84 protein-coding genes, 4 tRNA genes and 1 pseudogene (2 of these 89 cut by a window edge) are annotated in these 115,343 nt (G+C 63.3%); 36 read left to right on the forward strand and 53 right to left on the reverse strand.

The features are described 5' to 3' along the window. The 6 genes from DDQ68_RS00330 to DDQ68_RS00355 all read left to right on the forward strand — a co-directional run. A protein-coding gene (locus DDQ68_RS00330; RefSeq protein ID WP_109651780.1) for a hypothetical protein crosses the window boundary here: on the forward strand, positions 1 to 273 show its 3' portion. 30 nt of this gene lie to the left of the window's left edge; the window shows 273 of its 303 coding nt (coding positions 31-303); its start codon lies beyond the left edge, outside the window; its stop codon occupies positions 271 to 273. Between the two features lie 9 nt (positions 274 to 282). Beyond that, a complete protein-coding gene (locus DDQ68_RS00335) occupies positions 283 to 1,548 on the forward strand; it encodes a PKD domain-containing protein (RefSeq protein WP_109651783.1) in 1,266 nt (421 codons plus the stop codon). Beyond that, positions 1,548 to 4,241 carry an SGNH/GDSL hydrolase family protein gene (locus DDQ68_RS00340; protein ID WP_109651786.1) on the forward strand — a complete coding sequence of 898 codons (2,694 nt, stop codon included), beginning with the start codon at positions 1,548 to 1,550 and terminating at the stop codon, positions 4,239 to 4,241. The genes DDQ68_RS00335 and DDQ68_RS00340 overlap by 1 nt, the downstream gene beginning before the upstream one ends. A 108-nt stretch (positions 4,242 to 4,349) precedes the next feature. Next, positions 4,350 to 5,174 (forward strand): baseplate J/gp47 family protein, encoded by an 825-nt coding sequence (locus DDQ68_RS00345; RefSeq protein WP_162549668.1) that lies wholly within the window; start codon positions 4,350 to 4,352, stop codon positions 5,172 to 5,174. Continuing rightward, positions 5,164 to 5,670 (forward strand): hypothetical protein, encoded by a 507-nt coding sequence (locus tag DDQ68_RS00350; RefSeq protein WP_109651793.1) that lies wholly within the window; start codon positions 5,164 to 5,166, stop codon positions 5,668 to 5,670. The genes DDQ68_RS00345 and DDQ68_RS00350 overlap by 11 nt, the downstream gene beginning before the upstream one ends. Before the next feature lies 1 nt (position 5,671). Continuing rightward, on the forward strand, positions 5,672 to 6,478 hold the full coding sequence (locus DDQ68_RS00355) for a hypothetical protein (RefSeq protein WP_109651797.1): 807 nt from the start codon (positions 5,672 to 5,674) through the stop codon (positions 6,476 to 6,478). Between the two features lies 1 nt (position 6,479). On the opposite strand, the gene DDQ68_RS00360 is transcribed toward DDQ68_RS00355, so the two are convergent. Together DDQ68_RS00360 and DDQ68_RS00365 are read right to left on the reverse strand one after the other, a co-directional pair. Beyond that, positions 6,480 to 7,748: a hypothetical protein gene (locus DDQ68_RS00360; RefSeq protein WP_162549669.1), complete on the reverse strand. Its 1,269-nt coding sequence runs from the start codon at positions 7,746 to 7,748 to the stop codon at positions 6,480 to 6,482. A gap of 287 nt (positions 7,749 to 8,035) precedes the next feature. Beyond that, positions 8,036 to 8,107, reverse strand: a tRNA-Arg gene (locus DDQ68_RS00365). 154 nt (positions 8,108 to 8,261) lie between these two features. Between DDQ68_RS00365 and DDQ68_RS00370 the strand changes: the two genes are divergently transcribed. Next, positions 8,262 to 8,753, forward strand: coding sequence for an Ohr family peroxiredoxin (locus tag DDQ68_RS00370; protein ID WP_109651802.1), 492 nt, complete (start codon positions 8,262 to 8,264; stop codon positions 8,751 to 8,753). A gap of 94 nt (positions 8,754 to 8,847) precedes the next feature. Here the strand turns inward: DDQ68_RS00370 and DDQ68_RS00375 are convergent, their stop codons facing one another. Next, positions 8,848 to 9,828, reverse strand: a complete 981-nt coding sequence (locus DDQ68_RS00375) for an aldo/keto reductase (protein ID WP_109651805.1) — start codon at positions 9,826 to 9,828, stop codon at positions 8,848 to 8,850. A gap of 246 nt (positions 9,829 to 10,074) precedes the next feature. Then, on the reverse strand, positions 10,075 to 11,271 hold the full coding sequence (gene sucC, locus DDQ68_RS00380) for an ADP-forming succinate--CoA ligase subunit beta (RefSeq protein ID WP_109651808.1): 1,197 nt from the start codon (positions 11,269 to 11,271) through the stop codon (positions 10,075 to 10,077). Positions 11,272 to 11,519: 248 nt separating this feature from the next. On the opposite strand from sucC, the gene DDQ68_RS00385 reads away from it, so the two are divergent. From DDQ68_RS00385 to DDQ68_RS00395, 3 genes are all read left to right on the forward strand, one after another. Further along, positions 11,520 to 12,176, forward strand: coding sequence for an ABC transporter ATP-binding protein (locus DDQ68_RS00385; RefSeq protein WP_109651811.1), 657 nt, complete (start codon positions 11,520 to 11,522; stop codon positions 12,174 to 12,176). Between the two features lie 436 nt (positions 12,177 to 12,612). Then, the gene (locus DDQ68_RS00390) at positions 12,613 to 13,416 is read left to right on the forward strand and encodes a hypothetical protein (protein WP_109651813.1); all 804 of its coding nucleotides are present in this window, start codon (positions 12,613 to 12,615) and stop codon (positions 13,414 to 13,416) included. 149 nt (positions 13,417 to 13,565) lie between these two features. Beyond that, positions 13,566 to 15,503, forward strand: coding sequence for a RecQ family ATP-dependent DNA helicase (locus DDQ68_RS00395; protein WP_109651815.1), 1,938 nt, complete (start codon positions 13,566 to 13,568; stop codon positions 15,501 to 15,503). A gap of 235 nt (positions 15,504 to 15,738) precedes the next feature. Here the strand turns inward: DDQ68_RS00395 and DDQ68_RS00400 are convergent, their stop codons facing one another. From DDQ68_RS00400 to DDQ68_RS00410, 3 genes are all read right to left on the reverse strand, one after another. Then, on the reverse strand, positions 15,739 to 16,035 hold the full coding sequence (locus DDQ68_RS00400; RefSeq protein ID WP_109651817.1) for a rhodanese-like domain-containing protein: 297 nt from the start codon (positions 16,033 to 16,035) through the stop codon (positions 15,739 to 15,741). Positions 16,036 to 16,160: 125 nt separating this feature from the next. Beyond that, the gene (locus DDQ68_RS00405; protein ID WP_109651820.1) at positions 16,161 to 17,351 is read right to left on the reverse strand and encodes a phosphoglycerate kinase; all 1,191 of its coding nucleotides are present in this window, start codon (positions 17,349 to 17,351) and stop codon (positions 16,161 to 16,163) included. 121 nt (positions 17,352 to 17,472) lie between these two features. Then, positions 17,473 to 18,333 carry an N-acetylglucosamine kinase gene (locus tag DDQ68_RS00410; protein WP_109651823.1) on the reverse strand — a complete coding sequence of 287 codons (861 nt, stop codon included), beginning with the start codon at positions 18,331 to 18,333 and terminating at the stop codon, positions 17,473 to 17,475. 67 nt (positions 18,334 to 18,400) lie between these two features. Between DDQ68_RS00410 and DDQ68_RS00415 the strand changes: the two genes are divergently transcribed. From DDQ68_RS00415 to DDQ68_RS00435, 5 genes are all read left to right on the forward strand, one after another. Beyond that, a complete protein-coding gene (locus DDQ68_RS00415) occupies positions 18,401 to 19,417 on the forward strand; it encodes a glycosylasparaginase (protein ID WP_109651826.1) in 1,017 nt (338 codons plus the stop codon). Beyond that, positions 19,414 to 20,118 carry a copper homeostasis protein CutC gene (locus DDQ68_RS00420; protein ID WP_109651829.1) on the forward strand — a complete coding sequence of 235 codons (705 nt, stop codon included), beginning with the start codon at positions 19,414 to 19,416 and terminating at the stop codon, positions 20,116 to 20,118. The genes DDQ68_RS00415 and DDQ68_RS00420 overlap by 4 nt, the downstream gene beginning before the upstream one ends. Positions 20,119 to 20,387: 269 nt before the next feature. Continuing rightward, entirely contained in the window at positions 20,388 to 23,126 is a 2,739-nt protein-coding gene (locus DDQ68_RS00425; RefSeq protein ID WP_109651832.1) for a D-alanine--D-alanine ligase family protein, read from the forward strand. Positions 23,127 to 23,259: 133 nt separating this feature from the next. Continuing rightward, positions 23,260 to 24,024, forward strand: coding sequence for a PASTA domain-containing protein (locus DDQ68_RS00430; RefSeq protein ID WP_109651835.1), 765 nt, complete (start codon positions 23,260 to 23,262; stop codon positions 24,022 to 24,024). A gap of 289 nt (positions 24,025 to 24,313) precedes the next feature. Next, entirely contained in the window at positions 24,314 to 26,227 is a 1,914-nt protein-coding gene (locus tag DDQ68_RS00435; protein ID WP_162549670.1) for a T9SS type A sorting domain-containing protein, read from the forward strand. Positions 26,228 to 26,328: 101 nt separating this feature from the next. Here DDQ68_RS00435 and DDQ68_RS00440 read toward each other — a convergent pair whose 3' ends face one another. From DDQ68_RS00440 to DDQ68_RS00455, 4 genes are all read right to left on the reverse strand, one after another. Further along, positions 26,329 to 26,679, reverse strand: a complete 351-nt coding sequence (locus DDQ68_RS00440; protein WP_109651841.1) for a hypothetical protein — start codon at positions 26,677 to 26,679, stop codon at positions 26,329 to 26,331. An 86-nt stretch (positions 26,680 to 26,765) separates the two neighbouring features. After that, entirely contained in the window at positions 26,766 to 27,404 is a 639-nt protein-coding gene (locus DDQ68_RS00445) for a hypothetical protein (protein ID WP_109651844.1), read from the reverse strand. 155 nt (positions 27,405 to 27,559) lie between these two features. Beyond that, the gene (locus DDQ68_RS00450) at positions 27,560 to 28,810 is read right to left on the reverse strand and encodes a site-2 protease family protein (RefSeq protein WP_245897215.1); all 1,251 of its coding nucleotides are present in this window, start codon (positions 28,808 to 28,810) and stop codon (positions 27,560 to 27,562) included. Beyond that, positions 28,803 to 29,459: an HAD family hydrolase gene (locus tag DDQ68_RS00455; RefSeq protein ID WP_109651847.1), complete on the reverse strand. Its 657-nt coding sequence runs from the start codon at positions 29,457 to 29,459 to the stop codon at positions 28,803 to 28,805. The genes DDQ68_RS00450 and DDQ68_RS00455 overlap by 8 nt, the downstream gene beginning before the upstream one ends. A gap of 124 nt (positions 29,460 to 29,583) precedes the next feature. On the opposite strand from DDQ68_RS00455, the gene DDQ68_RS00460 reads away from it, so the two are divergent. After that, positions 29,584 to 29,657 (forward strand) — tRNA-Ile (locus DDQ68_RS00460). A gap of 167 nt (positions 29,658 to 29,824) precedes the next feature. Here DDQ68_RS00460 and DDQ68_RS00465 read toward each other — a convergent pair. Then, positions 29,825 to 30,445 carry a hypothetical protein gene (locus tag DDQ68_RS00465; protein WP_109651849.1) on the reverse strand — a complete coding sequence of 207 codons (621 nt, stop codon included), beginning with the start codon at positions 30,443 to 30,445 and terminating at the stop codon, positions 29,825 to 29,827. Between the two features lie 551 nt (positions 30,446 to 30,996). Between DDQ68_RS00465 and DDQ68_RS24365 the strand changes: the two genes are divergently transcribed. Genes DDQ68_RS24365 through DDQ68_RS00475 form a run of 3 tightly spaced genes read left to right on the forward strand, consistent with a single transcriptional unit; the run spans position 30,997 to position 33,701 of the window. Next, positions 30,997 to 31,818, forward strand: a complete 822-nt coding sequence (locus DDQ68_RS24365) for a hypothetical protein (RefSeq protein ID WP_342767422.1) — start codon at positions 30,997 to 30,999, stop codon at positions 31,816 to 31,818. Continuing rightward, positions 31,788 to 32,318, forward strand: coding sequence for a mechanosensitive ion channel family protein (locus DDQ68_RS22295; protein WP_342767456.1), 531 nt, complete (start codon positions 31,788 to 31,790; stop codon positions 32,316 to 32,318). Before DDQ68_RS24365 ends, DDQ68_RS22295 begins: the two co-directional genes overlap by 31 nt. 27 nt (positions 32,319 to 32,345) lie before the next feature. Further along, complete coding sequence (locus DDQ68_RS00475; protein WP_109651855.1) at positions 32,346 to 33,701, forward strand: DUF2254 domain-containing protein; 1,356 nt, start codon at positions 32,346 to 32,348, stop codon at positions 33,699 to 33,701. 527 nt (positions 33,702 to 34,228) lie between these two features. Here DDQ68_RS00475 and DDQ68_RS00480 read toward each other — a convergent pair. The 21 genes and pseudogenes from DDQ68_RS00480 to nagB all read right to left on the reverse strand — a co-directional run bounded on the left by DDQ68_RS00480 (position 34,229) and on the right by nagB (position 60,821). Then, entirely contained in the window at positions 34,229 to 34,510 is a 282-nt protein-coding gene (locus DDQ68_RS00480) for a hypothetical protein (protein ID WP_109651858.1), read from the reverse strand. A gap of 45 nt (positions 34,511 to 34,555) precedes the next feature. Continuing rightward, on the reverse strand, positions 34,556 to 34,888 hold the full coding sequence (locus DDQ68_RS25070) for an endonuclease/exonuclease/phosphatase family protein (protein WP_109651862.1): 333 nt from the start codon (positions 34,886 to 34,888) through the stop codon (positions 34,556 to 34,558). Continuing rightward, on the reverse strand, positions 34,833 to 35,555 hold the full coding sequence (locus DDQ68_RS22300) for an endonuclease/exonuclease/phosphatase family protein (RefSeq protein ID WP_162549673.1): 723 nt from the start codon (positions 35,553 to 35,555) through the stop codon (positions 34,833 to 34,835). The genes DDQ68_RS25070 and DDQ68_RS22300 overlap by 56 nt, the downstream gene beginning before the upstream one ends. A 106-nt stretch (positions 35,556 to 35,661) precedes the next feature. Next, positions 35,662 to 35,994, reverse strand: a complete 333-nt coding sequence (locus DDQ68_RS00495; protein WP_162549674.1) for a hypothetical protein — start codon at positions 35,992 to 35,994, stop codon at positions 35,662 to 35,664. Between the two features lie 399 nt (positions 35,995 to 36,393). Further along, complete coding sequence (locus tag DDQ68_RS23320; RefSeq protein WP_109651871.1) at positions 36,394 to 37,779, reverse strand: DUF389 domain-containing protein; 1,386 nt, start codon at positions 37,777 to 37,779, stop codon at positions 36,394 to 36,396. A 21-nt stretch (positions 37,780 to 37,800) separates the two neighbouring features. After that, complete coding sequence (locus DDQ68_RS00505) at positions 37,801 to 38,232, reverse strand: hypothetical protein (RefSeq protein ID WP_109651874.1); 432 nt, start codon at positions 38,230 to 38,232, stop codon at positions 37,801 to 37,803. A gap of 129 nt (positions 38,233 to 38,361) precedes the next feature. Then, entirely contained in the window at positions 38,362 to 39,603 is a 1,242-nt protein-coding gene (locus DDQ68_RS00510) for a cation:proton antiporter (RefSeq protein ID WP_109651877.1), read from the reverse strand. Positions 39,604 to 39,806: 203 nt separating this feature from the next. Further along, on the reverse strand, positions 39,807 to 40,049 hold the full coding sequence (locus DDQ68_RS24510) for a transposase family protein (RefSeq protein ID WP_369076528.1): 243 nt from the start codon (positions 40,047 to 40,049) through the stop codon (positions 39,807 to 39,809). 161 nt (positions 40,050 to 40,210) lie between these two features. Beyond that, positions 40,211 to 40,372 (reverse strand): hypothetical protein, encoded by a 162-nt coding sequence (locus tag DDQ68_RS23630; protein ID WP_245897219.1) that lies wholly within the window; start codon positions 40,370 to 40,372, stop codon positions 40,211 to 40,213. A gap of 39 nt (positions 40,373 to 40,411) precedes the next feature. Further along, a pseudogene (locus tag DDQ68_RS24515) lies at positions 40,412 to 40,522 on the reverse strand (hypothetical protein); the annotation flags it as partial. 157 nt (positions 40,523 to 40,679) lie between these two features. Continuing rightward, positions 40,680 to 40,753: transfer RNA gene (locus DDQ68_RS00525), tRNA-Ala, on the reverse strand. Positions 40,754 to 40,895: 142 nt separating this feature from the next. Continuing rightward, on the reverse strand, positions 40,896 to 42,755 hold the full coding sequence (locus tag DDQ68_RS00530; protein ID WP_109651887.1) for a beta-N-acetylhexosaminidase: 1,860 nt from the start codon (positions 42,753 to 42,755) through the stop codon (positions 40,896 to 40,898). Positions 42,756 to 43,033: 278 nt separating this feature from the next. Beyond that, positions 43,034 to 45,349 (reverse strand): GH92 family glycosyl hydrolase, encoded by a 2,316-nt coding sequence (locus DDQ68_RS00535; protein WP_109651891.1) that lies wholly within the window; start codon positions 45,347 to 45,349, stop codon positions 43,034 to 43,036. Positions 45,350 to 45,528: 179 nt separating this feature from the next. Beyond that, positions 45,529 to 48,150: a glycoside hydrolase family 2 protein gene (locus DDQ68_RS00540; protein ID WP_245897221.1), complete on the reverse strand. Its 2,622-nt coding sequence runs from the start codon at positions 48,148 to 48,150 to the stop codon at positions 45,529 to 45,531. A gap of 243 nt (positions 48,151 to 48,393) precedes the next feature. Then, on the reverse strand, positions 48,394 to 50,790 hold the full coding sequence (locus DDQ68_RS00545) for a glycoside hydrolase family 3 N-terminal domain-containing protein (protein ID WP_109651898.1): 2,397 nt from the start codon (positions 50,788 to 50,790) through the stop codon (positions 48,394 to 48,396). A 10-nt stretch (positions 50,791 to 50,800) separates the two neighbouring features. Beyond that, positions 50,801 to 50,986 carry a hypothetical protein gene (locus DDQ68_RS22305; protein WP_162549675.1) on the reverse strand — a complete coding sequence of 62 codons (186 nt, stop codon included), beginning with the start codon at positions 50,984 to 50,986 and terminating at the stop codon, positions 50,801 to 50,803. Between the two features lie 233 nt (positions 50,987 to 51,219). Next, entirely contained in the window at positions 51,220 to 52,809 is a 1,590-nt protein-coding gene (locus DDQ68_RS00550; protein WP_109651900.1) for a SusD/RagB family nutrient-binding outer membrane lipoprotein, read from the reverse strand. Between the two features lie 33 nt (positions 52,810 to 52,842). After that, on the reverse strand, positions 52,843 to 55,917 hold the full coding sequence (locus DDQ68_RS00555) for a SusC/RagA family TonB-linked outer membrane protein (protein ID WP_109651904.1): 3,075 nt from the start codon (positions 55,915 to 55,917) through the stop codon (positions 52,843 to 52,845). Between the two features lie 633 nt (positions 55,918 to 56,550). Beyond that, positions 56,551 to 57,489 (reverse strand): glycosyl hydrolase family 18 protein, encoded by a 939-nt coding sequence (locus tag DDQ68_RS00560; RefSeq protein ID WP_109651906.1) that lies wholly within the window; start codon positions 57,487 to 57,489, stop codon positions 56,551 to 56,553. A 12-nt stretch (positions 57,490 to 57,501) separates the two neighbouring features. Further along, on the reverse strand, positions 57,502 to 58,797 hold the full coding sequence (locus DDQ68_RS00565) for a sugar MFS transporter (protein WP_109651909.1): 1,296 nt from the start codon (positions 58,795 to 58,797) through the stop codon (positions 57,502 to 57,504). Between the two features lie 107 nt (positions 58,798 to 58,904). Further along, positions 58,905 to 60,821: a glucosamine-6-phosphate deaminase gene (nagB, locus tag DDQ68_RS00570; RefSeq protein WP_109651911.1), complete on the reverse strand. Its 1,917-nt coding sequence runs from the start codon at positions 60,819 to 60,821 to the stop codon at positions 58,905 to 58,907. Between the two features lie 533 nt (positions 60,822 to 61,354). On the opposite strand from nagB, the gene DDQ68_RS00575 reads away from it, so the two are divergent. From DDQ68_RS00575 to DDQ68_RS00585, 3 genes are all read left to right on the forward strand, one after another. Continuing rightward, a complete protein-coding gene (locus DDQ68_RS00575) occupies positions 61,355 to 62,455 on the forward strand; it encodes a LacI family DNA-binding transcriptional regulator (RefSeq protein WP_109651913.1) in 1,101 nt (366 codons plus the stop codon). Positions 62,456 to 62,811: 356 nt separating this feature from the next. Next, positions 62,812 to 63,108, forward strand: a complete 297-nt coding sequence (locus tag DDQ68_RS00580) for a helix-turn-helix domain-containing protein (protein ID WP_109651916.1) — start codon at positions 62,812 to 62,814, stop codon at positions 63,106 to 63,108. 200 nt (positions 63,109 to 63,308) lie between these two features. After that, positions 63,309 to 63,626, forward strand: coding sequence for a transposase (locus DDQ68_RS00585; RefSeq protein ID WP_162549676.1), 318 nt, complete (start codon positions 63,309 to 63,311; stop codon positions 63,624 to 63,626). Between the two features lie 221 nt (positions 63,627 to 63,847). Here DDQ68_RS00585 and DDQ68_RS00590 read toward each other — a convergent pair whose 3' ends face one another. Beyond that, positions 63,848 to 65,113 carry an APC family permease gene (locus DDQ68_RS00590; protein WP_109651921.1) on the reverse strand — a complete coding sequence of 422 codons (1,266 nt, stop codon included), beginning with the start codon at positions 65,111 to 65,113 and terminating at the stop codon, positions 63,848 to 63,850. A gap of 364 nt (positions 65,114 to 65,477) precedes the next feature. Here DDQ68_RS00590 and DDQ68_RS25075 point away from each other — a divergent pair, with 364 nt between their 5' ends. Continuing rightward, complete coding sequence (locus DDQ68_RS25075; protein WP_498366109.1) at positions 65,478 to 65,735, forward strand: hypothetical protein; 258 nt, start codon at positions 65,478 to 65,480, stop codon at positions 65,733 to 65,735. 214 nt (positions 65,736 to 65,949) lie between these two features. Here the strand turns inward: DDQ68_RS25075 and DDQ68_RS00595 are convergent. Continuing rightward, positions 65,950 to 66,023 (reverse strand) — tRNA-Ala (locus tag DDQ68_RS00595). A 72-nt stretch (positions 66,024 to 66,095) separates the two neighbouring features. Continuing rightward, entirely contained in the window at positions 66,096 to 67,535 is a 1,440-nt protein-coding gene (locus tag DDQ68_RS00600) for a Gfo/Idh/MocA family protein (protein ID WP_109651924.1), read from the reverse strand. A gap of 341 nt (positions 67,536 to 67,876) precedes the next feature. On the opposite strand from DDQ68_RS00600, the gene DDQ68_RS00605 reads away from it, so the two are divergent. Together DDQ68_RS00605 and DDQ68_RS00610 are read left to right on the forward strand one after the other, a co-directional pair. Continuing rightward, positions 67,877 to 68,044 carry a hypothetical protein gene (locus DDQ68_RS00605; protein WP_162549677.1) on the forward strand — a complete coding sequence of 56 codons (168 nt, stop codon included), beginning with the start codon at positions 67,877 to 67,879 and terminating at the stop codon, positions 68,042 to 68,044. Positions 68,045 to 68,190: 146 nt separating this feature from the next. After that, positions 68,191 to 70,635 carry a bifunctional YncE family protein/alkaline phosphatase family protein gene (locus DDQ68_RS00610; protein WP_109651930.1) on the forward strand — a complete coding sequence of 815 codons (2,445 nt, stop codon included), beginning with the start codon at positions 68,191 to 68,193 and terminating at the stop codon, positions 70,633 to 70,635. Between the two features lie 190 nt (positions 70,636 to 70,825). Here DDQ68_RS00610 and DDQ68_RS00615 read toward each other — a convergent pair whose 3' ends face one another. The 9 genes from DDQ68_RS00615 to DDQ68_RS00655 all read right to left on the reverse strand — a co-directional run bounded on the left by DDQ68_RS00615 (position 70,826) and on the right by DDQ68_RS00655 (position 88,684). After that, positions 70,826 to 72,604 carry a glycoside hydrolase family 13 protein gene (locus DDQ68_RS00615; protein ID WP_109651933.1) on the reverse strand — a complete coding sequence of 593 codons (1,779 nt, stop codon included), beginning with the start codon at positions 72,602 to 72,604 and terminating at the stop codon, positions 70,826 to 70,828. 193 nt (positions 72,605 to 72,797) lie between these two features. Next, positions 72,798 to 74,867 (reverse strand): kojibiose hydrolase, encoded by a 2,070-nt coding sequence (locus DDQ68_RS00620; RefSeq protein WP_109651936.1) that lies wholly within the window; start codon positions 74,865 to 74,867, stop codon positions 72,798 to 72,800. Positions 74,868 to 75,017: 150 nt separating this feature from the next. After that, positions 75,018 to 76,766, reverse strand: coding sequence for a glycoside hydrolase family 13 protein (locus DDQ68_RS00625; RefSeq protein ID WP_109651939.1), 1,749 nt, complete (start codon positions 76,764 to 76,766; stop codon positions 75,018 to 75,020). A 93-nt stretch (positions 76,767 to 76,859) separates the two neighbouring features. Next, on the reverse strand, positions 76,860 to 78,422 hold the full coding sequence (locus DDQ68_RS00630; RefSeq protein WP_109651942.1) for a RagB/SusD family nutrient uptake outer membrane protein: 1,563 nt from the start codon (positions 78,420 to 78,422) through the stop codon (positions 76,860 to 76,862). A gap of 22 nt (positions 78,423 to 78,444) precedes the next feature. Next, positions 78,445 to 81,513: a SusC/RagA family TonB-linked outer membrane protein gene (locus DDQ68_RS00635; protein ID WP_109651945.1), complete on the reverse strand. Its 3,069-nt coding sequence runs from the start codon at positions 81,511 to 81,513 to the stop codon at positions 78,445 to 78,447. A 381-nt stretch (positions 81,514 to 81,894) separates the two neighbouring features. Next, on the reverse strand, positions 81,895 to 83,457 hold the full coding sequence (locus DDQ68_RS00640; RefSeq protein ID WP_109651948.1) for a glycoside hydrolase family 32 protein: 1,563 nt from the start codon (positions 83,455 to 83,457) through the stop codon (positions 81,895 to 81,897). 23 nt (positions 83,458 to 83,480) lie between these two features. Next, on the reverse strand, positions 83,481 to 84,365 hold the full coding sequence (locus DDQ68_RS00645) for a carbohydrate kinase family protein (RefSeq protein WP_245897223.1): 885 nt from the start codon (positions 84,363 to 84,365) through the stop codon (positions 83,481 to 83,483). A 41-nt stretch (positions 84,366 to 84,406) separates the two neighbouring features. Next, positions 84,407 to 85,720, reverse strand: coding sequence for a sugar porter family MFS transporter (locus tag DDQ68_RS00650; RefSeq protein ID WP_109651951.1), 1,314 nt, complete (start codon positions 85,718 to 85,720; stop codon positions 84,407 to 84,409). Between the two features lie 201 nt (positions 85,721 to 85,921). Next, positions 85,922 to 88,684, reverse strand: a complete 2,763-nt coding sequence (locus tag DDQ68_RS00655; RefSeq protein WP_162549678.1) for a substrate-binding domain-containing protein — start codon at positions 88,682 to 88,684, stop codon at positions 85,922 to 85,924. A gap of 321 nt (positions 88,685 to 89,005) precedes the next feature. Here DDQ68_RS00655 and DDQ68_RS24155 point away from each other — a divergent pair, with 321 nt between their 5' ends. The 7 genes from DDQ68_RS24155 (at position 89,006) to DDQ68_RS00680 (ending at position 96,809) form a co-directional block, all read left to right on the forward strand. Beyond that, positions 89,006 to 89,128 carry a hypothetical protein gene (locus DDQ68_RS24155; RefSeq protein ID WP_281271058.1) on the forward strand — a complete coding sequence of 41 codons (123 nt, stop codon included), beginning with the start codon at positions 89,006 to 89,008 and terminating at the stop codon, positions 89,126 to 89,128. Positions 89,129 to 89,385: 257 nt separating this feature from the next. Beyond that, a complete protein-coding gene (locus tag DDQ68_RS23325) occupies positions 89,386 to 89,691 on the forward strand; it encodes a fibronectin type III-like domain-contianing protein (protein ID WP_211320205.1) in 306 nt (101 codons plus the stop codon). Further along, positions 89,688 to 91,196 (forward strand): xylulokinase, encoded by a 1,509-nt coding sequence (locus DDQ68_RS00665; RefSeq protein WP_109651961.1) that lies wholly within the window; start codon positions 89,688 to 89,690, stop codon positions 91,194 to 91,196. The genes DDQ68_RS23325 and DDQ68_RS00665 overlap by 4 nt, the downstream gene beginning before the upstream one ends. 89 nt (positions 91,197 to 91,285) lie before the next feature. Then, positions 91,286 to 92,602 carry a xylose isomerase gene (gene xylA, locus DDQ68_RS00670; RefSeq protein ID WP_109651964.1) on the forward strand — a complete coding sequence of 439 codons (1,317 nt, stop codon included), beginning with the start codon at positions 91,286 to 91,288 and terminating at the stop codon, positions 92,600 to 92,602. Between the two features lie 219 nt (positions 92,603 to 92,821). After that, positions 92,822 to 94,891, forward strand: a complete 2,070-nt coding sequence (tkt, locus tag DDQ68_RS00675; RefSeq protein WP_109651967.1) for a transketolase — start codon at positions 92,822 to 92,824, stop codon at positions 94,889 to 94,891. A 435-nt stretch (positions 94,892 to 95,326) separates the two neighbouring features. Beyond that, the gene (locus DDQ68_RS22310) at positions 95,327 to 95,491 is read left to right on the forward strand and encodes a hypothetical protein (protein WP_162549680.1); all 165 of its coding nucleotides are present in this window, start codon (positions 95,327 to 95,329) and stop codon (positions 95,489 to 95,491) included. Between the two features lie 466 nt (positions 95,492 to 95,957). Further along, positions 95,958 to 96,809 carry a hypothetical protein gene (locus tag DDQ68_RS00680; protein WP_109651970.1) on the forward strand — a complete coding sequence of 284 codons (852 nt, stop codon included), beginning with the start codon at positions 95,958 to 95,960 and terminating at the stop codon, positions 96,807 to 96,809. A 78-nt stretch (positions 96,810 to 96,887) separates the two neighbouring features. On the opposite strand, the gene DDQ68_RS00685 is transcribed toward DDQ68_RS00680, so the two are convergent. Further along, on the reverse strand, positions 96,888 to 97,121 hold the full coding sequence (locus tag DDQ68_RS00685; protein ID WP_162549681.1) for a hypothetical protein: 234 nt from the start codon (positions 97,119 to 97,121) through the stop codon (positions 96,888 to 96,890). 285 nt (positions 97,122 to 97,406) lie between these two features. Here DDQ68_RS00685 and DDQ68_RS00690 point away from each other — a divergent pair, with 285 nt between their 5' ends. The 3 genes from DDQ68_RS00690 (at position 97,407) to DDQ68_RS00700 (ending at position 99,121) form a co-directional block, all read left to right on the forward strand. Further along, the gene (locus DDQ68_RS00690; RefSeq protein WP_109651975.1) at positions 97,407 to 97,589 is read left to right on the forward strand and encodes a hypothetical protein; all 183 of its coding nucleotides are present in this window, start codon (positions 97,407 to 97,409) and stop codon (positions 97,587 to 97,589) included. Positions 97,590 to 97,698: 109 nt separating this feature from the next. Continuing rightward, positions 97,699 to 98,715 (forward strand): MGH1-like glycoside hydrolase domain-containing protein, encoded by a 1,017-nt coding sequence (locus DDQ68_RS00695; RefSeq protein WP_109651978.1) that lies wholly within the window; start codon positions 97,699 to 97,701, stop codon positions 98,713 to 98,715. Continuing rightward, positions 98,705 to 99,121 (forward strand): carbohydrate-binding protein, encoded by a 417-nt coding sequence (locus DDQ68_RS00700; RefSeq protein ID WP_109651981.1) that lies wholly within the window; start codon positions 98,705 to 98,707, stop codon positions 99,119 to 99,121. Before DDQ68_RS00695 ends, DDQ68_RS00700 begins: the two co-directional genes overlap by 11 nt. A 175-nt stretch (positions 99,122 to 99,296) precedes the next feature. On the opposite strand, the gene DDQ68_RS00705 is transcribed toward DDQ68_RS00700, so the two are convergent. Next, positions 99,297 to 101,324, reverse strand: coding sequence for a CocE/NonD family hydrolase (locus DDQ68_RS00705; protein WP_211320206.1), 2,028 nt, complete (start codon positions 101,322 to 101,324; stop codon positions 99,297 to 99,299). A gap of 783 nt (positions 101,325 to 102,107) precedes the next feature. On the opposite strand from DDQ68_RS00705, the gene DDQ68_RS00710 reads away from it, so the two are divergent. After that, a complete protein-coding gene (locus DDQ68_RS00710) occupies positions 102,108 to 103,883 on the forward strand; it encodes an AMP-dependent synthetase/ligase (protein ID WP_109651984.1) in 1,776 nt (591 codons plus the stop codon). Between the two features lie 90 nt (positions 103,884 to 103,973). On the opposite strand, the gene DDQ68_RS00715 is transcribed toward DDQ68_RS00710, so the two are convergent. The 6 genes from DDQ68_RS00715 to DDQ68_RS00740 form a co-directional block, all read right to left on the reverse strand. Beyond that, complete coding sequence (locus tag DDQ68_RS00715; protein ID WP_109651987.1) at positions 103,974 to 104,672, reverse strand: hypothetical protein; 699 nt, start codon at positions 104,670 to 104,672, stop codon at positions 103,974 to 103,976. Between the two features lie 138 nt (positions 104,673 to 104,810). Further along, on the reverse strand, positions 104,811 to 108,200 hold the full coding sequence (locus DDQ68_RS00720) for a S41 family peptidase (RefSeq protein WP_211320207.1): 3,390 nt from the start codon (positions 108,198 to 108,200) through the stop codon (positions 104,811 to 104,813). Between the two features lie 162 nt (positions 108,201 to 108,362). After that, positions 108,363 to 109,940, reverse strand: a complete 1,578-nt coding sequence (locus DDQ68_RS00725) for a T9SS type A sorting domain-containing protein (RefSeq protein WP_162549682.1) — start codon at positions 109,938 to 109,940, stop codon at positions 108,363 to 108,365. A 389-nt stretch (positions 109,941 to 110,329) separates the two neighbouring features. Beyond that, positions 110,330 to 113,614 (reverse strand): AsmA-like C-terminal region-containing protein, encoded by a 3,285-nt coding sequence (locus DDQ68_RS00730; RefSeq protein WP_109651992.1) that lies wholly within the window; start codon positions 113,612 to 113,614, stop codon positions 110,330 to 110,332. Between the two features lie 75 nt (positions 113,615 to 113,689). Then, complete coding sequence (locus DDQ68_RS00735; RefSeq protein WP_162549683.1) at positions 113,690 to 114,562, reverse strand: hypothetical protein; 873 nt, start codon at positions 114,560 to 114,562, stop codon at positions 113,690 to 113,692. A gap of 106 nt (positions 114,563 to 114,668) precedes the next feature. Further along, positions 114,669 to 115,343, reverse strand: partial view of a 4'-phosphopantetheinyl transferase family protein gene (locus DDQ68_RS00740; RefSeq protein ID WP_109651998.1) — the 3' portion only. The gene runs 42 nt beyond the window's last position; only the last 675 of its 717 coding nucleotides appear in the window; its start codon lies off the right edge, out of view; its stop codon occupies positions 114,669 to 114,671.

Raw genomic sequence — 115,343 nt, forward strand, 5'->3', positions numbered from 1 at the left:
TCGCTGCTAGACGTGGCCATCCAGGAGCTGGGCAGCGTGGCCGCCCTCTTCGATTTGGCCGACGCCGCCGGGCTCGGCATTACCGATGCCCTGACGCCCGGCCAGCTGCTGGCCGTGCCCACCAGCCCGGCCGCCGCGCCTGCGCTGGCGGCCTACTTCGCGGACCGTGCGCAGCGCATCAACACCGGCGGGCCGATTGCCCCGCGCCAACCCATTACGACCCACGATTTCGACGCTAGAGATTTCAATTATCCAGATTTTGACGCCAGATAACCAGCTATAATGTATACTGATCAAGATATTGAGGCAGGCATCACGGCCCTGGCAGATGGGGTTCAGAACCGGGCAGTGCAGGTGCGCTACATCTTCGAGATGTTCCGCACCAACCTGGCCGCGCTGGTAATTCCCAACGGGGCGCACTTCCTGTTCGGGCCCAGCGTGCCCACCGCCGCGTTGGGGGTAGACGGCGACGTGTACGACAACACCGTGACCGGCGACCGCTCCCAAAAGCAGGGCGGGGCCTGGGTGTTCCAGTACCGCGCCAAGGGCGACGCGGGCCGCACGCCGCAAAAAGGCGTGGACTACACCGACGGCCATACGCCGCAAAAAGGCGTGGATTACCGCGATGGGGTGGACGGCCAGAGTGCCTACCAGCTGTGGCTGGGTGCGGGCAATACCGGCTCGCTGGCGGTGTTCCTGGCCAGCCTGAAAAGCCAGGCCGTGGCCCCTGCAAATGTCGGCAGCGGCAGCTACTGGCACCAGGAGGTTTACGACCCGGCGACAACCGACGGGGCGGACGGAGAATTCTGGCAAACGGCGGTGAGCCTGAGCACCGAAAAACGGTGGAAAAGGATTGCGGGCGCTTGGCGTAAGTTTTACGACAACACGGGGGTTGCTATAACGCCGCCGACCACCGACACCACGCCGCCCAGCGTTGCCTTCACCTTCCCCGCCGCCGGGGCCACGCTGACCGCCGGCACTCAGGTTACGCTCACCGCTACGGCGAGCGATAACGCCGCGGTACAGGGCCTAAGCTTCACGAACGGCGGCACCGGGGCCGCCTTAGGCGCGGGCGCGAAGAACGGCACCAGCTACACGCTGGCTTTCACGGTGCCCAGCACGGCCGGGGGCCTCTCGCTCACCGCCACCGCCACCGATACATCCGGCAATACGGCTACGGCCACGGTCAACGTGACCGTGCAGGCCGCCGCGCCCGCCCAGAACCAGTTGCCCACGGCCAACGCCGGCAGCAACACCACGATTCAACCGCCCACCTCGCAAGTGGCGCTAATGGGCAGCGGCAGCGACCCCGACGGTACCGTGGCCGCCTACGCCTGGCGGCAGGTGACGGGCGCGGCCGTGAACGGGATGCCCAGCAGCGTGCAGAACCCGGTCGTAACGGGCCTCACCACGGCGGGCACCTATCAGTTCGGCCTGACTGTCACCGACAACAGCGGTGGCAAGTCGCCGGAAGTCTTTACCGTGGTAACGGTGCAGGCCGCCGCCCAAACCAATTCCCTGGCCGCTAACAGCTCCACTCCCTCGTAATGCCCAATACCCTCACCACCATTTTTACGAGCACCCCGGCTTCGGAGCCGGTGGAAAGCCCGCACCCGAACACGGGCGCGTATGTGTTGGGCACCCAGCTTGCCAACGGCACCTGGCAGGTCATCCACACGCTGGTCACGAAAACCAGTACCCCGCCGACCGTCACGGGCCGCCTCAAGAACTTTCCAGCCGTGGCCGCGTCCGTAGTGGCCAGCGGCAACGTGCTCAACAACGTGCTGGCCCAGCCCACCGGCACGAGCGCCGTGGCCAGCAGCGCCAGCGCCATCAATGCCACGGTAAGCAGCAACGCCAACGCCACGGCCTACCGCTTGCTGACCGCTATGGCGGCGGCGGGGCCCTACAGCCCGCTTTACCAGGGCGCGGCGGCGGGCTTCGCCCACACGGGGCTCACGGCGGGCACGACCTATTACTACGAGTGGCAGTACGTGGGGGGCGGCTACTTTGACGACTCCCCCGTCAGCGGCCCGTTCAGTGGCTCGACGGGCGTGACGGACTATAAGGTGACCCCCGTGGCCGCGGACTGGGTATCGAACGTCATCTCGGGGGCAACCTACAGCGCCACGGGCCAGCTCTCGCCCCTGTCCTATATCTACGTGAGCACGGACGCCACGAGCGTTACCACGGCCCAGCACAGCCAGCTCCCCGAAGGAGGGGCCATGTCGGCCATCGGCATCCTCTCCGGCACAAGCCTCGTGGAATCCGTCAGCACCGACTTCACGGGGGCCGTGCAGCAGATAAACTCCGTGCTGCCCGGCAGTGGCCAGCGCCTGCTCAAGATTGTCACCGGCCCCTCGCGGGAAACCAACAGCGCCCACACGGTCGCCCAGACCAACGTGGACTCGCTGGTTTTTCACAACGCCACGAACGCCACCATCGTGGCCCAGCCCACGCCCGCCTCGCGCATCGTCATTGGCGGCGACAGCATTAGCTCGGGCTTTATCACGACCCACCCCGCCAGCGATAGCACGGCCCGCCAGTTGGAAACCCTGCTCGGCTACCAGGTCGCCGTCTACGGCTGGGGTAACCGCAGCTTCGGCCGGGACCAGTTTACCGCCGCCCAGCAGGACGCGGTAGTGACCAGCATCGCCGCCTGGCTGAACGCGCCCGGGGTATCGCTGAAAGAGTATTGGGGCGAGCTGGGCATCAACGACGTGTTCGGATTCGGCACCCAGACGGCGGCGGCGTTGCGGCCCGTCATTGCGTCCTTCTACGCCAAGCTGCAAGCCGCCGTGCCTGGTATTCGCATCTGGGCCCAGAGCCCTACCTACCACACTAATACCTACGCCAGCTACAACGTGGACACGGCGGCTAACTACGCCGCCGCCTTCATCGGGGCCGCCTCCGATGTGGCCAACGTGGTGTACGTGGACGGCACGAGCCTGACCACGAATGACGCCACGGTGCTGGCCGCCGACAATGTGCATCTGAACACGCTGGGCCAAAGCCAGGCGGCGCAGACCATGTACAACATCATCAACGCCGTGGCGCAGCCCTTCGTGCTGGGCACCAAGTTCTTGCGCATTGACGGCTCGGAAAACTTTGCTTATACTTCGTTCACGGTGGCCCTGAGCTTCACGGCCAACGTGTCCACGGCCAACAGCCTCGGCCAGCTCGCCGTCCACGGCTACAACCCCCCCAACGGCACGTACTACACGCTGGGCAGCTTCGCCATCTACGTCAACGGCGGCCAGGTAATTGCCTACGCCCCAGACGGGACGACAACCCCAACCCCAGACGCCAACAAGCTGACCGCCACCTGCCCCACCAGCGGCGTGGTAATAGTTATGTACAGCGCCGGGCCCAGCGGCCAGCAACTGCGGGTGGGCAGCACCGTTATCAATGGCCCGGGCCTGACGCTGGCCAGCACGGCGGGCATCAAGCTCGCCATCGGGGCCACGCCCACGGCCGCCACGGGCACGGCCACCCAGGCCAATATCCTGAACTGCCCCGCCTCTAACTTTTCGCTGTTTAAGCGGGTGCTGACCACGGCCGAAAAGGATAGTGTCGTGGCCGCCAATGGGGTGCTATCCCAGGCCCTGGCCACGGACGCGGCCCTACTAAGTTACTCGCGCCTGATTCCGCAGTCCACGGCCTCCACTGCCCTGCTCGACAACGTAACCAACACGCTGCGCATTCAGGTGCTGACGGCCAATGCCACGGCAAATACCGGGTTTATTTTGTCGGCGGGCATGACCTACGCCAACAACGTTTTCACCCGCACGGGAGCCTATACCAACTCGCCAGACGTGTACGCCACTGGCCGGGAAGGCATCGCCACGGGCGGCACCGGACTGCTGGGCACCATTGATTTTGGAACCATCGGCGGCACCGCGGGCCGGGTTATTTTAACGCCCGTGCTAGACGCGGCTGCCCTGGCTGGGGAAGGAGATAGCCCTGGTTTCTACATAGATACCCGGGGCTCCGCAACCTATGGAATATTAAAAAACCATGCGTTCGTGAATCCGGCGGGGGCCCCGGTTAGCGTTGGCAGTGCCACCACTATTCGGGTGCTCAAATACGCCGACCGGCTGGATTACGAACTGGGGGGAACCGTGGTATATACCTACGCCTACGCCAGTACGGCCGGGCCCCACATTCCCAAAATCTACTTATACGAGCAAAATATTACCCTTACCGGGCTCACCCTTACCGGCAACCTGGTATCCGTCTAAGCCATGCCCCAGAACACCGCCGCCCCCGCTCTGCCGGGCACCCGCCACGAGCGCCTGCTGGCCCAGATGGCCGCCAACCCCGTTACAGCTACTTACGCCTAATTGCTCATGGCCCGCACAATCCCCCAGATTCAGGCCGCCATCGCCGCCGACCGCGCCGACCGCGCCGAACTAGCGGCGCTCACAAGCCCCTCCGCCACGGCCCTCTACGTGCTAGTAGAGTACGTAGTAGCCGTGGCGCAGTGGGCGCACGAAACGCTGTGGGACCGCTTCCAGGCCGACGTGAACGCCGTCGTGGCCCGGGCCCCGGTGGGCACGCCCGGCTGGTACGCCGACCGGGCCCTGCAATTCCAGCAGGGCGGCACGCTCCAGGTGCTCGACAACGTCATTGGCTACCCGGTGGGCAGCACCGGGGCGCGCGTCATCACCCGCGCCGCTGCCAAGGAGAATAAACAAACCGGCAAGCTGCTGGTGAAGGTGGCCGCCAACGGGCCCACCCCGGGCACGCTGGCCGCGCTCGATGCGCCCACCCTCACCCAAGTTCGGGGCTACTTCGACCGGCTGCAATTCGCCGGCACCAAGCTGGAGGTGGTGAGCCGCGACGCTGACCGCCTCCAGCTCACGGGCCAGGTGTACTACGACCCGCTGCTCAACGTGCCCGCGCTCCAGGCGGCCGTGCGCGCGGGGCTGGCTGGCTACCTGGCCACGCTGGACTTTGCGGGCCAGGTGTACGTGGCCAAGCTGGAAGACGCCATCCAGGCCGTGCCGGGTGTGCGCGACGTGCTGCTTACCCTGGCCGCGGCGCGGGTGGGCCAGGTGGCCCCGGTGCCCTTCGCCCGCCTCTACGAGACGGCCGCCGGCTACATCGTGGAGGAAGACACGGTCGGCCTGAGCTTCCTCGACACCCTGCAATTCGTGCCCGATGTCCGCTAGTCCCGCCCGCTTCCGCCTCGACGTGGCCTACCTGGCCACGGTGCTGCTGCCGGCGCTGCTGCGCAAGCCGCGCCTGGTGGCCTGGGTGAGCGCACTCACCAGCCCGGTGGACGCGGTGTACCAGGCGTTTCTGGCCTACCGGCTCGACACGCTGCGCGAGCTGAGCTACAACGGCCAGACGGCGCTATTGGAAAAGGCACTGAACGATAAGCTAGACCCGAATTTGCGCCGGATTCTCATCCGCAATTCCACGGTCTACCTAGACCCCTTGTACCTCAATTTCAAGCGCGAAGCTCAGCCGCCGGTCTACGCCAGTACCCGCGCCGAAGGCCGGCCGCTGCTGCCGCACCGGGCCAGCGATTTCGCCGGGCAGGTCGGCTTTACGGTGTACGCGCCGGGCCTGAACGCCAAGGATTACCAACTCAATATTCTCCTCCAACGCTTCAAAATCGCGCTCGTGAGCTACCGCATTATTTACGCCCCTGCCCCCAATTAGCATGAAAAAGACCTTGTATGACGTGGGCGGCCGGCCCTTCTACGACGACGACATCCAGACCATTCAGGACGAAGCCCAGATCGCCGCGCTGGCAATCTACCGGGCCCTGGGCCGCGACTGCATCGTGAGCGGCTGCGCCGTGGCCGCCACGGGCAGCACCTACAGCGTGGGGACCGGCCTGGTGTACCTGGGTGGGGAGCTGCTGCGCTTCTTAGGGGCCACGGCCGTGGCGCTGCCGGCCGCGCTGGTGGCGGGCGCGGTGGCGGTGCTCGACGAGCGCACCTACCAGACCGGCGATACGAAGACCTGCATCCAGGAGCAATCCGCCGTGCTGGGCGCGGCCGGGGCGGGCGTGCCGGTCTACCCGGCCGGCGGGCTCACGCTCCAGCACCTGCTGCGGGCCGCGCAGTGGGAGGCGGGCGACGTGAAGTGGGGGCAGCTGCTGACCACCAACTACGACGCCACCGGGCTGGGTGTGCCCGGCAGTGCGGCCTGGGGCTGGGCGCTCTGCAACGGCCAGAACAAGACGGCCGATTTGCGCGGGGCCTTCGCCGCCGGTTACGACCCCGACCGGCCGGATTACGCGGCGGTGGGCGCGACGGGCGGGGAGGAAGCCCACACGCTGGGGGCCCGCGAGCTACCCGTCACGGCCGCGCCGCGCTACAACGGCCGCATCACCTTCAGCGGCGGCGACAGCAACGGCTACGCCGCGCAGGACGGGGGAGCGACCACTTTTGGCGGCGGGCAGGCCCACGAAAACCGGCCGCCGTTCTACGTGCTGGCCGCCCGGCAGTGGGTGGGCATCTAGGTCACACCGTGGTGCGCAGCGCGGGCCCCTCGGCCAGCCGCGCCAGCTCGACTGTGATGGCCGCCTCCCGCACCTGGCTGTAGTTCTTGTTCACCACCCGCTCCTCATCGCCCATCATGGCGGCAATGACGGCCCCAGTAGCCCCCAAATCGCGCCAGCGCTGGGCGAAGCTGCTGCGCGAGTCTTTGAAGGTGAGGTCGGGCAGGCCCAGGCTTAATTCAGCGGCGATGATTTTGAGGTAGGCGTTCACGTCCTTGTTATTTTTGACGGGCAACCGGCCCCGGCGGCGCTCGAAAATGGCCCGCGCTTCGGGGAAGAACGGCACCGAGAAGCCCTGCGGCTTACGCTTGGCCATCTTTTGGCGCGTCATGCGAATCCACTCCCGCCCCTGCGCGTCGGTGTGCAGGTAGGGCAGGGGGTCGGCGGCAAACCGGCAGTAATCGACGAACGAGAGGGCCGTGTGGGCGCTGAACAGCCACATGTCGGCCACGTCGTTGAGCGGCGTGGAGTGAAACACCGTGGCCGCGAGCAGCGCCTGTTCGGGCCCGGGCAAAAACCGGGGCAGGGCGGGGGTGGCCGTGCTCTGGTACTTGTAGCCGTGCAGGGCATTGGCTGGCACGTGCCCCTCGATGGCCGCCCAGGCCACCAGCATCTGGAGCATATTGATTTGCTTGGCCATTGCCGCGTGCCCGAAGCGCGGGCGGCCATCGGGGGCGCGTTGCGCCAGGCACCAGCGCTCCAGGGCCCGGGCGGTGGGCAGGCGCACGTCCTGCAAGTCAAAGGCTTTTTGCTGGAGGCCCCGGGCAAAAAACTCGGCCACGTTGCCCAGCCGGGAACGGTAGGAGCTGAGCGTGTTGGGGCTCTTGCCAATGCCGGGGCCCGCCATGGCGGCCAGAAAGTCTGCGCTCGCACGGGCCACCGTTAGCGGGGCGGCGGCGGGGGAGCGCACCCCGCGCACCCGTTCCCGGATGTGGCGGGCGGTGGGCGGCCCGCTTAGCCGCAGCTGGTCGTAGGCCAGGCCGGCGGCGGCTTTTAATTTGGTGAGCTGGGCGTTTAATTTCAGGACGTGCTCGGCGGACCAGGCCGCCAGGCGCAAATTCTTGTTGCCCGGCACCTCGATCCGGTGGGTGGCCACGTTCCAGTAGGCGGCCGGTACGTCGATGCCACTGGCAATTTCTGCCCGCTGCTGGCAGATGGTGATGCGCAAGAACAGGGGCGCGGTGCCATCCGCGGCCTCGCGGTTGGCGCGTCGCCAGAATTCGGATTTCATGGAGTAGTCGTAGAGCGGGAGCATGGCAGCGGGGCCTTGGTGGAAAGGGGCTGCAATACTAACCGCGTTAGCGGGCAGTTGGTCGCTGGTAACCGACGAATCCCGCGATAGTGAAAGAATAGGGGCGTTTTAGTCAACTACTGCGGTTAGCCAGTGGCCCGGGGTAACCGGGCGGCGGCGGGGTAACCGGGGCGGTCGCGGCTAAGCTAAATAGCTAGCCTTTACCGCCGCAAACAAAACCGCCCACGGCCAAAAACGGCGGTGGGCGGGCTGCTTACAATCAATTGTGGTCGCGCTAGGAATCGAACCTAGATCAAGAGCTTCGGAAACTCTCATACTATCCGTTGTACGACGCGACCAAGTCTGGATAGGACTGCAAAAGTAGCCGCAAAACCCCCGGCTGCCAAACGGCGCGGGCAAATTGGCGGCCGGGGCCCCAAAATTCTGCCACAACCCTAGGCGGCAAAAGGTAGTTAACTACCCATCCCATTGCCTCAATCTTCACTTCATTCCATGGAATCCACTAAAAAGAATCTTTACACGGCCGACGCTACGGCCGTGGGCGGTCGCAGCGGCCACGTCCGTTCCGCCACTGGCATCGTCGACCTTGATATGTCGGTGCCTGAAGGACTGGGCGGCAAAAAAGGCGCCACCAACCCCGAAGAGCTGTTTGCCGCCGGCTACGCCTCGTGCTTCCAGCAGGCGCTGCTCGTCATCGCCCAGCGCGCCGACGATAAGCTCGACCCTGCTACCGAAGTGAAGTGCTCGGTCACGTTGTTTCAGGAAGGCGAGGGCTACGGCCTGTCGGCCGTCCTCGACATCGACCTCAAGTCGTTCGACCACGACAAAACCATCGACATGGTGCGCCAGGCCCATAAAATCTGCCCGTATTCGGTGGGCACCCGCGGCAACATGGAAGTAGAACTCAAAGTGCAAGGCGAAACCATTCCCTTAGCTCCGGAAGAAAACGCCGGCGTAGCCGAAAAAGGCGGCGTGACTGCTTAAGGTGCTTAGGTTGGAAAAGGCCCGCTTGAACGTTCAGGCGGGCCTTTTTGCGTTCAGTAGCTTAGACTGCAAAGTCCAAGCTACTGAACACGACTTAGCTGAAGCCTAGCACCGGATGCGGCTGGTAGGGCGCTTCGAGGCTTTTGATTTCCTCGGCCGTCAGCTTCACGTCCACCGCGGCCACGGCGTCTTCGAGGTGGCCGGGCTTGCTAGCCCCCACAATGGGCGCGGTGATGGTGGGGTTGGCCAGCACCCAGGCCAAGGCAATTTGGGCGTTGGGCAGGCCCCGGGCCTCGGCAATTTCCGTCACGCGGTCGGCCACCGCAAAGTCGTCGTCGCGGCCGTAGAGGCTCTTACCGAAGGCGTCGGTTTTGGCGCGCTCGGTTTCGTTGCGCGCCTTGCCGCGGCCGCCCGTGAGCAGCCCCCGCGCCAGTGGCGACCATGGAATAACGCCGATTTTCTGGTCCTGGCATAGCGGCAGCATCTCGCGCTCCTCCTCGCGGTACACTAGGTTGTAGTGCGGCTGCATGCTCACGAAGCGCGTCCAGTTGTGTTGGTCGGCCAGGTACAGGGCCTGGGCAAACTGCCAGGCGAACATCGACGAGGCCCCGAGGTAGCGCGCCTTGCCGGCCTTCACCACGTCGTGCAGCGCCTCCAGCGTCTCCTCGATGGGCGTGTGGTAGTCCCAGCGGTGGATCTGGTAGAGGTCCACGTAATCCGTGCCCAGGCGCTTCAGGCTGGCGTCGATGGCGCTCATGATGTGTTTGCGCGAGAGACCCTTGTCGTTCGGCCCGGGGCCCATCGGGTTGAAAACCTTGGTGGCCAGTACCACCTCGTCGCGCTTGGCGAAGTCGCGCAGGGCCCGGCCCACCACTTCCTCGCTGGCGCCGTTGCTGTACACATCAGCCGTATCAAAGAAGTTGATACCCAACTCTAATGCTTTCTGAATGAAGGGGCGGCTGGCCTCCTCGCCCAGGGCCCAGGGCCAACGCTCGGTGGGCGTGCCGTAGGTCATAGTACCGAGGCAAATTTTGGAAACCTGCAAGCCGGTGTTTCCTAAGCGGGTGAATTCCATAGGGTAGAAGGGAAGGGGGTGGAAGGGTGTGGCGGGTGGAACAATAAATGGCAAAAGGCCGTCATGCTGAGCGTATCCGAAGCATCTCTACCGCAGCAGTAATTCGTGATTAGTCACGCGGTAGAGATGCTTCGGCTACGCTCAGCATGACGGCCTTTTTATGAAAATACTAATGCCTCTTAACAACTCAAAAAAGCCCGCCTGGGTTACCAGGCGGGCTTCTGAAGCAATTGTAGCGGGCGAAGGCTAGGCTTCGGCCAGTACTTCCTTCACGCGGGCGGCGGCGTCTTTCAGCAGCGTGGCCGACTTCACTTTCAGGCCGCTCTCATCGATGATGCGGGCGCCTTCCTCGGCGTTGGTGCCTTGCAGGCGCACGATGATGGGCACGCGGATGTCACCAATTTTCTTGTAGGCTTCCACCACGCCGTTGGCCACCCGGTCGCAGCGCACGATGCCGCCGAAGATGTTGATGAGAATCGCCTTCACGTTCGGGTCCTTCAGGATGATGCGGAAGCCGGCTTCCACCGTCTGGGCGTTGGCTCCACCCCCAACGTCGAGAAAGTTGGCCGGTTCGCCGCCGCTCAGCTTGATGATGTCCATGGTGGCCATGGCCAGGCCTGCGCCGTTCACCATGCAGCCTACGTTGCCGTCGAGCTTCACGTAGTTCAGGTTCGAAGCCGAAGCCTCCACTTCCAAGGGGTCTTCCTCGTTGAGGTCGCGCAGGGCCACAAAATCCTTGTGGCGGTACAGGGCGTTCTCGTCGAGCGTCACTTTGGCGTCCACGGCCAGGATTTTGTTATCCGACGTTTTCAGCACCGGGTTAATCTCGAACATCGACGAATCGGTTTCGTCGTAGGCCTTGTAAAGGGCCGTCACGAACTTCACCATTTCCTTGTTCGCCTCGCCGGTCAGGCCCAGGCCGAAGGCGATTTTGCGGGCCTGGAAGCCTTGCAGGCCCACGGCGGGGTCGATGAATTCCTTGAGGATTTTCTCGGGGTGCGACTCGGCCACCTCCTCGATGTCCATGCCGCCCTCGGTGGTGTAGATGATGACGTTCTTGCCGCTGGTGCGGTCCAGCAACACGCTGATGTAGAATTCCTTGGTGGGGGTTTCGCCGGGGTAGTACACGTCCTGGGCCACGAGGATTTTGTGCACCTTGCGGCCTTCGGGGCCCGTTTGCTTGGTGATGAGCTGCATCCCGAGGATGTTGCCGGCCACTTCCTTCACCTGGTCGAGGTTTTTGGCCAGCTTCACGCCGCCCCCTTTGCCCCGGCCCCCGGCGTGGATTTGCGCCTTGATGACGTACCAGCTGGTGCCAGTGTCGGCGGTCAGTTTCTCGGCTGCGGCCACGGCTTCCTCGACCGTATCGGCCGTGATGCCTTCCTGGACGCGGACGCCGTACTTCTTCAGAATTTCTTTGCCCTGATACTCGTGGATGTTCATGCGGGGAGGTCGGGTTGGTTTGCGTGCGGCGAAGGTACGGTATGCGGCCGCAAGGTGGCGGGCAAAATTTGGGTAGGGCCCCCGGCCGTGGCGGCCGCCACGGCCGGGGGCCCTCGGGCTGCCGCTGGGGCCCCGGCGGGTGGCGCAGCGGCACCGTATAGCAATGTGTGGGGCCCCCCGCGCTCGGCCCTGCCGGCCCATGCCGACCGTCGGCTACCTTTGTTACGCACCCCGTTACCGCTTCCGTTTTGCTCCAAGCCATCAACGTCCGCAAAAGCTACCAGTCGCTGGAAGTCCTCAAAGGCATTAACCTCACCATCGAGAAGTCGGAAATCGTGAGCATCGTGGGCTCGTCGGGGGCCGGCAAAAGCACGCTGCTGCATATCCTGGGCACGCTCGACAACCCCGATTCGGGCGAGGTGCTCTTCGACGGGGCCTCGGTGAGTAGCCTGGGGCGCAACGACCTGGCGCGGTTCCGCAACCGCCACATCGGGTTCATCTTCCAGTTCCACAACCTGTTGCCCGAGTTTACGGCCCTTGAAAACGTGTGCCTGCCTGCCTACCTGGCCGGCCGCTCGGAGAAGGAAGTGCGCGTGCGCGCCCGCGAGCTGCTCGGCATGATGAACCTGGAGCACCGCGCCGAACATAAGCCCAGCGAGATGAGCGGCGGCGAGCAGCAGCGCGTATCGGTGGCCCGGGCCCTCATCAACTCGCCCGAAATCATCTTCGCCGACGAGCCCAGCGGCAACCTCGACACCAAGAACGCCCAGGAGCTGCACCAGATTTTTTTCCAGCTGCGCAAAGAGCTCGACCAAACCTTCGTCATTGTAACGCACAACGATCAGCTGGCCGAAATGGCCGACCGCAAAATCGTGATGCGCGACGGCTACGTGCTGGAGGAATAAGGTCCCCAGGGTGGAAGTAGGTACATTAAAGTTGTCATGCTGAACGCAGTGAAGCATCTCCCACGCAAGTAATTAGTTACTGCCGCAGGAGAGATGCTTCACTGCGTTCAGCATGAGGTGATAGCCTAAAACGGGGTGGTCCGGCGACAGAAGCAGTCGCCGGACCACCCCGTTTTAGGCTACTACTCAACAGGACCAGTGCCGATGTACAGGGGCCCTAGTAATGGTGAAAAGCGGTTGATTGGCTAAAGAATATGCCTGGCTAACTAATTTAGATTAAGGCCCTGCCAATCACAAAACCCATAACGTTTATAAGTTACTAATAATCAGTAATAAAATTTACTAAAAATTCTGGTTTTTCTGGCACGATTTGGGCAAGGTTACGGTTATACATCCGAACACTAAAATGGATTTAAGACCCATAATCCCTACCGCCATGACCACCGACGCCACTAAGACCCCCAAAGACACGCTTAAGAAGGTAAAAGTCGAAAGCTTCGACATTGCCCGTTCCGACGAAACGTTGGATTTGGCCAAGGACCTGGCCAAGTTTATTAAGGACAACAAGCTCACCACCAACGTGCAGGGCAAGGAGTTTGTGAACGTGGAAGGCTGGCAGTACGCCGGCTCGCGCCTGGGCATCGTGCCCATCGTGGAGCACGTCATCAATGTGAGCAGCGAAACCGAGCTGAAATACCAAGCCAAAGTGACGCTGTGGGACCTGCGCCACGGCGTGACGGTGGGCGCCGGCTTCGCGGTGTGCTCGAACAAGGAGAGCGGCAAGAAATTCTACCAGGAATTTGCCATCATGAGCATGGCCCAGACCCGCGCCATCGGCAAAGCCTACCGCAACATCCTGGCCTGGATCATCCGCGCCGCCGGCTACGAGCCCACCCCGGCTGAGGAAATGGACTATAACACCAACACTCCCGCTGCTGCGCCGCAGGTGCAGGCACCGGTAGCCGCCGCGGTGCCCCTGCCCGCCATGCAAGTGGTACCGACTGAGGCCCCCGCTGCTGCTGAAGCGGCCCCCGCGCCCGCCCCGGTGCAGTACGCCACCGCGGCGCACAAAGAGGAAATCATCCGCTTGCTGAACCACCCGGTCATCACCCGCCAGGAGAAGACCAAGATGCTGCTCAACATCAACCGCTTAGACGAGGAGCGCGCCATCCAGGCCATTGCCAAGCTCGGCAATGCCATCAACGAGCGCGAGAACGGCGGCCAGAAAGCCGCCGCCTAAGTAGCCGGCTGGAGCGTGGGCTTTGTAGTCTGCGTCGCTGCACGGTTAATCGGCAGGACGAAGCGAAAGGTGCGGACTATAAAGCCCACGCTCCATTCAAAAAGCCTGGTGCCGTGAGGTGCCGGGCTTTTTTATGGGTAATTTCGTCCATGCCCGAGCCCGTAGCCCATACCGAACCCCTGGCGCTGTTGCGCGAGTTTTGGGGCCACGCGGCGTTCCGGCCGGGGCAGGCAGAAATCATCCAATCCGTTCTGGATGGGCACGATACGCTGGCGCTGCTGCCCACGGGCGGGGGCAAAAGCGTGTGTTTCCAAGTACCGGCGCTGGCCCGGCCGGGGCTGTGTTTGGTGGTGTCGCCGCTCATTGCATTGATGAAGGACCAGGTGGACGGCCTGCGCCGCCGGGGCCTCAAGGCCGAAGCCATTTACGCGGGCATGAGCGCCCAGGAAATCGACCACACGCTGGACAACTGCGTGTATGGCCGCGACGTCAAGTTCCTGTACGTGAGCCCCGAGCGGCTGCTGACTGATATTTTCCGGGTGCGGGTGGCCAAGATGCCGGTGAGCCTGCTGGCCGTGGATGAGGCCCATTGCGTGTCGCAGTGGGGCTACGATTTCCGGCCGCCCTACCTGCGCATTGCCGAGCTGCGGGGCCTGCTGGCGCCGGGCGTGCCGGTGGTGGCCCTCACGGCCACGGCCACCCGGCAAGTGCGGGAGGATATTGTGGAAAAGCTGCTGTTCCGGCCCGGCCACGGCGTGTTTCAGCAGAGCTTTTTGCGGCCCAAGCTCTCGTATTCGGTGCTGCCGACAGAAGACAAGCTGCGCCGCCTGCTGGAGGTGCTGCGCGGCGTGGGCCCCGGCAAAACCGGCATCGTGTACACCCGTACCCGCCGCCAAACCGAAGATACTGCCGCCTACTTGCAGCAGCACCGGCTGCCCGCCGCCGCCTATCACGCCGGCCTGGGCCCTGAGCGCCGCACCAAGGTGCAGCAGGACTGGCTGGATAACAAAACGCGCATCATCGTGGCCACTAATGCCTTCGGCATGGGCATCGACAAACCCGACGTGCGCGTGGTGGCCCACCTCGATGCGCCCGATACCCTGGAGGCCTACTACCAGGAGGCCGGGCGCGCCGGGCGCGACGGGCTCTACGCTTTCGCCGTGCTGCTGGCGGGGCCCCACGACGGGCCGGAAATGCGCCGCCGCACCACACTGGCCTTCCCGCCGCTCGACACGGTGCGGCGCGTGTACCAGGCGCTGGCCAACTACTCGCGCACAGCGGTGGGCGGCGGTGAGCTGGCTCCGTTCGATTTCGACCTGGGGCAGTTCGCCGAAACCTATCGCATCCGGGCCGTGGACGCGCACAACGCCCTGAAAATATTGCAGCGCGAAGGTTTTATTCAGCTAAATGAGGCCGTGAACAACCCGGCGCGGGTGCACATCGTAACCAATAACCACGATTTGTACGCCTTCCAGGTGGCCAATGCCGAGCACGATCTGCTCATCAAGGCGCTGCTGCGGTTGCACGGCGGCGAGCTGTTCGCGGGCTTCCAAACCGTGTCGGAGCAGGGGCTGGCCAACCAGGTGCGGCGCAGCCTGGTGGAGGTGCAGCACCAGCTGCGCTACCTGCACGGGGCCGGCGTGCTGTACTACCAGCCGCGGCACGAGGCCCCGCAAGCTATGTTCATGACCCCGCGCCACGACGCCGCCAAGCTGCCCCTCGACCAGCGCCGCCTCGAAGCCGCCCGGGCCCTGGCCGAAGAAAAAACCACCGCCACTGTCAACTACCTGAGCGGTACGCGCTGCCGCCAGCAGCTGCTGCTCACGTACTTCGACGAGGCCGACCCGCCGCGCTGCGGCGTGTGCGACGTGTGCCTGGCCGCCAAAAAAGCCGCCCAGGGCCCCCGCGCCACCGCCGGCCTGCGCGAGCAGCTGGTGCAGCGCCTGGCCCAGCAGGCGCAAACGCCCCGCGAGGTAGTAGCCACGTTCGCGCCCGCCCAGGCCGACGAGGTAAAGGCCACGCTGCGCGAACTGGTGGACACTGGGGCCCTGCGCTACGAAGCCGACGGGCAGCTACGGCCGGCGTAGTAACGCGCTGCTGAAAAGGTTATTAGTTGGATAAAGTAGTATCAATCACTCATAAACAGGTTAAATACGGCCCCAGCGGGGCGGCCCAGCGGTGGTTTAATCAAGAAATACAAAAGCCAAAAGCCCCCGCGGGGCGGCCCAACTTTTGGGTCGCCCCGCGGGGGCTTTGAAATACTCAGCGCACGTTTATCTACCGCTGGGTCGCCCCGCTGGGGCTGAGCGGGTCACCTCAAACCTACGCCTGGTAGCCCTGGATGCCGCCTAGCAGATTGCGCACGTTGGTGAAGCCCTGCTGGGTGAGGTAGGCTTTGGCGGCCGACGAGCGGGAACCGCTTTTGCAGTGCACGACAATTTCCTGGTCTTTGAGGTCGGCTAAGTCGTCGAGCTTCTCGGGCAGCGTGCCGAGGGGAAGGTTTTGGGCCCCGGGGATACGGCTTTCCTCGAATTCCCAAGGCTCGCGCACGTCGATGATGGTGGGGGTTTCGCCGGCTTGCTGGCGTTGCTTTAGCTCGTCGGAAGTAATGTCGGCCATGGGGTAAGGTGTAGCTTAGAAATAGTAAAGTATTGAAGGTTTGAGGTTTGTGTGAGTCTCGTAGTTCGCGTCGTTGAACGATTGCCGTGTAACGACGCGAACTACGAAGTTCACGCTACGTGCCTTTAGCCCAGCGCCGCCACGCCGGGCAGCTCCTTGCCTTCCATGAACTCCAGCAGGGCCCCGCCGCCGGTGCTGATGTAGCTCACGCGGTCGGCGAAGCCCATTTGCTGCACGGCGGCGGCCGAGTCGCCCCCGCCGATGAGCGAGTAGGCGCCGGCCTCGGTGGCCTCGGCCACGGCGCGGGCCACGAACTCGGTGCCGAGCGAGAAATTGCTCATTTCGAAGACGCCCATCGGGCCGTTCCAGAGGATGGTTTTGCTGGCGCGGATGATGTCGGCGAATTCCTCGCGGGCATCGGGGCCCAAATCGAGGCCCATCCAACCGGCGGGGATGGCTTCGCTGGGGGCCACGTCCACGTTGGCATCGTTGGCGAAAACATCGGCGATGAGGCTGTCGCCGGGCAGCACCAGATTCACGCCCTTGGCCTTGGCGCGGGCAATGAGGTCGCGGGCCAGGTCCACCTTATCGGCCTCCAGCAGCGAGCTACCCACGTGGCCGCCCTGGGCCACGGCAAACGTGTACGACATGCCGCCGCCAATGATTAGGTTGTCCACCTTATCGAGCAACTTGTCGATTAGCAAGATCTTATCCGAGATTTTAGCCCCGCCCATGATGGCCGTGAAGGGCCGCTCGGCGTGCTCCAGTACCTTGCGGGCGTTGTCTACTTCGCCTTGCAGCAGGTAGCCGCCCACCCGGTTTTCGGGGGCGAAGTATTGCGCCATCACGGCCGTGGAGGCGTGGGCGCGGTGGGCCGTGCCGAAAGCATCGTTCACGTACACGTCGCCGAGTGCGGCCAGGCGCTGGGCGAAGACCGGGTCGCCGGCTTCCTCCTCTTTGTGGAAGCGCAGGTTGTCGAGCAGCAGTACCTGGCCAGCTTGCAGGTTTTTAGCTTTTTCGAAGGCTTCGTCGCTCAGCACATCGCCGCCCCACAGCACTTCCTGGCCGTATTCCTGCTGGAGGCGCTGCATGAGGCTTTCGAGCGAAAATTTCTTTTCGTAGCCGCCCTTGGGCCGGCCCAGGTGCGAGAGCAGCACCACGGCGCCACCGTCGGCCAGGATTTTTTTGATGGACGGCGTGGCCGCCCGGATGCGGGTGTCGTCGGTGATGCGCAGGTCTTGGTCAAGCGGCACGTTGAAATCGACGCGTACCACGGCACGGCGGCCGGCGAAGTTGGTGTTATCCAGGGTGTTCATGGAATAGGAGAGGGGGTTGAAAAAAGAAAGTGCTGCAAAGGTGTCGGAAGAATGCCGAACGCCCCTTGGGGCCCCGGCCACCCATTGAACGGCTCGCGCCGCCTTTTGTGACGCCAGGGCCCTACTGCGCGGCCGCGGCCCGGTGGTAGGCCACCAGCGCGTCGATGGGGCCCTGCAAGATGTGGCCCACTGCCATGCCGTGGCGGGTGGCGGCGGCGGCCAGCGCGTCGCGGAAGTGGTAGCCCACCGAGCCCACGCAGTTGAAGGAATAGCGCTGGTAATCGGGGTAATGCGTCACGATTTGCTGGAAAAATGCCTCGAACGTCTGCGCCACCGCGGCTTGGCAGTAGGGCTCGTGGTAGTGCTCGCGCGCCAGCCGGGCAAAGCTGGCCAGGAAGCGGTTGGGCAGCGGCTGGCTGTAGAGCCGGTCAAGCACCTCGCTGAGGTCGCCCAGGCCATGGTTGGCCTGCATGGCCGCCGCCAGGCCCGCCGGCACCCGGCCGCGCAGGTAGTCGCGCAGCAGCAGCCGGCCCAGGTACGTGCCCGCGCCCTCGTCGCCGAGCGAGTAGCCCAGCGACTCGACGCAGTGGGTGATTTTTTCGCCGTCGAACAGGCACGAGTTGGTGCCCGTGCCCAGGATGGCAGCGAAGCCCGGCGCGCGGCCCAGCAGGGCACGCGCCGCCGCCAGCAGGTCTTCGGCCACGTGCACCCGGGCCCTAGGGAACACCTGGCGCAGGGCCCCGGCTACTACTTCGGCCTTGGCCGGCGAGAGCACACCAGCCCCGTAATAATGCACGGCGCGCACCTGCCTGGGGGCCAGGCCGGGAGGTAGCCCCCGGGCCAGTGACGCGGTAATGGCGGCCGAATCCCAGAAATAGGGGTTGTAACCTTCGGTGGTGAAGTGGGTGGGCGGGGCGGAGGGGGCGTCGTCGAGCAGGCACCAGCTGCATTTGGTCGAACCGCCGTCGGCGAGGAGTAGCATCGGCGCGAAAGTACACGCGAGTTGGTGGCTGCCCGTATCTTGCGCCGTCACTTATTGGCCCTGCTTTATGTCTTCTCGCCGGAAATTTCTGCATTCTTCCGTCGCTGGCCTGGCCGGGCTGGCCGCCGCGCCGCTCGCCGCCGCGGCCCTGCCGGGGCCCCCCGCGGTGGGCAAGCCCCTCGTCATCTCCACCTGGGACGCCGGCCTGAACGCCAACCGCGGCGCCTGGAAAATTCTGGGCCCCGGCGGCTACGCCCTCGACGCCGTGGAGGCCGGCGTGATGGTGACCGAGGCCGAGCAGAGCTGCTGCGTGGGCCTGGGCGCCAACCCCGACCGCGACGGCATCGTGACGCTCGACGCCTGCATCATGGATGATAAGTACGGCTGCGGCAGCGTGGGGGCCCTGGAGCGCATCAAGCACCCCATCAGCGTGGCGCGCCGCGTGATGGAGCGCACGCCGCACGTGATGCTGGTGGGCGCTGGCGCCCAGCAGTTTGCCGTGGCCCAGGGCTTCCCGCTCGAAGCGCAAAAGCTGAGCCCCGACGCCGAGAAAAACTACCGCGAATGGCTGAAAACCAGTCAGTACCGGCCCGTTATCAACGTGGAGAACTCGGGCACGCGGCCCACAGGGCCCGCCGGCGGGGCCAACAACCACGACACCATCGCCATGCTGGCGCTGGATGCGCAGGGCCGCCTCAGCGGCAGCTGCACTACCAGCGGCATGGGTTTTAAGATGCGCGGCCGGCTGGGCGACTCGCCCATCATCGGCGCTGGCTTGTTTGTGGACCCCGAGGTGGGCGCCGCGGCTGCCACCGGCCAGGGCGAGGACGTGATTCGCATGGCCGGCTCGCACACCGTGGTGGAGCTGATGCGCCAGGGCCGCTCGCCGCAAGCCGCTTGCCAGGAGGCCATTGCGCGCATCGCCAAAATCAAGGGGCCCCAGGCGCGCGACATCCAGGTAGCGTTCATCGCCGTGAACCGCCAGGGCCAAATAGGAGCCTACGCCCTGCAAAAAGGCTTCAGCTACTCGCTGAGTACCTCGGACACGCCGCGCCTCATCAACAGTGAATATTTCCTGAAGTGAGCCGGACGCTGGAAATCTGCGCCGCGTCGCTGCCCTCGGCGCTGGCCGCGCAGGCCGGCGGGGCCCACCGCATCGAGCTGTGCCAAAACCTGGAGCAGGGCGGCACCACGCCGTCTTATGGCCTGATAAAGGCGGTGCGGGCGCGGCTTTCTATCCCGGTGTTCGTGCTGATCCGGCCGCGGGCGGGCGGCTTCGTGTACAGCGCCGACGAGCTGGCCATCATGCAAACCGACATTGAAACGTGCCGCGCCCTGGGCTGCGCGGGCGTGGTGCTGGGGGCCCTCGACGCCGCCGGCCGCGTGGATATGGCCGCCTGCCGGGCCCTCATCGCCGCCGCCGGCCCGTTGTGCATCACCTTCCACCGTGCTTTCGACGCCTGCCCCGATCAGCCGGGGGCCCTGGAGGCCGTCGTCGCCCTGGGCTGCCAGCGCGTGCTCACTTCGGGCGGCCAAGCCACCGCCGAGGCCGGCCAAGCCCAGCTGGCCGCACTGGTGGCGCAGGCCGCGGGCCGCGTGCGCATCATGCCGGGCGCCGGTATCACGGCGGCTAATATCCAAGCGCTTACCGCTCGCACCGGGGCCCCCGAGTTTCACGCCAGTGCCAAGCGCCGGCTGCCGCCCGAGGCCGGCGCGGGCCTATTTGCCACGCCGCAGTTCGAAACGGACGCCGCTTTGGTGGCCGAGCTGGTGGCGCTGCTGTAGCGCTGTAGCGCGGACTTTAATTACGCTGACCTTCGGTTGTAGTCCGCGGCTCTCGCTGCGTCCTGCTTCGTCCTGCCGGTAATCGTGTGGCGACCGTTCAAGGTAGTGGAGTGGGAGGTTTGCGCTACAGAAACCGTTCAGCGACCGTTCAAAGCTGCGGACTACAAAGTCCGCGCTACAGACCGTTCGGCGACCGTTCAACCGCGCGGACTCGCAGCGTCCACGCTACGGGTGGGGCCCCAACACTCTCGCCTTACCTTTGCGCTACTATGAGAATTGGCATTTTTTTCGGAGGCACTTCGCGCGAGCGGGAAATTTCGTTTGCCGGGGGCCGCACCGTTTTTGATAATTTAGACAAAGCACTATTTCAGCCGGTACCCATTTTTGTGGACAGTCTGGGGCGCTTCCTGCTGCTTGACTGGCAATACTTATACAAGGGTACCATCCGCGATTTTTACCCGCCGATGGCCGCGCTGCCGCCCACGGCCCACCCGTGGTCGGTATACGTGGAGAGCCTGGGCTTGCCCGCGGGGCCCCAGCTCGATAACCACCTGAGCCGCGTGGGCCGCCAGGTGCTGCCCGAGGAACTGCCGCTGCTGATGGACTTTGCCTTCCTGGCCCTGCACGGGCCGGGCGGCGAGGACGGCGCCATCCAGGGCCTGCTGGAATGGCTGTGTCTGCCGTATTCGGGCTCGGGCATTTTGCCCTCCGCGTTCGGTATCGATAAGGTGGCGCAGAAGCGGCTGCTGCAAGCCGCGGGCTTGCCCACGCCGGCCTTCCGCGTCCTCACCGCCGCCGCCTGGGACGCTGCCGACCCCGCCGCGGTGCTGGCCGATACCGTGGGGGCCCTGGGCCTGCCGCTGGTATTCAAAGCGCCGCACCAGGGCAGCAGCATCGGCATCAGTATGCTGAAGGAAAGCAACCTGGCCGCGTTCGAGGCGGCCGTGGAGCGTAGCTTGTTCCGTAAAAAACTGACCCGCGCCGAGTGGCAGGGCCTGAGCGAAGAAGGCCAGCGCACCTGGGTGCAGCACTTAATTGATATCCGCGAGGGCATTGGCCTGCCCGTGGTGCTCGAAGCCGCCGCCGGGGCCCTGGCCGCCGCCGCACCCGCGCCCATCTACCACCCCGAAGCGTTGCTGGGGACCCTAACTGCCTGGTTTGAAACGGCCGACGCCGTGCGCCTGGCCAGCACCCACGGCGAAACCCAGGTACTGGTCGAAGCCTTCGTGGCGGGCCGCGAGTTCAGTTGCATCGTTATCGAAGACGAAAAAGGCGAGCCGCTGGCCCTGCCGCCCACCGAGATTGTGAAGGGCGCCGAGGTGTTCGACTACCGCTCGAAATACCTGCCCGGCCTGGCCCGCAAAATCACACCCATCGACTTGCCCGAGGCTGAAATTGAGCGCATCCGCCAGCAGTGTCAGGCTATGTTCTGCACGTTTGGCTTCCAGGTATATGCGCGGCTCGACGGCTTTATTCAGGCCGACGGCACCATCTTTCTCAACGACCCGAACACGACGAGCGGCATGCTGCCGGCCTCGTTCTTCTTCCACCAGGCGGCCGAGATTGGCCTGAACCCCAGTCAGTTCCTTACCTACCTCATCCGCACGTCGCTGGCGGCGCGGCGGGCCGGTGGCATGCAGCCGTTCAAGCTGGGGGCCCTGTTGGCGACGCTCGACGCGGCGGTGGCCGAGCGGCAGCAGGCCGGTGCGGACGGGCGCATCCGGGTGGCCGTCGTCATGGGCGGGTACTCTTCGGAGCGCCATATTTCGGTGGAAAGCGGGCGCAATATTTTCGAGAAGCTCAGCTCGTCGGCCAAGTACGCGCCGGTGCCGGTGTTCCTCACCGGCTCGGCCGCGGAGCACCGCCTCTATGTATTGCCCATCAACGTGATGCTGAAGGACAACGCCGACGATATCCGCGAGAAGATTGAGCACGCCGAGGCCGGCGAGGGGCCCCATCCCATCCTGGCCAAAATCCAGGCCGAGGCGGGGGCCCTCACCCGCACCTACGCCGGGCAGGGGCTGGCCCAACCGCGCCGCATCTCGTTCGAGGAGCTGGCCGGGCTGGCCGACGAGGTGTTCATCGCCCTGCACGGCCGCCCGGGCGAGGACGGGGCCCTGCAACAGGAATTGGAGAAATTCGGCCTGCCCTACAATGGCTCGGGCGTGGCCAGCAGCGCCGTCACCATCAACAAGTTCGAAACCAACCGCCGCCTGCGCGCCGCCGGCCTGCTGGTGGCCGACCACCGCATGGCCCCGCGCCTAGAGTGGGCCGCCGACCCCGAAAGCTTCTACTGCAGCCTGGAAACGCAGTTTCCGTACCCGTTCATCGCCAAGCCGGCCGATGATGGCTGCTCGTCGGCGGTGAAAAAGATTAAGAACCGCGCTGAGCTGGCGGCCTTCTCGGAGTTGATGTTCCGCGACCAGGAAGACCTGCCGGCGGGCCCCGCCGCGGTATTGCACTTGGGCTTCAAGGAGGAGTTTCCGCAGAAAGACGCCTTTTTGGTGGAGACGCTGATTAGCCGCGACGGAGCCGCGCACTTCCTGGAAGTGACCGGCGGCCTGCTCACGAGCTACGACGAGGACGGGCAGCTTGACATCGAGGTGTTCGAGGCCAGCGAGGCCCTGGCTAACGGCGAGGTGCTAAGCCTGGAGGAGAAGTTCCTGGCCGGTGAGGGCCAGAACATTACGCCCGCCCGCTACGCCGCTGAGCCCGGCGAGCGCCAGCGCGTGAGCAACGAGGTGAAGGCCGTGCTGCGCCGCGTGGCCGAGGTGCTCGACATCCAGGGCTACGCCCGCATCGACGCCTTTGTGCGGGTGCGGCCGGGCGGCGCCGTGGAGGTTATCATCATCGAAGTCAACTCGCTGCCCGGCATGACGCCCGCCACCTGTATCTTCCACCAAACGGCCCTGGCCGGCTACACGCCCTACCAGTTCGTGGACCGGATTTTGGAGTTTGGCAAGGCGCGGGCCGGGCGGGAAAAGATGGAAGTAAGGCCGTCATGCTGAGCCTGTCGAAGCATCTCTACCGCAGCAGTAATCTCATTGATTAGTAAGCGGTAGAGATGCTTCGACAAGCGGACGTTAGATGAGCATGACGTTCTGTTATTTTGCATACCAACATCCAAGCTTTATCTACCTAATGGCCAGTTTTTTCAAAGCTAACACCGCGCTCGACGTGGCCAAGCACTTGGCCCTGGTGCTGGGCGCGGCGGCGCTGCTCGTGCTGGGCTTTTTCTACGTGTACCTGCCCGTGACCACCCACCATGGCGAAACCATCACGGTGCCTAAAGTGACGGGCATGAACGTGGCCGACCTCACCAAGTACCTCGACGAGCGCAACCTGGCGTACTTCGTGGACGACTCCAGCTATAGCCCTGACATCCGGCCGTTTACGGTGCTGACGCAGGACCCCGCGCCGGGCGAAAAGGTGAAGGAGGGCCGTAAAATCTACCTGCAAGTGGCCATGAAGCGCCCGCCGGTCATCAAAATGCCTAAGCTAGTGGACGGCTCGGTGAAGAACGCCCAGCTCATCTTGCAGAGCTACGACCTGGTGGTGGGCCAGATTAAGCTGGTGCCCAACCTGGCCCAGAACGCCGTGCTGCGGCAGTTTGTGGGCGGTAAGGAAATTGCGCCCGGGGCCCCCGTGGCCAAGGGCACGCGCATCGACCTGGAGGTGGGCGACGGCCTGGGCAACCAGGAATTCCCGGTGCCGAATCTGGTGAACATGCCCCAGGACGAGGCCGTGACGCTGCTCGTGGGCCAGGGCCTGCAAAAAGGCGAGGTGTTTGAAGTAGCCGCCGAAGAAGGCCAAACCGCTGGCACTGTGGTGCGCCAGCGCCCCGTGCCCGGCCCCGACGCCACCATCCGCATGGGCCAGCTCGTAGACTTGTGGATTGCCAAGTAGCCGCTAGTTGGGGCGGGCTGCTGGCTCTTCGCTGGCTGCCCGCTAATCGTTGAATCGTTGAATCGTTTGGGAAACCCCCGGGGCCCCCAGCAATTACCGGGCAGCCAGCGAAGAGCCGGCAGCCCGGGGCTCCGAATTAGCTCCGCCCACCTCGGCAGGCACTAAAGCGCTGAGCTTGGCGTTGCCGCTCGAAGGAAATTAAAAATTAAAAATAAAGGATTAAAAATGAGGCGGATGGATGCCAATTAAACGGCATTTTTAATTCTTTATCTTTAGTTTTTAATTAACTATGATTCGACTGCTTCGCTTGTTGCCGATGCTGCTGCTGGCGCTGGCCGCCCGGGCCCAAAACGGGCTGCCCGTGCAGCCCCTGCCCGCCGACCCTAGCCGCTCGGCCCCCGCCCGGGGCCCCGTGGTGGCGCGGCGCGGCGCGGCCCTCACGCTGCCGTTTTTTGATGATTTTACGACGCCGCGCGAGGGCAACCCGCGGGTGCAAAACTGGCTGCCCGGCGGCGGGGCCCTGGTGAATAACCGCCTGCCGGTGCATCCGCTTACGCGGGGCGTGGCCACGCTCGACGGGCTCAAGGCCAACGGCCAGGGCTACGGCAACACGCCGAATTTTGGGGCCATCGACTCGCTCACTTCGCAGCCCATCGACCTGAGCGGCTACGGCCCCGGCAACGGGGTATACCTCACCTTTGCCTGGCAGGAGGGAAGCATAGTGGGTCCCTCGGAGCGTAGCAGCGGCAGCACGCCGGTGGCGCTGGAGCTGTTTTTCCTGGACCGCGACGGGCGTTGGGTGTCGCAGTGGAAGCAGCTGGCCAGCGGGGCGGCGGTGAGCGGCTTTCGGCAAAAAGCGGTGGCCGTGGCCGACGCGCGCTTTTTCCATGCCGGCTTTCAATTTCAATTTCAGGCTACTGGCAACGTGTCGGTTAGCACCGATGCCTGGAGCCTGGACTACCTCGTGCTGGGGCCCAACCGCACGGCCGCCGACACCACCTACGCCGACCTGGCTACCGCCCAGGGCCTGGGCAACCCGCTGCGCCGCTACACGGCCCTGCCCTGGTGGCAATACAACGCCGCCGCACCCGCCGACGAGTTGAGCCCCGTGCTCAACGCCGAAATCACCAACCTCAACCCGGGGCCCATCCCCACGCCCATCAGCTGGATGGGTACAGTGCAGGACGTGGCCGGCGGCTTCCAGGGCACATGGCTCACGGATAGCCGCAGCATCCCGACGCAGCCGCGCCAAACCGTCATCGGCGGCAGCGCCCGCACGGCGCCCCTGCCCACCACCAGCGCCGCCAAGCAGCTGCGCTACACCCTGGCCCTGAACACCCGCGTGGCCGCCGGCGACCGCACCTTACCCAATGACACGCTCAGCCGCGACGTGTTTCTCAACGATTACTACGCTTTCGACGACGGCTCGGCCGAGGCGGTACTGGCGCTGCCGGCTACGTCCACGGGCCCCATCCAGTACTTGGCCTATGCCCTCGATCTCAACCAGCCCGACCAGGTGAAGGGCGTGCGCCTGTACCCGGTATTCCTCAACAACGCCCAGGGCGATAACGGGGCCAACCGCAGCGTAACCATCGGTGTCTGGGCCGATGCCAACGGCCAGCCCGCCGCCACGCCCCTGATGACGCAAACCGCCACGCTGCGCAACCCGCTCACCAACCCATCGGCCGCCGCCCAACCGTTTGTGGACGTGTTTTTTGGCACCTCCGTGCCCGTGAGCGGCCGCGTGTACGTGGGCTACGGCCAAACCGCGCGCGGCCAGTTCCTGCCCTACGGCATCGACCTGAACAACCCGCCCCCCGCCAACACCCTCTGGCGCACCAACCAAGGCACGTGGCTACCGTTCTCAACCTTGCCTGCCGGGGCCCCCATGCTGCGCCCGCTGCTCACGAATAACCAGACGGTGATTACCGCCACCACGCCGCCCGCGGCTGCCGGGCCCCCCGCTGCGTTCTCGCTCTACCCCAACCCGTTGCCGGCGGGTGGTACCCTCGCGGTGGCGGGCCCCGCCTTCGCCCGCGCCAGCCTGCTCGACGCTCTGGGCCGCACCATCTGGGAGCAGCCCGCCGCCGAGGCCGGCCGGCCCCAGCTCATGCCCGGCCGCCTGGCCGCGGGCGTGTACCTGGTGCGCCTGCACCTAGCCAACGGCAGCACCGTGACGCGCCGCTTGGTGGTGACCGAGTAAGGAGATATGCAATACGACTTCCGCGCTTCCAGCCCCAGCGGGGCGGCCCTGTAATGTAAAACGGAGTGCCCCTCCGTTTTACATTACAGGGCCTAAAATCACTATTTGGCGGATTTCTCCAGTAGGCTCAAAAGCTCATCGGCGGCCTGCTCGATGTCGTAGTAGCTTTGCTGGGCAGCGCGCTCCTTGGCGGCGATGAGGCCGTCGCGGTGCACGGTTTGGAAGTCGCCGTAGGGAAATTTATAGCGCCCTTTGGCCGATTCCTGGTGGCTGGCGTCGAGGCCCAGGTGCCAGTTGGCGTACTCGGCCATTTCGTGCTTTTGGAGGAACGCGTTTTCGTGGGCCGGGTCGGGGTTGTGCTGGCCCCAGTGGCCTTCGTCATTCTTAATTTTGCCGTCCTTGATGAGCTTTTTGGCGAACGTGACGGCGGCGTGGTTGAGGGTGATGGACATGACGGGCAAGGAAAGGTGCGCCCCATCGTACGCGGCTCGGGGCCCCGGCGTTATGGCTGCGCTTTGCCCGCGCCCGCCCGGGGGGCCTAGTTCACGAATGGCATGTCCAGGTCCTGGCCCAGGCTGGTGAGGGGCGCGTTGGGCACTTGGCCGGTGAGGCGCGTGGTAAGGGCCCGGGCCTCGGCGGGGCTGAACACGTCCAGTTCGCGCAGCCAGGCTACGCGGCGCAGTTGGGGCTCGATGTTGCCCAGGGGGTTCACGGTGCCGTATTCGCGGCGCAGGTAGGTTTTGGCGCGGCGGTCGAGGGCGGTGGTAAAGTCCTGGAATGCGGCCCGTTCGGCGGGCGTGTCGGGCAGCACCACCTGGGCGCGGGCCGTGTGCAACACCCGCTGGCTCCACCAATTGTGCAGCCCGTAGTAGAAAACTGCCACCAGGCCTACCCCGCCCGCAACTACCCAGCCCCAGGACTCGGCCAGCCACGCGGCCCCGCTCACCTCGCGGGGCACCAGCGACGTGGCCAGCCACAGGGCCCCAAACAGCAGCCCCATCAGCTGGCGCTGCGGCACCTGGCGGCGGCGCTCGGCGCGCACGGGCAGGATTTCCTCGTAGGGCATTTCCAGCTCCAGGGCAATATGGCCACGGCCGTCGCGCTGGCACACGTAGAGGCCGTGCTCACGCAGGGCCAGCAGTGTGGCGCGGGTAAGCTGGCGTTGCTGAAAATGCATAGGGTTTTAGTTGTCCGTTGTTTGTTGTCAGTTGTCAGAGGCGAAATGCCGCAAATATTCTGACGCTAGCTGCTCGTTACTGGTCGTTCATCGTCAGGGAATCGATTAATACCTGACAATGAATAACTGACAACCAGCAACTGACAACTAAAAACCTACTTGAACGGAGAAGGCGTGAAGCAAAGCACAAAAATAACCACCATTGCCCAGCCCAGCCATTGGCGGCCGCGGCTCAGGGCGCGGTCGTCGGGCGCGGGCGGGTGGTAAATGCCCGTGAGGCGGCCCAGCAGCAGCCCAAACACCAGCCAGCCGGGATTGCCCAGCACCCCCGGCACGGCCGCCGCCACCGCTAGCTGCGCCGCCCAAATGCCGGCCGCCAGCAGCAGGCCCTGGCGCGGCGTGGGCAGCGCCCGCCAGCACACCAGCCCCAGGTACAGCGCGTAGGCGGGGCCCCAGTACAGCCACGTATCGGGGGCCGAACGCGGCGAAAACAGGCCCAGCCCAGCGTAAAAAATGAAGCCAATAAAAAGCACCCGCGCCAGCCGGTTGAAGCGCCGGGCCCCCAGTAGGCCGTACAGGATGTGGCCGCCGTCGAGCTGGCCCATTGGCAGCAGGTTCAGGGCCGTGAAGAACAGGGCCAGGGCCCCGGCCAGCAGTACCGGGTAGTGCAGCAGCTCGTTGGGGTGGGGCAGGCGGGCGGGGTCGGCGAAGCCCGCTTCGAGCAGGCGGTAGAGCAGCGGCCGGGCCAGGCTGATGCCGCCCGGGGCCCCCGGCGGGTACACGTACTGGGCGTAGTCGGCCCCGTACCGGGCGTATTCGGGATGAATCTGGAACAGGTAATCCAGCGGGGGCAGGTGCGTGAAGCCGTAAATCAGCAGCGGCACCGCCACTAAAAAACCCGCCAGGGGCCCCGCCAGCCCAATATCGAAGAATTCGCGCCGCGAAAAAATCCGGTCCTGGATGCGAATGACGGCCCCGAAGGTGCCTAATCCCAGCGGAAACGGAATGAAGTACGGCAGCGACGTGGCTATCCGGTTGCGCCGCGCCACGAAGTAGTGCCCAAACTCGTGCACCGTGAGCACGCCCAAAAATGGCAGCGCAAACCACAGCCCGCGCGCCCACTCGCCGGGCCCCGGCAGCGGCGGCAGGCCCCACACGTCCAGCGGTGGCAGGCCCACGTCGCCCCGCGTGAGCTGCACACCCGCCAGCGTGGTCGTCAACAGCGTCAGCAAAAACAGCCCCAGGTGGCGGGCGTACACCCGGGCCGGTGGCGCGGGCAGCCGCTCGTAGCGCCGAAAGCCCCAGCCGGGGCCCCCATCGGCATCTTCCGGCGGCGAGGTTAGCAGTTCGGGCAGGGGCAAGGGGGCCCCGGGGCCCGGCCCCGGTGCGGGGTCAAACTCAGGCAAGGGGGGCGTATTCTCGGGGAAAGGCACGGAGGGCTTCGGGCAGGGCGGTGGTGAGGGTGAGCGGCGGGGCCAGGTGCAGCACCCGCAGCCCCAGGCGGCGAGCGGTGGCCACGTGCTGGGGGCTGTCTTCGATGAATAACACGTCTTCGGCCCGCCAGTTCATTTCGCGCAGCGCGTGCTGGAAAAATGCCTCGCCCGGCTTGCGCATCCCCACTTCCTGCGAGTAAAACACGTGGTCGAGGCAGTCGGCAATGCCGTTTTTGAAGCCGTACTGCGCCGCCAGCCGCCGGTTAATTTCGGCAATGTGCAGCGCGTTGGTGTTGGAGAGCAGCGCCGTTTGGTGGCCCTGGCGGCGCAGCTCGGCCACTAGGGCCAGGCGCTCGGCGGGCACGTCGAGCAGCAGTGCGTGCCACGCCTGGTCAATTTCCTCGTCGGTGGCCTCCAGGTCGTAGGCCGCGCGCAGCCCGTCGCGGAACGCGGCCGGGGTAAGCTGGCCGGTTTCGAGCTGGTCGAACAGTTCGGCCTGCGTGGCCTGGCTGTATTCCACGGTGCTGCCCGCCCGGCTCAGGCGGCGGAAGGCGGCGGGGGTGCGGTCGTAATCAATGTCGATGAGAACGCCGCCGAAGTCGAAAAGTAAATGGGGAAGCATGGCTGTAAATGGGGCTGGGCCGGTAAAGGTCGGGGCCCCTGGCCCAACCTGCCCGGGGCCCCATTGCCCAAAACCGCCGCGCCTGCCGTAACTTTGCCCCTGCGGCGGCTTAGGCGGCGGCACCGGGCCTATAGCTCAATCGGTTAGAGCAGCTGACTCATAATCAGCAGGTCCTTGGTTCGATTCCAAGTGGGCCCACCTGAACGCCTTGCAAGTGTCTGAAATTCAGATATTTGTAAGGCGTTTTGCTTGACTGCGGGACGGCCTGCGGGACGGCCTGCGGGACAAAATTTCTGAACTGCTCATTTTTCCCTTCTATCGGAAAAATCTTTTTTGCGCTCGCGGGACAATTTTTTTCGGTTGGCTCAGGCCATCGGGTCAAATTGCCCACCAGCAACCGCTAGTGCCCCCATGCAGGCGGCTCGGTTAGATCTGGCTTCAAGGGCTTGCCGCTGGGCATACCAGCGGGTAGGCTTGCCCCGGTAGTGGGTTTTGCGGTATTTGCCTTGGCTCATGTAAGCATCTTCTACTTTGCGGTCTAAGGCGAAGGGCCTAATGAGGTGGCGTAGCCGGTGCGGGGTCAGTTGCGAATCATAGTGGAGCTGCTGGCCGGGGTAGGCCAGGCGGTGGGCAAAGTAGCCGGTGCCCCCGTGTAGGTAGAGAACGGTGGCGGCCTTGCCCGATACAGGGCAGCGCATCCGGTAGCGGCCGGTGCGGTGGCCGTGGCCGGGTAGGTTGCTGGGCAGCGCCTCCAGCGGTATCCGATAATCGTAGTCGGTAGTTTTGTCGTGGGTGTAGTGTAGGCGCACGTAGGGCGTGGTATCTGCCACCAGGTTCACCTCCAGTCCGACGCTACCCGTGGGCTGGCCGTTGCAACTGAACCGTAAAGTAGTGACGTGGAAACCGGGCCGTAGCAGTCCCGACTCGCGCAGAAAGGCTATCGAGAGGCTTTTGCATTCGTCGGCCGTGGTGGGGAAGTTGGGCATTCTAGGCATAATCTACAGGGCTTGCTCAGGTAGTCGAAATCCTTAGGGAAGTTACGACATAAACCGGGCATTATTGCAGCCAAAAACCCCGTATAATGTGCTTTACGGGCATATTTTACGGGGTTGAAGATACAGTAGCCGATCTTCAGCAGCTCTGCAAATAGTAGTCATATAGCAGACTGCCCAAAGAGCCACCTTCACCCACTGAAATACCTGGGTTCAGCTTTTCTAATAACTCTTTAGGAATGATAACGCCATAGTATCTAATGTCGGCATCAGACTCGTTATTGAGGTTGGTAAAGTTGAGGTGGTCGGGTGAATCAGGAGAGAATTGGGTGCTAATTTCCCAATTCCATGGAAAAAGCCTCCTCCAAACGGCCGCGCTATGACGCGGCGTTCCGGGCCGAAGCCCTGCGGCTGGCCAGCGAAAGCCGCTCGACGCTGACCGCTGCTCGGGCCCTAAATAGCAACGCCAAACTACTTATCAGTGGCAGAAAGCGGCCCAACAGCCCTTACCTGCTGACCCGCACGAGGCGGCCGAGGTGCGCGCTTTGCGGGCACAAGTGCGCCGGCAGGCGCGGGCGCTGGGCCAGCCCTGGTCGGCCGAGGCCCAGCAGTACCGGGCTATTTTGCGCACCCACCTGGTAGCGGCCCGGCAGGCCAACAGCCTGCCCGAGCTGCTGAAGCGCGGCGGCTTGGCCGCGCTCACACTGGTGATGCTGGGGGCCCTGGTTTACGGGCTGAACCGCTTTTTTCGGATCATCAACCAGCGGATTCTGCGTTGGCATGGCAGCCCGCTACGGTCCTGGCGCATCAACGGCTACGAGTTGCTGACCCAGGAGCGGCAGCTGGAAGTGCTGCGCACGGTCCTCAAGCTGCTGCGCCTGGCGCTGGTGGTCCTCACGCTGTACCTGGCCCTGCCGCTGCTGTTCGGCCTGTTTCCCTGGACGGAGGGTATCTCGCGGAAGCTGCTGGGCTACGTGCTGGGGCCCGTGCAGGGCGTAGTGCTGGGCGTGGTGCACTACGTGCCCAACCTGCTCACCATCCTCGTTATCTACTTCTTTACCACCTACGCCGTGTGCTTTTTACGCTTTCTGGCGGGCGAGGTGGCGGCGGGCAAGCTGGTCGTGGAGGGCTTTTACCCCGACCCGACTGGGCGCTGCCGACGTTCAACCTGCTGCGGTTTGCGCTGTACGTGTACGTGTTCATCGTCATCTTCCCCTACTTGCTGGGCTCCGATTCGCCGGTGTTTCAGGGCGTGTCGGTGCTGCTGGGCTTCATCATTTCCTTTGGCTCGACCTCGGCCATCGGCAACGTCATCGCCGGCATCGTCATCACCTACATGCGGCCCTGCCGGGTGGGCGACCGGGTGAAAATAGGGGCCGTGACGGGCGACGTGCTCGAAAAAACTCTGCTGGTGACGCGCCTGCGCACCATCAAGAACGAGGACGTGACCATTCCCAATTCCAACATCCTCTCGGGCCATACCGTCAACTACACAGCCGCCGCCAGCCACGACGGGCTGATTCTGCACACCACCATCACCATTGGCTACAACGTGCCCTGGCCGCAGGTGCACGCGCATCTGCTGGCCGCCGCCCGCGCCACCGAAGACGTGGAGGCCACGCCCGTACCCTTCGTGCTGCAAACCAGCCTCGACGACTTTTACGTGGCCTACCAGCTCAACGCCTACACCCGCCTGCCGCACCGCCAGGCCGGGCTGTATTCGCTACTGTACCAGCACATCCAGGACGAGTTTGCCCGCGTCGGGATCAAGATTATGTCGCCGCGCTGCTGCGCTACCCGCACCAGGGCTGGAGCCGGCAGCACCATTTCGCCCGCGCCGCTCGCTGCTCCCGTACCACAACCGTAAGCCCGGCTACTGAGTACAGCCGATGATATGAACCGATTTAAAGCCGTTTGGCTGAATCTTGATTCCAGCTTGTGGTTTGTGCCCACGCTGATGGTGCTGGCCGCTTTGGGTGCCGCCTACGGGCTGGTACACCTCGACCTCTACGTAGGGGGCGGCTGGACGAGGCGCTACCCGCTGCTGTTTGGTGCCGGTGCGGCGGGCGCGCGGGGCATGCTTTCGGCCATTGCCAGTTCCATGATTACGGTGGCAGGCCTGATTTTCTCGCTCACGCTGGCCACGCTGGCACAGGTGGCCAGCCAGTATACCTCGCGCCTGCTGCGTAATTTCATGCGCGACCGCACTAATCAGGTGGTAATGGGCTTTTTCGTGAGCATTTTCGTGTATTGCCTGGTGGTGCTGCGCACCATTCGGGGCAGCGACGAAGGCAGCTTCGTGCCATCGCTGGCGGTGGCCTTCGGGCTGCTGCTGGCCCTGGTGAGCATCGGGATGCTGATTTTTTTCATTCACCACATCGCCTCGTCCATTCAGGCGGCCAACATCGTGGCCAGGGTAGCGGCCGAAACCGAGGAGCTGCTCGACAAAGTATTTCCCAAGCGCCTGGGCGATGCCGCCACGCCCACCGAACATGCCGGCCTGGCCGCCGGCCCAGACTTGCACTGGCAGCCGCTGCCGGCTCCCACCACGGGCTATGTACAGGGCATCGACTACGATGAGCTGTTGGCCTTTGCGCATCGGGCGGGCGTAGTGGTGCGGATAGAGCATGCCATTGGTAGCTTCGTGGTGGCGGGTAGCGCGCTGGCTTCAGTAGCCACCCCCGAGGGCCAATCCTTGCCTGCTACTGACCAACTAACCAAGTCTTTGGCCGATTGCTACCGCATGGGCGACCAGCGCACTCTCGACCAGGATGTAGGCTTCGGGCTGCGCCAGCTGGTGGACATTGCCCTGAAGGCCCTTTCGCCCGGCATCAACGACACCACCACCGCCGTGATGTGCGTCGACCGCCTTGGCTCCTTGCTGCGCGTGCTGGCCGGCCGGTACCTGGCTAGCTCCGTGCGCGCCGAAGATGGCCAGGTGCGCGTGCTCACCACCGACCCGGATTTTGCCAGCTACCTGGCCACGGCCTTCGACCAGATTCGCGCCAACGCAAAGACGGCCCTGGCTATTTATCTGCGCTTGCTGGGGGCCCTGGGCACGGTAGCGGCCCAGTGCCCCGCCGGGGCCGGCCGCACAGCCCTGCGCCAGCAGGCCGACCTGGCGCTGGCCGCCGCCGAAGCCAACCTAACCACTCCCTACGACCTCGACCAGGTGCACGCGCGGTACCGGGAGCTGCAAGTTGAGTTGCTGGCCCTTCAGAGCGGTGTCCGTATTCACGCACAGAATTAAAAATTAAAAATGATGGTTCTTGGGGACTTTTAGTGGAGCTGAGGCAATTTAAGTATTTGCTGTGGCACAAATTACTGAAATTAAGTAGGTTATGATTCGCCGCCTATCCGCTAAGTAGCTGCTCCACTAAAAGCCTTCAAGAATCAAAATGATAAATCTGATAGTGAGATTTTTAATTAATGCCGAAGGCATGCGCTAACTTAAGCACTGCTGTGAAAAGTTGTTTCGGGCGGTGGGTCAGCGCCGTGCAGGACGCTAGGTAGCGCACGGTCCTGAACCTGCTCTCGCAGTTTGCGCCCGGCTATGACTACGCCGACGATGGCACCGCCAAGCGCATCTCTGGTTTTCTGGCTCCTGGCTACCTCACCAGCTCGTCCGTGGCCGAGTTTCACCCCAGCAAGCGCTTCAACCAGCGCCTAGCCCCGGGCCTAGGGCTTCCAGTGCAGTCAGAACCTGTCGCTGGGCCTCGTGCTCGACCGCAACCATCCGGCTAACCGGCTCAAGCAGCGTCGGATGTTGCGGGGGCCCTACGGATTAGCCTGCACTTCTTTCTTGATGCCGTCCAGGTTCTGCCGCGACCCGTCGAGCTGCTGTTGCAGGGCCGTGAGCTTGGTTTTTTCGGTTTCGATAACGGCCTTTTGGCGCTCTACCTGGGTGGAAAGCTCCTGCACCTTGCGGGCTTGCTCGGCCACGGTCGGATTGGCCGAGTTAAGGTCGGCGGCCACCGGTGCCTCGGTACCCGATTGGCAACTGGTGAAGGCCAGGGTGCTGGCCAGCAGCAAGGCGGCAGCGAAAGGAAAAGTAGGCATCGTTTTGGTGAATTAGGAAAATGAAACAGGATAAGCAGCTGTTTGTCAAGGGCTGGTTGGCTCATCGGGCAGCGCCAGCTCAATGTACAGCGGGAAATGGTCGGCGCCAACGGCGGGCCTGCGTTTCAGCGCTACTACCTGAAACGGCGTGCTGACAAAAAAGTGGTCGAGCGGCCGGCGGGCCAGGCGCGAGCGGGCATTAAAGGTGTTGAAAAGGCCGCGCCCAAGGCTCACGTTGTGCAGCTCGCCGGCGCGGGTGAGCTGGTGCATGGTGCCCGACCAGCTTACGTCGTTGAAGTCGCCGGCCACGATGGCGGGCCGCTCACTTTCCCGCGCCACGTCGGTCACTTTCTGTAATGCCGCGCCGTGCAGGCCCATGCCATCGGGGTAGGTATCGGGACGGGCGGCGTGGGGTGAACGCCGAAAAACGTAACCTGCCGGCCATCGGGCAGCCGCAGCCGCGTGCGGATGGCACGCCGTGCTGAAGCAGGTTCTGCACCTGCGTGTGGGCCAGCGGCAAGTGCGAGTAGAGGATTATGCCGCGGGCACCGGCGCGGGGTAGCTCGACGCGGTAGGGGTAGCCGGGCTGCAACGGCCGCAGGGCCTGCGCCCACCAAGCATCGTGCTCCAGGGCCAGCAGCACATCGGGCCGAACCTCGGTTGCCAGTTGCCGCAGGCGGGCATCCTGGCGGTTGGTCATCAGCACGTTAGTCACCAGGATGCGCAGCCGCGCGGTCGCGCCGGGGTAAGCATCGGGTACGGCTCTGGGAGCGAAGGGTAGGTAGGGCCACAGGAAAAAAGCCTGTACGCCCAGGCCGATGCCCGGGCCGGCGAGCAACCCCCGGCGCGCCGGCCAGCCCAAGCCCAGCCACCCCAGCAGCCCCAACGCCAGCACCACCAGCACCACCAGCACCTGGAGCCGGGGAAACACCAGCACCTGCACCCACCATTTGTTGGACGGCACCACCGAAACCAGCGTCAGCAGCAGCGCCAACGCGCTTAGGATAGCCAGTAGGTAGTGTAGCCCGGTCAGGAAATGCCTCATTGGCAACGTGGAAAATAATTAGCCCGGCAGTAATTGTCAGAGCTGCGGAGGGGCCGAACCAGGGCTGCGCTGTGCTTTGATTAAAAACCAAGTGGGGCCCCGGCTGCTACTGCGTTTTGGCCTGGGTTTTCACTCCCTTCAGGTTTTGCTTGGCGCCGTCGAGCTGCTGCTTCAGGCCTTCGAGCTTTTTCTTCTCGATATCGGCCTGTTCTTTTTGGTTATCTACGGCCCGCTCCCGGTCTTTCACCACGTTTTTCCGGTCGGCGTACGCTCGCTTCTGCGCATCTACCTGCTGCTGGAGTTCAACCACTTTTTGGGCCTGAAGGGCCACGGCGGGGTTACTAGACTTTAGGTCGTTGCTGACCGAATGGCCCAGCGAGCAGCTGCTCAGCGTCAGTCCAAACATAGCGCAGCAGGCAAAGGAGAGAAAAGTATTCATAAGTTGGGGTGTTAGCGAAAAATAAGTCGACTGCTAGGTAAGAAACTCAACGATAAATGCATCTTATGGTTGTTAAATAGTCCATTTTTCAGGTCAGTGTACAGCTTGGTTGCTGCTGGTCCGCCGGCTCTTTCAGCCGGCGGACCGATTATCGTCAGGGCAAACAAACGGGGGCTGAAAGGCAACGTTTTGTGCAAGTTCCGTTAAAAATCAGGTGGTGGTCTAAAACGGGGTGGTCCGGCGATTCTTTCTCTGGTCGGATCACCCTTACAATGACCCGGAGCCGCTGTTTTTTAGCAAGAGTGGCCCGACGAAGCCCTTCGGGTAATTCGCCGGACCACCCCGTTTTAAACTACCGCCAAAAATTAATAAGCTTGCGCAGCTACCGTGGGCAATGGTCTAGCGTTTAGCGGGCCGGGCCGGGGCATCAGTAGCGATGAGCAGCTGTACCGGCTGGCGGCCCCCGCCCCGCAGGCGCAGCCAGGCGGCCAGGCGCTGCTGCTCGGCGGTGGGCAGCGCCCGCCGCACGCGCAGGGACACCACCACCGTGGTATCGGCCTGCAGCGAGTCGGCGGCGGGCCGCACGAGGCGGCTCAGGCCCAGCTGGTGCACGGCGGGGTGCTCGGCCTGCACCTCGCGCAGCAGAGCAGCCGCCGAGGGCAGGCTGGGCACGGCCAAGCTATCGGCGCGGGCCAGCTGCTGCTGAAGCTGCACCAAGCGGCCCTCGTAGCTCACCAGGGTTTGCTCGTTGCGGTTGCGCACGTCTTCGAGCACACTGGCCCGCAGGGCTTGGGCATCGGCCGAATCAACGTGGGCCAAGCCTTGGCGCACGGTGAGCTGGGCATTATCAAGGCGATATTTTGGCAGTTGGGCGCGGGCCGCCCGTAGTTGGGCTGGGGTGAGCTGCTGGCCGGCCAGCAGTACGTTGACGGTGTGCGCCGTGGCCCCAATGCGGCTGGTAACGACGTAGGTGCCGGGCAGATTCAGCTGCTCTTCCACAAAGCGCTGGGCGTTGTGGGTGAAGGTGCCGTTACGCACGATGCCGACGGCCAGGTACACGCTGGGCGCTGCCGTGAGCAGGGCCAGCCCCCAGATGATGTTGCGCACGTGCCGGGCCCCGCCGGCCGTCTTAAACTCGTGGTGCGGCAGCGGCAGAATCTGAATGACCAGGAACGTAGAGAGGCTGATAAATACGCAGTTGATCGAAAACAAGTACAGGGCCCCGCCAAAATAGGCCCAGTGCGCGGTGGCCAGCCCGTAGCCGGCCGTGCACAGCGGCGGCATGAGGGCCGTGGCGATGGCCACGCCGGGAATCACGTTGCTGTGCTCGCGGCGAGTGAGGCCCACGGCCCCGGCCGCTCCGCCAAACAAAGCAATGAGCACGTCCCAGGTGGTAGGCTGGGTGCGGCCCAGCAGCTCGGAGCCGGCATCGGTGAGGGGCGTGAGGCGGAAGTAGAGCGCCGACACGGCCAGGCTGAGCAGCGTAGCGGTGAGCAGGCTTTTGGCCCCGCGCCGCATGAGGTCCAGCTCCATCGTGGCCGCCCCGTAGCCGATGCCCACGATGGGCCCCATAAGCGGCGAAATAAGCATGGCCCCGATAATGACGGCCGTGGAGTTGACGTTTAGCCCCACCGAGGCCACCAGAATGGCAAAAATTAAAACCCACAGGTTGGTGCCCTGAAACGGAATGCCCGCCTCCACATCGGCCTGGATTTCGGCCGGGTCGGCCATATCGTCGGTGAGCAGGAAGCGGGTGCGCAGGAAGCGCCAGAGGGAAGCCAGCATAAGGTGGCGAATAGTAGGGAATTAGGTGGACGCCGGCCCGGTTGGCTCGGCCAGCAGCCAGTCGACGGCGGGCGGAATATCCTCAAAAAAAGCCGCGGTGATAGCCCGCTGCAGCTGCTTGGCCACGGCGGGGGTGTGCAGGCGGTGCGCGGGCTCCAGGGTGGGCACTACAGCGTAGCGCGCGAAGTGGGTATCGGCCAGCACGGCCGGCAGCCAGGTGTTCAGTAGCCAGTCGCGGTCGGCGGGGGCGGGGGCGGCGGGCATGGCGCGGTGGTCGGCCAGGATGCCGCGTAGCGGGTAGCGCCGCAGTAGGTTGTGGGCATGAATGTAGAGGGCGCGAAACTCGGGCCCGGTCATGGGCACGCCCGACCAGTGCAGGTACAGGTAGCCGTCGGCGGGCACGTAATCGACCGAGCCAACGGCATTGGAGAAGTAGTGGTGGGTTGGGGACATGGGTAGTGCGCAGTTAGCTATTGGCTGACAGCTTTTGATTCAAGAACAATGAGTTGCGGGTAATGCAATGGCGGTTTAGTGGCGGCTGGTTATTTAGCAAAGGCAATAAGCAGCAACGGCGGGCCCCCATCAGGCGGGTACGCGGGTGAGCCAGCCCAGCAAGCGCTTCAACGTAAGGCCCTGCACCACGGCCGAAAACAGCACCACGGCAAACGTCATGGGCACGAATATTTCGGGGTGCATCTCGTCGGGCAGGCCCAGCGCCAGGGCCAGCGAAATGCCCCCGCGCAGCCCGCCCCAGCTCAATATGGCCAGCGTGCGCGGCGGTAGCTTCGCCGAAAGGCCCAGCAGCCGGGTGGGCAGGGCCAGTGCCACGTAGCGCACCAGCAGCGCCAGCACGGCCGCCGCCACGCCCAGCCCCAGGTAAAACGGGCTAAACCCAATTACGACCAGCTCCAGGCCCATGAGCACGAAGAGCACGGCGTTGAGCACCTCATCGAGCGCTTCCCAGAACTTCTCCAGGTAATCGCGGGTGGTGTCCGACACGGCCTCGCTGCGGCTCACGTTGCCGATGGCCAGGCCCGCCACCACCATGGCCAGGGGCCCTGATATGTGCAGGGCGTGGCACAGCGCGTAGCCGCCCATCACCAGGGCCAGCGTCAGAATAACTTCGGTCTGGAAGTTGTCGACCGTGCGAATAAGCCGGTAGCCCACGTAGCCCAGCGCCGCCCCGGCCAGCAGCCCGCCCCCGGCCTCGCGCAGCAGCAGCAGGGCCGCCGAGCCCACGCTGGGGGTTTGGCCCGGCGTGGCCACTTCCAGCAGAGTGGCGAAAACCACTACCCCGAAGCCGTCGTTGAAGAGGGACTCGCCGGCTAGGTTGGTTTCGATGTTCTTGTCGAGGTCGGTGGTTTTGAGAATGCCCAGCACCGCGATGGGGTCGGTGGGCGCGATGAGGGCCCCGAACAGCAGGCACGGCAGCAGCGGCAGCTCCACTCCGGCCAGGTGCAGCAGCCCGTAGGTGCCCAAGCCCACCAGCCCGGTGGCCAGCAACAGGCCCACTGTCGAGTAGGCCGCAATGCTGCGCCATACCGCTTTCAGGGCATTCACCCGCACGTGCAGCGAGCCGGCAAAGAGCAAGAAGCTCAGCACCGACCCCATGAGGAATTCCGTGAAATCGAACTCTAACAGGGCCCCCCGCACGGCATTGGTGAAGCCCGGCACAATGCGGCCACCGGCCAGTACGGCCGCCGCCGCCGCCACGCCCAGCAGCAGAAACATGATGCCCGCCGGCTGGCGCAAAAACCGGGCGTTTAAGTAGGAAAACAGGGCCGCCAGGGTTAGCAGCGCTGCCGAAAAAGAAAATAAACTCATCCTTTGGCCTAACGGCTCTCGCCGGCTGGGGTTATGGCAGGGCGCTGCGGCTGGGTAGGGAGCCGGCGGGCAGGTGGCGGGGCCAGCGCATCTTGCCGGTGCATGGTTTCGCGGACGAAGCCCCGGCGCAGGCCGGGTCGCGGGCAATTTTATAGGAACGGAATTAGAGCAAATTTCAAGTCAGTGTACACTAGGTCTTTTTTCTAAATACATATCACTTTTTCAATACTTAAGTTTACCGGTCCGTAATCGATGAGCCAAATTTGAGCAATATGATTTAATCGGTTGCGATAGGTCTCTTTGACGATTCGAAAGCATTTGCACGTGCGGTTAATGTGCTCAATTTTGACGCTTTTACTTCGAAAAGCCTTGTTCTGTCTTTTCTGCTTTTTGGTCCGCTCCCCATCTTTAGGTTTTTTGTGCGGAATCTGACGCCGGGCATGCACCTTCGCAATCCCTACGTAACCTAAGTCGCCTTTTACCTTGATTTTGCGATGAATTTTCAGGGGGCGTTTCCTGGAAAATACGGATATCGGATTTGCGTCCCGCTAATTCTACCTGGCAATGCTGGATGACATTGTTCCTTTGACTGCTAATTAATTGCGATTTAATGATGTGTTTTTTTTAAGCCGTTGTAGTAGCGCTCCTGGTCTTTTTTGGGTCGTTCAATTGGCTGTGCCGTCACTTCTGCTATCACCGTTTTTACGCCCTGGTACTTCAACGCTTCTGAATTTTTGAGTCCTACCACCTTGGCCAGGATGGCCCGCATCTTGCAAAATAGTTTATGGCAATAGCTTTCCGAAATTCCGTAAGAGAACTCCAGGCCCAGAAACGTCGGATACTGTCGTAAGTACTCGAAGGTTAGGAACAGCTGGTTTGCAAACGCGCGGATTAGCCCGAAGTAATTTATATCTATCATTCATAGCCAAGGGTTTATATTTATTTACGCTTTTTGTATTGTAAATTTGTACAAGAAAGAGGTCTACTATTGCAACGAAAAAAGCGCCGGTCAAGTAGGCCGGCGCTTTCAGCAAAGTATTGGACAGGACCCCGACCAACTGGCCGCGGCTTTCTTATGGAGAATATCGGATTCGAACCGATGACTTCCTGCTTGCGGAGCAGGCGCTCTAGCCAACTGAGCTAATCCCCCAAGTGCGGGCAAACATACGGCCGCCGCCGCTTGCTCGGTGGTTTCCACGATGTTTTTCGTGCTGTGGCCGTTGCCGGTCACTGGGTAAGGCACGGCGCCCACCGCCTGCAACAGCGTTGGCACTAGGGCCAGGGCCCCCGGCTTACCGCACCAGCAGCTCGGTGGGGGGGCTTTTGCGGCCGTTGGGGGCGATGGTGACGGCCCGCACCAGTAGGCGCCGGCCCTGCGGCACAGCGAGCGGCTTAGTGTAGCGGTCGGTGGTTTCGTCGGGCAGATGGCCGTCGAGGGTGTAGTGGATTTGGGCCCCCGGTACCAGCGAGCGGAGCGTGAACACGGCTTTGCCATCCTGCCGCACCACGCTGAGGCTGTCGAGGCCCACAGGCTCGGGCACGCGGTAGTTGATGGCCTTCGCGTCGAGGCGGGCAAACTGCTGGCCCAGGCGGGGCAGGAACGCGGCGTAGTTCTTCTGGGCGGCGGGCGTCCAGGCCACTTCGGCCACGGCCAGTAGCCTGGGGAACAGCATGTACTCCACCTTCTGCGGTGTCGTGATGTACTCCGTCCACAGGTTTGCTTGGATACCCAGGATGTGCTTTTGCTGCGCGGGGGTCAGCTCTTTGGGGAGCGGGTTGTAGCTGTACACCTTTTCCAGGGGCAGATAGCCGCCGATCATCAGCGGCTCGTCGGGGCTGTTGGGCTGCGGGTTCTGGCCGTAGTCGAGGTAGAGGTAGGTGGTGGGCGTCATCACCACGTCGTTGCCGTGGCGGGCGGCCTCGATGCCGCCCTTTTCGCCGCGCCAGCTCATCACGGTGGCCTTGTCGTCGATGCCGCCCTCCAGAATCTCGTCCCAGCCAATCATCTTTTTGCCCTTGCCCGTCAAAAACGCCTCGATGCGGCGGTTGAACCAGCCCTGCACCTTCTCCACGTCGGTATAGCCCTCTTTTTTCATGATTTCCTGCACCGCCGCGCTCTCCTTCCAGCGGGTTTTGGGGGCCTCATCGCCCCCGATGTGCACATAGGGCCCCGGGAACAGGGCGCACACCTCCGCCAGTACGTCCTCAAAGAAGCGGAACGTGGGCTCGGTGGGGCACACGATGTCGTCGATGACGCCCCACATCGTCCAGGTTTCGTAGGGCCCCGGCTTGCAGGCCAGCTCGGGGTAGGCAGCCAGGATGGCCACCGAGTGGCCCGGCATTTCAATTTCGGGCACCACCGTCACGTAGCGCTCCCGGGCGTAGGCCACCACCTCCCGGATCTGGTCCTGGGTGTAAAAGCCGCCGTAGGGCGTGCCGTCGTACTTGAAATCGGCAGGAGTTTTGAACATCTGCTGGGCCCCAATCAGCGTTTCTTTGCGGAAGGCGCTGATTTGCGTGAGCTTGGGGTACTTCTTGATTTCGATGCGCCAGCCCTGGTCGTCGGTCAGGTGCCAGTGAAAGGTGTTGAACTTGTAGGCGGCCAGAAAGTCGATGTACTTCTTCACGAACGGCACCGGGAAGAAGTGGCGGCACACGTCGAGCATCCCCCCGCGCCATCCAAACGCCGGCTCGTCGGCAATGCGCACGTAGGGCACGCGCGCGGCGGCCGTGGCCTTGGGCGGTAGTAGTTGCAATAGCGTCTGGATGCCGTAGAACAGGCCCGCGCCGCCCGCTGCCGTGATGCTCACGCCGCTCTTGTCCACTACCAGCTGGTAGCCCTCGGGGCCCCCGGGGGCCCCGGGCGCGGCCGTGAGCAGCCGGATTTGCGCAGCCTGGCGGTTGGTGGTCAGGGCCACGGTTTTGCCCAGTGGGGCCAGGAATCCTTTTAGCAGCTCGGCCACGTTTTGGGCGGCCGGGCCGGTGGCGTATACGCTAATTTTTTGGGGCAGGGCGTAGGTGCCGGCGCTAGTGTGCACTTCGCGGGGCAGCGGTACCAGGCCCAAAGGCGTGCCGGATTGCGCGAGCGCAGGGGCCCCCAGCAGGAGACCGGTGGCGAGGAGGGTACCAAAGCGGGCGGGAAACATCGGCATAAAAGGACGATCAAGAGGTGAGAAAAGTGGGTAGGCAAAAAGGAAGGGCGGTGGTCCAAAATGGGGTAGGGCCCTAAAAAGCTAGCTGCGAAGTCAAAATAGCAGACTTACTACGAATTATGAATCGTTTTTCGGCAGTGGTCTGACACGGGATGGTCTGGCGAATTACCCGAAGGGCTTCGTCGGGCCACTCTCACTAAAAAACAGCGGCTCTGGGGAATCGTAAGAGTGGTCCGACGATAGAAAAAGTAGCCGGACCACCTCGCTTTAGATCACCGTTAATTCATCACTGATTTGGGCCGGTCGGCGGCAGCTACGCCCCAGCTGATGCTGGGCTGGGGGCCCATCACGATAATTATTTTCCCGCCAGCTAATAAATCTTTGTGCAAGAGGTACGATTTGCCGTACGGCTGGCCGTTTACGCGCACGCTTTGGATGTATTTATTTGCCGTGCTGTTGTTTTTAACGCTGATGGAAAGGGTCTTTCCGTCGGCGAAAGTTAAATCCGCCTGGCTTATTATTGGGCTGCCCAATACGTAGGCCCCGTTGGCCGGATTCAGCGGGTAGAAGCCCAGGGCCGAGAAAACGTACCACGCCGACATCTGCCCCACGTCCTCGTTGCCGATGATGCCCGCGGGCTTATCAGTGTAGAAATCGGCCATGACGGCCCGCACTTTATCGGCCGTTTTCCAGGGCTGGCCCACGTAATTATACAGGTAAGCAATGTGGTGGCTGGGCTCGTTGCCGTGGGCATATTGCCCAATTAAGCCGGTGATGTCGTTGGACGCTTCATTGCCCATATCACCCTTTGCCACGAACAGCGAATCTAATTTTAAACTAAAGGGTTTTTCGCCGCCCAACAGGCTAATTAATCCCTCCACATCCTGCGGTACCAGCCACGTGTATTGCCAGGCGTTGCCCTCCGTAAAGTCATCCTTCATGTGGCGCGATACGAACGGGTCAAACGGCGTGCGCCACGCGGTTTGGGAGATGCGGCCGCGCATGAAGCGCGTTTGTTTGTTGAAATAATTCTCGTAGTTCTTGGCCCGCTTGCTGAAGTAGGCGTAGTCGGTGGCCTTGCCCATTTTCTTGGCCATTTGGGCAATGCACCAGTCGTCGATGGCGTATTCCAGGCCCTTGGCCACGCTTTCGGTTTGGCTGTCGGCCGGAATAAACCCGAATTCTTTCACGGCTTTCAGGCCCTGCTCGTCCTGCATAGCCGTGGTTTTCACGGCCTCGTATGCTAGCGCCGCATCGAAGCCGGTGAAGCCTTTTAAATACGCGTCTACCACCACCGGCACCGCGCTGTAGCCCACCATGGTGTTGGTTTCGTTGCCCATTAGGGGCCATACGGGCAGCTTGCCCTGCTGCTGGTAGATGGCCAGCATCGAGCGCACCATGTCGTTCACCCGGTTCGGTTGCAGTAGTGTAAACAGCGGGTGCGCCGCCCGGTACGTGTCCCAGAGGGAGAACGTGGTGAGGTTGGTGAAATTAGCGCCCTGGTAAATTTTCTTGTCGGTCCCGCGGTAATCGCCGTTATGGTCGTTGAAAATAGAGGGCGCTATCATGGTGTGGTACAGCGCGGTATAAAACACCTTTTGCTGCGCCGGGTCGCTCATTTGCACGCGTACTTTCTGCAATTCTTTCTCCCAGGATGCATTAGCTTCGGCGACTACTTTAGCAAAATTCCAGTGCGGAATTTCGGCCTTAATATTTACCAGTGCGTTGGCCGTGCTCACGGGCGAAATGCCGACTTTCAGCTTCACTTTTTCATCGGCCTGCGTTGAAAAAGTAACCACGCCTTTAATTCTATTTCCCTTGGCAGCCGCCACGGTACTGCCCAACGAATCGGTTACCTGGTAGCTGCTGAATTTTCGGATGGGTTTGGAAAAAACCGCCGCGAAATAAATACGTTGGTCGGGGGCCCAGCCCTTCGAGAAACGGTAGCCGGTGAGGGTGCTGTCGTTGATTTGCTCGATGGCCGTTTCGATGGCAAGATCCCAGCCAATGCCTTCTTGCAGGTCGATGACGAGGTGCGCCTCGTTGGACTTGGGGAAGGTGTACTGGTGGAAGCCAACCCGCTCGGTAGCAGTTAGCTCGGCGCGCACGCCGTAGCGCTTCAACTGCACCGAATAGTAGCCGGGCCGGGCTTGCTCGTCGCGGTGCGAGAACAGGGAAACGTAGCCTTTATCGGGGTTTTTGGCCGTGCCTTTAATCACGCGCACCGGGCCAGTGGTGGGCATCACGGAAATGTCGCCCAGGTCGCCGATGCCCGTGCCGCTGAGGTGCATGTGCGAAAAACCGACGATAGTGGAGTCGGAATAATTGTAACCCGAGCACCAATCCCAGCCCTCGGAAATATTGGCGGGGCCCAGCTGCACGGCGCCAAACGGCACGTTGGCCCCCATGAATACATGGCCGTGGAAACCCGTACCAATGTAGGGGTCAACGTATTGCGTGAGGCCCCGGGGCCCCTGGCCGCCGGCCGTGGTGCCAGTGGCAGCATTTTCGTTGCTGATGCAGGCCATTAAAGTGGCCAGGCCGCAGACCAGCGCGACCGTTGGAAATAATAATCGGGTGGGGTGAAGCTTCATAAAATGTATTTCAAATTTGTTTCTAAATTAGAAAGAATGTAGGTCGTCATGCAGAGCGCAGCGAAGCATCTTTCTGGCGTAGCTAATCATGGTTACTGACGCGGGAAAGATGCTTCGCTGCGCTCTGCATGACGTTCTTTTTTGTGCGGTTTTTCTATTCAGGGCCAATTCTATTGTCCTTAATTAGCCGCTACGGGCAGTAGCTGTCTCTCTACGTTCCAGCCTTCTACCGAAACCAGGGGCATGGGGCCCCCGGGGGTGTAATCCATTACTACGGTGGTGCTCTCGCCGGGCAGCACCGACACGTAGTTATCGCTGTAGAACACGGGCAGCAGGCGCTGCTGCGTGCTGGGGTTCACCAGCGCCAGGCGGTTGAAAAAGGCCACCGGGGCATTGGCCGGGTTGGTCAGCGTCACGGATATTTTATCCTTGGCCAGCTGCTTGGCGGCTATTTTGACGGTGGTTTTGGCCATGGTTTTCAGGCCAGAAAATTCGCCCTTCGCGTCGGACAGCCAGTAGAAATTGTGGCTGACGACCTTCTTGTTCAGGTCTTGCAGCTGGAGCGAGAGGAACATACCCTTTTGCTTAGCCATTTGCCGCACCACGGCGCCGATGGGCAGGTAATTCTTGGCCATCGAGGGGTTGATTTCCACGATGACCTGCGTGATGTTGGTCTTTTTGCCGGCCAGGTCGTAGGCGTCCACCACCAGCATCAGGTCGCGCTGCACCGCAAACGAGTTGTTGACAATCATCACCATGCTGTCCACGGGGTTGTACATGGGGTGCAGCGGTGCGCTGCCGCTGCGCAGGCCGTAGAGGCAGGCGTTGGGGTCGAGGTAGTAGTCGTACATCTGCCCGCGCATCGATGTCCAGGGGTTCTGCGTTTTCCAAATGATGGTGCCCGTGTACCATTCCCACATGTGGGCGCTGAAGCCTTCCATCAGAGCCCGGTACTGGTTGTAGTTGACGAGCTGCGCTTTAAGGGCAAAATCCCGGACGCTCGTTGGGGCCCCGTAGGGCAGCAAGTACTGGTTGTAGCCCACGCCGGTGTAGGTATGGTAGGTCCAGACGGAATCTGCCTTTTCGGCGTTTTTGCTGGCGGGGCCCAGGTATTGGGGCGCCATCAGGTTGGCTTTGGGAATGAACCGCTCCAGCGACTCGTAGTCGCCCACTCCCACTGAGCCTACTTCGGAGTTGAACGGAAACGTGCGGACGGCCCAGAAGCTGCGCGGGTCCTGGATGCCATAGGGCCCGTCGCCGTTGCCGCCCAACCGGTTGTACGACAGGCTATCGGAGTTAGAATACGGGATGAACCAGCGCGTACCATCCAGCCGGGGCAGGATGGAATCGGCCAGCGCCGTGAGAATATCCCTCGGCGGGGTGATTTCGTTGCCGCCGCACCACATAGCTAGCGAGGCGTGGTTGCGCACCATTTTCACCTGGTCGGCGGCCGAGTTGATGAACAGCCGGTGGTCGTCGGGGTACTGGCGGCGCGTCCACTGGTCCTCCGCCTTTTGGGGGTCCAGCCAGCGGCCGTTGGCATCGCCCGACATCCAGAAGTCCTGGATGACCAGTAGGCCGTACTTGTCGCAGGCCGCATAAAACTCGGGCCGCTCCACCAGGGCCCCGCCCCAAACCCGGATCAGGTTCAGGTTCATGTCGCGGTGAAACCGGATTTCGGCGTCGTAGCGGGCGTCCGTAAACCGGAGCATGGCGTCCGAAATAATCCAGTTGCCGCCCTTGATGAACACCTTTTGGCCGTTCACCAGCACCTGTCGGCTCTGGGTTTTGGCGTTCCACTGGGTCTGGATTTCGCGCACGCCCACCTCCACGGTTTCCGCATCCGATACAGTTTTGCTACCGATGACGAACTGCATTTTCAGCTGGTACAGCGGCTGGGCCCCGTAGCCGTTGGGCCACCACAGCTTGGGGTTGGGCAGGCGCAAATCCTTGAGGCTGACCACCTGGGTAGACTGCGCCGGGATGCTTACTGATTGCGATACCGTGTGGCCGTCGAGAGTGTATTGCAGGGCCCCCGCAATGGCCTTGGCCGTGGGGTTTTCCAGCTCGGCCGACACCTGCACCATGGCCGGCGCCTGGCCCCCCCCAGGCAGCCGCACCCCGGGCACGCGGGTCACCACGTGCGGGTTCTTCAGGTTGATGGCCCCGGTGCGCTCCAGCACCACCTTGTCCCAAATGCCGGTGTTGCGGTCCCGGATGGGCTGAATCCAGTCCCAGCCGGCCGTGTACTGGGTGGCCACGCTCTTGGCAATGCGGCCGTCGCCGCCCTGGCCGCCGTTGGGGTTGCCCACCGGGTCGGCCGGGTACACGATGATGGCCAGGCGGTTCTGGTTGTCGCGGGCCAGGTAGGGCGTCACGTTGTATTCCTGGCGCAGAAACATGCCGTGGTGCGTCAGCTTGTTGATTTTTTGGCCATTCAGGAACACGTCGCAGCTGTAGTTCACGCCCCGCAAGTGCAGCCAAATCTGCTCCTTAGCGGCCACTGGTGCCTCTGTGAAGTCCTTCACGAACCAGTAGGTGTAGTAGTCGCGGCCGGTAGTGTAAATGTCCGGAATGTGCTTGTTGTTCATCCCGTAGAACGGGTCAGGTACCTGCTTATTAGCCAATTGGGTAGCTAGTACAGTGCCGGGTACCACGGCCGGGGCCCACCCGGCCAGCACGTACGACGGCCGCGAGAGGGCCAGCCCGTCGGCCCTGGTCTTCGCCGCCGGTAGGCACTGCCAGCCCGTATTAAACTCGCGCTGGATTTGGGCCCATAGTGGGAAACGGAGTACCAGCAAAAGAAGTAGGCAGAGCGGAAGCCGGTAGGTCATTGGTAGGGCCCCCACGGGGGTAATAGTTGGTACTGAAGGCAAGGCGGCTTAGCAGGTAATGGATTTAAGAACGTCATGCTCATCTGGCGTCCGCGCAGCCGAAGCATCTCTACTGCGGCAGTAATCATGGTTAGTCAGCGGTAGAGATGCTTCGGCTGCGCGGACGCCAGATGAGTATGACGGCCTAATTTCGCTTAATTGAACGGCTGCTTAGCTGCCGGCGGGCAGGCTGAGGCCTTTTTGCACCTGAAAATCCGCTTTCAGCTGAATGTCGTCCGACGCGGCGCCCACCATTGCGGTGAAAGCGCCTGGTTCCACCACCCAATTCATTTCTGGGTTTAGCAGCATCAGGTCGTCGGGGCCCAGGGTGAAGATTACGGTCTTTTCCTCGCCGGCCCGCAACGCCAGCCGCTGGAATTTCTTGAGCTGCCTGGCGGGCGTCACGACGGAGCTTACGTTGTCTTTGAGGTAGAGCTGGGCCACCTCGTCGCCGGCCCGGGCGCTGGTGTTTTTCACCTTGAAGCTGACCTTAACCTGCACGGTGCCGGCGCTCTCCACTACGTCGGTGCGCAGGTCGGAGTAGGCGAATTTGGCGTAGCTTAGCCCGTAGCCGAAGCTGTAGAGCGGCTTGGCGTCCATCTCCACGTAGTCGTGCCGGGCCGGGGATTTGTAGTTGTAGTACACCGGCAATTGGCCCACGCTTTTGGGCACCGAAATCGGCAGGCGGCCGGCGGGGTTCACGTCGCCGAACAGCACATCGGCTACGGCGTTTCCGCCTTCCTGGCCCGGGTACCAGGCGTCGAGCAAGGCGGGCACGTGGGCCGCCAACCAGTTCAGGTTCAGTGGCCGGCCCTTGATGAGCACGACTACCACCGGCGTGCCGGTAGCCACCACGGCCTGCACCAGCTGCAGCTGCTTGCCCAGCAAATCCAGCGTGGCCCGGTCAAATCCCTCGCCGCTCTCCATGTCGCTGATGAGCTGGCCGCCCGCGGCGGCTGCGACGGTGGCCGCGCCGGTGCTCTGGTACTCGGTTTTGAAGTCGCGGGCGCTGGAGCCACCCACCACCACCACCGCCACCTGGGCCCCCCGTGCCGCCGCCACCGCGCTGGCAATGTCGGCGCTCGTGGTATCGCGGATGGCGCAGCCCTGCACGTAAGTCACCTTCGTCGCGGCCGATACCTTGGCCTTGATGCCTTCCAGCACCGTCACGATGTTATCCTCCGGCTGGGGCGCGGCATAGTCGCCCAGCTGGTTGTAGATGTTGTCGGCGTTGGGGCCGATGACGGCGATGGTTTCCAGGTCTTTGCGGAGCGGTAGCAGGTCGCGCTCATTCTTCAGCAGCACCACCGACTCCTGCGCCACGCGGCGCGCCAGCTGCACGTGGGTCGGGGTCCGGACCTGCTTGGCCGCGTTTTTCACCACCACGTAGGGGTTTTCAAATAGGCCCATTTCGAACTTCTGGCGCAGCAGCCGGCCCACGGCCCGGTCCAGCACCTCGGCCGATACCGACCCGTCGGCCACGGCCGCCAGCAGCTCCTTGTCGTAGCCGTAGCCGCTGAGGTCGGTGTCGAGGCCGGCGTTGATGGCCAGTGCCGCCGCCGCCACCGGGGTGGCCGCCACGCGGTGCCCGCCCACCAGCCCCGAAATGCTGCCCAAATCCGACACCGTGAAGCCCTGGAAGCCCCACTGCTTGCGCAGCAAATCCGTCAGCAAGAACTTGTTGGCTGAGCACGGTACGCCGTCCACGGAGTTGTAGGCCGTCATCACCGACCGGGCCCCGGCCTTCACCGCGGCCCGGAACGGCGGCAAAAAGCTCTGGTACAGCTCGCGGGGCCCCGTGCTGATACTGCCCCCGTTGTGCCCGCCCTCGGGCACGCCGTAGGCTGTGAAGTGCTTGAGCGTCGAGATGATGTGGGGCCCGCCCACCGGGCCGGGGCCCTGGAAGCCGTGCACCATGGCCACGCCCATCTGGCTGGTCAGCACGGGGTCTTCGCCGTAGGTTTCCTCCACCCGCGACCAGCGCGGCTCGCGGGCCAGGTCCAGCACCGGGCCGTAGCCCACATGGGCCCCCTGGGCGCGGGCCTCGGCGGCAATGGCGGCGGCCATCTGCTCGATCAGGGCGGGGTCCCAGGTGCTACTTTGGCCGATGGAGGTGGGAAACACGGTGGTGCCGATGGCCATGTGGCCGTGCGGGCACTCCTCGGCCAGCAGCAGCGGAATGCCCAGCCGGGTGTGCTCCCGGGCGTAGCGCTGGAGGGCGTTGGTGGCCTCGGCCGCCAGGGTCGGGTTCAGGCCGGTTTTGAGCGTTTTCTGGGTCCACGGGTCAGCGCGCAACGTGGCCCACAGCATGCCGATGTGGCGCTCGTCCACGGCCTTGCGGTAGGCCGCGCTGGTACCGACGGTGTTGCCCTGCTTCTGGTACATTGCCCAGCCCAGCAGGGTCGAGAGCTGGCCCACTTTCTCCTCCCGCGTCATCCGGCCCAGCAGGTCCTGCACCCGGGCCTCGGTCGGAGCCTGGGCGTTTTTGTACAGCGGCGGGCCGGCTGGCTGCGCCAGGGCAGGCCCGGCGCTGGCAATGCTCAGTCCGAAAAGAATTCGCTTAAGCATAGGGCCCCGGCTAGCGTGCAGCAAGTATAAAGGCCAGCGCCGGGCAGGCCCCGGCCGTTTTGCCCAGCGCGGCCAGCGGGCCTTTCGGCAAAGTAGTCACGGTTTGGACAGCGCGGGGCTGCCGAGCCGGCGCCGGGGCCCCCAGCGGAAGGCCGGTGGCAAGTGAAGGACTGAGTTGGGTGGGAAGCAAGGACATAGCGGGAAGGATAAGCGGAGCAAAGAACCCGGGGAAAAGTAAAAAACGGCGTCGGTTGGGAAACCACGAACACGCAAAAACGTCGTGCCCGGCGGGCGTCCACGCAACGCAGCACCACTCCGGCACCAGTACTTAGGAGTTACTGCTGCGGGGCTGTACTGCGCTGCGCGGATGCCCGCCGGGCGCGACGTTTTTGTGGCATAGTAAGCAAAATGGCCTGGAGCCCCGGGGCCCTATTTATCCCAATACACGCGGCTGGTGAGGAAGTCGCCACCGTTCACGGCAGCCTTGGCCGTGGCGTAGTTGTTGGGGTTGCTGGTAATCTCGGAGAGGGGGTAGGGGAAGCGGCGCGGAATCGTCCCGTTGGTGGCGTTGCCGGGGTACACCACGGGGGTAAGCACCGGGAAGCCGGTGCGGCGCCAGTTGCTCCACGACTCGTAGAAGTCGAGCATGGTGTTGGTCAGGGCCCAGTACTGGGCGTTAATCTGTTCCAGCCCTTGGGTGGCCACGTAGGGGTGGGCCGCCAGGTAGGTGGCAATGTCGGCCGGGGCCACGGTCATTGTGGCGTCGTACTGGCTCAGGTAGGTCATGGCGGCCGTTACGCCGGCATTGTAGTGGCTGGCCGCGCCGCCCCCCGCCGTCAGGTTGAAGCGCTGGGCGGCATCGGCTAGCAGCAGCTCCGACTCGGCGTAGGTGAGGATGAACGCCGGGCCGGTGCGCTTCGTCATGCCCGGGTTGGGCGAGGAATAGTCGGGGAACGTGGTGTAGCCCGGGGCCGTCGACACGTCGTAGGCCGGGCGCCCGCTCAGGTCGCGGCCGTTGGGCAGGCCTTTTTGCACGGCCGCCGTGGTCACGAAATTGGCGTTCTGAGTTTTGTTGCCGTCCGAGAGGTAGAGCTGCGTGACCGCAATTTTCGCCAGGCGCGGGTCGTTGTTGGTTTGCAGGTAGTCGATGAAAGTTTTCGACCACTTCACGTAGTAGTGCTCCTGCCCGCCGTCGCCGAGCAGGATTTGGCTGTTGCGGTTTTGGGTGGCCCGGCCGCCGGCCACGTCAAAGAGCACGTAGGCGTTGTCGGCGTCGCTGGTCATGGTTTTGCCCTGCACCTGGGTGGCAATCTGCTGGGCTTTGGCGGGGTCTACTTTGCTCAGGCGCATGCCCAGGCGTAGCAGCAAGGTATTGCTGAAGCGCTGCCACTGCGCAATGTTGCCTTTGTAGTACACGTCGCCCGAGGGAATGTCGGCGTTGGGGTCGAGCGCCGCTGAGGCCTCGGTCACTTCCTTAATCAGGTCGTTGTAAATGGCCATCTGCGAGTCGTACGCGGGCGTGATGATGCCCTGGTAATAGCCCTGGCCCGCCTGCGTGTAGGGCGCAGCGCCGTAGAGGTCCGTGATGCGCTCCATGATGAGTGCGCGCATGACGCGGGCAATTTGGTGCAGGTTTTTGTACTGGTCTTTGCCAGTGGTGAAAGCCACCAGGTCGGTGGCGGGCTTCACCTGCTCGGAGTAGGCGCGCTCCCAGTAAGCGCCGGTATAGCCTTCGTTGAGCAGGTACTTGTCGCCGGCCCAGTAGCTAATGACCGTGGACATTCCCTGCATCATGGTGGCGCAGTAAATGAGGTTGCCGCGCCAGGTTTCGAAGGCAAAGTCGGTGCTGCCGGTATAAGTCAGCTGCTCCTGCGTTAGCAAGTAGTTGCCGTCAAAGTTGGTTTGGCTGTATGTGGTCGGGTTGGTGTTGATTTCGGTGAACCGGTCGGTGCAGCTGCTGGCCAGCAGTAGGATGGCCGCCGTGGCCAGGGCCGCTGGTTTTGGGAGTAAGCTTTTCATATAGCTAATGAGTAAGAAGTTAACGGAAAAGCCTTAAATTTTTGCGTTCAGGTTGAGGCCGAACGTGCGCGACGGTGGCACGCCGCCCAGCTCCAGACCCTGCGTGAAGGCGTTGTAGCTGCCCTCGGGGTCGATGTTGTCGGTGAGGCGGCGGATGAAAAACAGGTTGCGCGCCACCAAGCTCAGGGTCAGGCGCTGCACGTGGTTGTTGAACAGCTTGGTCGGGAACGAGTACCCCAGCGTGACCTGGCGCAGCTTGATGAAGCTGGCGTCCTGTACAAACTGCTTGCTCACGTTGTCAGCCAGCGTGCCGTAGTAGGTTTGGGCGTTGAGGGGGCTGGCGGTGGTGCCGAAGTTGCCCTCGCGGTTCACCAGCGTTTCCTTGCGCAGGCCGTAGAGGGTGGCGTAGTAGTCGGTAGTGGAGAAGATTTTGCCCCCAAACTTGCCGTCAATCAGCACGCCCAGGTTAATGTTGCCGAGCGTGAAGTCGTTGTTCCAGCCCATCGTCCAGGGGTGGTAGGCGGTGCCGTAGGAGGTGAGGTTGCCACGGGCCGGCACGCCGCTGGGGGCCAGCATGATGGTGCCGTCCGTGTTGTATTGGTAGTCGTAGGCGAGCACTTGCCCGAAGGGCTTGCCCACCACCTGCCCCAGGAAGCCCGCCCCCGAGCGCGATGTGGCGTACACCGACTGCGTTTGGTCGGCGGCCAGCGAAAGCACCGTGCTCTTGTTGTAGGCCGCGTTGAACGAAGACGTCCAGGTGAACTTAGCGCTGCGCACCGGTAGTACGGTTAGCAACATCTCCACGCCCTTGTTTTCCAGCTCGCCCGCATTTAGCACGGCGCCTGAGTAGCCCGAAGTAATCGAGGCGGGCGTGTTCACGATTTCGCCCGTCGATTTCTTTTTGTAAAGGGTCAGGTCCAGCCGCAACCGGTTTTGCAGAAAGGCCAGCTCGGTGCCCACCTCCAGCTCGGTGGCGCTGGAGGCCCTCAAGCCGCGGTTCGGAATGTTCGAGTCGGAAGGCCCGCCGTAGGGCACCCCGTTGAGCGTGGTCGAGCCCAGCGAATAGTTGAGCTGCGTTTGGTAGGGCCCCGTGGCCTGCCCCACCCGCGAGTAGCCCGCCCGGATTTTACCGAACGACAGGAAATCGGGCTTGTACAGCTCCGAGAACACGAACGAGCCGCTCACGCCCGGGTAGATTATGTCCTTTCTACTATCAACGCCCGGAGTCGCCAGCGACGAAAACCAGTCTTGTCGCACGGTACCCGTCAAAAACAAAAAGTCCTTGTAAGAGAAGTCCGCCGAGCCGTACACCGACTGCACCTCCAGGTCGTAGAAGATGGGGGCTACCGAGCGCGTCTTGGTGTTGCTCAGCTGGTTGATGCCGAACACGGCGAAGTCATTGCCAAAGTTCTGGAAGCCTTCCTGCTTGGTGCGGCGGTAGCTGGCGCCCAGGTTGGGTGCAAACGTGAAGTCTTCGCCCACCTTAAAGGTTTTGCCGGCCAGCACGTCGGCGTTGAGGTCGGTGAACTGGTTGGTGATTTCCGTGATGCTGCCCGAGGGGCGGTAGGCCGTGCCCGAGGGCGTCACGGTCGTGATGCGGTCGTTGTAGGCATCGCGCCCGAGGCGGCCCTGCAAAAACAGGCCAAAATCGAAGTTGTAGCGGGCCGTCAGGTTGGAGAGCATGCGCTCGCGGCGGGTATTGCTAACAAACTGGTTGGCCGCGAAGTAAGGATTGGTGTTGTACAGGTTGCCGGTGTTGAACGTCAGCTCGTTGCCGTTGGCCAGTGTGCCGATGCCGTTGGGGCCCTGCAAGTCGCGCACGTCAATGCTAGTAGGTAGGAAGGCCACGTTGAAGTTGGCGTTGCCGGCCCCATCCGACAAAACGGGCCGGTTTTTGGCTTGCTCCAGGATGTAGTTGGTGCGCGCATCAATGGTGAGGCGCTTGATGGGGTCGAAGGTACCCGTCAGGTTAAACGTCTGGCGGTCGAGGCGCGAATTCGGCACTACCGCCGTGTTAGCCAGGTCGCTGGCCGAGAGGCGCACCGAGCCGCCCGTAAAGCTTTTGTTGAACGAAAGCGTGTTGGTGAGGGCCCCGCCGGTGCGGTAAAAATTGCGGAGGTTATCCTTCTGGGCGGCGTAGGGCCGCGAGGTGCCATCAAATTGCACCACCGGGGTGCCGTCGAGCCGCGCCCCCCAACTGGAGTTGCCCGACTGCGCCGCCGCCGCGGCCGTCGCGGGCTTGATGCCGGTGCTGCCCTGGCCGTATTCGTACTGCCAGTCGGTGAGGTTGAACGCGCGCTGGGCTACGTAGTTGGTGTTCAGCTCAATCCCGTCGTTGCCCTTTGCGCTCTTGGTCGTAATCAGGATAACGCCGGCCTTGGCCCGGTAGCCGTACAGGGCCGACGCCGCCGCGCCCTTCAGCACCGAAATCGTCTCGATGTCGTCGGGGTTCAGGTTAGAGATGGGGTCGCCAAAGTCGGGTGCGTTGTCGTACTGCCCGCCACTGTTGCCGATGCTGGCCCCGGCCCCGCCGCTGGGCTGGCTCTCCACCGGAATGCCGTTGATGACGTAGAGCGGCTGGTTGGTTTGGTTGATGCTCGACGCGCCCCGGATGATGACGTTGCTCGACGAGCCGGGGCCCCCGGCCGTAGAGTTCACGTTCAGGCCGGCTACCTTGCCCACCAGCGAGTTGGCCACGTTGGTTTCGCGCGCCTCAGTCAGCGAATTGCCCTTGATTTCCGTCACCGAATACCCCAGAGTTTTGCGCTCGCGCGACACGTTCAGGGCCGTCACCACCACCTCGTTGAGGGCCTGCGTGTTCTCGCTCAGCGATACGTTAATCACCGACTGCGACCGCACCCGCACCGTCTGGGCGTTGTAGCCCACGGAGGAAAATACCAGCGCCGCCGTGTCGGCCACTGCGATGGAATAGGTGCCCTCCGCGTTGGTGGTGGCACCGTTGCGCGTGCCCCGCACCATAACTGTAACCCCCGGCAGCGTGCTGCCTTTGGCGTCGGTCACCTTGCCCTTCACCGTCGTCGTTTGGGCCTGTACCAAGCCGGGCAAGCCCAGCAAGAGCAGAAAAATAAGCCAAGTAAAGTTTTTCATAGAATTCGGTGGGGGAATTGGTGGGAAAAAAACGACAGCGCCGTGCTAAAAAGCAGGTTTCCCGCAGCCATGCGGAACGGAGCCAGGCAGCCGGCCGCGAAGCGGCCGGTAATCGAAAGCCAGGCCAGGGGCCCAGCGTGTGAAGCACGGGGGCCCTTAGCCCAGCCGGTGCGGGCGGCCCGTGGGGGCCCCAGCCAAGGGGCTAGGAAGTGCGGTGGGAGTAGCAGCGCAGGGGCAGGGAATGAATGAGGGCATGACAGGGGGGAGTCGTTGAATTGGTAGCCGTTTCAATAACACCGCGCCGATAACTGCGCCTTCACTTGCGGCCCAAACAATGCCGGTATGCTCGCGGAGCACGCTGGTTGCGCGCCCGTTTCTCCGGTCTGGTTCTGGCTGACGAATAAGACTTTTCGAACAACTATATAGCTTAATCTACCCCAAACATAACTGCCTGCTGCACACAAAGCAAGCGAAGGCCAAAAAAATGTGTGCGCACACGCAAGTAGAAAATGCAAAAGGTGCCCGCACACGCAAAAATCTGGTTATAACATTGCTAAACGTCGCCGCAGCGCAGTGCAGCAGCAGGCTTTAATACTTTACCGCGGCCCCGCCGTGCTGGCCGGCGGCCCACCGCTAGCGCGCCGGGGCCCCCGCCTGGGTGCGCTGTGCCATTACCCGGGCAATAGTTGTGAGCAAGGAGTTGGCACCGGCCGCGTCCTGCGTCAGCTCCCAAATCATCACGCCGCTGCCCTGGTCGAAGGCCAGGTTGGTTTTGCGCGCGATGGTGGGCAGGCCGTTGTAGCCCACGCCGCCGAACAGGTCGGCGCTGGGCGGGGCCCCCCGGGCCACTAGGGCCGCGAATGCTTCGCCGGTGGGCTGGCCGTAAAAGGGCAAGCCCAGCACGGCTTTGGTGGCCGGTAGGCCGCGGCCCTTCCAGTAGGCCAGCGTTTCCACCGCCCCCTCATAGGTGGAATGTGCGGGCGGGGGCGCATCGTAGGCCATAATGTTCAGAAAATCAACGTTACTGAACACGATGCTGGGAATGCCGGGCCCCGCCCAGGTGCCCCCGGCCACGGCCGCCGTCAGGAGCAGGCCGCGGGGGTGCAGCTGGGCCGCCAGGGCCTGCATGAGGGCCCCGTAGCCGGCGGCGGTGCTGGCATCGGGGTGCTCCCAATCAATGTCGATGCCGTCGAGCTGGTACGCGGCGGCAAACTGCATCAGATTGGCCGTGAAGGCAGTAATGTAATCCGCGTTGGCCCCGATGGCGTCGAAGGCGCTGTGGTCGCCGTCGTGCCAGCCGCCCACTGACACCAGCACCCGCACCTTGGCGGCGTGGGCCGCCGCCACCAGGCGTCGCAGCTTGGCGGGGTTTTCGAGGGGCTGAAGGCCACCGGTGGCCGTGGGTAGCAAAAAGGCGTAGTTGACGTGGGTGAGGTGGGCGAGCTGCGCGGGGTTCACCTCGCCGCGCCAGGCCGGCAGGTAGCCCACTACCCGGAACTGGGCCCGCGCCGGGACCCCCAGCGCCAGCAGCATCGCCACCAGGGCCCAACGCAGCGAATGTTTCGGGTTCATGGGCACAGCGAATTAAGCAACAGGTAATGCGTAGGATACTGCCGTTTTGGGCTGGTAAGCGTGGCCCTTGAGGGCGAAGAACAGGATGTACAAGTAGCAGGGAATCAGGAGTACGTAGGCTTGCTGCAACCCCAGTCCTTCGCTGAGCTTGCCGTACAGGTAGGGTAGCACCGCGCCGCCCCCGATGCCCATGATGAGCAGCGCCGAGCCGTGCTCGGTGTAGCTGCCCAGGCCCCGGATGCTGAGTGGGAAAATGGCCGGCCACATCAGCGAGTTGGCCAGGCCCAGCAGTGCCACCAGCAGCACCGACGTGAAGCCGTGCGTAACCAAAATGCCCGCCGTGAACAGGGCCCCCACCACGGCGCAAATGGCCAGCGCCCTTTGCTGGCTCACGTGGCGCGGAATAGCCCACACGCCCACAAAATACCCCACCAACATGGCCGTCAGCGTAAGGGAGGTGAAGTTGCGGGCCACGTCGAGGCTGATGCCCTGCGCCCGGCCGTACTGGATAATGGTGTCGCCGGCAATGACTTCCACGCCCACGCAGCAAAACAGCGCCAGCACGCCCAGGGCCAGGTGCGGGTACTGAAAAAGGCCCTTCCCCGCCGCCGCCGTGGCCCCGGCGGTGGGCGTGGGTGCCGTTTCCTCGGTGGTGATTTCGGGCAGGCTGGATAATTTAATCAGGCCGGCAAGCACCACCAAGGCCCCCGCCATCACGAGGTAAGGGAAAATTACGCGGTCGGCCAGCTGCTGAAGCAGCACGGCTTTGGCGGCCGGCGAGGCAGTGCGGGCCAGCTGGCTCTCAAGCTCCGAAGCGCCTTTCAGCACCACCGCCCCGATGATGAACGGGCTCAGGACCCCGGCCACCTTGTTGCAAATGCCCATGATGCTGATGCGCCGGGCGGCACTCTCGATGGGCCCTAGCACGGTGGCGTAGGGGTTGGCGGCAGTTTGGAGCAGCGCCAGGCCGGCCCCTTGCACAAACAAGCCCGCCAGGAACAGCCCAAACGAGCGGGCCTGCGCCGCCGGTACGAACACCAGGGCCCCCGCCGCCATCACAACCAGGCCCAGCGCCATGCCGTTTTTGAAGCCCGTGCGGCGCAAAATCAGCGACGACGGGATGGCCAAAAACACGTAGGCGATGTAGAAGGCGAACGTCACCAACAGCGCCTGCGCGTAGGTCAGGTCGCAGGCAATTTTCAGGAACGGAATCAGCGTGCCGTTGAGCCAGGTGATGAACCCGAAGATGAAAAACAGGGCCCCGATGATGGCCAGGGGCGGAACGACGGTGGCTTTGCTGTCTTTCATACAACAATCAGGAAAAGGAGGAGAGGGTCCGCCCGGGGGCGGAGTGAGGCGGCCGCCCGCGCCCTTGGCGCTGGCGGCCGGGGTCCCCGGCAGGGGCCCCCGGGGCCCTAAAACCGGTAGCGCACGAAGGCCTCCATGGCCTCGTACTCGGCCAGGCCGAGCTGGTCGTAGCGCCTGGCGGTGGCGCGGTTGCGGTCTTCCGAGCGCTGCCAGAACTCGCGCTTGTCGTTGCCGGGGAACACGGCGCTGTCTTTCTGCGACTGGTGCTTGAAGATAGCCTGGCGCTTGCGCATCAACTCCTCGGGACTGATGGGCACGGCCATCTCAATCTCCTCTACGTCCCACTCCTGCCAGGCCCCGCGGTAGAGCCACAAGTAGCAGTCATCGAGCCAGGTCTCCTGGCCCTTGAGACGCGCCAGGGCGGCAAAAATGGCGTCGAGGCACACCTTGTGGGTGCCGTGCGGGTCGCGCAGGTCGCCGGCGGCGAAGATTTGGTGGGGCCGGATTTCCTGCAAAATGTTCACCACTTCCTGGATGTCGGCCTCGCCCAGCGGCTTCTTTTTCACCTGCCCGGTTTCGTAAAACGGCATGTTCATGAAGTACACGTTGGCGGCTTTTACGCCGCAGAAGCGGCAGGCGGCCGATGCTTCGCCCTTCCGGATCAGGGCCTTAATGTCCTGCACCAGCGGGCTGTCTTCCTCGCCCAACTTCTTGCGGCTGAGGAACTCCACCACTTCGGCGTGCTCTTTTTGCATCTTGGTGGCGCCCACGCCCGACTCCCGCGCGAAGTCCAGGGCGAAGTCGGCATAGCGGCGTGCGTCGTCGTCGAACACGGCGATATTGCCCGAGGTCTGGTAGGCCACGTGCACGTCGTGGCCCTGGTCGACGAGGCGCAGCAGCGTACCGCCCATCGAAATCACGTCGTCGTCGGGGTGGGGGCTGAAGATGAGCACCCGCTTGTGGGCCGGCAGGGCCCGTTCGGGCCGCTGGGCGTCGTTCGAGTTGGGCTTGCCGCCCGGCCAGCCCGTGATGGTGTGCTGGATACCGTTGAATACCTTAATGTTGAGGCTATAAGCGTTGCCCGATTCCACCAGCAGGTCGCTCAGGCTGCCGTCCTTGTAGTCTTCGTCGGTGAGCTTGAGGATGGGCTTCTTCATTGTCAGGCTCAGCCAGATAACGGCTCGCCGAATCAGGGCGTCGTCCCAGGCGCACATGCCCACCAGCCAGGGCGTTTTGATGCGCGTCAGCTCCAGAGCGGCCCACTGGTCCACCACCACCCGCGTGTGGGGGTGCTGCTGCAAGAAGGAGGCCGGCACGGCGTCCGAAATCTTGCCCTCCACCGTTTCCTGGAGGATTTTGGCTTTGCCCTCGCCCCAGGCCAGCAGGATGATCTGGCGGGCCTTGGCGATGGTGCCCACGCCCATGGTGAGGGCCCGAAGCGGCACGTATTCTTCCTTGATGAAGTCCTTGGCCGCGTCGGTAATCGTCAGGGGATCAAGCTTTACTAGGCGCGTGGCCGAGGTGCTGGCCGAGCCCGGCTCGTTGAAGCCGATGTGGCCGGTGCGCCCGATGCCGAGCAGTTGTAGGTCGAGCCCGCCGCAGTCCTCGATCAGCCGGTCGTAGGCCTGGCAGTAGGCTTTCACCTGTTCGATGGGCAGCGTGCCGTCCGGGATGTGAACGTTTTCGGGCCGGATGTCCACGTGGTCGAACAGCTGCTCGTGCATGAAGTAGACGTAGCTCTGGAGCTCGTCGGGCGGCATGGGGTAGTACTCGTCGAGGTTGAAGGTGACCACGTTCTGAAAGCTGAGGCCCTCCTCGCGGTGCAGCCGCACCAGCTCCTGGTACACGCCGATGGGCGACGAGCCGGTGGCCAGGCCCAGCACGGTCCGCTCGCCCTTAGCCTGCTTGGCCCGAATCAGCGCGGCAATTTCGTGGGCCACGTAAATGGCGCCTTCCCGCGACGTTTCAAAAACGGTGACCGGCAGTTTCTCAAACGTGGTTTCGGAGTAGTTCAAAACTTCCATGGCTGAATTTCGAGCGTAAAAATGGCGGATTTTTAAAACGAAGCAGGAAGGTGCGGCTGGCAAAAAGCTGGGGCCCCTGGGGCCCTTCGCGCAGTAGGAAGCAAGAACCAGGGCGGCGGTAGCCGGGGTGTTTAACAGGAGCTGGCAGGCCAAGGGCAAGCGCGGCTGAATAGAATAATTGTAGTAAATAATAGTTTGCTTGGATCAAACTTAAGCCCGCCGCGCAAGCAAAGCAAGCGTTAGGCAAAAAAATGTGTGCGCACACGCAAAAATAATCGTTCGGCGTGTGCGCGCACACGGCACTTTGAGTGGTTCGGTAAGCTGAACCCCACGCCTGGGCCCCCGATATAAGAAAAAGCAGATGCGCAGCAACCCCGGGCACTGTTCGTTGTTATTGCCGGCAGCTCCGTGCGGCAGCGCGGCCCTGGGCACTGGGTTGCGTGATAACTTTGGTACGTTTACAAGTAAGCCCGGCCCCACGCGCTAGGGTGCCGCACACAAGCCGGTGCGCCGGGCAAAGGATCGTTAGCAGTATGGAAAAAATTGCGGTACGCATCAAGGATATTGCCGCCAAGGCCAATGTGTCGGTGGGAACCGTAGACCGGGTGCTCCACAACCGGGGCCGGGTCTCGGAAAAAGTGCGACAGAAAGTGTTGCTGATGATGCAGGAGCTGGACTACGAGCCCAACCTGATTGCCCGCACGCTCGGCTCGAACCGCACCTACCAACTGGCCGTGGTGCAGCCCGACCATCTCATCGACCCCTACTGGCAAGCCCCGTGGGACGGCATCGGCAAAGCGGCCAAAGAGCTCAAGCAGTACGGCGTCAACGTCACCATGTACCCTTACGAACTCACGGAGGTGGCCTCATTTGTGGCGCAGGCCGAGGCGGCCACGCGCTCCGCGCCCGACGGCATCCTCATTGCGCCGCTATTCTACCGCGAGTCGCTGGCGTTTTTTAAGCGCTGGCAGGCGCAGCGCGTGCCGTACGTGCTGTTCAATACCTACATCGCCGAGCTGCCCTCGCTCAGTTACGTGGGGCAGGACTCGTACCAGAGCGGTTTTTTGGCGGGCAAGCTGGTGCAGTTTGGGCAGGCCCAGTCGGGCACGTACCTCATCGCGCATATTGCCGAAGACATTACCAACTCCGTGCACGTGACGCAAAAGGAGCGGGGCTTCCGCGACTACTTTGCCCAGCTGGCCGCCCGGGGCGAGGCGGCCCCGGGCCCCCGGTCGGCCTCCGACAACGTCGTCAGCATCGACCTGCCCGACCCGGCTGACCCGGCCGACCCGTCGTTTGCCCGGCAGTTGAACCGGTTGCTCGACGATGAAACCGTGCATCTGCGCGGCATCTTCGTGAGCACTTCCAAGGCCTATGAAATCGCGCCCTACCTGCAAGCCTACCACCGCGAAGACGTGCGCTTGGTGGGCTACGACTTGCTGGAAAAGAACATTCACTTCCTCAACGAGAACGTGATTGATTTCCTCATCAACCAAAACCCGTACGAGCAGGGCTACCAGGGCGTTTTTGCGCTGGCCGACCAGCTGGTTTTCAAGAAGGAAGTGCCCCCGCTGAAGTACCTGCCGCTCGATATCATCACCAAGGAAAACCTGCGCTACTACGTGGAGAAATAGGGCCCCCAGCCGGGCCAGTGTAATAAAAGGCTTCACGTGTCCTTACCCAAACCTTATTCAAAAATGCCGGCTATTAGTTTGAATAAGATTTGGTTAGGGACAAGACCAACTCAGAGGCTCTTAATTTGCTATTGCCACTAATTGGAAACAAGCTTATGAAACCATCACCTGCTGTTAAGTAACTGGCCATAATTAAATGGATGGTTCTTTATTCGCAAGTTTGCGGATAAAGAAATGCCTGACTATATGTAGATGCGGCCGAACGGACCACGCTGCAAGCCGGCCGTCACCACCATCCCAAACACCAATTTCGCGCCCGTTGCCAGTGCTTGTTGCTGAGCGCCGACGGGTAGGGGGTGGTGGCGCTGATGGCGGTGCTGGGGGTAAGTCGGACGACGGTGTTCGCCTGGTTTGAGCGCTGGGAAATGGGGGGCCTGGCCGGATTGGCCAACGCCCCAGGCCAGGGCCGGCCACCCGTACTTACGGCGGCCGACGAGCAGCCCGTATGCCAGGCCGTCGGGCAGAACCGCCAGCAACTCAAAGAGGTGACGGCCACCTTGCGCCGGGATTTGAACAAAGAGTTCTCCCCCAAGACGTTGAAACGTTTTTTAAAAGGCTTGGCGGGACGTGGCGATGGATTCGGCATGGCCTGAAGACGGCCCAGGACCTGGAAGACTATACCGACAAAGCCGAGCACCTGGCTGACTTACAAACCCTGGAAAAACAGGGGCACATCGACTTGTATTACGGCGACGAATCGGACTTTTGCCTGACCTCGGCCCTGCCCTACGCCTGGTAATTTCCCGGCGAACAGGTCGCCACCCTGCCGCGCCATCGTCAGCGTTTCAACGTATTGGGCTTTTATAACGCCACCACCAACGACTTGTACGCCGCCGCCCGCGAAGGCACGCTCGACGCGGCCTTCGTCATCGATACACTCGATGCCTGGGCTGCCACCCGTACCCGCCCCACCGTGCTGGTGCTCGATAACGCCAAAATTCATCACAGCGCCACCTTTCGGGCGCGCCTGCAACACGGGGAAGATCTGGACGCCCCCCTTTTTTACCTGCCCACCTGCAGCCCTCACCTCAACAAAATGGAGACCCCGTGGCGTAAAATCAACTACGAGTGGCTGCGCCCCGAAGCCTACCGTAATTTCAAGACCCTCTAGACCGCCGTTTGGCATATTCTCGACCGCGTGGGCCTGCAGTACACCATTCAATCTTCGACCTGAAATAGTCTGAATAAATATAGCCCACTACTTAGCAACTGAAAGACCACCAATGCTTGATCTGCCCGAACAGCTGCTGCCATATTGCTATTGATGAAGATATCACCGTCCTGCCCCAATGTTGCCAAACCCCACGTTGGGCGAAGTTTTGTATTGTTTATTCAATTTTTATGAATCCACTCGACTAAAAAGCAAAATCCAATAATTATACCCGATACAATTACACCGAGGATATTTGAGTCGTATTGCTGGTTAATTAAAATGACTAATGCTATCATACACAAAATGAATCCTCCCAAAGGAATTATTTTATTACCCTTTGTATCGTTTGATAGCTTAAATCCTACGAGATTGACAATGCCGAAAATTAGCAAGAATCCAACACTTCCTGCTGTTGATATGCTTTCTAAATCGAGAACATTTACTAAGATTAATGTTGCAACAGCTGTAATCATTAAGCCGATGGGTTTATTCCAAAGTTTAGCAAGGAAATGATGTGATAGTTCATCAGCTTCGGCAATTTCGTAACTAACACGACTACCTCCTAATAATGAAGCATTTATTGCCGAAAATGTTGATATTAAAGCGGCTACGGTTATGATTGAAAATCCAATTTGTCCCAGCATTGGTTTGGCGGCTTCTGCCAAAACATAGTCTTGCGCTGTGGATATCTTTTGAAATGGAAGTGACCCTACTGTTACAAACGCAATGATAATGTAAAGTATAATTACAAAAATTATAGAAAAATAATATGCTCGTGGAATATTTTTTTCAGGATCAATCATATCTGGTACAGCATTAGCAATAAGCTCAAAGCCTTCATATGCCACAAAAATCACCATTCCGCCTGCAAATAATTTTATAGGCCTTGCCCAATGCGCAATTGCTAGCTGAGATACATTTGGATTTCCAATCAAGCCATAAGCTCCAAAGCAAATAAACGCAAGAAGAATAACTAATTTAATAATTACGGCATAAGATTCTATTTTCCCTACAACAATAATGCTGTAATAGTTGATTGCTGTCGCCAAAATAATGATTGCACTGGAATATATATGAAAATTAATCGTTTTGTTATTGGTAATTTCGAATAAATTAGGAGCATAGGAACCAAACGCAGAAGAATAAAGTGAAAGCATTATAGTATAACTTATCCACAAAAGATTATTAATTCCACCACTAAAAACGGATACACCAAAACCTTGATTAATAAATTTCACAGTTCCGCCTCTGCTGGGATAAGCTTTAGAAAGATTGACATAGCTGTAAGAAGTAATTAAAGCTAAAATCCCAGCAAACAGAAAAGCTAATGGTGTCCCGCCTTTTGCTAGTGATACCGCAAGCCCAAGTACGGCAAAAATTCCACCCCCAACCATTCCTCCAATTCCAATAGAAATGGCTTCTTTCAACCCGATTTTTTTATTCATTATCGACACTTTTTTTAAATTTCGCCTAACATCTAGATAGCCGCTACTGGTAAGTACTCGTCAGCAAATAATTTATATTAAAATAGACGATCATGCTGAGCTTGTCAAAGCATCTCTACTGAGTAACTGACGCTAAACGTTGAGATTACTCTCGCGGTAGAGATACTTCGACAAGCTCAGCATGACGTCCCTTAATATCAAACTAATTAACAACGGGTACTTAGCAGCGGGCATCTTCGCTTAGTACGCAGGTTAGTAGCGGCAATCTACCTACTGTTGGCCGGATATCCGCTATTATGGGCCACCAATTGACACCTCAATAAATAAGGGACCTGCTGGCGTACCAGAAGGACCAAGTGTCGTTGTGTACATTCGAAATAAGATAGCCCATCCTACTCGTTCACTGACAGAAAAATCGTTACTGAATGACGTCATGGTATTGCATGAGGCATCTCAATTTACTCTTTGGTATGTAGAATTGGTATTGCTAGGATGGCTAAACTACACGGGTAATCTTCGCTCTCGTGTCATCCAAAGTGCTTGGCTTGACGACGGCGAGGACTTCCCCCCTACGAGTAGTATGACACCACTACCTTCTGTCCCAATACCATCTACTACATGATAATAGATTCTGGGTCCGACCCACATGGCATGTTTTTACCCAAATCTTAGTCTGCCTTGTATTGAGTACTGGATATGCCTCTTTTTGCCAAGTCAAAGCTGCTCTATATATATTTAAACGAGCATTTATCAACCAAAAAGCCCTTCCAGCTATGCGGCCAGGAGGGCTTTTGAAATTCGGATAGGGCCCCGATTAACCGGCCAGGGCTTTTTTGTGGAGAATATCGGATTCGAACCGATGACTTCCTGCTTGCGGAGCAGGCGCTCTAGCCAACTGAGCTAATCCCCCAGTTGCTGGCAAACATACGGCGGCCGCCGCAAAAGCCCCGCGCCGGGGCCCCACAGCGGCCGCCGCCGATGGCTACCAGCCAGCGCGGTAGGTGCGCTTCACGAACTGATTCACGTCGTCGAAGTTGGTTACTTTGAGCTGCTTGGGGTCCCAGAGCAGTTCGACGCCGCGGCCGGGGTAGTCCATGCCCGTGCCGGTGGCCCGGGGGCGCTGGATGTCGTAGCCGCGGATGGCGAGGTTGGCTAGCAGCAGGGCCTCGGTGAGGGGCCCCGCCAGCTCGAAGGGCGAGCTGAGCTCCTGCTTGCCGTAGCCGGCCAGGCAGGCCTCCACCCACTGGCCGTAGTGGCCGTCGGCGCCGCCCGGCACGCGGGCCAGGGTTTGCTTCACCTTCACCTCTTGGTTGCGCGAGAGGGGTAGCAGGCGCGGGTCGGCCGAGTAGGTACTGGCCATCATCTTGCCCTTGCTGCCGATAAACAGGATGCCGTTGCCGCCGTCGCCGAACTGCTCGTTGGCGCCCAGCTCGTCGGGGCGTTCGGGCTGGATGCCGCCGTCCATCCAGTGTACCGTCACCTCGTGCTTGGTTTTGGAGGTTTTGGGAAATTTCAGCACCACGTGGCTCGACGGCGGGCAGCTCTCGGGGAAGTACCCGCGCTTGAACTCGTCGACGTATACGCTGCCCACGCTGGCCTGCACCGCCGAGGGGTGCTGCAAGTCGAGCACCCGGAAGGGCGCCTCCAGCAGGTGGCAGCCCATGTCGCCGATGGCCCCGGTGCCGTAGTCCCACCACCCGCGCCAGTTAAAGGGCACCAACTTATCCACGAACGGCTTGGCCGGGGCCGTGCCCAGCCATAGGTCCCAGTCGAGGCCGGCGGGCACGTTGCCGCCGGTGGTGGGCCAGGCAATGCCCTGGGGCCACACCGGGCGGTCGGTCCAGCAGTACACGGTGTGCACCTCGCCGATGGTTTTAGCATCATACCACTCGCGTAGCTGCCGTACGCCGTCGTTCGAGGCGCCCTGGTTGCCCATTTGGGTTACCACCTTGTAGCGCTTGGCCGCGTCGGTCAGGGCTCGGGCCTCGTAGATGTCGTGGGTGAGAGGCTTCTGCACGTACACGTGCTTGCCGAGCTGCATGGCCGCCAGCGTAGTTACGGCGTGGTTGTGATCGGGCGTCGATACCGACACGGCGTCGAAGTTCTTGCTTTCCTTGTCGAAGAGCTGGCGCCAGTCCTTGTAGTACTTGGCCTCTGGAAAGGCCTTGACCGAGTTGGCGGCGCGGCGGTCGTCCACGTCGCAGAGATAGGCAATGCGCGCCTTGCCCGTTTTGGCAAATGCGGCGATGTCGCTCTGGCCCTTGCCGCCCACGCCCACGCTCGCAATCACCAGCTGGTCGCTGGGGGCCGTGTAGCCCTTGCCGCCCAGCACAAAGCGCGGTACAATGAAAAACGAGGCCACGGCCAATGTGCTTTTCTTAACAAACTCGCGCCGGGACGGCGCATCGGGGAGCTGGCTCATAGGCTGGCAGGGGTGAAGGGTGGGAAGGCGAGAATAATACTGAGGCGGAAGGTACAGAAAATCGTGATTAGCTCCGCCCGCTACCGGTCTGCTGTGGACCCGCCCGCAAGTGCAGGCCCCCTGGGGCCCGCTGGGTGAAGGGTATGTGGGGCCCCACAAGCGGCCTCTGCCCGGCTTTGGCCGCCTGCGGGCATCGCCGGGACCCGCCGCAACTGGCGGCACTGCGGCTACCGCTTGGCAGCCGCTTTAAGTAAATTGAACGTATTGTAGATGTATTTGAAATGTATCAATCTGTTGGGCTTATGTGGTTAGTGTATATTTTTCCTGGGATTTCACTGTTTATGAACCGGCGTCAGGGCTTGGGCATTCTATTTCTGTTGCTGCAACCCACGGTTATCGGCTGGATAATTGGGGCGGTGGTGGCGGTGCGCCGCGTGCGAAAATTGCAACGGCGGCGGCGTAGCGTCAGCATTATCAGCCCGGCCAACTGGGCCGCTACGATGTACTAACCGCGCCGGGGCCCTAGGGCCCTGCAAACGTAACATTGGCGTAGCTGCGCATGGCTGCCCGCCGCCGACCTTTGCGCTCAGCCTGGGCCCCGCGCCGGACTGGCTGCCCGGGTTGGGCGGCGTTTCACCGGCTTGTTCCGCTTCCCATGAAAACCGCTTTTGCCCTGGCCGCCGCTCTCGGCCTGCTGGCCGCCCGCCCGGCCGCCGCCCAAGTGCCCGCCGATGACCCCCGGGCCGCCAAAATTCTGCTGCCCAACGGCTGGTCGCTCACGCCTGCCGGGGGCCCCGGGCTGGCCCTCGGCGACCTGCCCCTGAACATGCAGCTCTCAAAATCGGGCCAGCTGCTGGCCGTCACCAACAACGGGCAGAGCACCCAGACGGTACAGCTCATCGACCCGGTGACGCACATGCTGCTCGACGAGAAGGTTATTGGTAAGTCGTGGTACGGGCTGGGCTTCAATGATAAAGCCGACCGGCTGTACGTGTCGGGTGCCAACGACAACATCATCCTGGTCTACCCCATAGCCGCCCGCAAGCTGGGGGCCCCCGATACGCTGCGCCTGGGCAAAGCCTGGCCGAAGGAGAAAATCAGCCCCGCCGGCCTGGCCGTGGACGGGTCCCGGCAGCGTCTCTACACCGTGACGAAGGAGGATAACGCCCTGTACGTGCTCGACCTGAAAACCAAGCGCACGCTGAACCGGCTAGCGCTGGGCCACGAAGCCTACGGCTGCCTGCTAGCTCCTGATGGCAATACGCTCTACATCAGCCTGTGGGGCGGCGACGAGCTGCTGGCCTACGACACCCGCACCGGCCAGATTCGGCAGCGCCTGGCGACCGAAAGCCATCCCAACGAGTTGATTCAGACCCGCAGCGGGCGCTACCTGTTCGTGGCCAACGCCAACGACAATTCCGTGTCGGTGGTGGACGCGAAGAGCTGGAAGGTGCTCGAAACCATTTCCTCGGCCCTGTACCCCACTAAGCTCACCGGCTCGACGCCCAACGGCCTGGCCCTGAGCCCCGACGAGAAAACCCTCTACATCGCCAACGCCGACAACAACTGCCTGGCCGTGTTCGACGTGGCCAAGCCCGGCAAAAGCACGCCCCAAGGTTTCATCCCCACGGGCTGGTACCCCACCTGCGTGCGCACGCTGGGCCGGCAGGTACTGGTAGCCAACGGCAAGGGCTTTTCCTCGCTGCCTAACCCCCAGGGGCCCCAGCCGGTGAAGCGCACCGACAACAGCGGCTACCAGCTGGGTAGCACGGCCGCGGCCGGGCCGGTGCAGTACATTGGCGGGCTGTTTAAGGGCACGCTCTCGTTCGTGCCGGTGCCCGGCGTGGCCCAGCTCAAGGCCTATTCGAGGCAAGTATACGCCAACACGCCCTTCACGCCGGCCCTCGAAAAAGAGGCCCTGGGCGTGGCCGGGGGGCCCGTGCCGCGCCGCGCGGGCGAGGTCTCGCCCATCAAGCACGTGTTCTACATCATCAAGGAAAACCGCACCTACGACCAGGTGTTGGGGGATATGGCGCAGGGCAACGGCGACTCGACGCTGTGCATTTTTCCCGAGCGCGTGACGCCCAACCACCACGCCCTGGCCCGCGAATTCGTGCTGCTCGACAACTTCTACGTGAACGCCGAGGTGAGCGCCGACGGCCACAACTGGAGCACCGCCGCCTACGCCACCGACTACGTGGAGAAGTCGTGGCCCATCAGCTACGGCGGGCGCGGCGGCACCTACGACTTCGAGGGCACCCGCAAAATTGCCTACCCGCGCGACGGCTTCATCTGGGACTACTGCCAGCGCGCCGGCCGAAGCTACCGCAGCTACGGCGAGTTTGCCGAGAACGGTAAAACCCCGCTCAAGTCGCTGGAAGGGCATATTTGCCCCAAGGCCCCGGGCTTCGACATGGACGTGAAGGACGTGGACCGGGTGCGCATCTGGGCTCAGGATTTTGACTCGCTGCTAGCCCGCGGGGCCGTGCCGCAGTTCAGCACCATCCGCCTCAGCAACGACCACACCAGCGGCCAGCGCCTGGGTAAAATCTCGCCTATTTCGGCCGTTGCCGACAATGACCTCGCCCTGGGCCAGTTCGTGGAGCACCTCTCGCATAGCAGCATCTGGAACGAGTCGGTGGTGTTCGTGCTCGAAGACGACGCCCAGAATGGCCCCGACCACGTGGACGCCCACCGCTCGCCGGCCTTCGTCATCAGCCCCTACACCCGGCGCGGTAGTGTCGACCACACTCTCTACACCACGGCCGGCATGCTGCGCACGATGGAGCTTATCCTCGGCCTGCCACCCATGAGCCAGTACGACGCCGCCGCGCGGCCGCTGTTCGGGGTTTTCCAGGCCGCGCCCGCCGGGGCCCCGTACCAGGCCAAGACCGCCCGTGTGCCCCTCGATACCCGCAACACCGCCTGGAACCGCAGCGCCGAGCGCTCGGCCAAGTTTAACCTCACCCACGAAGACGCCACCCCCGACCGCGACCTCACCGAAGTGGTGTGGAAGGCCATCCGGGGCGAAGACGCCGCCGTGCCAGCCCCCCGCCGCGGCGCCTTCCTGCGCCCCACGCCTAAGCGCGACGACGACTGAGGCAGCGCATGGGCGCTGGGGCCCCCTGAACTGGGGCCCTGAGGCTAACAAAACGGCCATCCTGAGCGCAGTGAAGCATCTCTCCCACTGAGTAAATTATTGATTACTGCCGCAGGAGAGACGCTTCACTGCGCTCAGCATGACCGGTTTATAAATTTTCCTGTCTGTTCCTATCCGTTCTTGCCTGTGCCTAGCGCAAGGGCAGCACCACGGCTTGCCAGGGCTGGAGCGCTAGCGTGGGGCCCGGGGCGAACGCCGCGGCGTAGTTGTTGAGCCAGGGTGCGCCGCTGGCTGCCAAGCCGGTGGGTAGGGGCCAGCTTTGCGGCGTGGCCGAGAAGTTGAGCAAGACCAATACTTTCTCCTGGTTTAGCGTGCGGGTGTAGGCGTAGATGTGGGGATTGGCCGCGTCGAGCAGTTGGTACTGGCCGTAGATGAGCACCCGGTGAGCCTTGCGCAGGGCCATGGCCTTGCGGAAGTGGTTCAGCACGGAGCTGGAATCTTGGTTTTCAGCAGCCTCGTTGACGGTTGTGTAATTGGGATTCACCTTGATCCAGGGCGTGCCGGTGGTGAAGCCAGCGTTGGCCGTGGCGTTCCATTGGAAGGGCGTGCGGCTGTTGTCGCGCGAGAAGCGCGCCAGGCTGTGGAAGAAAGCGGCTTGGTTGCCGCCCTGTTGCTTCAGCAGCTGGTAGGCATTGCGGGCAGCCACGTCGCGGTAGTCGGCGATGCCAGTAAATTGGCTGTTGGTCATGCCCAACTCGTCGCCATTATAGCAGTAGGGCGTACCGCGCATCGTCAGCAGAAAGGTGTTGAGTAGCTTGGCCGACGGGGCGCGGAAAGCCGGCCGGTCGTCGCCGAACTTGCTCACCATGCGCGGCTGGTCGTGGTTGCCCAGGTCGATGGCCTGCCAGCCCTGCTGGGCAAAGGCGCTGTCCCACTTCGTAAATACGCGCTTGAGGTCGGTGAGCTTGTAGGTGTCGGAACCGCTGCCCACGCCTGTGCCCTCAAAGTGGTAGGTCATGTCCAGCTCCTTGCGGGCGGGGTCTACAAAGAGGTGCGCCTCGGTGAGGTTGCGGCCCGCGCCCTCGGCCACGGTCATCACGTTGTAGTGGCTGAGCACCTCGCGGTTGATTTCCTGGAGGTAGTCGTGCAGGTGCGGGCCGTGGTTGTAGGCGTTGGCGAAGTTCTGCTCCGTCAGGCCCGGCATGGGTGGGAAGCTGGGGTCTTTGGCCACGAACTGGAAGGCGTCCATGCGGAAGCCGTCGATGCCCTTGTCCAGCCAGAACTTCATGATGTTGTGCACCTCCTGGCGCAGCTTGGGGTTGTTCCAGTTCAGGTCGGGCTGCTTTTTGGAGAAGATGTGCAGGTAGTAGCTCTTGGTGGGCGCGTCGTACTGCCAGGCATTCTTCTTTACATCGAAAATGCTGTAGCGGGCTGGGGGCGTACCTTTTTCGGCAGGCCACCAGTAGTAGTAGTCGCGGTAGGGGCTGGTGCGCGAGGCCCGGGCCGATTTAAACCAGGCGTGCTCGTCGGAGCTGTGGTTCACTACCAAGTCCATCACCAGCTTAATGCCGCGCTGGTGCATTCCACGCAGTAGCGCGTCGAAATCGGCCATCGTCCCAAACTCCGGCATGATGGCCCGGTAGTCCGAAATGTCGTAGCCGTTGTCATCGTTGGGCGAGCCGTAAATGGGGTTGAGCCACACCGTGCCCACGCCGATGCTCTTCAGGTAATCGAGCCGGGAAATGATACCCTTCAAATCGCCTACCCCGTCGCCGTTGCTGTCTTGGAAGCTGCGCGGGTAGAGTTGGTACACCACAGTTTCTTTCCACCAGCCGGGCTTTTTGGCCAGCGCGCTTGTATCGGTCGCCGGGGCCCCAGCAGTGGCTGCGGTTTTCGTTTTAGTGGTTTGGTTGCAGGCGGCCAGGCTGGCCAGGAGCGCGCCGGCCAGCGCAATACGGGCGGTATTCATGGGAGAAGTAAGTGTGAAATGCTTGGAATTAATCCGAAGTTGTCTGCGAAAAAGGAGCCGTCATGCTGAGCCTGTCGAAGCATCTCTCCCGCTGAGTAAATGATTACTGCTGCGGGAGAGATGCTTCGAAGGGCCTAGCATGACGGCCTTTTGTTTTGTAGGTCACTTTTGAGCTTTATGGCCCCAGCCGCCGTTAGCGGCCGTTGGTGTAGGTTTTGTGCTGGGGCCCCACGCCGGTAATCTTCACCGATTGCCAGCCGGTGGGCAGCGTGCTTTTGCGCTGCACAATGCCGGCGGGGGTGATGTCGAGCCCGCCGAAGCCCATGAGCACGGCTTGCAGCACGCCGCCAGCCCCAGTGGCGAAGTAGGGGTTGGTGCCACCCTTAGTTTCGGCGATGACGCGGAAAGGTGGCAGCAGGTTGGGCTGGTAGGCATCTTGGAAGAAGTGCTGCGCCTTGGCCCCGTCGCCGAGGCGCGAGTAGAGCAGCGCGAAGATGGCCTGCGTCATGGCCGGGGTGCCTTCGGTGGGCACGCGGGTTTCGTAGTAGGCCAGGTCCTTGCGGATTTGGGCGGGGTCCGTAATCGTCTTCAGCGGGTAGGCCAGCAGGTTCACGTCGCCCTGCTTGATGCCTTCGCCGTGGTACGTGGCGTGCTCCTGAATCACGCCGTCGGCCATTTTCAGGATCGGGATGTTCTGGGCCACGTGCAGCCAGTCGGGGTTGGCGCGCAGGCCCAGGAGCTTGGCGGTGGCGGTGGCATTTTGCAGGTTTACCTGGGTCGCGGCGTTGGTGAAGGCGTCGTTATCCACGTTTTCAGCCCACTCATCGGAGGCCACCACGTTCTTGATGTCGTAGTGCCCGGGGCCGTTGCGTTCCACCCGGCTGGCCCAGAAGTCGGCCGTGGCCGAGAGAATGGGCCAACCCTTCTCGCGTAGCCACTCCTTGTCCTGCGTCACGCAGTAGTACTGCCAGGCGGCCAGCGCCACGCAGGCCGAAATATGGTGCTCAAACGGCCCGCTCAGGGCCCAAACGGGCGTTTCTTCCACGCCCGAGTCGGCGCTTTCCCAAGGGTACATGGCGCCCTGGTAGCCGTGGGCGAAGGCGTTGCGCCGGGCCGCTTCCAGGCGGCGGAAGCGGTACTCGACCAAGGACTTGGCAATTTCGGGGTGCAGTACCAGCAGCGCCGGGTACATCCACAGGTCGGCGTCCCAGAACACGTGGCCGTTGTAGCCCAGGCCCGAGAGGCCCATTGGCGAGGGCGAGTAGTCGGTGCCCGCCCGCGAGAAGCTGTAGAGGTGGTAGAGCATGGAGTGCACGTCCTGCTGGGCCTGCGCGTCGCCGGTTATCTGGATGTCGCTCTGCCACAAGTCCTGCCAGGCTTTGGCGTGAAAATCGAGTAGGCGCTGGCGGCCTTCGAGGCGGGCGAAAATGGTGAGGCGCTCGGCCGCGTTCAGCGGGTCGGGGTCGTGGGCCGAGGTGATGCTGGAGCCCGTAATGGCGTAGCCGTAGGTCTGGCCGGCCTTCAGGGCCTTGCTGAATTTCATCAGGTGCATGTTGCTGTCCCACATCTCGTGGATGATGCGGGGCTCTTGCCCGTGCGGCTCCTCAAACAAAAAGCTGGTGGATGCGCACAGCTGAATCTTGCCCGTCGGGCTCTTGGCCGACGATGTGAGCAGGCTGAGCGTGGCGTGGGGCCGGTCGATTTCGTTGTAGTAGTTCTGTACATCGTGCAGTGCGTCGGGGGCCTCCATCACGCTGGCTGCGGTTAGGCTCACGTCCTTCTTGGCCGTAATACTCACGTCGAGCAGCACCGTGAAGGGCAGGTGGCGCAACGCGTAGTAGGTGTAGCGCACGGTGGCTTTGTCGGCGTAGTCGAAGGTGGTGGTCAGGGCCGCCCGCTGTAGGTCCAGCTCCTGGCGGAAGTTGCTGGCATCCTGGGGCCCCAGGCGTTTGCCATCCACTTCCAGGTACATGTTTAGCAGGTTGAAGCTGTTAAGGAAGTTGCTCACCCGGCCACGGCCGTACTGGTCGTAGGCGCCGGCCAGCACTACGCTCTTCACCTGAAACGGCACCGGCGACGACACGATGCCAATCACCCCGTTGGCTACCGTGGCGCCGTAGTAATTGTTGGGGTCCACCTTGTCGGCGGTAATGCGCCAGGGGTCAACGGCCGTCTGGGCCCCCACGGGGCCCCAGGCGGCCGAGCACAGCAGCGCCAGCGCGGGCAGCAGGAGTTTCAGCTTCAGGTTTGGGGAAGGCAGCATGGGCGGGAACGGATAGGAGGGCAGTTCGCAGCAGATACTTTGTCCAGCAGCAAGCGGATAGTTATTCAAGGGGCCGGTCCCGTATGGGTTCCGTGAGGCATCCCGCTGAACGACTACTTGGCCACTAATGAATTATTGTATTTCTGGTAATTACCGCAGTGGCACCACTACGGCCTGCCAGGGCTCCAGGGCCAGCGTGGCGGCCGGGGCAAAGGTGGGATAGTTGTTGAGCCAGGGGGCCCCGCCGGCCTTCAAGCCGGCCGGCAGGGCCCACCTGCGCTTCTCGGATGTGAAGTTGAGCACCACCAGCACCCGCTCCTTGCCCAGCGTGCGCGTGTAGGCGTAGATGTGCGGATTAGCCGCGTCGAGCAATTGGTACTGCCCGTACACCAGCACCTTGTGCTGCCGGCGCATGGCCGTGGCCCGGCGGAAGTAGTTGAGGACGGAATTCGGGTCTTTCTCCTCAGCCGCCGCGTTCACCTGCGCGTAGTTGGGGTTGAGCTTCAGCCAGGGCGTGCCGGTGCTGAAGCCCGCATTGGCCGAGGCGTCCCACTGAAATGGCGTGCGACCGTTGTCGCGGCCCGAGATTTTCTGGGCTTCCACGAATTGCGCGAGGTCGCCGCCCTCCGCCTTCAGCTGCGCGTACATGTTGCGCGTCTCGATGTCCTGGTAGTCTTCGATTTTATCGAATTTGATGTTGGTCATGCCCAACTCGTCGCCACCGAAGTAATAGGGCGTGCCGCGCATGGTGAGCAAAAACGTGGTGAGCAGCTTCGAGGAAACCGCCCGAAACGCGGGCCGGTCGTCGCCCCAGCGCGTCACCATCCGGGGCTGGTCGTGGTTGCCGAGGTAGATGGTGCCCCAGCCTTTTTCGGCAAATATCTTGTCCCACTTCGTGTACACCTGCTTGAATTCCAGTAGGCTGTAGCCTTCGTGCTTGCGCATCCGGTACTTGAGGCCGGGCACGTTACCCACGCCCATGCCCTCGAAGTGGTAGAGCATGTTCAGCTCCTTGCGGGCGGGGTCCACGAATTCCAGGGCTTGGTCGCTGGTCACGCCTGCGCCTTCGGCCACGCTCATCACGTCGTACTTGCCCAGCACCTCGCGGTGCATTTCCTGCAAGTAGTCGTGCAGGTGGGGCCCGTTGGCGTAATAGCGGCCGAAGTCGCCGTGGTACTTGGCCGGGATGGGCGGAAACGTGGTGTCCTTGGCGATGAACGGAATCACGTCCATCCGAAAGCCATCGATGCCCTTGTCGAACCAGAAGCGCATCATGCTGTAAATCTCCTCGCGCAGCTTGGGGTTTTCCCAGTTCAGGTCGGGCTGCTTGCGTGAGAAGTAGTGCAGGTAGTAGGCCTTAGTGGCCTCGTCGTAGGCCCAGGCGTCGCCCTTCACGTCGAAAAAGCTCTGGCGCTTGTTGGGCACGCCCTTCTCTTCGGGCCACCAATGGTAGTAGTCGCGGTACGGGTTGTCGCGCCCGCTTTTCGACTGCTTGAACCACTCGTGCTCGTCGCTGCTGTGGTTCACCACCAGGTCCAGCACCACCTTCAGCCCGCGCTGGTGCATGCCGCGCAGCAGCTCATCAAAGTCGGCCATCGTGCCGAAGTCCTTCATAATGGCGCGGTAGTCCGAGATGTCGTAGCCGTTGTCGTCGTTGGGCGAGCCGTAAATCGGGTTCAGCCAAATCACGTTTACCCCCAGGCTCTTGATGTAGTCGAGCTTGGAGATGAGGCCCCGCAGGTCGCCCACGCCGTCGCCGTTGCTGTCTTTGTAGCTGCGCGGGTACACCTGGTACACCACGGCTTCCTTCCACCAGGTTTCGTTTGGTGCAGGTTTGGCAGGCTGCGCCAAACCACTGGCAGCCGCCAGTAGCAAAGCCGTAGTCAGGATGGTTTTCATAAGGAAAGAGATAACAGCGGATGACATGCCCGGACACAAGTCGGCCGCCGGCCACCGCGCAAGCGCGGCAACCGGCGGCCGAAAAGCAACCGATTAATAGCCCGGGTTTTGTACCAGATTGGGGTTCACGGCCAACTGCTGGTTCGGAATGGGGAAAATCAGGTATTTGGCGTCGCTGGTGGTAGGGCCCTGCTCGATGGGCCCCAGGAACTTGCCGAAGCGCACCATGTCCTGGCGGCGCCAGTTCTCCAGGTACAGCTCGCGGCCGCGCTCATCGAGTAGCGAGTTCATGTCTACGGATGCCAAGGCGCTGGCCGCCCGCGTGGGGTCGGTGCGCACAGCATTAACCAAGGCCAGGGCCGTGCTGCCGTAGGTGCCGGCCGAGGTACCGGTGCCGCCGCGCATAATGGCTTCGGCCTTCATCAGCAGCACGTCGGGTAGGCGAAAGTGCACCATGTCGTTGTCAGTGGTGCCAGCCCCGTTGTTGGTGAAGTCGGGAGGGTACTTCATGGGTCGGATGCCGGTTACTTCCAGGTTGGAGCCCGTTTCGATGAGGCTAACGGCGGCCGTGAAGGCCAGCGGTGCACCGGTACGGTCGGTCAGAGCCTTGTCCGTCAGCAGGTTGTATTGCTGGCCGATGAGGAAGCCGACGTTGATGCGCTTGCCGGGGTTAGTGGGCCCGTTCTTGTAGGAGTACGCTTGGCCCCGGCGCAGGTCGGTGGCTTCGTACTTATTGTAGAAGCTTGGCAGAGCGCATGGTCCGTTGTAGCCGGTGGGCGCCATGTTGTAATGCGAGATGAAGCGCCACAAATCGTACTGCGCCCCGCTGCTCACGCCGCCCACATTCAGCTCGGTAAAGATGTTTTCAGTGCCAATGGCCGAGTTATCAGGCGCAAAGTTATCGAAGTAGTTGGCGGCAAATCTGTAGCGCCCGCTGTTGATAATCTGGTCGGCCAGGGTGATGACCTGGTTCATGTCGGCCGCCGCGAAGGTAGGGGCAGCCCGGTTGGTGTACACGCCCCGGTTGAGGTAGCACTTCATCAGCAGCATCCGGGCCGCGTCCTTGGTCCCCCGGTTCACCGGGGCATCGGGCAGGGTAGGAATGATTGCCGTCAGCTCACTCACGATGAAGTCGAGCGCCTCGGTACCCTTGCGCACGGAGGCGCTGCTCGAAACCAGCTGGCCGGGCTCGCGGTAGGGCACCTGATCGTAGAGGTCGAGGGTCCAGTACATGGCGAAGGCGCGCAGGAAGCGGGCTTCGGCTGCTTGCTGTGGGGTAGCGCCAAACTCGGGCCGCAGCACGTCGGTGGCGGCAAACACGACCCCGCCCAGGTTGGCAAAGGCATCGCGGATTTCGGGGTGATTGGCGTCCCAGTTGTGCAGGTGCAGGGCGCGCCACTTGCCGTTGTCATCCCAGTCGCCGGCCCGCGTAGGCATCAGGCGCTCATCGGTGGTTACTTCCGACATGGCAAAGATCTGGGTGGCCCCCTGAAACGGGCTGCGCATGGCGTTGTACGCCCCGTCAAGCAGCGAGGACGCGTTGCCGCCGGCTACCTGGGCGGGCGTTAGCACGCCCTTAAATTCCTCGTTAATCTGGCAGCTGTTCGCCAATTGAAGCAGGGCCAGCATAGCCGCCGCACTGAGTATCTTCTTCATAAAAATAGGAGCGATGGGTGGATTAGAGAGAGAAGTTGACGCCGAACGTAAGGGTCCGTGCCGAGGGGTAGCCGGTGTAATCAATACCCGCCGAGGGTACTACTCCGTTCGACTTGTTGGTGTTCACTTCGGGGTCGAAGCCGCGGTAGTTCGTGATAACGAATAGGTTCTGGCCGATGGCGTACACGCTGGCCCCCTTGAATACCCCGGCAATGTCGCCCAGCGCGTAGGAAAGCGTCACGTTGCGCAGCTTCACGTAGTTGCCGCTTTCCAGGTAGCGCGTCGAGGGCGTCACGGCGTTGGCTAATGACTCCTTCACGCCCGACTCGTACTCGGCCAGGGCAATGTTACGCCCCCCCCGAATCTGGCTTACGTTGAGCACGCTGTTGAAGGTGTTGTTGTAAATCTTGTTGCCGAACACTCCGTTGAGGTTGGCCGTCAGCGAGAGCTTCTTGTAGCGGATACTGGTGCTCAGGCCCAACAGCGTGGTGGGGTTGGGATTGCCCGCGTACTGGGTTGGGCCAAAATCGTTGTAGAAGCCGGTGGTGGGGTTGATGCCGTTGTAAATCGGCAGGTAAAATCCATTGATGGGCTGGCCATTCTGTATGGTCTCGGCCAGTACGCCCGACAGACCTTGGCCGTTGAGCGTGCCGGTCTGGATAATCAGCGCCTGGTTCAGGCCCGACACGTTATTTTTTACAAACGTGCCGTTGGCGTTGAAGCTCAGGCCGAAATTGGCGTTGTCCACTGCCGTTACGCCTACCAGCAGCTCCAGGCCCTTGTTGGTAATAATACCGGGCAGGTTCTGCCAGATAACGCTGCTACCGCCCGGTGCGGCCGGGTAGCCCGGAATGTTGGGGTAGAGCAGGTCGGTGGTGCGCTTGTAGAAGTAGTCGGCGGTCAGCGTCAGGCGGTTGTTGAAAAAGGCCATGTCCAGACCCGCGTCGTACTGCTCATCCGACTGCCACTTCAGGGCGGGGTTGTAGTTGGTAGTCTGGTTGATGCCGCCGTTGTTGGACTGGAAGGCAAACTGGCTGCGGGCCGAGCCGGCCGGAAACTCTTGGTTGCCGGTGCGCCCGTAGCTAATCCGCGCTTTGAGCAAATTCACGGACTTGGACTTGAAAAAGCTCTCCTGGCTGATGTCCCAGGCTGCCGAAGCCGAGGGGAAGTAGCCGTACTTATAATTGTCGCCGAACTTGGTGCTGCCGTCGGCCCGCAGGGTAGCCGTGAATAGGTAGCGCTGCTTGTAGTTGAGGATGGCGCGGCCGAAGAACGACTGCAACTCGCTCACGGGATCTACGAACGACGAGATGGAGCGGCCTGAGGGATTGGAGAATTGCAGGTAGTTAGTATAGTCCAGCCCGTAGGTGCCGAAGCCGATGGGCGCGCCCGTGCTGGCGTTCACTGGCCCGCGCCCGCTCAGGTTCGAGCCCGAATTTTCAAACCGCTGGTATTCGTAGCCCACCACCGCGTTAAGGTTCAGGTCGGTGGCTATCTTCTTGTCCGCGCTCAGCGTGTGGGTCATCTGCTGCGTCTGCAGCTCGCTGGTGCCGATGGCGGCGTAGCCTACCTGCTGGTAGTCCTGCACGTTGAGGCGCTGGTCGATGGAGGTGCGCCGGATGCCCGTGTTATAGGTCGTGGCGACCAGCGCCCGGTAGGTTAGCCAGTCGGTGAATTTATAGTAGGGCGAGAACGAAGCCAGCATGGTGGTCACGCGGGAGTTATCGTTGTAGTAGTCTTGCTGCGCCACCGGGTTGATGGTGGTGCTGCCCAGGCGCGAGATGGGCTGGCCGTTGGCCCCATAGAGCGAGTCGGTGGGGTTCCACTGTAAGGCTTGCCCAATGAGGCTGCCCCGGAAGTCACCGTTGTTGGTGATGGGGGCCAGCTGCGAGCGTGTTTGGGTGGCAATGACGTTGATGTCCAGCCCCAGGCGCTTGCTTTCCAGGAACTTCAGGTTGGTTGAGAACGTGGCGTTGTACTTCTCAAAGCCGGTTTTCTTCACGATGCCCTGCTGGTTGAGATAGCCCACCGAAAGGCGGTAGCGGCCGTTTTCGGTGCCGCCGCTCACGGCCGCGTTGTAGTTCTGGATGGGCGCAGTGCGGAGAATGGCATCCAGTGCGTCGTTGTTCTGGCCCTTGTCGTTGGCAGCCGGGGCCCCGTAATACGTCAGGGCCTGCCGATATTGGTCGGCATTAAGCACCTTGATGCGGCGCAGAATGTTCGAAACGCCGCCCGACGCGCCTATGTCCAGCCGGGCCTCGCCCACCTTGCCCCTCTTGGTGGTAATAATCACTACCCCGTAGGCTGCCCGCGAGCCATAAATGGCCGTAGCCGAGGCATCTTTGAGCACATCAATTGACTCAATATCGTTGGGGTTCAAGAAGTTGAGCGGGTTGCTGGCCGGGCTGTCGCCAAAGGCCGTGTTCAGTCCCGGCTGGGCCGAGCGGCCGTCGAGCGGCACGCCGTCCACTACATACAGGGGCTGGCCCGTACCCGTCACGGCCGAGTTACCGCGAATCTTGATGGTGGCCGCCCCGCCGGGCTCACCGCTGTTCTGCGTCACTTGCACGCCCGAGGCCCGGCCCTGAATTAGTTGGTCGGGCGAGGTGAAGGTGCCCTTGTTGAAATCCTTGGGTCCCAGAGCTGATACGGCACCGGTCAGGTCGCTCTTCTTAACTGTGCCATAGCCCACCACTACCACGTCGGACAGGGCTTGTGCATCGTCCTGCATGGTCACCTGCACGGAAGATTTATCTGTTATCGAGACCTTCTGCGTGGCGTAGCCGATGAACGAGAAGGATAATGTGGTAGCGGTGGAGGGCGCCTGGAGCTGGAACGTGCCGTCGGCCCCCGTGCTGGCTCCCACTGTGGTGCCGGATACGATGACCGTAACCCCCGGCAGGCCGACGGCTTTGCTATCGACCACTTTGCCCGTGATGGCCCGGGTAGTTTGTGCCTGGCTTAACAGGGGAAAAAGGAGGGCCAGCAGGACGAAGGCCAGAAGCTTTGCCAGCGCGGGCTTGGTTTGACCGGCCCGTTGGGGAGCGGGCTGCTCATACAAATTGTAACGTTTGTACCAGTTGTTACTCATGAGTGAAAATTAAAAGTGAAAAAGATTCTGTTATGGGTGCCAAATTGACAGTTTTTCAGCACAAACGTTATCGCAATCGTTTTCGCAAACGATTTCAAGAGGTAGTAGTATTATGTGCTTCTTAGTTGGGTAACGATTGGGTAATAATAAGTAGCGCAAAAGTACTTACCTACGGCTTATTTACATAGTTTATTAGTATCAAAAAACGTTAAAATTTCACCAATTATGTAAATCTACTATAAATATATAAAATTCAATTAATAAAATATAAGCTGTTATTCGCTAGTACTTGTTTTGTTTTGTTAAAAGTGGCCGCGGCAGAGACGCGGATGCGAGGGTCGGGAAACACGTACTAGGGAGCGATGATGGACAAGCTGAACCCTAGCTCGCCGGGGCCCCGCTGAGGTCGGCCAAGCGCAAAGCGGTCATTTGGGCAGTGCCGCCCTCGGCCGTGAGGGTGATGCGGCCTGTGTGTTGCCGCGGGAAAACCAGGTCGGTAAGCGTCGTTTCGCCGTCTTGGGCAAACACTTCCACCACCGATTTATCGACCAGCAGCCGGAGTTGCAGCTTGCCGTTGCGCAGGGGCACGCGGGCCGTTTCGAGGCTGCTGGCAAACATGGGGTGGAAGTCCACGTTGCCCGACTGGGTGCGGTCGAGCGTCAGGGTCTGCCGGGCCACGTCGTAGCGCAGGGTGGTGCGCTCGGCGGTGCTCTGCAGCACGTTCAGGGCGAGCGTTTTGGCGGTGCCGGGCGTTAGCGTCAGACTCAGGTCGTAGGATTCGCCTTTAAAGGGCACTTCGTAGCCCGCCGCGCCGGCGGGGATGGCTTGGTTTGGCACGTTCAGCACTTCTTTGCCCAGCGCGCGCAGCTCGGCCACGGGCTGTTGCACCAGCGCCAGGCCCTGGGCCGTGCGGCGCAGGCTCAGCTCGCGGGGCACGGCGAAGCAGCCGCGCCACTGGTCGCCGGTGGGTACGGTGGGGGCGTAGGCCCAGTTGTTGGCCCAGCCCACCAAGATGCGGCGGCCCTTGGGGGCGTTGCCGAAGGTGACGCCGGCGAAGAAATCCTTGCCAAAATCGAGGTAGGTGGGCTCGTCGTAAGGCTGGTCGGGTACGAAAGTTTTGCCATCGAACTGGCCCAGGAAGTACTGCTGCCCCCGGAACTGCTCGATGGGGCCCCCAGACGAAATCAGCAGCACCCACTTAGTACCGCCGCCCGGCACGGGCAGCTCAAACAGGTCGGGGCATTCCCACTCCTTCACGGTGTTGCCGGCGCGGCCCCAGCGGCTCAGGAACGTCCACTGGGTGAGGTTCTTCGATTCGTACAGGTACACCTGCTGGCGGTCAGCTTTCACGGTGGCCATCACCCACTTCTGCTGGGGGGCGTACCAAAATACCTTGGGGTCTCGGAATTCCTTGCTGCCGATGTCGAGCACCGGGTTCTTGGCGTAGCGCTGCCAGGTCAGGCCGTGGTCGCGGCTGGTGGCTAGCTCCTGCCGCTGGCGCAGCACCAGGCCCGGGCGCTCCACGTGGCCGGTATAAAAGGCTACCAGCCCGTCGGTGGTACCGGCCGGAAACAGGCCCGAGGTGTTGGCCGAATCCACCACGGCGCTCCCCGAAAAGATCATCGTGTTGCTGCCGTCCGGGTTCTTGTACTCGGTCAGGGCCACGGGCTGGGGGGCCCAGTGCACCAGGTCGGGGCTGGTGGCGTGGCCCCAGGCCAGGTGGCCCGGCGTGGGGCCCTGCGGGTTGTACTGGTAAAAGAGCTGGTACTGGCCGTTGGTATACACCAGCCCATTGGCGTCGTTGATCCAGTTTTTGGGCGCCGAGTAGTGGTACACCGGCCGGTACGGGTCGGTGGGGGCCCCCGCCGGGGCGGTGGCGGCCGGCGGTGCCGGGCTGCTGCACGCGCCCAACAAAACCAATGCGCAGGGAAGAAGTGATTTCATGCGGGGAAAAAGCAGGCGAAAATTTAAGCAGCGGGCGCGGCGGCCAGGGCCCGCACCTGCGCCGCCGAAATGGCCGGCGTCGCGCCCTGGTAAGTGGCCACCAGGGCCCCGGCGGCGCAGGCAAAGGCCAGGTAATCAGCGGGCGACTGCCCGGCGAGCCGGCCCGTGAGCAGGGCCGCCAGGAACGCATCGCCGCTGCCAATAGTGTCTTGCACCGTGACGGGCACGCCGGGGCTTTGGTAAAGCTGGCCGTCGGTCCAGAGCGCAGCGCCGTCGGCGCCCTTGGTTACGCACACGGCTTGCAGGCCGAAGCGCTCGGCCAGCCAGGGCAGGGCCGTTGCCTCGGCCGCCGGGGCCCCAAACCAGTCCATGATTTCGGTCAGCTCGTGGTGGTTGAGCTTCACCACGTCGGCCTGCTGGAGCAGATAAGTCACCACCTCGCGCGAATAGTGCGGGGCCCTAAAATTCACGTCGAACACTTTGAGCCGGGCGTGCTCCAGCAACTGGTAAAGCGTCGCGCGCGAAGCCGGGCTGCGGGCCACCAGGCTGCCAAATACGAATGCGTCGGCTTCCGCTACGAGCTGGCCCAGCGCGTCATCGTACTGAATGTAGTCCCAGGCCACGGGCTGTACAATCTTGTAGGTCACTTCATTGGTATCGCTCACGTTGGCCTTCACCACACCGGTGAGGTGGGTTTCGCCGCGCTGCACGTACGCGGTGCTGATGCCCTTGGCTATCAGAAATTCCAGCAGCTTGGCCCCCAGGTCGTCGCGCCCCACGCGGCTGATAATTTGCGCGTCCGCGCCAAAATTGTGCAGGTGCACCGCCACGTTGAGCGGGGCCCCGCCGGGCTGCTTGCCGGTGGGGAGCACATCCCAAAGCATTTCGCCGAAGCAGGCAATGGCCATAAAAGCAAAGCGTTGAGGTAGAGAATAGGGCCCCGGGCGGGCTAGTGAATCACCAGCGTGCGGTCGGCCTGCTCCAGGCTGGTGCCCTTGGTTTCGGGCATGAAGCGCAGCACAAATACCAGTTGCAGCACCATCATGGCGCAGAAAAATGCGAATGTGGGGCCCCCGCCCAGCCGCTCGGCAAAGTAGGGAAAGGTGAAGGCGATGGCCGTGGCCATCACCCAGTGCGTGCTGGAGCCCAGTGCCTGGCCCCGGGCCCGCACGGCGTTCGGAAAAATTTCGGAGATGAACACCCAGATGACGGCCCCCTGCGAAAACGCGAAAAAGGCGATGTACGTGAACAGCAGCACCGGCACCCCGCCAAACTGCTGGGTATAAAAGGCCCGCGCCACCAGCCCCAGCGTGGCAATGAGGCCCACCGAGCCTACCAGCATGAGCGTGCGCCGCCCAAACCGGTCAATCAAGTTAACGCCCAACAGCGTGAATATGAAGTTAGTAAGCCCAATGCCGGCCGACGAAAGCAGCGCCGCGCCCTGGCCCAGGCCCGTCATTTCGAAAATGCGTGGGGCGTAGTAGATGATGGCGTTGATGCCCGAAACCTGGTTGAAAAACGCGAAGGCCACGGCCAGTAGCACCGGCGTGCGGTACTGCGGGTCGAAGAGCGAGCCGCTCTGCTGGGCCGAGTGCGCCTGCGCGGTGAGGATGGCGGCCACATCGGCGTCCACTGTTTCGGGCTCGATGAGGCGCAGCACGTCGCGGCCTTCCTCGATGCGCCCGTGCAGCAGCAGCCAGCGCGGGCTTTCGGGCACCCGGAACAGGAACAGCAGGAAGGCAATGGCCGGTACGGCCTGCACGCCCAGCATCAGGCGCCACGAGTGGTCGCCCACATTGGCTAGCAAGTAGTTGGACAAGTACGCCACCAGGATGCCGAACACAATGTTGAACTGGAACAGGCCCACGAGCCGGCCCCGCGAGCGGGCCGGCGAAATCTCAGAAATGTAGAGCGGCGCCGTTACCGACGAGGCCCCCACGCCCAGCCCGCCCAGGAAGCGGAACACCAGGAACGGCACCCAGGCCGGGGCCAGCGCCGCACCCACCGCCGACACCAGATAGAGCACCGCAATCCAGCGCAGCGTCTGGCGCCGGCCCAGCCGGTCGGACGGGATACCGCCGAAGATGGCCCCGATGACCGTGCCGATGAGGGCGATGGAAATCGTGAACCCGTGCTCGAAGGCGCTCAGGTGCCAGAGCTGCTGGATGGCTTTTTCGGCCCCCGAAATCACAGCCGTGTCGAAGCCGAACAGGAAACCGCCGAGCGCCGTGACCAAGGACCAGAACAGAACTTTACGTTGCATAAAAGAGCGGGGTGGGAACGATTGCTCAAATATCCGCTAATTTTTCAACTACCAGCTTGCTGCTTTCCTTCAAATGATTGTAAGATTATTACAACGTCTTATTGATGACTTTAACTACTCATAATAAGTATGTTACTAACAAATTTGCAATATTTTTAAACCCGCAATCTTCAGTAATCCGACGCGACTTGCAAAATTCCGTTAGGGCCGGGTGGGGGCGTGCAGAGCCTTGTACTCGGAAGGCGACACTTGGTACTTGCCTTTGAAGGCCGTGGAGAAGTAGGAGGGCGAAGAGAAACCCGTCTGGTACGCTACCTCAGCGATGGTGTTACCTTCTGTAAGCAGTAACTGCCGGGCCTTGGTGAGGCGGATATTCTGGATGTAGTCGCTGACGCCGGTACCCAGCACGGCCTTTACCTTGCGGTAGAGCTGCATTTGCGACACGCCCAAGTGGCGGGCGATGTCGTCCACGCTCAGAGCGGGCTGGTCGAGGCGGGCCTCGATGACGGCGGTGAGGTCGGCCAGGAACTTCTGGTCCACCCGCTGCGGGGCCACCGTGGCGGCGGTCACGCTCAACTCGCGCCGGAAGTGCTCGCGCTGCTGGTCGCGGTTGCGCAGCAGCGTACGCAGGCTTTCGAGCAGGAAAGTGGGGTTGAACGGCTTGGTGAGGTAGAGGTCGGCGCCGGCCTGCACGCCGGCTACCTGCTGCTCGGGCGCATCGCGGGCCGTAAGTAGTACCAGCGGAATGTGCGACGTGCGCCAGTCGCCCTTGAGGGCCGCGGCCACCTCCAGGCCCCCCAGTCCGGGCAGCGTCACGTCGCACACAATCACGTCGGGAATGGTTTCGGTGGCCAGGCGCAGGCCGGTGGCCCCGTCGGCCGCCGTGCGCACCTGGAAGTGTGGCTGGAGCTTCTGCACTAAGAAGTTGCGCATCTCCTCGTGGTCTTCGATGACGAGGGCCGTGGTGTCGGTGCGGGCCACGGCGGCATCGGCCAGCAGCTCGGGAGAGTCGTTGTCGTCGAGCCGCCGGGCTGCCGGGGCCCCGGCGGCCAAGCCCGGCGCGGCGTCGCGGAACGTGGCCGGCCGGGCCAGCGGCAGCGCCACAGTGAAGGTGCTGCCCACGCCCGATTGGCTCCGGAACGAAAGCGTGCCCTCGTGCAGCCGGGTGAGGCCCTCGGCCAGGGCCAGGCCCAGGCCCGAGCCGTTGGCCGAAGGCTGGCGGCCCTGGTAAAACCACTCCAGTACGTGCGGCTGGTCGGCTTCGGCAATGCCGCGGCCGTTGTCTTCCACGCTAGTGCGCACGGTGTTATCGGCCGCCACGGGCTGGAGGCTGACGGTAACCTGGCCGCCGTCGGGCGTGAATTTGAAGGCGTTGGACAAGAGGTTGAGGAACACCTTGTCCAGGATGTCACCGTCGAACCAGAGCGTGACGACCGGCTCGGCGGGTAAAAAACGGAGCGTGATGCCGCGCCGGCGGGCCGTTTTCTCGAACCCATCCACCAGGTCGCGCACGAAGGCTACGAGGTTGCCTTCGGTGGCGCGCACGGCCATTTTGCCCACATCAATCTTGCGGAAATCCAGCAGCTGGTTCACCAGCTGCATCAGCCGCTGGGTGTTGCGGCGCACCAGCTGCAGGTCGTGGCGCTGGGCGGGGGTAAGGTCGGCGGGGCCGGTGAGCAAGTCCTCCACGGGGCCCTGGATGAGGGTGAGCGGGGTGCGCAGCTCGTGCGAGAAGTTGGTGAAGAAGCGCAGCTTGGCTTCGGTGGCGCGGCGGGCATCTTCGGCCAGCGCCGCTATTTGGTTTCGCTGGGCGCTGATTTCCGCGTTCTGCCCCTCCAGCGTGCGCCGGATGCGGCGGTTGATGCGCGACGAGCGCCAGGCCAGGGCCCCCAGCAGCACGGCGCCCAGCAGGCTGGCGCCCAGCAGGTACACCGTCGTTTCCTGGCTGGCGTAGCGGCGCTGCTGGGCTTGCAGGCGCCGCTGCTGCTGGCCCAAGTCGTGGCGCTGCACGGCCAGCTGCTCGGTTTGGGTGCGCATGGTGCCCACGTTGGTCGAGTCCACTACCATGGTTCCCAGCACGTTCTCCTTCTCGTAGGGCTCGTGGGCCAGAATGCGCAGGGCCGTGCGAATGGCCTCTTCGCCGCCCGTGGGGTAGAGCAGCGTGGCGTTCAGGGCCCCATCCTCCACCAATTGCAAGCCGTTGCCGGGCCCCGGCAGCCCATCCACGCCGATGATGCGGACGCGGGGCCCCAGGCCCAGCGCCTGCACCACCTGGCGGGCAGCGCGGCCCATCGGGTCGTTGTGGGCAAAAATCAGGTCTACGTCGGGGTGGGCACGCAGCACGGCCGGCAGCCGCTGGCGCACCGAGCTGGGCAGCCAGTCGCCCTGCACCTGCGCCACCAGGTGCAGCCCCGGGTACGCCGCCAGCGCCTGCCGGAAGCCCTGCTCGCGGTCGGTAGCCGGCGACGAGCCGGGGGCCCCCAGCACCTCCACCACGCGGCCGCGCCTGTGCAGCAACTGCGCGGCGTAGTGGCCCGCCGTGCGGCCCACCTCCAGGTTGTTGCCGCCCACGTAGGCTGTGTAGAGGCGCGAAGTGGTGCGCCGATCCAGCAGCACCACCGGAATCCCCTGGTTGTAAGCGGCTTCGGTCAGCTCCGTCAGGGGCCCCGACTGGTTGGGGGAGATGATGAGCAAGTCCACCCGCTGCCGGATCAGGGCCTGCACCTGTCGCCGCTGCAAGGCGGTGCTGTTGTGTGCGTCCAGCGCCTCAAATTGCACGTTGGGGTGGAAGCTCAGCTCTTTTTCCATGCCCGCCCGCATGGCCTGGCGCCAAGCGTCGCCGGCCGTGCATTGCGAAAACCCGATGCGGTAGACGGGCTCCGGCGCGCGCGGGGCGCAGCCGGCCAGCGCCAGCAGCGGCAGCCCCAGCGAAAACCAACGCCGCAACGAATGCAGGCTACTCAAAGGAAAAAGGGGCGCGCGCAAGGGTTAGACTTGTAGGGCGCAAGGTAAGGCAGCTTTTTTAGGGCCCCGGGCCGGGCGTGAGCAGCAGAGATATGTCGGCCTTTCACGCAATAATGCTTTTCAGGGGCCCCAGCGGGCGGCCCGTCGGGGGCTTTTAGCTAAGTAGTTTGTTGGAACTGATTATGCAAAAAGGCGATCATGCTGAGCTTGTCGAAGCATCTCTATCACTTCGTCAAACGATTGATTTAGTGAGTGGTATAGGTGCTTCGGCAAGCTCAATATGACGTGCTAAAAAGTTAAATTAATTCTACCGAACTACTTATGAGACTTGTTTCTGAACCAGAAAAATCGCAGAACGTCATGCAGCGCGCAGCGAAGCATTTTTCCCGCGTAACTACTTATGATTACCAGCGCCGAAAAGATGCTTCGCTGGGCGCTGCATGACGTTCTTTTTTTATGCAATTTTTTATTCAGGAACAACCCTATGCTCGTCGTGAAGTAGGGTGCGGAGCTTGCCCGCGCCCGTCGCCGCACGAATCGCGCGCCAATCGAGTAACGACCGGCGGGGGCAAGCCCCGCACCCTGCCTCTTTTTCGCAAATCACTTCGCGACGAGCCTGCACCAACCTGAAACTGGCCAAGGCCAAAATCAGTAAAACCGCCGCGGCCGCAGCCAAGGCTACCGTTACCAATACGGGCCCCGTGGCCGCCGACGAAGCGGTGCCGCTCTACCCCACGCACCCGCCCAAGGCTGGGGCCCAAACGCCGCTGTGCGCCCTCAAAGGCTTCCGGTGCGCAACCCGTCAGCCGGGGGGAGGTGTGCAGGTTAAGTTTGCGCTGGTACCCACCCAACTGGTGCTAATTGACAAGGGCGGTCACGCATTCGTACCCGGCGGCCCCGTCATGGTTTGGGTGGGCGGGGCCCAGCGCCTAGCGCCCAGCGCCCGCCGCTGGGGGCCCCCAGGCCTGCGTCGGCAGTGCTCACCATCAAGTAATTTTCTCGCATGAAATACCTCCTCGGCTACGACATCGGCAGCTCTTCCATCAAAGCTTCGCTGCTCGACATTGCCACCGGGCGCTGCGTGGCCGCGGCCACCTCGCCCACCACCGAGATGGAAATTGACGTGGCCCGGCCCGGCTGGGCCGAGCAGCGCCCCGAGCGCTGGTGGCAGGAAGTCATCAACGCCACCCAGCAGCTCCGGGCCCAGTACGGCTTCGACGCCGCGCTGCTGGCCGGCATCGGCATCACCTACCAGATGCACGGGCTGGTGCTGCTTGGTAAAGCCGGCCACGTGCTGCGCCCCGCCATCATCTGGTGCGACAGCCGCGCCGTGGAAATTGGAAACCAGGCATTTGCGGAGCTAGGGGAGGAGTTTTGCCTGCAAAACTTCCTGAACTCGCCCGGCAACTTTACCGCCTCCAAGCTAAAGTGGGTGCAGGAGAACGAGCCCGAGATTTACGCCCAAATCTACAAGATTCAGCTGCCCGGCGACTACCTCGCCTACCAGCTCACAGGCCAGATGCAGACCACGGTTTCGGGCCTGTCGGAGGGCGTATTCTGGAATTTCAAAACCCAGGCCATTGCCCAGGAGCTGCTCGACTACTACGGCATCAGCGCCGACCTGCTGCCCGAAGTAGTCGATACCTTTTCGGTGCAAGGCCACCTCACCGCCGAAGCGGCCCAAACGCTGGGCCTGGCGGCCGGCACGCCCATTGCCTACCGCGCCGGCGACCAGCCCAACAACGCCTTCTCGCTGAACGTGTTGAATGCGGGCGAAGTAGCGGCCACGGGCGGCACGAGCGGCGTAGTATACGGCATCAACGAAACCACTACCGCCGACCCGCGCTCGCGGGTCAACTCATTCGTGCACGTCAACAGCACGCCCGAACGGCCCAAAAACGGCGTGCTCATGTGCCTCAACGGTACTGGCATCCTGAATAGCTGGCTGCGCAAAATGGTGGGCAGCCTGCCCTACGACCAGATGAACGCGCTGGCCGCCCGAGCCCCCGTGGGGGCCCAGGGCCTGCTGTTTTTGCCCTTCGGCAACGGCGCCGAGCGCATCCTCGAAAACCGGCCCGCCGCCGCCGTGCTGCACGGCGTGCAGTTCAACGTGCACGGCCAGGCCCACCTCATCCGCGCCGCCCAGGAGGGCATCGTGTACGCCCTGAATTACGGCATGGACATTATGCGGGCCTCGGGCGTGCAGGTGCAAACCGTGCGCGCCGGCCACGCCAATATGTTCCTGAGCCCCGTTTTCCGCGAAGCCTTTGTGAACTGCGGCAACGTGACGCTGGAGCTCTACGACACCGACGCGGCCCAGGGCGCGGCGCGTGGCGCGGGCATCGGCGCCGGCATTTATGCCAGCCCGAAGGAGGCGTTTAATGGCCTGGCGCGCATCAGCACCGTAGAACCCACGCCCGCTTTGCAGGCGCAGTACCAGGAGGCCTACGCCGGCTGGCAGGCCCTGCTGGCCCGCGAGCAAGCCAAGGCCGCGGCATTGCAGCCGGCGTAACCTCGGGGCCCCGCCCAGGGGCCCCACCCAGGGGCCCCACCGCACCCCTTACTCATTCCCTTTACCCCCATTATCTATTTCCCCAGCTCATGGCTAACCAGGAATTTTTCAAAGGCATCGACAAAATTAATTTCGAAGGCCGCGACTCCGATAATCATCTGGCTTTCAGATGGTACGACGAAAGCCGCGTGGTGGCCGGTAAGACCATGAAGGAGCACCTGCGCTTCGCTACGGCCTACTGGCACACGTTTGTGGGCACCGGCGGCGACCCCTTCGGCCCCGGCACCAAGAAGTTTGGCTGGGACGCCAAGAGTGACATCGTGGGCCGCGCCAAAGACAAGGCCGATGCCGCGTTTGAGTTCTTCACCAAGCTTGGCACGCCCTACTACTGCTTCCACGACATCGACCTCGTAGACGAAGGCGGTTCGCTGAGCGCGTACGAAAGCAACCTGGCCACCGTGGTAGACTACCTCAAGCAGCACCAGGCCGAGAGCGGCGTGAAGCTGCTGTGGGGCACGGCCAACGTGTTTTCGAACCCGCGCTACATGAACGGCGCCAGCACCAACCCCGATTTCCAGGTGGTGGCCTACGCCGCCACGCAGGTGAAAAACTCCATCGATGCCACCATTGCGCTGGGCGGCGAGGGCTACACGTTCTGGGGTGGTCGCGAAGGCTACATGACCCTGCTCAACACCAACATGAAGCGCGAGCAGGCGCACCTGGGCCGGTTCCTGGGCATGGCCCGCGACTATGCCCGCCAGCAGGGCTTCACGGGTAAGTTCTTCATCGAGCCCAAGCCGGCCGAGCCCACCAAGCACCAGTACGACTTCGACGCGGCCACCGTCATCGGCTTCCTCCGGGCGCACGGCTTGGAGCACGACTTTATGCTGAACCTGGAGGTGAACCACGCCACGCTGGCCGGCCACACCTTCCAGCACGAGCTGCAAGTGGCCGCCGACGCCAACCTGCTCGGCAGCATCGACGCCAACCGCGGCGACTACCAGAACGGCTGGGACACCGACCAGTTTCCTAACAACATCAACGAGCTGACGGAGAGCATGCTCATTATTCTGGAGCACGGCGGCATCAAGCCAGGCGGCATTAACTTCGACGCCAAAACGCGCCGCAACTCCACCGACCTGGAGGATATTTTTGTGGCCCACATTGCGGGCATGGACACGTTTGCCCGCGCCCTCGTCACAGCCGACGCCATTCTGGAGAAGTCGGCTTACAAGAAGTTCCGCACCGAGCGCTACGCCTCGTTCGACCAGGGCCCCGGCGCCGAGTTTGCCAAGGGCAGCCTCACGCTGGAAGACCTGCGCAAAATCGCGCACGAATCGGGCGAGCCCACCCTCCGCAGCGGCAAGCAGGAGTGGTTGGAAAGCATTATTAATCAGTACATTTAACGGCCTGCCGCTACGGGGTAGGGAGGTATTCTGGTGCCTCGGAACTGAACGGCCGGCGTGAACGATAGTGCAGGTGCGCAAGCCGGCCGTTCAGTTGCAAGGCGCCAGGATGCCTCCCCGCAGCTAAGCATGCGCCTGCCCAAAAAATCCGTGGGGATAAGCGGTGCGGTTGTTCCGCGTTGCGTTCCTTTACGGCGTCATTCTTTTGCCTGAAAAAATATGAGTAACTCCCAAATTTCGATTGACGAGCTGAGCGTCAACACCATCCGCCTGCTGTCGGTGGATATGGTGCAGAAGGCCAACTCGGGCCACCCCGGCCTACCCCTCGGCGCCGCCCCGATGGCCTACGTGCTGTGGTCGCGCTTCCTGCGCTTCAACCCCCAGGACCCCAAGTGGCCCAACCGCGACCGGTTTGTGCTATCGGCGGGCCACGGCTCGGCGCTGTTATACAGCCTGTTGCACCTCTACGGCTACGACTTGACCATCGACGACCTCAAGCAGTTTCGGCAGATGGATTCCAAGACGCCGGGCCACCCCGAGTCGCACATCACGCCCGGCGTGGAAGTGACCACGGGGCCCCTGGGCCAGGGCTTTGCCAACGGCCTGGGCATGGCCATGAGCGAGGTACACCTCGCCGCGCTTTACAACAAAGAGGGCCACGCGCCGGTGCAGGACCACTACACCTACGTACTGGTAAGCGACGGCGACCTGATGGAGGGCATCTCCGCAGAGGCCGCCTCGCTGGCCGGCCACTTGCAGCTGAACAAGATGATTTATCTATACGATGATAACAACATCTCGCTCGACGGCCCCACCAGCCTCACGTACACCGAGAATCCGATGAAGCGCTTCGATGCCTACTACTGGCATACGCAGCACGTGCCCGATGGCAACGACCTCGATGCCATTGAGAACGCCATTCGGGTGGCGCAGACGGTGACGGACCGGCCCTCGATTATCGCGGTGCGCACCATCATCGGCTTCGGCTCGCCGCTGGCCGGCACCAGCAAAGCGCATGGCTCGCCGCTGGGCCCCGACAACGTGAAGGCTACCAAGAAGTTCTACGGTTTCGACCCCGAGCAGTCGTTCCAGGTGCCGGCCGAAGTGTACGCGCACCTCAAGCAGCCCGGCCAGAAGGGCGCTGAGCTGCAAAAGCAATGGGACGCGGACTTTGCTAAATACGCCGAATCCTTTAAGGCCGAGGCCGATATGTTCAAGCTCTCCTTCGCAGGCAAGCTGCCCGACGGCTGGGACAAGGACCTGCCCGTGTACACGCCCGCCGATGGCGAGCTGGCCACCCGCCAGGCTTCGGGCAAAGCCCTGGACGCCATCAAGAAAACGGTGCCGTTTATGTTCGGTGGCTCGGCCGATTTGGCTTCGTCGAACGAGATGGACAAGTCGGGCAGCGACAGCTTCCAGCCCGCGCACCCCGCCAACCGCAACGTATGGTGGGGCGTGCGCGAGCACGCCATGGGCGCGGCCATGAACGGCATTGCCCACCACGGCGGCCTGCGCACCTACGGCGGTACCTTCCTCACGTTCAGCGACTACATGCGCGCGGCCATTCGCCTCACGGCCCTGGCCGAGAGCACGGCCACGTTCGTGTTCACCCACGATAGCATTGGCCTGGGCGAAGATGGCCCCACCCACCAGCCGGTGGAGCAGGTACTGGCCCTGCGCAGCATTCCCAACATTGTGGTGCTGCGCCCCGCCGATGCCAACGAAAGCACCGAGGCCTGGCGCATCGCCATGACCACGCCCAAGTCGCCGGTGGTACTTGTTTTCTCGCGCCAGAAACTGCCGATTCTCGACCAGACCAAGTTCGGCTCGGCCCGCGAAGGCGTGGCCAAGGGCGCCTACATCCTCAGCGAAGCGGAAGGCGGCGAACCAAAGCTTATCCTTATTGCCACCGGCTCGGAAGTGAAGCTGGCGATGGGCGCGCAAATAGAGCTGCAAAAGGCCGGCACGCCCACCCGCGTGGTGAGTTTCCCGAGCTGGGAACTATTTGAGCACCAGGATAAAGCTTACCGCGAAAAGGTGTTCCCGCCCACCGTGCGCAAGCGCCTGGCCATTGAGGCCGGCTCGCCTATCGGCTGGCACAAATACACCACCGACGAGGGCGGCATCATCGCCATGAACCGTTTTGGCGAGTCGGCCCCGGCCGAGGAGCTGTTCGAAAAGTTTGGCTTCACGGTGGAGAACGTCGTGAAGCGCGCCCAGGGCGTGCTCGCCGGCCACCCCGAAGACCCGGAAATGGAGAAAAAGCAAGTAGTAGCTAAGGGCGACTAAACGCGCTTCGCTGCCTGGGCCGGGGGTGCGGTAGGCGCGAAGGGCGGCTCTGTGAACTCACCACCCGAAAACGGCTTACCTCCCACCCATGATTTTCAACTTTCTATTTCGCTGCCCGGGGCCCAAAAGCCAGGACTTACGCACCAAGGCATCGGGTGGCCCCAGCGGGGCGGCCCGTTGGTAGTAAGTAATTGATTATTAGAATTAAATCCCCAGTGGGGCGATCCAAATGCCAGGGTCGCCCCGCTGGGGATTTATCGTTTATTCAAGGCTGTTTCCTGTCGATGGGCTGCCCCGCAGGGGCTGTGCATCGCAGCTTTTGCGTAGGGCCTAAAAGTAAGCTGCTCACGCCCACCTACCACGTGCTCAATTTTTACCGGGCGCCCCAGGATGCCGAGTGCCTGCCCCCGTAATTCACCCGTCCCGAGTACACGTTTGGCGGAACTCCCCCCGCTCCTGAACGCCTTGGCCAGCGTGAGCGACTACAATACGTTTGGCAAGCCCAGCAGACTGGCGGCCTTCACGGGGGCCGGAAAGTGCGGTAATATGCTCGCCGTTGCTTCGCCGGCTAAGTTAGTAGTGGGACTCGAATTGGAGTAGGGCCCCCGCAACGCTACGAAACCCTGTACTTTACCAGCAGCCGGGGTGCTGCTGGCGGGGCCGGCTTTGGCCGCTGCCCAGCGCCGCTGCGGGCCCTCCGCACCCGGCGGGTGGGGCCCCGGGCGCTTGGCGTAGGCGCTGGGCCTGCGCGAAAACGACGTGGTACTGTGTTGTGCCTAACGCGTTTTTCAGATCCGCGTACCGCTTGGCCACTGCCGGTCCGCTGGCTTTTTCAGCCGGCCGACTGCTTGTCATCAGGGAGAACAACCGGCAGCTGGTCAATTGGCCGGCCAGCTGAAAAAGCCGTTGGCCCGGGCGGTATACGGACCTGAAAGCTGCACTTAAATCGCTTACAATAGAAGGGTTTAGAGGCGATAGAATCTTTTGTTGATGGGGTTAAACTCGTACTTGCCAAGGGCCTCCAACCGCTGGATTATCCTGTGCCTGACCCTTTATTCTTTTGCCCATGTACCTTATTTCTGCTCGTTCCTTTGCGCTGGCCGGCCTGGCTAGCGGCCTGCTGCTGGCCGCGGGCTGCAAGCGTCAGACCAACGCCGTAATGCCTGACCAGGACGTGACCACCGCTGAGGACAACAGCACTACTGAAAGCGAAACGGCCCTGAGTAGCGACATTCTGATGGCCGCCGCGCCCCAGGACGAGACCCAGAACGGTTCGCCTGCCGTGGCCGGCGCTGCCGAGCTGGCGCGGGTGTACGGCACCTGCGGCACCCGCACCTACGTGGCTGCCACCCGCACGCTCACCATCGATTTTGGGCCTATCAACTGCCAGTGCCCCGACGGCCGCTACCGCCGCGGCCAGGTTGTGGTGCGCTTCACCGGGGCCAACCCCACGCGCCACGCGGGGGCCGTCGTCACCTGCGAGAACTACTTCGTGAACGACAGCCAGCACACGGCCATCCGCACCTTCGCCGACCTCGGCAACGGCTCGTTTTCGGTGGACGTGGCCAACGGCGGCATCATTTACGCCAACAACGGCGGTACCTGCACCTGGACGGCCCAGTGCACCTACACCCGCACCGCCGGCTACGGCACGCCCCAGGTAGCCGGCGGTGTGTACAGCGTGAGTGGCCAGGCGGCGGGCATCAACCGCAAGGGCGTCAGCTATACGGCTACCATTACCAAGCCGCTCATCAAGCGCGGTGACTGCTACAAATACTATGTGGCCGGTACCGTGACGCTGGCCAACGACAAGGGCAGCACTCTTGTGCTCGACTACGACCCCAGTGGCACGCAGGCCTGCGACAACTCCGCCAGCGTGACGGTAGGGGCTTGGACGAAGATGATTACGCTGCGCTAAACGGCCGGTCTTCCAATAAAAAAATCCCCGCCAACCGGCGGGGATCTTTTGTTGGAAGATAAGTCGATGGCCGGGGCCCTACCGTGTGCCGCGGTGGCGGCTGGGGCGGTGGGGCTTCACCTTGTGGGTGCCTGATTTGTGGCCAAACAGGCTGAATTTGCGGTGGGGGCTGCCCCCGCCGCGGTAGTAGGTGTACACCGGGCGGTGGTTGCCGGGCGTGGGGTAGCGGTGGCGCAGGGGCGCGGCCGACGCATTGGGGGTGGCTAACCAGGCGCACGACGCGCAAAACAGCAGCAGCAGAAAACGAGGCATGGAGCGGATAGTTAGGATGAGGGTAAAGCAGCGCGTTAAGGCCAACATTGGGCCCGCCCCCTTAACTACACGGTGGGAAGGAATATTGTCTTTTGAAGCTCTATTGCTAAAATACCGTGCCAAACTGGGCCCCTGGGCCCGGGCGTAGCAGTCTGGGTTTTCTTTGCAGCCATGAAATAACTGGTGCTCCCGGCCGCTGTGGCCGGCAACTTGTTGGTGATGGCCTGCTAAACGCAAAAAACCCTGACTGCCGCCGGCCCCGCGCCGGCCCCCACATCCGCCGCGGTGTGGCAATCCGACGCCTATACCGTGCTGCGCGACGCCGTGGTGCAGGGCCCCTGCCGGGCCACGGCCGCCTCGGCTACCGCCCTGGCCTCCAACTACCACAGCCCCGCCCGGGCCCTTAGCCCGCGCATCGCCTTCAAGTTCAGCCTCAACGGCAAGGACAACGAGTTGCCCGCCAGCTAAAACTACAGCTTTGTGGCGCTGCGGGTCCCCGGCGCGGCGGGCGCGGGGGCCCCGGAAACGCCGCTCATCGTATTCGGCCAGCCGGGGCCCGAGGCCGCCGCGGTGCCCGATGGGGCCCCCGCTGGCCCCGGGCGCGCCGGTGAAGATTCGGCTCGACCTGCGGCCCGTGCTGGCGGCGTTTCAGAAGGACGGGTTTTACACCAATTTCAAGGGCGAAAAGATTTATAAGCAGGACCTGAAGCACGTGCTGGTGGCCGGCGACGTGGCCCCGCTGAGCTGGGGTTTTGACAACCTGGTGAACAAGCCGGAGCTGGAATTGCACGACCCCAACAGCGACGGCATTTACGAAACCACGCTGGTAATGAACGCGCCCGAGGCCGCTAAAACTACGGCCCAGGAGTGGTGCCAGATCCTTAAAACGGACGATTTCCCGCAGTATTCCTCCGACTACCAGCTGGCCGATGCCCTCTACAACCTGGCCCTGGGGGAGGCCCGCCGCGCAGTGGAGCCCGACAGCACTTTCCGCACCGGTAAGGAGTGGGCGGGCGTGTGGACGCGCGACATCAGCTACTCCATCATTCTGGCGCAGGCCACGTTGCAGCCCCGCTTGGCCATGAAAAGCCTGCTCCGCAAGGTGTCTCCCCAGGGCCGCATCATCCAGGAGACGGGCACCGGCGGAGCCTACCCGTGCTCGACGGACCGCCTGATTTGGGCCGTGGCCGCCTGGGAAGTCTACAAGGTGACCGGCGATGAGGCCTGGCTGCGCAAGGTGTGCCCCATTGTGCAGCAGTCGGTTGCCGACGACGTGCAGAACGCCTACAACCCCGGAACCGGCCTGGTGCGCGGCGAGTCGTCGTTTCTGGACTGGCGCGAGCAAACCTACCCGCGCTGGATGCAGCCAGCCGACATTTACCAGAGTGAGAACCTGAGCACCAACGCCGTGCACTGCCAGGCCAACGTGGTGTTGGCCGCCATGGCCCGCCAGCTCGGCCACCCCGAGGTGGCCGCCGCCCACGAGCGCCTGGCCAACCAAATCCGCCACGGCGTGAACCAGTACCGGTGGCTCGAAAAGGTCGGCTACTACGGCTACTACGGCCAGTACCGCTACGGGCTGCGTGTTCGGTAGCGTATCGCCGCGGGCCGAGGCGCTGGGCGAGGCCCTGAGTGTGTACTTCGGCGTGGCCGATGCGGCGCGGGCCAAAACGGTGGTGGAACGTACGCCTACGGTGCCGTTCGGCGTGCCCGAGGCCGGCCTCTACGCCCTCAATTTCCGCTACGCCAACGGCAATGGTCCCATTAACACCGAAAACAAGTGCGCCATCCGCACGCTGCGCAGCAGCGCGGGGGCCCTGCTCGGCACCGTGGTATTGCCCCGGCGCGGCACCGGCGAGTGGTCGAACTCGGGCTTGACGAACCCCACCATGGTGCGCCTCGAAAAAGGCAAGAACACCCTGCGCCTGGCCCTGGAACCCGCCAACACCAACATGAACATCGCCGTGAACCAGGCCATGCTCGACTACCTGCGCGTGTAGTAAGTAAGGCGGCGGCAAATGATAATTTAGGGCAGTTTAGGGTCGGCGTACCGTTTGAACGAGGTAGGGGCGGGGCTTGCCCCCGCCTTTCGCTGCCCGGAATCGGGGGCTGGGCGCAGACGTTCGGGCGGGGGCAAGCCCCGCCCCTACAACAGCCATTGACTCTGAAACCGTACTAGGGCCCCACCACCGGCAGCGTCAGCCCTGAGGGGTGCGCGGTGTCGTGGTAGAGTCGGATGGTGGCCTTCTGGAAATCAGCCGCTTTGGCGGTGGAGATGTTGAGGAATTGCTGCGGGTTGCGGTCCACGAGCGGGAACCAGGTGCTTTGCACCTGCACCATCAGGCGGTGGCCTTTTTTGAAGGTGTGGAGCACGTCGGGCAGCTCGTATTTTACCTCGGTGGGCTGGTTGGGCACGAAGGCAGTGGGGTGCTCGAAGCTCTGGCGGAAGCGGCCGCGCATCACCTCGGCGCGCACCAGGCGCTGGTAGCCGCCCATCAGCAGCTCGTCGGGGTTGGGCTGGGGGGCGGGCGCGTCGGCGGGCAGCACGTCGATGAGCTTCACCACGAAGTCGGCGTCGGTGCCCGAGGTGCTCACCCACAGGTCCGCGCCCAGGGGCCCCGCCACAGTCAGGTCCTCCGCCAGCGGCTCGGTTTGGAACACCAGCACGTCGGGTCTTTGGGCGGCGAAGCGCTGGTCTTCAATCATGTACTCGCTGTTGCGTTCCGCAGCCACGCCGGCGGTGTAGGGCACGGGGTGGGCTGGGTCGCTGAGGTATTCGTCAAAATGAGGAGTTTTAATAAAATCCGGGGCCCTGGAAATGAGCAGATTCGATTCAGCACCCAATAAGGCATTCATCGTTTCAGCTTCTTTCGCTGTGGCCAAAACGCCGTGCTGCTGAAGAAACATGCTGCGGCCCGCGGCGGCTTTGGGCGGCCAGGTCGGGTAGGTTTGCCAGGCGTTGGTGCCGGTGTTGAACACGGTGGCCTCGGCGGGGTTGAAGGTGCCCTTGTCTTTCAGGTAGTGGTTGAAAAACGGCGTTTCCAGCGTTTGGCGGTAATATTGGGCGGTGTTCTGGCCGAAGTTCAGGGGCCCGAAGGTGGTCCAGTCGGGCCGGCTCCAGGCGCCGTGGGTCCAGGGGCCCATCACGAGGTGGTTGGTGGCGCCGGGGTTTTGCTGCTCGATGGCCTTGTAGGTGTGCAGGGCCCCGAACAGATCCTCGGCGTCGAACCAGCCGCCCACCACCAGCACGGCGGGCCGCACGCCCGTCAGGTGCGGGCGGATGTTGCGCGCCTGCCAGTAGGCATCGTAGGTATCGTGCTGTAAGTACTCGTTCCAGATGCGGGCGCGGCCGTTGAAGTATTGCGGGCCGTTGGCGTTTGCCAGGGGCCCCAGGTTCAGGAAAAACTGGTAGGCGTCGGCCGGCTGGGCCTTGAACAGCGCCTCGTACGTGGGCACTGGCTGGGGCCGCGGCACGTCAAAATAGTTGGTGAAGTCGAAGTTATCCAGCAGGAAAAACGCCCCGTTGTGCCGGGCGTCGTCGCCCATAAACTCGTCCGTGACCGGGGCCTGGGGCGATACGGCCTTGAGGGCCGGATGGGCCGTGGGCAGGCTGGCCGTGGCGTAAAAGCCGGGGTATGAAATGCCCATGATGCCCACGCGGCCGTTGTTGTTCGGCACGTTTTTCAGCAGCCACTCGATGGTGTCGTAGGTGTCGGTGCTCTCGTCGTGGGGCGTGGGCTGGCCCTTGGGGCCCCGGCGGCGGGCCTTGTCGGAGGCAGCGGTGGGCAGGGCAGGCGTCATCTCCTCAAACTGCCCCTCGCTCTGGTAGCGGCCCCGAACGTCCTGGTACACAAAAATGTACTGCTCCTCGGACAGCTCGCGGCTGGGGCCGGGGCCCCGCAGCCGGTAATTCTCCTCGCCGTAGGGCCCCGCCGAGTAGGGCGTGCGCGTCATCAGAAACGGGTAGCGGCGGCCGGGCGCGGCGTCGAGCGGTACGTACAGCACGGTGTAAAGATTGGTGCCATCGCGCATCGGCACCTGGCGGTCGAGCTTGCGGTAGTGCTGGCGCACGAAGGACGAATCCTGGGCGCGGGTGGGCAGCATGGGGGCCGGGCCGGGGGCGGGCGTAGGCACCGGCGTTTGGGCGGCGGCCGGGCCAGCCGCGGCGGCCAGCAACAGCGCCGCAAGGGCAAAACGAGTCATGGGAAACAGGGAAAAAACGAACGGGCCCCCAAGTACGGTCCCGGTGGCTGTGCGGCCCATGAAACGCCCGCGCCGCCGCGCGTGTTGGGCCGGTATGTGTGATCATAAAAAGCCCGCCGCCAACCTCAAACGCTTCCTCGTGTACCTCGCCATTGGCGTGGTGGTGCTGTTGCTTGGCTACGGGCAGGCCGCGGCCGGGGCGTAGAAGCTGTTTGAGTTAATAAAGCGGTCATGCTCATCTGGCGTACGCGCAGCCGGAGCATCTCTATCGCTGAGCTATACACTGTTCACGAAGTGGAATGCGAAAACGAAGTAGGGTGCGGGGCTTGTCCCCGCCCGTCCTTGAACCGTTCGGTCGGCTTTCGTTCAACGACGGGCGGGGACAAGCCCCGCACCCTACTTCGTGACGAGTATAATCAAGATTACTGCCGCGATAGAGATGTTTCGGCTGCGCGTACGCCAGATGAGCATGACCTCCTAATAATGCTTTTTAACTAATTCCAACAGCTTCTTAGCGGGGTTTTCCGGCGATGATCTAAAACGGGGTGGCCCGGCGAATTGCCTGGAGGGCTTCGTCGGGCCACTCTTACTTGAAAAACAGCGGCTCCGGAGCATTACCAGAGTGGCCCGACGACGGAAAAAGTCGCCGGATCACCCCGTTTTGGATCATCACCAATTTTCCGTTCCGCCGCGCCCTATATTGCCAGCGAAACCCCAAGTACCGTATAGTGGGCAGGGGAGGCCAACCGCTTCTCCGCAAACCGCTCCACTTTTCCCGTCCTCATGCCTTTTCCCGGCGTCACCCGCACGTTTGATATCCTGGCGTACCAGCTCGCCCAATTTCCGCAGCCACGCTGCCTGGTCGCCAAGCGCGCGGGGCAATGGGCCCCCAGCAGTACGCAGGAGGTCATGGAGGCGGTTGATCTGGTGAGCCGGGGCCTGCACGCGCTGGGCGTGGGCCGGGGCGACAAGGTGGCCATCGTGGCCCCAAGCTGCCCGGAATGGCTACTGGCCGACTTCGGCATCGCCCAGCTCGGGGCCGTGTCGGTGCCCATCTACCCGACCGTGACGGCCGAGGACTACCGCTTCATTTTGCAGGACGCGGCGGTACGGGTCGTGTTTGTGGCCGACGCCGAGCTGTACCACAACGTGCTGGCCGCCAGCGAAGATATGGGCCTGTCCGCCGCCCACGTCTTCACCTTCGAGCCGGTGCCGGGCGCACGGCCCTTCGCCGAATTGCAGGCGCTGGGCCGCGGCGTAGCGCCCGAGGCGCTGGCCCCGCTGAAAGCCGCCGTGCAACCCACCGATCTGCTCACGCTCATCTACACCTCCGGCACCACCGGCCGGCCCAAGGGCGTAATGCTCAGCCACGACAACGTGCTCAGCAACTGCCGCGCCATGTACGATTTCATCCCCGCGGGCCCCGGCGAGCGGGTGCTGAGCGTGCTGCCCCTGGCCCACGTGCTGGAGCGCACGGGCACCTACCTGTTCATGCAGCTGGGCCTGGGCATCCACTTCGCCGAAAGCATCGGCGCGGTGGGCGACAACCTGCGTGAGGTGCAGCCCGTCACGTTCGTGGCCGTACCCCGCCTGCTCGAAAAAGTGTACGAAAAGATTACGGCGCAGGGCGCGCAGCTCGGCGGGGCCAAAAAGCGGCTCTTCGACTGGGCCGTGAACCTGGGCCTGCGCTTCGATCCGCAACGCAGCCTGGGGCCCTGGTACAACGCCCAGCTAGCCGTGGCCCGGCGGCTGGTGTTTGCCAAGTGGCAGGCGGCGCTGGGCGGGCACGTGAAGTGCATCATCGTGGGCGGCGGGGCCCTGCAACCGCGCCTGGCCCGGGTGTTCTGGGCGGCGGGCATCCACGTGATGGAAGGCTACGGCCTCACCGAAACCTCGCCCGTCATTAGCGCCTGCCGCTACGATAGCGCCAATAACATGCCCGGCACGGTGGGCCCCGTGCTGACCGGCGTGGAGGTAAAAATCGCGCCCGATGGCGAAATCCTCACCCGCTCGCCCTCCGTGATGCTGGGCTACTATAACCGCCCCGACCTCACCGCCGAGGCCCTGGACGCCGACGGCTGGCTGCGCACCGGCGACATCGGCGAGTTCGTGAACGGGCGGTTTTTGAAGATTACCGACCGTAAAAAGGAGATGTTCAAAACCTCCGGCGGCAAGTACGTGGCCCCGCAGCGCATCGAGGCGCAGCTGCTGGAAGCCCCGCTCATCGAGCAGGTTATGGTGGTGGGCGACGGCCAGAAATTCGCCGGGGCCCTGCTGGTGCCCAACGCCGCCGCGCTGCTGGACTGGGCCCAAAGCCAGGGTCTCCTGGCTGGCTTGTCCGTAGATGAATTAGTGATCCAGGAGCCTGTGCAGCGCCTTTTCCACGAGCTGGTGCAGGCCTGCAACGTCCAGTTTGCCCAGTGGGAGCAGGTGAAGAAAATTGCCCTCCTGCCCACGCCATGGACCGTAGAAAGCGGCGAGCTAACCCCCACTTTGAAGCTAAAGCGCAAAGTTATTACCCGGGCCAACGAGCCCGTAATCGCCGGCCTGTACCGCTAGCCGGCCGGCCCAAAGCGCGCAAAAAGAGGGCCCCCACTCCGTAGCTTGTACGGGGCGGGGGCCCTTCTTTACGCGCTTTGCCGGAGCTACTTACTCGGCTTCGGCCACGGCCTCATCGGCGTGCGTGGGGGCCTCATAGGTGTCAGCGTACTTGAAATCTTCGAGCCAGTAATCGGAGGCGATGACGTCGAACACGACGCTGGTAGCGGTTTTTTCGCTGGGCGCGATTTGCCAGAGTATGGACGGGGCTTCGGCGAAGGTGGTGCCGGCCAGCTGGTCGCCGAAGAGGCGGTGCAGCAGGGCGCTATCGGACAGGCCGGGGGCCAGCAGGCGCAGCAGCGGGGCGGCCGGGCTTTCGTCAAACACGGCCAGGTCGGCGCCGTCGGCGGCGGTCACTTTCACCTTGAACTCTACTGCCTGCGGACGGGGAAATTTGCCGTTGTAGGCTTCGTAGAGCAGTTGGGTGGCGTTGAAAAAGCCTTCGTGCAGCTCCAGGCGCGGGTTTTCCTCCCACAGCTTCTCGGTTTGGAGCTGATGGGCGAGCTGGTCAATCTGGCCTTCCGTCAACTCGTCGGCAAACAGGTACTCCAGCACGAGCTTGGCGGCATCGGCGGGCTCCAGGTCGGTGATGGACATCTGGCACATGGCCTTGAGCTCGGCGGCGGCGATTTCGTCGGGGTTGTCGTAGTCCATTTTGGCCAGCAGGGCCTTGTAATCGGCGTTGTCCCAGGCGGTGGGCAGCTCGGCGAGGTGCTGGAAGGAAAGGCGTTCGACGGTGAAATTTTGCATCGTAAAAAGAAATAAGGAGCCAATAAGCTGAACTTGTTTACGGCAAATACCTGGCAACAACCGAAACCCCATGGCCTTTTTCCCCCGGGGCCCCCAGCCTTGTAGCTTGGACTCGCAGAGTCCAAGCTACACAACGTTCTAACGCTTGGCGGGTAGCTGGCCGAGCAGCTCGCGCACGGCAGTATCGAGCTGAGCGTCCTGGTTTTGGTAGCTGGCGCCCACGGGATTGCTCACGGGCACGTCGACGGGGCGCGGGTTCATTTCCATGACTTTGCCGTCGCGCACGGCCCGGATGGTGCTGCTGGGCAGGCGCAGACTGGAGCCGTCGAGCAGCGAAACGTTGGAGGTGAAGATGATCCAGCCGCCGGTGGGCTCGCCCACGATTTTGCCCAGCTGCCCCGCCCGGTAGCCCTCGCTGAAATCCTCCGCGTCGGAGAGCGAGTGCTGGTTGGTGACGAGCACCGTGGGCATCTCCAGGGCGCGCTGGCCCAGGGCCCCGCGGGCCAGCACGGGTTGCGGCCGGCTGCGGCTGCTCATGGTGAGGTAGCTGCGGCGCGCGAGCACGTCGATGGCGTACACGTTCACAAAGCCGCCGTTGTTGTTGCGCACGTCCACCACCACGCCGTCGCGGCCCAGGTTCTCGGTGTCGAGGTCCAGGTACAGCTGCGCCAGGGCCCCGGCCGACATGTCGAACATGTGCACGTAGCCCAGGCGGCCGCCGCTGGCCTTGGCCACGTAGGCGCGGCGCTCCTCCACCCACTGGCGGTAGTCGAGGGCCTTTTCGGTGTCGCGGCTCAGCGGGCGCACCACCACGTCGCGGGTGGTGGCGGGGGCCCCGGCGGGCGCGGCGCGGCGGTTTTTCTTGCTTTTAGTAACGGCAGCAGGCTGCAAATCGGCCGCAGTGGCGGCGGTGGCGCTGCGCACGCGCAGGGTTACGCGGCGGCCTACTTTGTATTGCAGCAGCTCGTCGAGGTTGGTGCGCGGGCCAATGGCCTGGCCGTCCACGGCCAGCAGCTCGTCGCCGGGGCGCAGGCCGGCCAGGGCCCCGGCGCCCAGCGGCAGCACCGCTACGATGCGCAGGCGGCCGCTCTGCTCGTACTCGGCGGCGTCGAAGCGCAGGCCGAGGCGGCCGGTGGCGGGCGGCACGGCCCCGCCAGTGGCCGGCGCGGGGTTCATGCCCGAGTGCGAGGCGTTTAGCTCGCCAATCATCAGGTTGGTCAGGCGGCGGGCCTCTTCGGGCGTGCGGGCTCCGGCCACCAGCGGCGCGAATTGGGCGCGCTGGGCAGCCCAGTCTACGCCGTCGAAGGTCGAGTCGTTGAAGAAGTCGCGCAGGCGCGTCCAGGCCTCGTCGAACACGGCCATTTTCTCCTGCTCGAAGTCCACGTCCATCTCCGCCGTCACGGCCACGGTGCGGGGCGCGGGGCCCTTGGCGGCTTCCAGGGGCACCACTTTGATGACGCCCTGGTCGAGGTAGTAGATTTCCTTGCTGTTGGGCGCAAACTGGGCGTCGCGCTTGGCGCCGGTGGTAGAGGTGAGCTGGCGCACCACGGCGGGCTCCTTGCTTAATTCATCGAGTGGGAAAACGTACAGGTTCGACTGCCCGGCGGCCGAAGCCGTGAGCAGCAGCCACTTGCCGTCGGGGCTGATGGTGTGGCTGCCTACGTTCACGCCCACCGGCAGCAGGCTTAGCCGCCGCCGAATGTCGGCAAATACGATGCTGACCGGGGCCCCCGCCCGGCCGCTGCGGCCGCCGGCCAGGGCCCCCGCGCCGCCCTTCGCGCCGGCCGAATCGACGCCCGGCAGCGTGGCCGGGCGCTTGGGGCTAGCGGGCTTTATCACCGGGTCGGTGTTGCGGCCGGGTAGGCCGGGGCTGGGGGCGGGCTGCTCCCGAAACAGGTCGCGGAACTGGTCTTCGCGGAAGCGCGGGGTGCGCGGCTGCAAGTCCACGCGGGCCAGCTGGGCATCTTCCGTGCGCTGGCCGGTGTCGAAGAGCAGGTACTTGCCGTCGGGGCTCCACGAGAGGGAGTTGCTGTTGCCGTTGCCCAAGAAGCTCACTGCCTGCGCCTTGCCGCCCGCCGCCGGCACCACCGATACGTTGGTGAAGCTGCGCGTGCCGCCGCTCATAAACGCCAGCCACTTGCCGTCGGGGGCCCAAACCAAGGGCCGTTCGGCGCTCAGCGGGGGCCGCCCAAACTGGCCGGTGGCCACCAGGCGCTCCTGCCCGGTAGCCAGGTCCAGCACCCGCAGCTCGCGGGCGTCGCGCTCAAAGGCCAGCTGCTTGCCATCGGGCGAAAAGCAGGGAAACGCATCGGCGCGGGCGGCGTTGGTGAGGCGCGTTTCCTTGTCGGTGCCGAAGTCGTAGCTGTAGAAATGAGCTGGCCCGTCGCGCTCTGAGGCGTACACCACGCGGCGGCTGTTGGGAGCCCACACCACGTCGGATTCGGCCGTGGGCGTGGCCGAGAGGCGGGTGGCCTCGCCGCCATCAGCGGCCGACGCGGCAAATACTTCGCCATGCGCCACGAAGGCCACCTTGGTGCCGTCGGGCGAGAGTGCCAGTTCCTGCCAGCGGTCGGTGAAGCGCAGGCGCTCGGTGGCCGGGCCGGCCGGGGCCCCGCGCCGCCGCACGGGCACGGCGCGGGCCTGGCCGGTGGTGGGGTCGAGGGTCCAGAGCTGGAAGTTGCGCTCGAAGGCGATGAGCTTTCCATCATAGGAAATACTGGGCCACAGCACCCGCCCGTCGGTAAAGTTGGTGACGGTTCGGGCCGCGGCGGGGCCCCCGGCGGGGTTCAGCACCCAGATGTTTTCGGGCCCGTTGCGGTCCGATACGTAGTAGAGTTGCTGGCCGCCCGCGCCCCACATCGGCCAGAGCTGCTTGGCGCCGCCGGGCGTCAGGGCCTCGTAGGTGGGGGCCCCGGGGCCCTCGCGCCGCAGCCAGATTTCGGACTCGTCCAGGTGGCTGTGGCCATGGCGCCACCACTGGCTGGCCGCAATGCCGCGCGCCGCAAAGGCCACGCGGCGCCCGTCGGGGCTGGGCGCGGCGTAAAACTCGTTCACGTAGCGGTCGGCGCTCACGGGCGTGGGCGTGCCCCCGGCGGCGGGCAGCCGGTACAGGTCGTTCATGCCCGCAATGTCGTGGCTGGTGGAGCTGTAGTACAGCCACTTGCCGTCGGCCGACCAGTTATCGAGCTGGTCGGGCGCATCGTCAAACGTGAGGCGGCGCAGCTCCCCGGTTTCCAGGGCCAGCACATATACGTCGCCGTTGCCGGTGCGCGTGCTCACAAAGGCCACCGAACGGCCATCGGGCGAGTACAGCGGGCGGCTCTCGGTGGCGGGGTGGGCTACCAGCAGCCGGGCCTCGCCGCCGGCTACCGGCACTGTCCAAATATCACCGCCCGACACAAAGGCCAGCTCCTGGCGGTCGGGCGAAACCGCCGGCTCGGAGAAGTAGGGCACGGGCGCGGGCGCCGGGGCGGCCGGGGCCCCTAGCGGCGGCAGGGCTAGCAGGAACGGGAGGAAAAGTGCTTTCAAGGGAAATGGCGTGAGGTTGGTACGGGCAGCTGGCACAGCGCCGGGCACGGCGCTGGGGGATTTTAATGGGCCGAATATCAACCCTAAAAGCGCCGCGAGTGCAAATAATCCCCTAAAAAAGTCAGTGCCGGGCTGTTACAGGTTCTCTGCCGCCTGCGGGCGCTACAGTTTCACCAGCTTTTTTACCACGGTGCGCTGGGCGAAGCGCAGCTCGACCACGTACACACCCGCGGCCAGGCCGGCCACTTCCACCGGCGCTTCGCGGGCGGGGTCGGCCACCGTTTGGCCGAGCACTTTGCGCCCCACCGCGTCGTACACCGCCAGCGCGTAGGGCAGGGCGCACGGGCCGGGCTGCCGCACCCGGAAAGTTGCGGTGGCCGGGTTGGGAAACACGGTGGCTTGCGCCGGGTCGCAGGCCGTATCTGCCGGCGCGGGCTCCCGGCCATTGAAGTAGTGCTGCATGAAATTGGGCAGGCCCCCCGTGCCGTCGCGCCCGACGAAATCGAAGCGCTGGGCGCGCACGTCGCAGGCAAAGCCCCGGGCGTTGGGCCGGTTGATGACGTAAAACACGTTGGCGGCGTCGCCGGGCAGCGCGCCGGGGCCCTGGTAGCCGCTGGCCCCGTACATGCGCCCGTCGGGGCCGTTTTGCAGTAGGTAAACGAATTCGTCCAGTACCGTGGAACTGATGTTGGTGGCCGGATTACCCGCCACGATGCTCTGGCCCGACGCCGCAATGGCGGCCCCATCGCCGGCCTGCAAATCAAACTGGGTGATGACGTTACGGCCCGGGCCGTTTGGTGTCCGGCGGAAGTCCGGCACGTAGAGCTTAGTATTATCGGGGGAGAAGCAGGGGCTGTTGGCGTCCATCAAGGGCCCCAGGCTCAAGTAGTTGGACACGGCCCCGGTGGCGGGGTCAAAATCAAACAGCCCCAGGGGCGGACGGGTACCCGAGCTGGTGACGTGGCCGAAGGCCAGCTTGCGGCCGTTGGGTGCGGCCTGCATCGCCCCGCTTACTTGGTCCTGGAAGTAGCTAAAGCTTTTCGCTATGGTATCGGCCGGCTCCACGGGGCCCACCGCGTAGCGCGCGGCCGGCCCCACCCCCGCGGCCGTGACGGGGTACACCACAAAGGCGTTGCTCAGCCATTCGTGGCACAGCACCCAGTAGTCGCGGCCGTTGGCGTGGCGCACGGCCGTCAGCTTTTCGGTGAGCCCGGTGGCCAGGCGGCGGTTTTTGGTTTCCGGCACCACGTCGCCCAGCCCGTTGTTGCGCCGCATATCTACCTGCGAATAAGCGAGCGAGCTGGCGTAGGTAGCCGCTGGCACAGTGCTGGGGGGTATGCCTTTGCCCGCCCGCAGCGTGAACAAGTAGTAGCCCGCCGCGTCGCCCGGCACGGGCACCAGCAGGGCCCCCTGGGTGGCGTAGGAAGGGGACGGGGTGGGCGCATCGGGAAACAGCGACCCCCACAAGCCGCTGCCGTTGGGCATCACGCGGTGGTCGCGGCCCCATACCCGCCCGCCGTCGGAGTACAGCCGCAGCTGCCCGGTGGCCGGGTCGGAGAGCACCGTGCTGGCGTCAAACGCCGTCATCTGGCCGTCGAGCAGTACCTGCGGGGCCCCGGCGCGGAAAGTAAACCCGGCCCTTTCGTTGAAATACCAGTTGTCGGCTTCGTGCTGGGCCCAGGCCCGCGAGCTGCCCAGGAGCAGCAGCAAAACCCAGGCAAGTATTTTGGCGGCTGGCATGGCGGAACGGGTAGTAAGAAAAGGGTTGCGCCGCCGCATTTGCCTCTTAAATGGCCGGCCAATAGTAAATATAGCGGCAGCTGTTGGTTATTAAGTAGTCGCGCAAAAGTAACCGTAGCAAAAAAGGCGGTCATGCTGAGCGCAGTCGAAGCATCTCTATCGCAATAGTAATTATTTACTTACGAGATAGAGATGCTTCGACTGCGCTCAGCATGACGTTCAATTCAATACGCTTACTTACGCGTGAGTACTTAGTCAAGGATTTACAAACCTGCTACTAACTAGCCGTCCGGCACCGGGCACGCCCCGGAGAGCGCCGGCCAGGGAACCGCAGGGAAGCGCCAACTTCTGCAAAAAGCCCCGGCCGTTAGGGCCCCGGGGGGCCTACTTTACGGCAGCAGGCGCAGAGTGGAATCGAGGCGCTGGGTGACGAGGAACTGGCGGGCCTGGAGGCGCAGCTGGTCCTGCTGCTGGCGCTGCTCGTCCTTTTTGAACAGGCGCACGCGGTACTTGGTCTCGCCGCTGGCCCGGCGCAGGTTCACGTAGGTGAGGCCGGGGTGAGGGCGGGGGGCCAGGGGCTGGTTGTTTTTGATGCGCTCGATGCGCTTCTTGTTGTCGCCGAGCAGGGCTTGGATGGCGTTGGCCCCCACGTAGAGGTTGGCGCGGCCGTCGAGGGCGTAGGTGCCGCTCACGGCAAGGTTGGCCAGGTTGCTGTTCAGCACCAGGTCCGGAATAAGCACTTCGCCACGGTCGAGCATCAGCTGGGTGCGCACGGGCTCGAAGTACAAATGGCCGCTGCGCTCCTTGCGGATGAACCGGAGGCTCGCGGTGAGGGCTTCCACGTTGATAAGCTCCAGGTTGCGGATGTCGGCCTGGAGGTAGGCCTGGGTTTGTTCAAAGCTGGGCAAAAAGCTGGTGTTCAAGTCGGTGCGCAGGTCGCCGGCCAGGCGTACCGTGCCCCGGATGTTGTCGCTGCCCAGCACGCGCAGGCGCATGGCCTGGGCCACGGTAAAAAACTCCGAGAGCTGAATGTCGTCGAGGGCGAGTTGCACGTGCAGCGGGTGGTGGTCGCGGCCGCGGTTGGTGTGCAGCACGCCGCTCAGGCGCACCCGGCCCCCGAAAGCGTTGAGGGCCGCCGTGTCGATGCGGGCCGCGCCGTCGCGCAATTGCGCCGCCAGCCGGAACTGCTCGCCGCGCACCGCGGCGTAGCGCACCTGGTCGGCCTGTACGTGCAGCGTGGCCGCGAGCACGCCATTGGTCAGCATCGAGCCCGGGCGGGGCCGGCCCCGGGCGGTGCGGCCGGTGGCGCGGCGGGTGCGGGCGGCCTGGCGGGCCACGCGCCGGGCGGGCGTCACGAGGCTGTCGGGCGGGTTGAGGGCGGCGAGCAGCTTCAGTAGCTGCTGCACATCGAGGGTGGCGTAGCGCAGGCGCACGTCGGCGGCGGCGGCGGTCAGGCGCAGGTCGTTCACAATGGCCGAGGCCGAGGCGCGGCCCTGCCCGCCCTGGGGCACCGTCACGGTGAGGTAGGGCATGTCGAGCAGCGAGTCTTCCTTGATTAGCCGCAGGCGTAGGTTGCGCAGGAACTGGCCGTCGGGCAGGCGCACGGCGTCGATGGAGCAGTCGAGCTGGCCGTCCGCGGTCAGCAGCAGCTCGCGCAGGGCGGGCAGCGCGGCGCGCTTGCGGTACCCGGGGCTGCCCGGGGCGGGGCGGCGTACGGGGGCCATTCGGGCCAGCAGCTGCTGGTAGGGCAGCGTGCCGAAATGTACGGCCAGCTGGAAGTTGATGGGGGCCACGTCGGTGGCGGTGGAGTCGGTGGGCCAGGCCAGGTTGCCCTGCACCTCGCCGCCGTAAATACGGCCCGTCAGGCCCTGGAGCCGCACCTGGCGGCCGTCGTGGTACACCCGCACAAACAGGTCGGAGAGCGTATCAGCGGGCAGCAGCAGGCGGCGGCAGTGCAGGGCCACGCTCAAGCGCATCCCCTGCGGAATGAGGCTGGTGCCCAGCGTGGCGGTGAGGGTGGCGCGGGCCTGGGCCCGGCGGCGGGCGTTGGGCCGCGCCGGGGCCCCCGCCGGGGGGCGCAGCAGCCCCCGCAGCCGCCCCAGGTGCAGGTCGTCCACGGCAAAATCGCCGCGGATGGTGGTCGTGGCCGTCTGCCCGGTGAGGTAGCCCAGCAGGTGCACCGTGGTGGCCGAGGCCTGGAAGCGCATCCCGTCCAGCACGCCCGAGGCGTTGCTGAGCCGCCACAGGCTGTCTTCGATGCCGATGCGCACGTTCAGGGCCGTGAGGCGGGCGTGGCGGACGGGCAGCAGTAGCTCGGCGTTGCGCAGCACTACCCAGCCGCGCACCTCCAGGTTGCGCTGCAACGCCGCCAGCTGGGTGCTGTTGGGCGGCGGGCGCAGCAGGCCCTGAAAGGTGACGTTGAGGGCGGCCGTGCCGCGGCGGGCCTGCCAGAGGCCGCGCGGTGTGAGTAAGGCGGCCAGCTCGGGTAATTCGGTGCGGCCGCTCAGGCGGCCGCTCACATAGGGTTGTCGGAAGTTGCGCAGCACCAGGCCCACATCAAGCTGCCCGGCGGGCGAGTAGAGGCGGCAGCGCTGGAGGGTGAGGGTGGTGGTTTCGGGGCGGTGGCCGGGGCCGTTGTCGTAGGTGGCGGCCAGGTCCCAGTGGTTGATGCGGCGGGCCGAATCGGGCCAGGCCAGGCGGGCATCGCGCAGCCCAAAGCTGAGCAGCGTGCGGGGCCGCATCGTGGGCCCGCTCTGCCCCAGAATGCGGTAGGTCACCTGCGCCTTGCTCGGGCTGACGGCCCCCGCTAGGTAGGGGCGTAGGCGCGGGGGCAGGGCCGTGTTCAGCACCGCCAGCAGGGGCTGGTCGCCGGCAAAGCGCAGGTCGAGCTGGGTGCCGGTGGGGGTGCGCGGGTCCACGGTGTGGGTGCCGCTGAGGCGCACGGTGTCGCCGTTCAGCGTGAAGCGCGTGTCGTCGAAGCTGCCCTGCCGGGCCCGGAACGTGTAGTGGTAGCGGACCCGGGCCCGCACCGGCTCGTGGGCCAGCAGCGTGCCGCTCGGGTTTTGCAGGAATTCGAGCTGCCCGTCCAGCAGGCCCTGCACGCGCAGCACGCCGCCCGCCAGCCGGCCCGCCAGGCGCCCCACCCGCACCCGGGCCCCAATGGCGCTGTGAGTGTAGGCGTTGCGCGTGGCGATGGTGAAGTTATTGATAATGAGCGAATCCAGGCCCAAATCCAGCGCCGGCGATTTGCCCGGGCCGGGCCGCCGCTTGCCACGCAGCCCCCAGCTGCGGCCCAGCGAGTCCACCACTTCGCGCAGGGCCCCGTCGCTGAGTGTGAGGCGCGTGACCTGTACGCGGCCGTGCAGCAGGGCCCCCAGTTCCAGGCGCGCATCGGCCCGGTTGAGGCGCAGCACCAGCTCGGCGCGGCCGTGGGCCGTGTCGGTCAGGGCCAGGTGGCGCAGCGAGGCAGTGAGGTGCGGGAAGTCACGCCAGGGCGAAAACTCCACCTCGAAGGGCCCCAACACCAGGTCCGAGCTTTTGGCCAGCTGCTGGCGCACGCGCTGCGCAATCAGCGCCCGGCCGTAGCGGCTGCCTAGCAGCCACGCCCCGCCCCCGGCTGCCAACAGCACGAGCAGCAAGCCGGCCAGCAACACACGGAGGGAGATTTTTTTCATAAGCAACAAGCGCGAGGTCAATCGGCCCCATACGCAGAACCACCGCCTACCGATGAGCCTGCGAAGGCCGCCGCGCTACCGGAACGTAAAGTCCACCCGAAAGCTTGCGTAGGCCGCTGGGCGCAGCACCTCGGCGGTGGGGTCGGTGCTGGTGCGCCGGGGCACCACGTAGTGGCCCGTGAGGGCATAAGAAAACGGGTAGCGGGCGTAGGTCAGCGGCAAAGTAAGCTCGTAGCCCATCAGGCGGGGCGCGGCCGGGGCGTCGGGCACGGCCACCGCGCCGCTGCGCCGCCGCCGGGGGGTGGGGGCCGGCGCGGTAGCCGTGCCCGGGGTCGCATACGCGCCGCCGTAGCGCAGCAAAGCCAGGGGCGAGCCGTAGAATACTTCCGCCCCTGGCGTTAGGCGTAGTGCGTCGGCCCCCAGCCAGTTAGCTTTTTCGAGGGTGCCCGTGAGCAGTAGCGAAACCGTTTGGGCGCGCTGCTTTTGGAAAAAGAAGTTGTAGTCCAGGGCCAGCGCCAGGGGCCCCCAGGCGTAGGCCGTGTTGGCCTCGAAGCCGTTGTTGATGCGGGGCTCGCCGTTGCCCAGGGCCTCGGTAAAAAACACCCGGTCGAGCGACGCCGAATACGTCCAGCGGGGTAAAAATTCGTTGGCGTAGCCCACCTCCAGGTCCGTAAACGAATAGCGCGGCGGCGTGCTCTGCCGAAAATAATAACCCTGAATTTGTCCGTAAAATCCGCTCGGGTGGCTGTACACGATGCTCGGGCTCAGCGATAAAGCGTGGTCGCCGTATTCGCGGCCCAGATAGTAAGTGCGCTGGTCAGCGTCGAGGGATACCGTCCACTCGGCGGTATCGGCAGCAGGTGGGCGCGGCGGCGCGGCGAGGACCTGGGCCCGCAGCTGGCCGCAGGGCAGAGCCAAGGCAATGGCAAAAAGTAATGGGTGTTTCACGCAGTTGGGTGGGAAGGTGGGTGAATAGTTTTGAGCATAGAAATTTTAGATTAGCGAAACAATAAAAACGGTCATGCTTCGGCTGCGCTCAGCATGAAGGTTTTTGTTAAATCAAATAGGAGCTTTCAAAGTCGTCGGGGAAATGGAAGTGGCGTGGCACCACGTTGGTTGGGGCCCCCAGCACCGCCAGGGCCCCCTGGTGGCCCGGCCCCGCCGCGAAGCCTAGCAGCTGCGCCCCTTCCGGCGCCGCCAGCCACGGGGCCCTGTCCGCCCCGGGCCCCAGCACCGAAAACTCCGCAAACGGTAGCGACAAGCCCATGCCCAACGCCTTGGCATAGGCCTCCTTGCGCGTCCAGATGGTGTAGAACAGGGCCTCCCAGGGGGCCCCCGGCGCGGTGGCGCGCAGGGCAGCCTGCTCGGGGCCTGAGAACAGCTCCTGCACCAGGGCCAGCGCGTCGGTCATGGGGTGCAGGGCTTCCACGTCGGCCCCCACGGCCCATTCGTTCGATACCGCCAGCAGCGCCCGCCCGGCCCGGTACGAGAGGTTGAACTGCACCGCCACCGCCACCGGGGCCGGCAGCGCCGGTTTGCCGCGCGGCCCGGGCGCCACCAGCGCCAATTCCGCCGGCTGCTGCCCGGCATAGGGCCCCAACACGGCCCGCAAAAAGCCGTGGGCCCGCCCGTAAGTCTGCCGCAGCGCATCGGTGCGGAAGCGCGCCTGCCGGTCCCGCTCCGCTTCGGATAAGGTGGCCTCGGCGGGGCCCCAGGCGGGGTGCTCGGC

Source organism: Hymenobacter nivis (assembly GCF_003149515.1).
Classification (GTDB): Bacteria; Bacteroidota; Bacteroidia; order Cytophagales; family Hymenobacteraceae; genus Hymenobacter; species Hymenobacter nivis.

Excerpts from the sequence above, each read along its gene's own strand:
- DDQ68_RS00335 (WP_109651783.1), top strand. The coding sequence starts at position 283 with ATGTATACTGATCAAGATATTGAGGCAGGCATCACGGCCCTGGCAGAT.
- DDQ68_RS00340 (WP_109651786.1), top strand. The coding sequence starts at position 1,548 with ATGCCCAATACCCTCACCACCATTTTTACGAGCACCCCGGCTTCGGAG.
- DDQ68_RS00345 (WP_162549668.1), top strand. The coding sequence starts at position 4,350 with ATGGCCCGCACAATCCCCCAGATTCAGGCCGCCATCGCCGCCGACCGC.
- DDQ68_RS00350 (WP_109651793.1), top strand. The coding sequence starts at position 5,164 with ATGTCCGCTAGTCCCGCCCGCTTCCGCCTCGACGTGGCCTACCTGGCC.
- DDQ68_RS00355 (WP_109651797.1), top strand. The coding sequence starts at position 5,672 with ATGAAAAAGACCTTGTATGACGTGGGCGGCCGGCCCTTCTACGACGAC.
- DDQ68_RS00360 (WP_162549669.1), bottom strand. The coding sequence starts at position 7,748 with ATGAAATCCGAATTCTGGCGACGCGCCAACCGCGAGGCCGCGGATGGC.
- DDQ68_RS00370 (WP_109651802.1), top strand. The coding sequence starts at position 8,262 with ATGGAATCCACTAAAAAGAATCTTTACACGGCCGACGCTACGGCCGTG.
- DDQ68_RS00375 (WP_109651805.1), bottom strand. The coding sequence starts at position 9,828 with ATGGAATTCACCCGCTTAGGAAACACCGGCTTGCAGGTTTCCAAAATT.
- sucC (WP_109651808.1), bottom strand. The coding sequence starts at position 11,271 with ATGAACATCCACGAGTATCAGGGCAAAGAAATTCTGAAGAAGTACGGC.
- DDQ68_RS00390 (WP_109651813.1), top strand. The coding sequence starts at position 12,613 with ATGACCACCGACGCCACTAAGACCCCCAAAGACACGCTTAAGAAGGTA.
- DDQ68_RS00395 (WP_109651815.1), top strand. The coding sequence starts at position 13,566 with ATGCCCGAGCCCGTAGCCCATACCGAACCCCTGGCGCTGTTGCGCGAG.
- DDQ68_RS00400 (WP_109651817.1), bottom strand. The coding sequence starts at position 16,035 with ATGGCCGACATTACTTCCGACGAGCTAAAGCAACGCCAGCAAGCCGGC.
- DDQ68_RS00405 (WP_109651820.1), bottom strand. The coding sequence starts at position 17,351 with ATGAACACCCTGGATAACACCAACTTCGCCGGCCGCCGTGCCGTGGTA.
- DDQ68_RS00410 (WP_109651823.1), bottom strand. The coding sequence starts at position 18,333 with ATGCTACTCCTCGCCGACGGCGGTTCGACCAAATGCAGCTGGTGCCTG.
- DDQ68_RS00415 (WP_109651826.1), top strand. The coding sequence starts at position 18,401 with ATGTCTTCTCGCCGGAAATTTCTGCATTCTTCCGTCGCTGGCCTGGCC.
- DDQ68_RS00425 (WP_109651832.1), top strand. The coding sequence starts at position 20,388 with ATGAGAATTGGCATTTTTTTCGGAGGCACTTCGCGCGAGCGGGAAATT.
- DDQ68_RS00430 (WP_109651835.1), top strand. The coding sequence starts at position 23,260 with ATGGCCAGTTTTTTCAAAGCTAACACCGCGCTCGACGTGGCCAAGCAC.
- DDQ68_RS00435 (WP_162549670.1), top strand. The coding sequence starts at position 24,314 with ATGATTCGACTGCTTCGCTTGTTGCCGATGCTGCTGCTGGCGCTGGCC.
- DDQ68_RS00440 (WP_109651841.1), bottom strand. The coding sequence starts at position 26,679 with ATGTCCATCACCCTCAACCACGCCGCCGTCACGTTCGCCAAAAAGCTC.
- DDQ68_RS00445 (WP_109651844.1), bottom strand. The coding sequence starts at position 27,404 with ATGCATTTTCAGCAACGCCAGCTTACCCGCGCCACACTGCTGGCCCTG.
- DDQ68_RS00455 (WP_109651847.1), bottom strand. The coding sequence starts at position 29,459 with ATGCTTCCCCATTTACTTTTCGACTTCGGCGGCGTTCTCATCGACATT.
- DDQ68_RS00465 (WP_109651849.1), bottom strand. The coding sequence starts at position 30,445 with ATGCCCAACTTCCCCACCACGGCCGACGAATGCAAAAGCCTCTCGATA.
- DDQ68_RS22295 (WP_342767456.1), top strand. The coding sequence starts at position 31,788 with ATGCGGCCCTGCCGGGTGGGCGACCGGGTGAAAATAGGGGCCGTGACG.
- DDQ68_RS00475 (WP_109651855.1), top strand. The coding sequence starts at position 32,346 with ATGAACCGATTTAAAGCCGTTTGGCTGAATCTTGATTCCAGCTTGTGG.
- DDQ68_RS00480 (WP_109651858.1), bottom strand. The coding sequence starts at position 34,510 with ATGCCTACTTTTCCTTTCGCTGCCGCCTTGCTGCTGGCCAGCACCCTG.
- DDQ68_RS25070 (WP_109651862.1), bottom strand. The coding sequence starts at position 34,888 with ATGGGCCTGCACGGCGCGGCATTACAGAAAGTGACCGACGTGGCGCGG.
- DDQ68_RS22300 (WP_162549673.1), bottom strand. The coding sequence starts at position 35,555 with ATGAGGCATTTCCTGACCGGGCTACACTACCTACTGGCTATCCTAAGC.
- DDQ68_RS00495 (WP_162549674.1), bottom strand. The coding sequence starts at position 35,994 with ATGAATACTTTTCTCTCCTTTGCCTGCTGCGCTATGTTTGGACTGACG.
- DDQ68_RS23320 (WP_109651871.1), bottom strand. The coding sequence starts at position 37,779 with ATGCTGGCTTCCCTCTGGCGCTTCCTGCGCACCCGCTTCCTGCTCACC.
- DDQ68_RS00505 (WP_109651874.1), bottom strand. The coding sequence starts at position 38,232 with ATGTCCCCAACCCACCACTACTTCTCCAATGCCGTTGGCTCGGTCGAT.
- DDQ68_RS00510 (WP_109651877.1), bottom strand. The coding sequence starts at position 39,603 with ATGAGTTTATTTTCTTTTTCGGCAGCGCTGCTAACCCTGGCGGCCCTG.
- DDQ68_RS23630 (WP_245897219.1), bottom strand. The coding sequence starts at position 40,372 with ATGCGGGCCATCCTGGCCAAGGTGGTAGGACTCAAAAATTCAGAAGCG.
- DDQ68_RS00530 (WP_109651887.1), bottom strand. The coding sequence starts at position 42,755 with ATGCCGATGTTTCCCGCCCGCTTTGGTACCCTCCTCGCCACCGGTCTC.
- DDQ68_RS00535 (WP_109651891.1), bottom strand. The coding sequence starts at position 45,349 with ATGAAGCTTCACCCCACCCGATTATTATTTCCAACGGTCGCGCTGGTC.
- DDQ68_RS00545 (WP_109651898.1), bottom strand. The coding sequence starts at position 50,790 with ATGCTTAAGCGAATTCTTTTCGGACTGAGCATTGCCAGCGCCGGGCCT.
- DDQ68_RS22305 (WP_162549675.1), bottom strand. The coding sequence starts at position 50,986 with ATGTCCTTGCTTCCCACCCAACTCAGTCCTTCACTTGCCACCGGCCTT.
- DDQ68_RS00550 (WP_109651900.1), bottom strand. The coding sequence starts at position 52,809 with ATGAAAAGCTTACTCCCAAAACCAGCGGCCCTGGCCACGGCGGCCATC.
- DDQ68_RS00555 (WP_109651904.1), bottom strand. The coding sequence starts at position 55,917 with ATGAAAAACTTTACTTGGCTTATTTTTCTGCTCTTGCTGGGCTTGCCC.
- DDQ68_RS00560 (WP_109651906.1), bottom strand. The coding sequence starts at position 57,489 with ATGAACCCGAAACATTCGCTGCGTTGGGCCCTGGTGGCGATGCTGCTG.
- DDQ68_RS00565 (WP_109651909.1), bottom strand. The coding sequence starts at position 58,797 with ATGAAAGACAGCAAAGCCACCGTCGTTCCGCCCCTGGCCATCATCGGG.
- nagB (WP_109651911.1), bottom strand. The coding sequence starts at position 60,821 with ATGGAAGTTTTGAACTACTCCGAAACCACGTTTGAGAAACTGCCGGTC.
- DDQ68_RS00575 (WP_109651913.1), top strand. The coding sequence starts at position 61,355 with ATGGAAAAAATTGCGGTACGCATCAAGGATATTGCCGCCAAGGCCAAT.
- DDQ68_RS00590 (WP_109651921.1), bottom strand. The coding sequence starts at position 65,113 with ATGAATAAAAAAATCGGGTTGAAAGAAGCCATTTCTATTGGAATTGGA.
- DDQ68_RS00600 (WP_109651924.1), bottom strand. The coding sequence starts at position 67,535 with ATGAGCCAGCTCCCCGATGCGCCGTCCCGGCGCGAGTTTGTTAAGAAA.
- DDQ68_RS00605 (WP_162549677.1), top strand. The coding sequence starts at position 67,877 with ATGAACCGGCGTCAGGGCTTGGGCATTCTATTTCTGTTGCTGCAACCC.
- DDQ68_RS00610 (WP_109651930.1), top strand. The coding sequence starts at position 68,191 with ATGAAAACCGCTTTTGCCCTGGCCGCCGCTCTCGGCCTGCTGGCCGCC.
- DDQ68_RS00615 (WP_109651933.1), bottom strand. The coding sequence starts at position 72,604 with ATGAATACCGCCCGTATTGCGCTGGCCGGCGCGCTCCTGGCCAGCCTG.
- DDQ68_RS00620 (WP_109651936.1), bottom strand. The coding sequence starts at position 74,867 with ATGCTGCCTTCCCCAAACCTGAAGCTGAAACTCCTGCTGCCCGCGCTG.
- DDQ68_RS00625 (WP_109651939.1), bottom strand. The coding sequence starts at position 76,766 with ATGAAAACCATCCTGACTACGGCTTTGCTACTGGCGGCTGCCAGTGGT.
- DDQ68_RS00630 (WP_109651942.1), bottom strand. The coding sequence starts at position 78,422 with ATGAAGAAGATACTCAGTGCGGCGGCTATGCTGGCCCTGCTTCAATTG.
- DDQ68_RS00635 (WP_109651945.1), bottom strand. The coding sequence starts at position 81,513 with ATGAGTAACAACTGGTACAAACGTTACAATTTGTATGAGCAGCCCGCT.
- DDQ68_RS00640 (WP_109651948.1), bottom strand. The coding sequence starts at position 83,457 with ATGAAATCACTTCTTCCCTGCGCATTGGTTTTGTTGGGCGCGTGCAGC.
- DDQ68_RS00645 (WP_245897223.1), bottom strand. The coding sequence starts at position 84,365 with ATGGCCATTGCCTGCTTCGGCGAAATGCTTTGGGATGTGCTCCCCACC.
- DDQ68_RS00650 (WP_109651951.1), bottom strand. The coding sequence starts at position 85,720 with ATGCAACGTAAAGTTCTGTTCTGGTCCTTGGTCACGGCGCTCGGCGGT.
- DDQ68_RS24155 (WP_281271058.1), top strand. The coding sequence starts at position 89,006 with ATGAGACTTGTTTCTGAACCAGAAAAATCGCAGAACGTCATGCAGCGC.
- DDQ68_RS00665 (WP_109651961.1), top strand. The coding sequence starts at position 89,688 with ATGAAATACCTCCTCGGCTACGACATCGGCAGCTCTTCCATCAAAGCT.
- xylA (WP_109651964.1), top strand. The coding sequence starts at position 91,286 with ATGGCTAACCAGGAATTTTTCAAAGGCATCGACAAAATTAATTTCGAA.
- tkt (WP_109651967.1), top strand. The coding sequence starts at position 92,822 with ATGAGTAACTCCCAAATTTCGATTGACGAGCTGAGCGTCAACACCATC.
- DDQ68_RS00680 (WP_109651970.1), top strand. The coding sequence starts at position 95,958 with ATGTACCTTATTTCTGCTCGTTCCTTTGCGCTGGCCGGCCTGGCTAGC.
- DDQ68_RS00685 (WP_162549681.1), bottom strand. The coding sequence starts at position 97,121 with ATGCCTCGTTTTCTGCTGCTGCTGTTTTGCGCGTCGTGCGCCTGGTTA.
- DDQ68_RS00695 (WP_109651978.1), top strand. The coding sequence starts at position 97,699 with ATGGGGCCCCCGCTGGCCCCGGGCGCGCCGGTGAAGATTCGGCTCGAC.
- DDQ68_RS00705 (WP_211320206.1), bottom strand. The coding sequence starts at position 101,324 with ATGACTCGTTTTGCCCTTGCGGCGCTGTTGCTGGCCGCCGCGGCTGGC.
- DDQ68_RS00710 (WP_109651984.1), top strand. The coding sequence starts at position 102,108 with ATGCCTTTTCCCGGCGTCACCCGCACGTTTGATATCCTGGCGTACCAG.
- DDQ68_RS00715 (WP_109651987.1), bottom strand. The coding sequence starts at position 104,672 with ATGCAAAATTTCACCGTCGAACGCCTTTCCTTCCAGCACCTCGCCGAG.
- DDQ68_RS00725 (WP_162549682.1), bottom strand. The coding sequence starts at position 109,940 with ATGCCAGCCGCCAAAATACTTGCCTGGGTTTTGCTGCTGCTCCTGGGC.
- DDQ68_RS00730 (WP_109651992.1), bottom strand. The coding sequence starts at position 113,614 with ATGAAAAAAATCTCCCTCCGTGTGTTGCTGGCCGGCTTGCTGCTCGTG.